General features: G+C 35.5%; 114 protein-coding genes, 6 tRNA genes and 6 pseudogenes (1 of these 126 only partly in view). 62 read left to right on the top strand and 64 right to left on the bottom strand.

Annotated elements, in window-relative coordinates:
• Positions 1-357: 357 nt before the first annotated feature.
• Positions 358-483 (bottom strand): hypothetical protein, encoded by a 126-nt coding sequence (locus tag AAGD70_RS07265; RefSeq protein ID WP_281173536.1) that lies wholly within the window; start codon positions 481-483, stop codon positions 358-360.
• On the opposite strand from AAGD70_RS07265, the gene AAGD70_RS07260 reads away from it, so the two are divergent.
• Complete coding sequence (locus tag AAGD70_RS07260) at positions 482-610, top strand: hypothetical protein (RefSeq protein ID WP_281173537.1); 129 nt, start codon at positions 482-484, stop codon at positions 608-610. The two genes, AAGD70_RS07265 and AAGD70_RS07260, sit on opposite strands and share 2 nt — an antisense overlap.
• Here AAGD70_RS07260 and AAGD70_RS07255 read toward each other — a convergent pair.
• Complete coding sequence (locus tag AAGD70_RS07255) at positions 602-1675, bottom strand: 5-(carboxyamino)imidazole ribonucleotide synthase (protein WP_065094629.1); 1074 nt, start codon at positions 1673-1675, stop codon at positions 602-604. The genes AAGD70_RS07260 and AAGD70_RS07255 overlap by 9 nt on opposite strands.
• A 99-nt stretch (positions 1676-1774) precedes the next feature.
• Here AAGD70_RS07255 and apaG point away from each other — a divergent pair, with 99 nt between their 5' ends.
• Entirely contained in the window at positions 1775-2176 is a 402-nt protein-coding gene (gene apaG, locus AAGD70_RS07250; protein WP_174525404.1) for a Co2+/Mg2+ efflux protein ApaG, read from the top strand.
• A gap of 13 nt (positions 2177-2189) precedes the next feature.
• Here apaG and AAGD70_RS07245 read toward each other — a convergent pair whose 3' ends face one another.
• Entirely contained in the window at positions 2190-3788 is a 1599-nt protein-coding gene (locus AAGD70_RS07245; protein WP_065095330.1) for an ABC transporter permease, read from the bottom strand.
• A 157-nt stretch (positions 3789-3945) separates the two neighbouring features.
• Between AAGD70_RS07245 and AAGD70_RS07240 the strand changes: the two genes are divergently transcribed.
• Positions 3946-4173 (top strand): hypothetical protein, encoded by a 228-nt coding sequence (locus AAGD70_RS07240; protein WP_156517997.1) that lies wholly within the window; start codon positions 3946-3948, stop codon positions 4171-4173.
• A 125-nt stretch (positions 4174-4298) separates the two neighbouring features.
• Positions 4299-5126, top strand: coding sequence for a rhodanese-related sulfurtransferase (locus tag AAGD70_RS07235; RefSeq protein WP_065094631.1), 828 nt, complete (start codon positions 4299-4301; stop codon positions 5124-5126).
• A gap of 190 nt (positions 5127-5316) precedes the next feature.
• Here the strand turns inward: AAGD70_RS07235 and AAGD70_RS07230 are convergent, their stop codons facing one another.
• The 3 genes from AAGD70_RS07230 to AAGD70_RS07220 all read right to left on the bottom strand — a co-directional run bounded on the left by AAGD70_RS07230 (position 5317) and on the right by AAGD70_RS07220 (position 10554).
• Positions 5317-6621 (bottom strand): ankyrin repeat domain-containing protein, encoded by a 1305-nt coding sequence (locus AAGD70_RS07230; protein ID WP_065095331.1) that lies wholly within the window; start codon positions 6619-6621, stop codon positions 5317-5319.
• A 138-nt stretch (positions 6622-6759) separates the two neighbouring features.
• Positions 6760-9210 (bottom strand): type I DNA topoisomerase, encoded by a 2451-nt coding sequence (gene topA, locus AAGD70_RS07225; protein WP_065094633.1) that lies wholly within the window; start codon positions 9208-9210, stop codon positions 6760-6762.
• An 87-nt stretch (positions 9211-9297) separates the two neighbouring features.
• Entirely contained in the window at positions 9298-10554 is a 1257-nt protein-coding gene (locus AAGD70_RS07220) for an ankyrin repeat domain-containing protein (RefSeq protein ID WP_065094634.1), read from the bottom strand.
• Positions 10555-10618: 64 nt separating this feature from the next.
• Between AAGD70_RS07220 and AAGD70_RS07215 the strand changes: the two are divergent.
• Positions 10619-11443: pseudogene (locus AAGD70_RS07215) on the top strand (IS5-like element ISWpi1 family transposase).
• On the opposite strand, the gene AAGD70_RS07210 reads toward AAGD70_RS07215, so the two are convergent.
• Positions 11418-12452, bottom strand: a complete 1035-nt coding sequence (locus AAGD70_RS07210) for an ankyrin repeat domain-containing protein (protein WP_065095450.1) — start codon at positions 12450-12452, stop codon at positions 11418-11420. The pseudogene AAGD70_RS07215 and the gene AAGD70_RS07210 sit on opposite strands and share 26 nt — an antisense overlap.
• A gap of 144 nt (positions 12453-12596) precedes the next feature.
• Positions 12597-13934: pseudogene (locus tag AAGD70_RS07205) on the bottom strand (IS110 family transposase).
• An 841-nt stretch (positions 13935-14775) separates the two neighbouring features.
• Between AAGD70_RS07205 and AAGD70_RS07200 the strand changes: the two are divergent.
• Positions 14776-14849 (top strand) — tRNA-Arg (locus AAGD70_RS07200).
• An 8-nt stretch (positions 14850-14857) separates the two neighbouring features.
• Here the strand turns inward: AAGD70_RS07200 and AAGD70_RS07195 are convergent.
• Complete coding sequence (locus AAGD70_RS07195; RefSeq protein WP_065095379.1) at positions 14858-15808, bottom strand: complex I NDUFA9 subunit family protein; 951 nt, start codon at positions 15806-15808, stop codon at positions 14858-14860.
• A 50-nt stretch (positions 15809-15858) separates the two neighbouring features.
• Entirely contained in the window at positions 15859-17388 is a 1530-nt protein-coding gene (locus AAGD70_RS07190; protein WP_065094898.1) for a UDP-N-acetylmuramoyl-tripeptide--D-alanyl-D-alanine ligase, read from the bottom strand.
• Between the two features lie 183 nt (positions 17389-17571).
• On the opposite strand from AAGD70_RS07190, the gene AAGD70_RS07185 reads away from it, so the two are divergent.
• The 8 genes from AAGD70_RS07185 to AAGD70_RS07150 all read left to right on the top strand — a co-directional run bounded on the left by AAGD70_RS07185 (position 17572) and on the right by AAGD70_RS07150 (position 21593).
• Positions 17572-18354: a hypothetical protein gene (locus AAGD70_RS07185; protein WP_065094897.1), complete on the top strand. Its 783-nt coding sequence runs from the start codon at positions 17572-17574 to the stop codon at positions 18352-18354.
• 16 nt (positions 18355-18370) lie between these two features.
• Positions 18371-18628, top strand: coding sequence for a hypothetical protein (locus tag AAGD70_RS07180; protein ID WP_006279579.1), 258 nt, complete (start codon positions 18371-18373; stop codon positions 18626-18628).
• A 3-nt stretch (positions 18629-18631) separates the two neighbouring features.
• Positions 18632-19000 (top strand): HIT domain-containing protein, encoded by a 369-nt coding sequence (locus AAGD70_RS07175; protein ID WP_015589394.1) that lies wholly within the window; start codon positions 18632-18634, stop codon positions 18998-19000.
• Between the two features lie 18 nt (positions 19001-19018).
• On the top strand, positions 19019-19372 hold the full coding sequence (locus tag AAGD70_RS07170) for an NADH-quinone oxidoreductase subunit A (protein ID WP_006279576.1): 354 nt from the start codon (positions 19019-19021) through the stop codon (positions 19370-19372).
• A 3-nt stretch (positions 19373-19375) separates the two neighbouring features.
• The gene (locus AAGD70_RS07165; protein WP_006279574.1) at positions 19376-19882 is read left to right on the top strand and encodes a NuoB/complex I 20 kDa subunit family protein; all 507 of its coding nucleotides are present in this window, start codon (positions 19376-19378) and stop codon (positions 19880-19882) included.
• Complete coding sequence (locus AAGD70_RS07160) at positions 19875-20447, top strand: NADH-quinone oxidoreductase subunit C (protein WP_007548576.1); 573 nt, start codon at positions 19875-19877, stop codon at positions 20445-20447. Before AAGD70_RS07165 ends, AAGD70_RS07160 begins: the two co-directional genes overlap by 8 nt.
• A gap of 3 nt (positions 20448-20450) precedes the next feature.
• Positions 20451-21398: a malate dehydrogenase gene (gene mdh, locus AAGD70_RS07155; RefSeq protein ID WP_065094896.1), complete on the top strand. Its 948-nt coding sequence runs from the start codon at positions 20451-20453 to the stop codon at positions 21396-21398.
• A 66-nt stretch (positions 21399-21464) separates the two neighbouring features.
• The gene (locus tag AAGD70_RS07150; protein WP_255356241.1) at positions 21465-21593 is read left to right on the top strand and encodes a hypothetical protein; all 129 of its coding nucleotides are present in this window, start codon (positions 21465-21467) and stop codon (positions 21591-21593) included.
• 143 nt (positions 21594-21736) lie between these two features.
• Here AAGD70_RS07150 and AAGD70_RS07145 read toward each other — a convergent pair whose 3' ends face one another.
• Genes AAGD70_RS07145 through AAGD70_RS07135 form a run of 3 tightly spaced genes read right to left on the bottom strand, consistent with a single transcriptional unit; the run spans position 21737 to position 23620 of the window.
• A complete protein-coding gene (locus AAGD70_RS07145) occupies positions 21737-22525 on the bottom strand; it encodes a TatD family hydrolase (protein ID WP_065094895.1) in 789 nt (262 codons plus the stop codon).
• Positions 22522-22968, bottom strand: a complete 447-nt coding sequence (locus AAGD70_RS07140; protein WP_065095380.1) for an RNA pyrophosphohydrolase — start codon at positions 22966-22968, stop codon at positions 22522-22524. Before AAGD70_RS07140 ends, AAGD70_RS07145 begins: the two co-directional genes overlap by 4 nt.
• 34 nt (positions 22969-23002) lie before the next feature.
• Positions 23003-23620 (bottom strand): AAA family ATPase, encoded by a 618-nt coding sequence (locus tag AAGD70_RS07135; RefSeq protein WP_065094893.1) that lies wholly within the window; start codon positions 23618-23620, stop codon positions 23003-23005.
• A gap of 181 nt (positions 23621-23801) precedes the next feature.
• Between AAGD70_RS07135 and rsfS the strand changes: the two genes are divergently transcribed.
• A complete protein-coding gene (rsfS, locus tag AAGD70_RS07130) occupies positions 23802-24119 on the top strand; it encodes a ribosome silencing factor (protein ID WP_065094892.1) in 318 nt (105 codons plus the stop codon).
• 68 nt (positions 24120-24187) lie between these two features.
• Here rsfS and AAGD70_RS07125 read toward each other — a convergent pair whose 3' ends face one another.
• Positions 24188-24337: a hypothetical protein gene (locus AAGD70_RS07125; protein ID WP_167347162.1), complete on the bottom strand. Its 150-nt coding sequence runs from the start codon at positions 24335-24337 to the stop codon at positions 24188-24190.
• A 26-nt stretch (positions 24338-24363) separates the two neighbouring features.
• Here AAGD70_RS07125 and tyrS point away from each other — a divergent pair, with 26 nt between their 5' ends.
• The 5 genes from tyrS (at position 24364) to AAGD70_RS07100 (ending at position 29160) form a co-directional block, all read left to right on the top strand.
• Entirely contained in the window at positions 24364-25614 is a 1251-nt protein-coding gene (gene tyrS, locus AAGD70_RS07120; RefSeq protein ID WP_065094891.1) for a tyrosine--tRNA ligase, read from the top strand.
• 1096 nt (positions 25615-26710) lie between these two features.
• Positions 26711-27283, top strand: coding sequence for a Holliday junction branch migration protein RuvA (gene ruvA, locus AAGD70_RS07115; protein WP_065094855.1), 573 nt, complete (start codon positions 26711-26713; stop codon positions 27281-27283).
• Entirely contained in the window at positions 27280-28260 is a 981-nt protein-coding gene (ruvB, locus tag AAGD70_RS07110; protein ID WP_065094854.1) for a Holliday junction branch migration DNA helicase RuvB, read from the top strand. The genes ruvA and ruvB overlap by 4 nt, the downstream gene beginning before the upstream one ends.
• Before the next feature lie 168 nt (positions 28261-28428).
• Positions 28429-28617, top strand: a complete 189-nt coding sequence (locus AAGD70_RS07105; protein WP_156518019.1) for a hypothetical protein — start codon at positions 28429-28431, stop codon at positions 28615-28617.
• A 33-nt stretch (positions 28618-28650) separates the two neighbouring features.
• A complete protein-coding gene (locus AAGD70_RS07100) occupies positions 28651-29160 on the top strand; it encodes a DNA-3-methyladenine glycosylase (RefSeq protein WP_065094853.1) in 510 nt (169 codons plus the stop codon).
• Positions 29161-29179: 19 nt separating this feature from the next.
• Here AAGD70_RS07100 and purF read toward each other — a convergent pair whose 3' ends face one another.
• The 3 genes from purF to AAGD70_RS07085 are packed head-to-tail and all read right to left on the bottom strand — an operon-like array spanning position 29180 to position 33214.
• Complete coding sequence (purF, locus tag AAGD70_RS07095; RefSeq protein ID WP_065095367.1) at positions 29180-30565, bottom strand: amidophosphoribosyltransferase; 1386 nt, start codon at positions 30563-30565, stop codon at positions 29180-29182.
• Between the two features lie 25 nt (positions 30566-30590).
• Positions 30591-31694, bottom strand: a complete 1104-nt coding sequence (gene rodA, locus AAGD70_RS07090) for a rod shape-determining protein RodA (RefSeq protein WP_065094851.1) — start codon at positions 31692-31694, stop codon at positions 30591-30593.
• A gap of 53 nt (positions 31695-31747) precedes the next feature.
• A complete protein-coding gene (locus tag AAGD70_RS07085; RefSeq protein ID WP_065094850.1) occupies positions 31748-33214 on the bottom strand; it encodes a proton-conducting transporter membrane subunit in 1467 nt (488 codons plus the stop codon).
• Between the two features lie 64 nt (positions 33215-33278).
• On the opposite strand from AAGD70_RS07085, the gene AAGD70_RS07080 reads away from it, so the two are divergent.
• The 3 genes from AAGD70_RS07080 to virB9 all read left to right on the top strand — a co-directional run bounded on the left by AAGD70_RS07080 (position 33279) and on the right by virB9 (position 35022).
• The gene (locus AAGD70_RS07080; protein WP_007548590.1) at positions 33279-33593 is read left to right on the top strand and encodes an NADH-ubiquinone oxidoreductase subunit NDUFA12 family protein; all 315 of its coding nucleotides are present in this window, start codon (positions 33279-33281) and stop codon (positions 33591-33593) included.
• A gap of 2 nt (positions 33594-33595) precedes the next feature.
• Entirely contained in the window at positions 33596-34051 is a 456-nt protein-coding gene (gene mlaD, locus AAGD70_RS07075; RefSeq protein ID WP_065095368.1) for an outer membrane lipid asymmetry maintenance protein MlaD, read from the top strand.
• Between the two features lie 185 nt (positions 34052-34236).
• Complete coding sequence (virB9, locus tag AAGD70_RS07070) at positions 34237-35022, top strand: P-type conjugative transfer protein VirB9 (RefSeq protein ID WP_064125428.1); 786 nt, start codon at positions 34237-34239, stop codon at positions 35020-35022.
• Between the two features lie 14 nt (positions 35023-35036).
• Here virB9 and AAGD70_RS07065 read toward each other — a convergent pair whose 3' ends face one another.
• The 5 genes from AAGD70_RS07065 to der all read right to left on the bottom strand — a co-directional run bounded on the left by AAGD70_RS07065 (position 35037) and on the right by der (position 39561).
• Positions 35037-35633, bottom strand: coding sequence for a ribonuclease HII (locus tag AAGD70_RS07065; protein ID WP_015589381.1), 597 nt, complete (start codon positions 35631-35633; stop codon positions 35037-35039).
• A gap of 6 nt (positions 35634-35639) precedes the next feature.
• Positions 35640-36620, bottom strand: a complete 981-nt coding sequence (gene mraY / locus AAGD70_RS07060) for a phospho-N-acetylmuramoyl-pentapeptide-transferase (RefSeq protein WP_065095369.1) — start codon at positions 36618-36620, stop codon at positions 35640-35642.
• A 580-nt stretch (positions 36621-37200) separates the two neighbouring features.
• Entirely contained in the window at positions 37201-37743 is a 543-nt protein-coding gene (locus tag AAGD70_RS07055) for a demethoxyubiquinone hydroxylase family protein (protein WP_006279362.1), read from the bottom strand.
• Positions 37718-38239 (bottom strand): disulfide bond formation protein B, encoded by a 522-nt coding sequence (locus AAGD70_RS07050; RefSeq protein ID WP_065094847.1) that lies wholly within the window; start codon positions 38237-38239, stop codon positions 37718-37720. The genes AAGD70_RS07055 and AAGD70_RS07050 overlap by 26 nt, the downstream gene beginning before the upstream one ends.
• The gene (der, locus tag AAGD70_RS07045; protein WP_065094846.1) at positions 38236-39561 is read right to left on the bottom strand and encodes a ribosome biogenesis GTPase Der; all 1326 of its coding nucleotides are present in this window, start codon (positions 39559-39561) and stop codon (positions 38236-38238) included. The genes AAGD70_RS07050 and der overlap by 4 nt, the downstream gene beginning before the upstream one ends.
• Positions 39562-39692: 131 nt before the next feature.
• On the opposite strand from der, the gene AAGD70_RS07040 reads away from it, so the two are divergent.
• Positions 39693-39902 carry a hypothetical protein gene (locus AAGD70_RS07040; protein ID WP_015589377.1) on the top strand — a complete coding sequence of 70 codons (210 nt, stop codon included), beginning with the start codon at positions 39693-39695 and terminating at the stop codon, positions 39900-39902.
• 9 nt (positions 39903-39911) lie between these two features.
• On the opposite strand, the pseudogene AAGD70_RS07035 reads toward AAGD70_RS07040, so the two are convergent.
• Positions 39912-41030 (bottom strand): annotated as a pseudogene (locus AAGD70_RS07035) (IS4 family transposase).
• 145 nt (positions 41031-41175) lie between these two features.
• Between AAGD70_RS07035 and AAGD70_RS07030 the strand changes: the two are divergent.
• The 3 genes from AAGD70_RS07030 (at position 41176) to AAGD70_RS07020 (ending at position 43670) form a co-directional block, all read left to right on the top strand.
• Positions 41176-41319: a hypothetical protein gene (locus AAGD70_RS07030; protein ID WP_236514430.1), complete on the top strand. Its 144-nt coding sequence runs from the start codon at positions 41176-41178 to the stop codon at positions 41317-41319.
• A gap of 32 nt (positions 41320-41351) precedes the next feature.
• Entirely contained in the window at positions 41352-41657 is a 306-nt protein-coding gene (locus tag AAGD70_RS07025) for a hypothetical protein (protein WP_245611743.1), read from the top strand.
• Between the two features lie 486 nt (positions 41658-42143).
• On the top strand, positions 42144-43670 hold the full coding sequence (locus AAGD70_RS07020; protein WP_015589410.1) for an acyl-CoA carboxylase subunit beta: 1527 nt from the start codon (positions 42144-42146) through the stop codon (positions 43668-43670).
• 46 nt (positions 43671-43716) lie between these two features.
• Here AAGD70_RS07020 and AAGD70_RS07015 read toward each other — a convergent pair.
• Positions 43717-43789 (bottom strand) — tRNA-Thr (locus tag AAGD70_RS07015).
• Positions 43790-44036: 247 nt separating this feature from the next.
• On the opposite strand from AAGD70_RS07015, the gene mutM reads away from it, so the two are divergent.
• Positions 44037-44852, top strand: coding sequence for a bifunctional DNA-formamidopyrimidine glycosylase/DNA-(apurinic or apyrimidinic site) lyase (gene mutM, locus AAGD70_RS07010; RefSeq protein WP_065095114.1), 816 nt, complete (start codon positions 44037-44039; stop codon positions 44850-44852).
• Positions 44853-44868: 16 nt separating this feature from the next.
• Positions 44869-45462 carry a pyridoxamine 5'-phosphate oxidase gene (gene pdxH, locus AAGD70_RS07005; RefSeq protein ID WP_022626142.1) on the top strand — a complete coding sequence of 198 codons (594 nt, stop codon included), beginning with the start codon at positions 44869-44871 and terminating at the stop codon, positions 45460-45462.
• Positions 45463-45880: 418 nt separating this feature from the next.
• On the opposite strand, the gene AAGD70_RS07000 is transcribed toward pdxH, so the two are convergent.
• Together AAGD70_RS07000 and AAGD70_RS06995 are read right to left on the bottom strand one after the other, a co-directional pair.
• Positions 45881-46270, bottom strand: coding sequence for a hypothetical protein (locus AAGD70_RS07000; RefSeq protein WP_245611087.1), 390 nt, complete (start codon positions 46268-46270; stop codon positions 45881-45883).
• Between the two features lie 51 nt (positions 46271-46321).
• Complete coding sequence (locus AAGD70_RS06995; protein ID WP_065095112.1) at positions 46322-46600, bottom strand: helix-turn-helix domain-containing protein; 279 nt, start codon at positions 46598-46600, stop codon at positions 46322-46324.
• A gap of 246 nt (positions 46601-46846) precedes the next feature.
• Between AAGD70_RS06995 and AAGD70_RS06990 the strand changes: the two are divergent.
• Positions 46847-47706, top strand: a pseudogene (locus AAGD70_RS06990) (IS630 family transposase).
• Positions 47707-47760: 54 nt separating this feature from the next.
• Here the strand turns inward: AAGD70_RS06990 and AAGD70_RS06985 are convergent.
• A pseudogene (locus AAGD70_RS06985) lies at positions 47761-48585 on the bottom strand (IS5-like element ISWpi1 family transposase).
• Between the two features lie 121 nt (positions 48586-48706).
• Between AAGD70_RS06985 and AAGD70_RS06980 the strand changes: the two are divergent.
• The 3 genes and pseudogenes from AAGD70_RS06980 to AAGD70_RS06970 all read left to right on the top strand — a co-directional run bounded on the left by AAGD70_RS06980 (position 48707) and on the right by AAGD70_RS06970 (position 50443).
• Positions 48707-49531 (top strand): annotated as a pseudogene (locus AAGD70_RS06980) (IS5 family transposase).
• The gene (locus tag AAGD70_RS06975) at positions 49524-49889 is read left to right on the top strand and encodes a DNA methyltransferase (protein ID WP_245611118.1); all 366 of its coding nucleotides are present in this window, start codon (positions 49524-49526) and stop codon (positions 49887-49889) included. The pseudogene AAGD70_RS06980 and the gene AAGD70_RS06975 overlap by 8 nt, the downstream one beginning before the upstream one ends.
• A gap of 125 nt (positions 49890-50014) precedes the next feature.
• Positions 50015-50443 (top strand): DNA methyltransferase, encoded by a 429-nt coding sequence (locus AAGD70_RS06970; protein WP_245611480.1) that lies wholly within the window; start codon positions 50015-50017, stop codon positions 50441-50443.
• 13 nt (positions 50444-50456) lie between these two features.
• On the opposite strand, the gene AAGD70_RS06965 is transcribed toward AAGD70_RS06970, so the two are convergent.
• The gene (locus tag AAGD70_RS06965; RefSeq protein WP_156518023.1) at positions 50457-50603 is read right to left on the bottom strand and encodes a hypothetical protein; all 147 of its coding nucleotides are present in this window, start codon (positions 50601-50603) and stop codon (positions 50457-50459) included.
• 19 nt (positions 50604-50622) lie between these two features.
• Entirely contained in the window at positions 50623-50778 is a 156-nt protein-coding gene (locus AAGD70_RS06960; RefSeq protein WP_156518022.1) for a hypothetical protein, read from the bottom strand.
• Between AAGD70_RS06960 and AAGD70_RS06955 the strand changes: the two genes are divergently transcribed.
• Entirely contained in the window at positions 50772-50897 is a 126-nt protein-coding gene (locus AAGD70_RS06955; protein ID WP_255356264.1) for a hypothetical protein, read from the top strand. The genes AAGD70_RS06960 and AAGD70_RS06955 overlap by 7 nt on opposite strands.
• Positions 50898-51434: 537 nt before the next feature.
• On the opposite strand, the gene AAGD70_RS06950 is transcribed toward AAGD70_RS06955, so the two are convergent.
• Positions 51435-51511: transfer RNA gene (locus AAGD70_RS06950), tRNA-Met, on the bottom strand.
• A 59-nt stretch (positions 51512-51570) separates the two neighbouring features.
• Here AAGD70_RS06950 and AAGD70_RS06945 point away from each other — a divergent pair.
• Genes AAGD70_RS06945 through AAGD70_RS06935 form a run of 3 tightly spaced genes read left to right on the top strand, consistent with a single transcriptional unit; the run spans position 51571 to position 56572 of the window.
• Positions 51571-53754, top strand: coding sequence for a ComEC/Rec2 family competence protein (locus AAGD70_RS06945; RefSeq protein ID WP_065095030.1), 2184 nt, complete (start codon positions 51571-51573; stop codon positions 53752-53754).
• Between the two features lie 35 nt (positions 53755-53789).
• Entirely contained in the window at positions 53790-55637 is a 1848-nt protein-coding gene (locus AAGD70_RS06940; RefSeq protein WP_065095280.1) for a hypothetical protein, read from the top strand.
• The gene (locus AAGD70_RS06935; protein WP_065095032.1) at positions 55628-56572 is read left to right on the top strand and encodes an RluA family pseudouridine synthase; all 945 of its coding nucleotides are present in this window, start codon (positions 55628-55630) and stop codon (positions 56570-56572) included. Before AAGD70_RS06940 ends, AAGD70_RS06935 begins: the two co-directional genes overlap by 10 nt.
• A gap of 11 nt (positions 56573-56583) precedes the next feature.
• Here AAGD70_RS06935 and AAGD70_RS06930 read toward each other — a convergent pair whose 3' ends face one another.
• The 4 genes from AAGD70_RS06930 to AAGD70_RS06915 all read right to left on the bottom strand — a co-directional run bounded on the left by AAGD70_RS06930 (position 56584) and on the right by AAGD70_RS06915 (position 59569).
• The gene (locus AAGD70_RS06930) at positions 56584-56934 is read right to left on the bottom strand and encodes a diacylglycerol kinase (RefSeq protein ID WP_065095033.1); all 351 of its coding nucleotides are present in this window, start codon (positions 56932-56934) and stop codon (positions 56584-56586) included.
• Positions 56935-57031: 97 nt separating this feature from the next.
• Complete coding sequence (locus AAGD70_RS06925; RefSeq protein WP_065095034.1) at positions 57032-57859, bottom strand: EndoU domain-containing protein; 828 nt, start codon at positions 57857-57859, stop codon at positions 57032-57034.
• Positions 57860-57917: 58 nt separating this feature from the next.
• Positions 57918-59105: a phosphoglycerate kinase gene (locus AAGD70_RS06920; protein ID WP_174525396.1), complete on the bottom strand. Its 1188-nt coding sequence runs from the start codon at positions 59103-59105 to the stop codon at positions 57918-57920.
• Positions 59106-59440: 335 nt separating this feature from the next.
• Positions 59441-59569, bottom strand: a complete 129-nt coding sequence (locus AAGD70_RS06915; protein WP_259348820.1) for a hypothetical protein — start codon at positions 59567-59569, stop codon at positions 59441-59443.
• Between the two features lie 581 nt (positions 59570-60150).
• On the opposite strand from AAGD70_RS06915, the gene AAGD70_RS06910 reads away from it, so the two are divergent.
• The 7 genes from AAGD70_RS06910 to AAGD70_RS06880 all read left to right on the top strand — a co-directional run bounded on the left by AAGD70_RS06910 (position 60151) and on the right by AAGD70_RS06880 (position 69210).
• Positions 60151-60672, top strand: a complete 522-nt coding sequence (locus AAGD70_RS06910; RefSeq protein ID WP_065094760.1) for a cytochrome b — start codon at positions 60151-60153, stop codon at positions 60670-60672.
• A gap of 5 nt (positions 60673-60677) precedes the next feature.
• Positions 60678-61706, top strand: coding sequence for an NAD(P)H-dependent flavin oxidoreductase (locus AAGD70_RS06905; protein WP_065094761.1), 1029 nt, complete (start codon positions 60678-60680; stop codon positions 61704-61706).
• A 122-nt stretch (positions 61707-61828) separates the two neighbouring features.
• Positions 61829-62941 carry a hypothetical protein gene (locus AAGD70_RS06900; RefSeq protein ID WP_065094770.1) on the top strand — a complete coding sequence of 371 codons (1113 nt, stop codon included), beginning with the start codon at positions 61829-61831 and terminating at the stop codon, positions 62939-62941.
• 101 nt (positions 62942-63042) lie between these two features.
• On the top strand, positions 63043-63417 hold the full coding sequence (locus AAGD70_RS06895; protein WP_065095281.1) for a hypothetical protein: 375 nt from the start codon (positions 63043-63045) through the stop codon (positions 63415-63417).
• Positions 63418-63461: 44 nt separating this feature from the next.
• Complete coding sequence (locus AAGD70_RS06890; RefSeq protein WP_065094771.1) at positions 63462-65816, top strand: type VI secretion protein; 2355 nt, start codon at positions 63462-63464, stop codon at positions 65814-65816.
• Positions 65797-68601 (top strand): hypothetical protein, encoded by a 2805-nt coding sequence (locus AAGD70_RS06885; RefSeq protein ID WP_065094763.1) that lies wholly within the window; start codon positions 65797-65799, stop codon positions 68599-68601. Before AAGD70_RS06890 ends, AAGD70_RS06885 begins: the two co-directional genes overlap by 20 nt.
• 123 nt (positions 68602-68724) lie before the next feature.
• The gene (locus tag AAGD70_RS06880) at positions 68725-69210 is read left to right on the top strand and encodes a hypothetical protein (RefSeq protein ID WP_065094764.1); all 486 of its coding nucleotides are present in this window, start codon (positions 68725-68727) and stop codon (positions 69208-69210) included.
• Here the strand turns inward: AAGD70_RS06880 and AAGD70_RS06875 are convergent.
• On the bottom strand, positions 69207-69689 hold the full coding sequence (locus AAGD70_RS06875; RefSeq protein WP_065094765.1) for an SH3 domain-containing protein: 483 nt from the start codon (positions 69687-69689) through the stop codon (positions 69207-69209). The genes AAGD70_RS06880 and AAGD70_RS06875 overlap by 4 nt on opposite strands.
• A gap of 70 nt (positions 69690-69759) precedes the next feature.
• On the opposite strand from AAGD70_RS06875, the gene AAGD70_RS06870 reads away from it, so the two are divergent.
• Together AAGD70_RS06870 and AAGD70_RS06865 are read left to right on the top strand one after the other, a co-directional pair.
• Positions 69760-71106 (top strand): pyruvate dehydrogenase complex dihydrolipoamide acetyltransferase, encoded by a 1347-nt coding sequence (locus tag AAGD70_RS06870; protein WP_065094772.1) that lies wholly within the window; start codon positions 69760-69762, stop codon positions 71104-71106.
• A gap of 79 nt (positions 71107-71185) precedes the next feature.
• The gene (locus tag AAGD70_RS06865; protein WP_065094766.1) at positions 71186-72085 is read left to right on the top strand and encodes a hypothetical protein; all 900 of its coding nucleotides are present in this window, start codon (positions 71186-71188) and stop codon (positions 72083-72085) included.
• 45 nt (positions 72086-72130) lie between these two features.
• On the opposite strand, the gene AAGD70_RS06860 is transcribed toward AAGD70_RS06865, so the two are convergent.
• Together AAGD70_RS06860 and recR are read right to left on the bottom strand one after the other, a co-directional pair.
• Positions 72131-73351, bottom strand: coding sequence for a P-loop NTPase fold protein (locus AAGD70_RS06860; RefSeq protein WP_065094767.1), 1221 nt, complete (start codon positions 73349-73351; stop codon positions 72131-72133).
• 3 nt (positions 73352-73354) lie between these two features.
• Positions 73355-73960, bottom strand: a complete 606-nt coding sequence (recR, locus tag AAGD70_RS06855; RefSeq protein ID WP_065094768.1) for a recombination mediator RecR — start codon at positions 73958-73960, stop codon at positions 73355-73357.
• 221 nt (positions 73961-74181) lie between these two features.
• Between recR and AAGD70_RS06850 the strand changes: the two genes are divergently transcribed.
• The gene (locus tag AAGD70_RS06850; protein WP_156517965.1) at positions 74182-74334 is read left to right on the top strand and encodes a hypothetical protein; all 153 of its coding nucleotides are present in this window, start codon (positions 74182-74184) and stop codon (positions 74332-74334) included.
• 693 nt (positions 74335-75027) lie between these two features.
• On the opposite strand, the gene ndk is transcribed toward AAGD70_RS06850, so the two are convergent.
• Positions 75028-75447, bottom strand: coding sequence for a nucleoside-diphosphate kinase (gene ndk, locus AAGD70_RS06845; RefSeq protein ID WP_065094769.1), 420 nt, complete (start codon positions 75445-75447; stop codon positions 75028-75030).
• A 113-nt stretch (positions 75448-75560) separates the two neighbouring features.
• On the opposite strand from ndk, the gene AAGD70_RS06840 reads away from it, so the two are divergent.
• The gene (locus AAGD70_RS06840) at positions 75561-76343 is read left to right on the top strand and encodes a hypothetical protein (RefSeq protein WP_082941370.1); all 783 of its coding nucleotides are present in this window, start codon (positions 75561-75563) and stop codon (positions 76341-76343) included.
• Between the two features lie 65 nt (positions 76344-76408).
• Here AAGD70_RS06840 and AAGD70_RS06835 read toward each other — a convergent pair whose 3' ends face one another.
• Positions 76409-76606, bottom strand: coding sequence for a hypothetical protein (locus AAGD70_RS06835; RefSeq protein ID WP_156517966.1), 198 nt, complete (start codon positions 76604-76606; stop codon positions 76409-76411).
• An 8-nt stretch (positions 76607-76614) separates the two neighbouring features.
• Between AAGD70_RS06835 and hemH the strand changes: the two genes are divergently transcribed.
• Together hemH and AAGD70_RS06825 are read left to right on the top strand one after the other, a co-directional pair.
• A complete protein-coding gene (hemH, locus tag AAGD70_RS06830) occupies positions 76615-77637 on the top strand; it encodes a ferrochelatase (protein ID WP_065094466.1) in 1023 nt (340 codons plus the stop codon).
• A 78-nt stretch (positions 77638-77715) separates the two neighbouring features.
• A complete protein-coding gene (locus AAGD70_RS06825) occupies positions 77716-78507 on the top strand; it encodes a hypothetical protein (RefSeq protein ID WP_065095282.1) in 792 nt (263 codons plus the stop codon).
• On the opposite strand, the gene gshA is transcribed toward AAGD70_RS06825, so the two are convergent.
• Complete coding sequence (gene gshA, locus AAGD70_RS06820; RefSeq protein ID WP_065094464.1) at positions 78504-79664, bottom strand: glutamate--cysteine ligase; 1161 nt, start codon at positions 79662-79664, stop codon at positions 78504-78506. The two genes, AAGD70_RS06825 and gshA, sit on opposite strands and share 4 nt — an antisense overlap.
• A 115-nt stretch (positions 79665-79779) precedes the next feature.
• Here gshA and hslV point away from each other — a divergent pair, with 115 nt between their 5' ends.
• Both hslV and hslU read left to right on the top strand, forming a co-directional pair.
• Complete coding sequence (gene hslV, locus AAGD70_RS06815; RefSeq protein WP_065094463.1) at positions 79780-80334, top strand: ATP-dependent protease subunit HslV; 555 nt, start codon at positions 79780-79782, stop codon at positions 80332-80334.
• Between the two features lies 1 nt (position 80335).
• On the top strand, positions 80336-81826 hold the full coding sequence (gene hslU, locus AAGD70_RS06810; RefSeq protein ID WP_065094462.1) for an ATP-dependent protease ATPase subunit HslU: 1491 nt from the start codon (positions 80336-80338) through the stop codon (positions 81824-81826).
• 86 nt (positions 81827-81912) lie between these two features.
• Here the strand turns inward: hslU and AAGD70_RS06805 are convergent, their stop codons facing one another.
• A complete protein-coding gene (locus AAGD70_RS06805) occupies positions 81913-82836 on the bottom strand; it encodes an FKBP-type peptidyl-prolyl cis-trans isomerase (protein WP_065094461.1) in 924 nt (307 codons plus the stop codon).
• Positions 82829-83836 carry a polyprenyl synthetase family protein gene (locus AAGD70_RS06800; protein WP_065095283.1) on the bottom strand — a complete coding sequence of 336 codons (1008 nt, stop codon included), beginning with the start codon at positions 83834-83836 and terminating at the stop codon, positions 82829-82831. Before AAGD70_RS06800 ends, AAGD70_RS06805 begins: the two co-directional genes overlap by 8 nt.
• A 145-nt stretch (positions 83837-83981) precedes the next feature.
• Here AAGD70_RS06800 and acpP point away from each other — a divergent pair, with 145 nt between their 5' ends.
• The 4 genes from acpP to thyX all read left to right on the top strand — a co-directional run bounded on the left by acpP (position 83982) and on the right by thyX (position 87791).
• Positions 83982-84242: an acyl carrier protein gene (acpP, locus tag AAGD70_RS06795; RefSeq protein ID WP_006279836.1), complete on the top strand. Its 261-nt coding sequence runs from the start codon at positions 83982-83984 to the stop codon at positions 84240-84242.
• A 13-nt stretch (positions 84243-84255) separates the two neighbouring features.
• Positions 84256-85527: a beta-ketoacyl-ACP synthase II gene (gene fabF / locus AAGD70_RS06790; RefSeq protein ID WP_065094459.1), complete on the top strand. Its 1272-nt coding sequence runs from the start codon at positions 84256-84258 to the stop codon at positions 85525-85527.
• 122 nt (positions 85528-85649) lie between these two features.
• Positions 85650-86927 (top strand): UDP-N-acetylglucosamine 1-carboxyvinyltransferase, encoded by a 1278-nt coding sequence (gene murA / locus AAGD70_RS06785; RefSeq protein ID WP_065094458.1) that lies wholly within the window; start codon positions 85650-85652, stop codon positions 86925-86927.
• Positions 86928-86936: 9 nt separating this feature from the next.
• The gene (thyX, locus tag AAGD70_RS06780) at positions 86937-87791 is read left to right on the top strand and encodes an FAD-dependent thymidylate synthase (RefSeq protein ID WP_065095284.1); all 855 of its coding nucleotides are present in this window, start codon (positions 86937-86939) and stop codon (positions 87789-87791) included.
• Positions 87792-87863: 72 nt separating this feature from the next.
• On the opposite strand, the gene AAGD70_RS06775 is transcribed toward thyX, so the two are convergent.
• The gene (locus AAGD70_RS06775) at positions 87864-90740 is read right to left on the bottom strand and encodes an ankyrin repeat domain-containing protein (protein WP_082941371.1); all 2877 of its coding nucleotides are present in this window, start codon (positions 90738-90740) and stop codon (positions 87864-87866) included.
• Between the two features lie 162 nt (positions 90741-90902).
• On the opposite strand from AAGD70_RS06775, the gene priA reads away from it, so the two are divergent.
• Entirely contained in the window at positions 90903-93227 is a 2325-nt protein-coding gene (priA, locus tag AAGD70_RS06770) for a primosomal protein N' (protein ID WP_410541899.1), read from the top strand.
• A 9-nt stretch (positions 93228-93236) separates the two neighbouring features.
• Here the strand turns inward: priA and petA are convergent, their stop codons facing one another.
• The 6 genes from petA to AAGD70_RS06740 form a co-directional block, all read right to left on the bottom strand.
• Complete coding sequence (gene petA, locus AAGD70_RS06765; RefSeq protein WP_065094455.1) at positions 93237-93836, bottom strand: ubiquinol-cytochrome c reductase iron-sulfur subunit; 600 nt, start codon at positions 93834-93836, stop codon at positions 93237-93239.
• Between the two features lie 92 nt (positions 93837-93928).
• Positions 93929-96631: a DNA topoisomerase (ATP-hydrolyzing) subunit A gene (gyrA, locus tag AAGD70_RS06760; RefSeq protein WP_065094454.1), complete on the bottom strand. Its 2703-nt coding sequence runs from the start codon at positions 96629-96631 to the stop codon at positions 93929-93931.
• A gap of 52 nt (positions 96632-96683) precedes the next feature.
• Positions 96684-96756, bottom strand: a tRNA-Val gene (locus AAGD70_RS06755).
• A 505-nt stretch (positions 96757-97261) separates the two neighbouring features.
• On the bottom strand, positions 97262-98137 hold the full coding sequence (locus AAGD70_RS06750; RefSeq protein ID WP_065094453.1) for a tetratricopeptide repeat protein: 876 nt from the start codon (positions 98135-98137) through the stop codon (positions 97262-97264).
• A gap of 168 nt (positions 98138-98305) precedes the next feature.
• Positions 98306-98695: a DUF1284 domain-containing protein gene (locus AAGD70_RS06745; RefSeq protein ID WP_065094452.1), complete on the bottom strand. Its 390-nt coding sequence runs from the start codon at positions 98693-98695 to the stop codon at positions 98306-98308.
• The gene (locus tag AAGD70_RS06740) at positions 98692-99219 is read right to left on the bottom strand and encodes a biotin transporter BioY (protein WP_065094451.1); all 528 of its coding nucleotides are present in this window, start codon (positions 99217-99219) and stop codon (positions 98692-98694) included. The genes AAGD70_RS06745 and AAGD70_RS06740 overlap by 4 nt, the downstream gene beginning before the upstream one ends.
• Positions 99220-99304: 85 nt before the next feature.
• Between AAGD70_RS06740 and AAGD70_RS06735 the strand changes: the two genes are divergently transcribed.
• Both AAGD70_RS06735 and dapF read left to right on the top strand, forming a co-directional pair.
• Positions 99305-99892, top strand: coding sequence for a nitroreductase family protein (locus tag AAGD70_RS06735; RefSeq protein ID WP_065094450.1), 588 nt, complete (start codon positions 99305-99307; stop codon positions 99890-99892).
• Positions 99873-100661 carry a diaminopimelate epimerase gene (gene dapF / locus AAGD70_RS06730; RefSeq protein WP_174525398.1) on the top strand — a complete coding sequence of 263 codons (789 nt, stop codon included), beginning with the start codon at positions 99873-99875 and terminating at the stop codon, positions 100659-100661. Before AAGD70_RS06735 ends, dapF begins: the two co-directional genes overlap by 20 nt.
• 8 nt (positions 100662-100669) lie before the next feature.
• Here the strand turns inward: dapF and sucD are convergent, their stop codons facing one another.
• From sucD to AAGD70_RS06710, 4 genes are all read right to left on the bottom strand, one after another.
• Positions 100670-101545 (bottom strand): succinate--CoA ligase subunit alpha, encoded by an 876-nt coding sequence (gene sucD, locus AAGD70_RS06725; RefSeq protein ID WP_065094448.1) that lies wholly within the window; start codon positions 101543-101545, stop codon positions 100670-100672.
• 3 nt (positions 101546-101548) lie between these two features.
• Positions 101549-102700 (bottom strand): ADP-forming succinate--CoA ligase subunit beta, encoded by a 1152-nt coding sequence (sucC, locus tag AAGD70_RS06720; protein ID WP_065094447.1) that lies wholly within the window; start codon positions 102698-102700, stop codon positions 101549-101551.
• Positions 102701-102737: 37 nt separating this feature from the next.
• Positions 102738-102938 (bottom strand): 30S ribosomal protein S21, encoded by a 201-nt coding sequence (rpsU, locus tag AAGD70_RS06715; RefSeq protein WP_006279819.1) that lies wholly within the window; start codon positions 102936-102938, stop codon positions 102738-102740.
• Positions 102939-103137: 199 nt separating this feature from the next.
• A tRNA-Pro gene (locus tag AAGD70_RS06710) sits at positions 103138-103211 on the bottom strand.
• A 136-nt stretch (positions 103212-103347) separates the two neighbouring features.
• Here AAGD70_RS06710 and AAGD70_RS06705 point away from each other — a divergent pair.
• Positions 103348-104180, top strand: a protein-coding gene (locus AAGD70_RS06705; RefSeq protein ID WP_341814070.1) for an IS5 family transposase whose coding sequence is annotated in 2 segments (ribosomal slippage) — positions 103348-103714 and positions 103714-104180 — 834 coding nt in all. Because the reading frame shifts where the segments join, the coding sequence is not laid out codon by codon here.
• On the opposite strand, the gene AAGD70_RS06700 is transcribed toward AAGD70_RS06705, so the two are convergent.
• The 11 genes from AAGD70_RS06700 to AAGD70_RS06650 all read right to left on the bottom strand — a co-directional run bounded on the left by AAGD70_RS06700 (position 104160) and on the right by AAGD70_RS06650 (position 112005).
• Positions 104160-104366, bottom strand: a complete 207-nt coding sequence (locus AAGD70_RS06700; protein ID WP_341814083.1) for an IS3 family transposase — start codon at positions 104364-104366, stop codon at positions 104160-104162. The genes AAGD70_RS06705 and AAGD70_RS06700 overlap by 21 nt on opposite strands.
• Entirely contained in the window at positions 104359-104520 is a 162-nt protein-coding gene (locus AAGD70_RS06695; protein WP_010082071.1) for a DDE-type integrase/transposase/recombinase, read from the bottom strand. Before AAGD70_RS06695 ends, AAGD70_RS06700 begins: the two co-directional genes overlap by 8 nt.
• 3 nt (positions 104521-104523) lie before the next feature.
• Positions 104524-104820, bottom strand: coding sequence for an IS3 family transposase (locus AAGD70_RS06690; RefSeq protein ID WP_094189604.1), 297 nt, complete (start codon positions 104818-104820; stop codon positions 104524-104526).
• 177 nt (positions 104821-104997) lie between these two features.
• Entirely contained in the window at positions 104998-105261 is a 264-nt protein-coding gene (locus AAGD70_RS06685; RefSeq protein ID WP_244663059.1) for a transposase, read from the bottom strand.
• Between the two features lie 232 nt (positions 105262-105493).
• On the bottom strand, positions 105494-106309 hold the full coding sequence (locus tag AAGD70_RS06680) for an SDR family oxidoreductase (RefSeq protein WP_065094788.1): 816 nt from the start codon (positions 106307-106309) through the stop codon (positions 105494-105496).
• A gap of 5 nt (positions 106310-106314) precedes the next feature.
• Positions 106315-106959 carry an alpha/beta hydrolase gene (locus tag AAGD70_RS06675; protein ID WP_065094789.1) on the bottom strand — a complete coding sequence of 215 codons (645 nt, stop codon included), beginning with the start codon at positions 106957-106959 and terminating at the stop codon, positions 106315-106317.
• A gap of 95 nt (positions 106960-107054) precedes the next feature.
• Positions 107055-107231 (bottom strand): hypothetical protein, encoded by a 177-nt coding sequence (locus AAGD70_RS06670; protein WP_156518012.1) that lies wholly within the window; start codon positions 107229-107231, stop codon positions 107055-107057.
• A 147-nt stretch (positions 107232-107378) separates the two neighbouring features.
• Entirely contained in the window at positions 107379-107744 is a 366-nt protein-coding gene (locus AAGD70_RS06665) for a hypothetical protein (RefSeq protein ID WP_065094787.1), read from the bottom strand.
• 120 nt (positions 107745-107864) lie between these two features.
• Positions 107865-109646, bottom strand: coding sequence for an aminopeptidase P family protein (locus tag AAGD70_RS06660; protein WP_065094786.1), 1782 nt, complete (start codon positions 109644-109646; stop codon positions 107865-107867).
• Positions 109647-109654: 8 nt separating this feature from the next.
• Entirely contained in the window at positions 109655-111742 is a 2088-nt protein-coding gene (mnmG, locus tag AAGD70_RS06655; protein ID WP_065094785.1) for a tRNA uridine-5-carboxymethylaminomethyl(34) synthesis enzyme MnmG, read from the bottom strand.
• Between the two features lie 187 nt (positions 111743-111929).
• Positions 111930-112005 (bottom strand) — tRNA-His (locus AAGD70_RS06650).
• Positions 112006-112155: 150 nt separating this feature from the next.
• Between AAGD70_RS06650 and murJ the strand changes: the two genes are divergently transcribed.
• Positions 112156-113643 carry a murein biosynthesis integral membrane protein MurJ gene (murJ, locus tag AAGD70_RS06645; protein WP_065094784.1) on the top strand — a complete coding sequence of 496 codons (1488 nt, stop codon included), beginning with the start codon at positions 112156-112158 and terminating at the stop codon, positions 113641-113643.
• 3 nt (positions 113644-113646) lie between these two features.
• Positions 113647-115343 carry the 5' portion of an AsmA-like C-terminal region-containing protein gene (locus AAGD70_RS06640; protein ID WP_065094783.1) on the top strand. It continues 847 nt past the right edge of the window, so only the first 1697 of its 2544 coding nucleotides appear in the window; its start codon is at positions 113647-113649; its stop codon lies beyond the right edge, outside the window.

Here is a 115343-nt window from a genome sequence, read left to right as displayed (position 1 = left end):
AAATTTTTAGGTTTTTACCTATATAAGCCGAAACGCGCTTACAAAGCGTTTAAGACAGCAAAAAACGTCAAATTGACAAGGGAGAATTTGAATGCTAGCTACTACGGGGTTTCTTTGCCTTTTTTCCTGCTTAGTAAATTTCTTAATATTTATGGCTAAACGACAATCGTCATCCCGCTACTTGTTAGCGGGATCTAGAGATACCGCGGCGGCATGACGTAGGACTGCTGTCATTCAAGTAGCTGACGCTGGAATCCAGCCTTGCTGTAATCTCATCAAGAACGTTGTGTTTTAACATAAGATCAGCCACTTTTATGCTTACCAACTTAATAAAATTCCTGGATCCAAGTAGTCAGGCTACTCGGATGACATTATAGGGGCACTGCTATTATAGAGTGAACCAGTGTCAGCTACTTGGATGACACCATTCTTTTTTCTGGATCCCAGTGTCTGGGCACTGGGATGACAGGAGGCTACTTGCATGACATCATCCTTTTTTCTGAATTCCAGTATCAGCTACTTTCATGACATCGTTTACTATGTAACATCTCATCATATCACAATGTTCGTACAGTTGTGGCGGTATAACGTAGAAAAACTGTTAACTTAAATCTATATTGACATGTCCCATTTTACGCTTATCCCTAACCTCTTTTTTCCCATATATGGTTAAACTAGCTTTTTCGTTGCTCAAATACTTATGAGAATCATATATATCATTACCTATTATATTTTTCGTCATACAAGGAAAGCGTAATACTACTTCCTGCATAGGTAGCCCGCATATTATCCTAACCAGCTGTTCAAATTGACTAACGTTACATGCATCCAAGCTCCAGTGGCAAGAATTGTGAGGTCTTGGAGCTAGTTCATTAACTAACAATTCGTTATCCTTAGTAACAAAAAATTCAATAGCCAGAATTCCTATTACATCGAGCGCATTTGCTATTTTCTTTGCAGCTCGTTGTACCTCTTGAGTTAATTTGCTATCTATTTTAGCTGGCACTGTTGAAGTATCAAGTATTCCATCAACGTGGTAATTTTCTGCTATAGGAAAAAAAGCTACTTTACCGTTTTTATCTCTTGCAACGACTATTGAAACCTCTTTCAGTAAATCAACACTTGCTTCAAGAATGTACTCTGTATTCCAATCAAAGGAAGCAAATTGCTTCACTTCAGAATCATTCTTAAGCACATATTGCCCTTTTCCATCATAACCCATTTCTGTTGTTTTCAGTCTTGTTGGATAGCCAAAAGCTCTGCTGCTTTTCAGTAGCTCATTATAATTTTGTATACTTTTGTATTCAGCAGTTTTTATACTCAAGCTTCTAATGAAATCTTTCTCTCTAAGCCTATTTTGCGCAATGTGTAATGCTTTTTTACCTGGATAAAAATCTGCGTGCTGTGATACGATATCAATTGCGCTACATGGAATATTTTCAGACTCAATAGTGACCAAATCCACACTCTGTGCAAAAGATTCAAGCGCTTTCTTATCAGAGAAATCTGCTATTGTGAAATCATCAGCAACAGAGCAAGCCGGATCGTCCTTAGCACTGGCAAAAACATGTGTTTTTTGTCCAAGTTTTGTTGCAGCGATAGCAGCCATTTTACCTAATTGTCCACCACCTATTATTCCTATTACTTTTTTGCTCAGCGCATCTGGTTCATTCATACTATAAATTGATATTTCCTAATTAGAGTATACTTGAAAAATCTATGAAAAAAGTATATAATTAGAATGTTATCTTTTTATCATGAATATTCTATAATGATTCTAGAATACACACTAACTACCAACTTTGTTGAAGTTACAGTTTTACCAATTTATATTGAAGAGCAATCCATTCCTTATGAAAATTGCTATGTATGGATGTATAACGTTAAGATAAAAAACAAAAGCCAATCAACTATTCAATTATTAAGTCGTCATTGGCAAATAATAGATTATAAGGGAAAAATAAATGAAATTGCCGGAGTTGGTGTTATCGGAGAACAACCTGTGATAAAATCTGGAGAGGTATTTAAATACACAAGTGGAACATACTTAAATGCACCGTCAGGAATAATGCAGGGTAAGTATGAATTTCTGAATGAAGAAAGCATAAAAATTTTTGAGGTTATGATACCACCCTTTTCTTTGGATAGTCCATACGTCAAAACTAGACCCCATTAACTATCAAAATAGTTTATTTTTTATCCTTATCATCAAGTGTAAATAAGGTTATTGTAGAGATTAAGCCTATTATAACTATCATTAACGAAAATGGGGCAGCTTCTCTATAGCGCTCATCGCTTACAAGTTCATATATTCTAGTTGATATAGTTTCAAAATTAAATGGTCTTATAATGAGTGTTGCTGTGAGCTCTTTGATAGTATCCATAAATACGAGCAAAAATCCCGATAATATACTCTTCTTGATGAGAGGGATATGAACATTCAAACATGTGGAAATAGGCCCATGACCCATGGTATATGCAGTCCACTCAATTTCATTTGGTGTTTTTTTGAGCCCTGACTCTACCGCCTTGAAAGATATAGCAAAAAAACGAAATAAATATGAGTAAATTAAAGCGCCAATAGTTCCTACCAAGCTAATTTCCACAATATATTGAGTAATGAAAGAGGATATTCTGCTTAAAAATATTATTATGCTAATTGCGATAATTGCATTTGGAATTGCGTAGCCTAAAGAAATGAGACGTGCTACATTATTGATTACCTTATTTTTACGCGCCGTATATCCAATCATTATTGCAATGCTAATTGAGATTAATGCGGTGATAAATGATAAACTAACGCTATTTGCTATTATGTTATAGAATCTTGCTTCGTATATGAAAAACCCCTTCTCTATGCTCCAATATATGAGCGGAATCATTGGCAAAATAAAACCTATTAATATCGGCAATACACACATAAGATAAGCAAAGATCAACGGTATAGCGCCACTTATACTCCGTTTGTTGTGATAATCTGAATTGGTATTGATTGAAGAGTAGGATATTCCTTTTTTTTGTAGTTTTTTTTCGATAGCTATTAGTGTTGCAACGAAAATCAACTCTGCAACTGCTAAAACAGTAGTTGAATATTTGTCATGCAGTAAAAACCAGGTGCGATATATTCCTGTCGTAAAAGTATCGATAGCAAGAAACTGTGGTGTGCCGAAATCTGTAATTACCTCCATTAGTACCAAGGATAACCCTGCTATAATTGATGGGCGTATGGAGGGTATGATGACAGAAAACAGGCTCTTCAATGAGGAGAATCCAAGTGTTGATGCAATAGTGACTGAGTTACTAACATTCTTTAGACTTGAGCGGACTAACATATAAACGTATGGATATAAACTAAATCCCATTACTAATATTCCACCACCTAGAGATTTTATTTCAGGAAACCAATAGTCACCTTTGCTCCAATCTAAAATGTCTCTTAATGAGCTCTGCACCGGACCTGAAAACTCTAGTGTATTTACATAGACGAACGCTACTATATATCCGGGAATCGATATCGGAAAGAACAAAGCAATCTCAAAAATTTTACTTCCAGGAAATGAAAAAAATGTGGTGAGCCACGCTGGAATTACTCCAAATATGAAAGATATTCCCCCCACTCCTATCATCAAAATTAACGTACTCAGTATATATTCAGGGAAAAGTGTACTAATTACCCATCCAGAACTTGCTGATTCTGTAAATAGAATTGATATTAATGATAATATTGGGCAGACGAATAATATACTTACTAGAAATAAGAATATATTTTTAAATACTCTTAAAAACATTAATTTGAATCTATATTTTATATTAAAATGTTATATGTAAAAACTGAAGATATCCAGTAATTATAGCTAACCCAAGAAAGGTTTCCCTACGTCATACCGCCCACAACTGTACGAACATTCGTTTGTGAAAGCAGTGTGTTAAATGTTATAGCAGGTTTTGCCTCAAACACAAAGGCAGTGCCCAGACTACTTGGATCCAGAAAAATTGATTGTAAACAAACGACTATACAACATTTTCAATAAAATTACAAAAAAGCTGGCTCCCAGTGTTAGCTACTTGGATGACAAAAAAAGGAGCACTGGGATGACATCCTCCCTTGTGGAAATTGCTCTCAAATCACAATGTTCGTACAGTTATGGATTCATTCGCGGTATCTCAGTATAGATTCCGCTAACGAGTAGCGGAATGACGGTTTTTCAAATTGTAGAGCCACTTTAGCTATAACAGCCGTACTATTGAATATCTTTATAATTTTGTATATCATGTTTTTAGTTGATAAGTGAATAATCATGAGCTTTGTCATTGCAACTTTCTATCACTTTGTAGAACTCTCTAATTATTATGACATGAAAGACGAAATAAAAGCTGCATGCAACAACGTTGAGTTAAAGGGTACTATACTCCTTGCAGAAGAGGGTATTAATGCAACCGTCTCTGGTGAAAGAAACGCGATTGATAAAATATTTGATTTTCTACGTTCTGATTATAGGCTAAGGGACCTTACATGGAAAGAGAGTGCAGCAGAACATCAACCATTTAGCAAGATGAAGGTAAAATTAAAAAGAGAGATTGTGAATCTTGGTGTAAGCAATCTTGATATTTCCCTTAAGGGTAAATATGTTGATCCAGAGCATTGGGATGATTTTACTTCTCAACCTGACGTTTTAGTAATAGATACACGAAATGAGTATGAAGTGAAATTAGGCAAGTTTAAAAATGCAATTAATCCACACACACAATGTTTCCGTGAGTTTCCTCAGTGGACAGAGTCATTTTCTGAGAGTAAAGACCTGAAAGTGGCTATGTACTGCACTGGTGGAATTAGATGCGAAAAATCTACAGCATATATGAAAAGCCTTGGATTTAGTGATGTTTACCATCTTAAAGGCGGCATTCTTTCTTACCTTGAAAAAACTTATAATAAAAATGGTAATTGGGAAGGTGAGTGTTTTGTTTTTGATGATAGAGTTGCTGTTGATAACTCACTTACTCCAAGCAACACAATAAAATGCATATTCTGCTCAAATCAAGTTTCAACTGATAAACTGAAATCAGTTCCACGTGGCCAGGTGGTTTGTTCTGATTGTAAACTTCAGTGTTATAGCTATAATAAATAAGATCTCTCTACGTCATACCGCCGCGGCGCTAACAAACAGCGAGATGACGAGGTCTTGAGATAGTCTTATGTTAGCTATAGAATTGGAAAGTTGCACTTCAAAAAGTAGAATGGCAAAAGCCATTCTACAACATTTTTCTAGCAAATTAAATAACCTGAAGTACATCTATTGACTAATACATCAATCCATATTACTTTCCACAAAAAACAGAAGTGGGCGTTGAAAGACAGCTAACCATAACATCAGAAAGGCATCTAGCTGGTGGATTTTTAAGTAAACCTATTATTTTTTTATTTTCAGTAAAAGAAGATGGTTTTCTACCATTATTATCCTTTATATTAGCTTTGGCTCCTGCCTTCAGAAGAAATTCAACCATATCAGCATTATTAGTAGAAGTGGCATGGTGTAATGCAGTTCTACCCAGATTATTCTGGATATTAATGTTAGCACCTTTTTCCAAAAGAAGTTTTACTATACTAGTCATACCTCTTAAGGAAGCCATGTGTAATATGGCTTCCTTATTATCGTTTTTAGCATTAACATCAGCACCATCGTTAAGACACCGTAACACCTGATCATAATTATCCTCAATAACCGACTCAATAATTTGTTTATTTCTAAGTAAAGTAATTATTTCTTCATTGTCAGTAAAGAAAAGTGGTGTTCTATCAAAGCTATCTTTCGCATTAACTTTGGCTCCTGCCTCCAGAAGAAATTTAGTCATATCAGCATTATTAGCAGAAGCAGCATGATGTAATGCAGTTTTACCTAGATTACCCCGGGTATTGATTTTAGCACCTTTCTTTAAAAGAATTTCTGCTGTAGCACGGTGACCATAATAAGAAGCATAGTGTAATGCAGTTTCATCTTGATTATCCCGGGTATCGATTTTAGCACCTCTCTCTAAAAGAAGTTTTACTACACTAGCCACACCTTTGAAGGAAGCAATGTGTAATGGGGTTTGACTACTATCGTTTTGAGCATTAATATTAACACCACCATTAAGACATTGTAACACCTGATAGTAATCACCACACTCAATAAATCGCATTAACTTTAGAAAGCTTACCGCCTCATTAATACCTCTTTTTTCATTATCCAGTAACTCATAATAATATTCATTGAAGCATTCCCATAACTTATCCTCTATTGCTCGTCTTATTTCCTCATCTAGATAAAGAGCTTTTACAGGCCTTTTGGTACATGGGTCTGTTGCGTTATCCCCTTCTTTTTCCCACCACTTAAAAATCTCATGGTACTCAAACACATTTTGCGACTTTGAATCATCATCATATATTATTCTAACAGGCTCTAATATTAGTTCTCCTGTTATCGGGCAAAGCAGACCACTTTCTTCAAAGCAATTATTACCTTTTTCAATCGCCTTCTCAATATACTTACCTATTAAACGCTCATAGTCTGCTAATTCATCATTGTTCTTACTATATTTCTCAAAAATTTTATATAAATCATAATGTTCAATGTTATTTAACATAATTTTACTTCGCAAATTATAAAAAGGCTAATGTATGTACTAAAAATAGAACTTACAAGTGTTTTTTTCAATTATAAGATACAATACCTCAACTTATTTTATTTATAAAAAAGTTATAAATATATACCTTTTAAGTATTTACTTCTTACCCTTAATCAGCTCTAAAGCCTTCTTCAAATCTATGCTTTCAATATCTGCACTCTTGCCCAAAGCAACGTTTGTTTTACCGCATTTTATATAGAATCCGTACCTACCGTTGCAGATAAAAACTTCTTTTCCTTTTTCATTAAGCCCGAGAGATTTTAACTCTTTGCGTGGACTGTTTGCAATAATTTGTACAGCTTCGCTCAATTCTGTATTCAGCACCTCTTTGGAGCTTTTCTTAAGAGAAAAGTATCTACCATCATAGAAAATATAGTACCCAAATCGTCCAAGGCCTATTTTTACTTCCTTTCCGGTTTCAGGGTGTTCTCCGATTACTTTCGGCAAGGAAAGTAACTGAGTAGCGGTGCTCAGATCAATCTCATTAACATTTATATCTTTTGGTATGGAAACCGTTTTTTTCTTTTTTAACTCGTTATTAAACTCCAGATAAAGTCCAAAAGGACCCTTTTTGATCATCACTTCTTGGTTTGTTATATCATCTATACCTAAACTTTTTGGATATTCTGAATTGTCGTTACTGCCCGTAATTTCTTTTGTATGGCTGCATTCAGGATAGTTAGAACATCCAAGGAACACTCCTGTTCGCCCAAAGTTCAATTTCAATATGCCATCAGAGCAAATAGGACATTTCGTATTCACCTCTTTTCTTCCTTCTTCTGAACAAAACCAATCGATTACCAAATCGTGAATACCGCTGAAAACTTCATCATGCGTCATTTGCTTAACAGAGTTTACATGACCAAAAAATGGCACCCAAAAGTGGCCTAATTCTTTTTTCCAATCTGCATGTCCATTTGAAATTAAATCAAGCTTTTCTTCCATTTGTGCTGTGAAATCATACTCTACACAACGCTGAAAAAAAGTTTCTAAAAATATAGTAACGATTTTACCACGACTGCTTGGAATAAACCTTTTGCTATCCAATGAAACGTACTCACGATCTTGTAATACCGAAATAATTGTTGCATAAGTTGATGGTCGACCTATACCGATTTCTTCCATTTTTTTAACGATACTTGCTTCACTATAACGAGGTGGCGGTTGAGTGAAATGCTGTTTTGGCTCAACTGAAATCAGCTTACACGCTTCCCCTTCCTTCATGGCAGGTAGCAGGCCTTCATTTTCGGCTTCTATATTATCTTGGTAGACTCTATAAAAACCATCAAAGAATATACTCGACCCACTTGCTCGCAGAATCACTTTCTGATCAGTAGAGCTAATTTCAACTACCACTTGATCAAGAATCGCCGACTCCATTTGACTTACAATGGTCCTTTTCCAGATTAAATCATACAATTTAAATTGCTCTGGCGTTAAGTAATCCTTAATACTACCCGGCGTTCTATTGATATCAGTTGGACGAATTGCTTCATGTGCTTCTTGAGCATTTTTGACCTTTTTTACATATTTACGAGGGGACTGCGGTAAATATTTATCACCATATAATGACTTAATTGACCCTCTAATTGAGTTTATAGCCTCATCTGCAATATGAAACCCATCTGTACGCATGTAAGTTATCAACCCTACAGTTTCACCACCAATATCGATACCTTCGTATAAATTTTGCGCTACTCGCATAACATTTTTCACGTTAAAATACAGCTTATTTACTGCATCTTGCTGAAGACTTGAAGTAATAAACGGAGGAAGCGGGTTTCTCTTAACTTGCTTGCGTTCTACTGTGCTTACAGCATATTGCCTTGATTCAATCTCCCTGACTAAGTTCTTTGCTTCTTCTTCATTCTTAATATCAAATTTTTCTAGCTTTTTATTGTCATAGTGGCTTAGCATAGCAAAAAAAGCCTCATCTTTGCTATTTTGCATTTCTGCCTTTATGCTCCAATACTCCTGTGTTATAAATTTACTAATTTCATCTTCTCGTTCGCATATAATCTTTAATGCAACAGACTGCACTCGCCCTGCAGACTTGCTCCCCGACAATTTTGTCCACAGCAGTGGTGACAAGCTAAATCCAACTAGATAATCCAAAGCTCTACGTGCTTGTTGTGCACGCACTAAATCCATATTTATTTCACGTGGATTCTTTATTGCTTCTTGAACTGCTCTCTTTGTTATCTCATTAAAGACTACTCTATGAATGTTGCTTTTATCATTGATTGCTTTCTTTTCTTTTAATGTCTCTATCACATGCCAAGCCATTGCTTCCCCTTCTCTGTCTGGGTCTGTTGCAAGATATATATCTGATGTTTTGCTTGCGGCTTTTACTAACTCTTTTATATACTTTTCTGCTTTTTCAATGGTTTCATACTTTATAGCAAAATCATTATCCGGATCGACAGAACCGTTTTTTGCTGGAAGATCCCTCACATGTCCAAAGGATGCAGCTACTTTGAACTCTTTACTCAAATATTTACCTATTGTCTTTGCTTTCGCAGGTGATTCAACTATTAATAATGCCATATTGTTAATTATTTTAGTACTTACAGATAATATGTTGAGAAATATACGATGAAAAGTAAAAAAATATTTTAATAGGTCTTGTGAATTTTACACAATGGGTTGTGGAACCTTTTCAGAAAACCCTTGGACATTGCTATTTTCAAGTGAATTTGAAGGCTTATTACAGTAATATACGATTGCAGCAGCAACAAGACAACAAATTGCTCCAACTGCTATTCCCACTGCTAACATTTCCAAATGAACTGCAATAGTTATTCCTAAAGCAACTCCAGCCACTGCCAGTGCAGAAGCAGCCACACCAGGCAGTTTACTTCTCTTTTCACTTCGTGAACTTGGTTGTATATTATTGTTCTGGATGTCATTTTCTTGATCTGAAACTAGTATTTTAGTACTGTCACTTTCAGAAGCTATGCTACTAGAGTTACCGTTGGTTGTTAAAAATTCTGGTTGTGTACTTTGTTGATTACCATTACTTTCGAGTTCTGAAGAAGCCTCACTATTACTTGCACCTATGTGTTTAATAATGCCAGTTATTTCACTTACAGGCTGAGGAACTTGCTCATCAACACTAGAAGAACAAGCTTGATCAATGTTTTGATCATCAGGGCTCTCGCTTGATAGGTTATTCTCTATAACCTTTGCAAACGCCCTTACTTTCAATGTAGGAGCATGCCTTTTTGCAAAATTTTCAAAATCTACGAAGTTAATTAGAGTGATTCCTCCATTTCCTAACTCTTTTCTAAAGTCATCTTTGTGAACTTTAAAAAAGTTTTCTATACCAGCAAATATCATTGCTTGAAAATCACGCCTATAATGCGTTGATAAAGCATCAATTAGCGGCTCATGATTGTGCAGAGAAATTTCTTTTTTTATTTCGTTAGCTTTATTAATTAGAGTATAAGCATATTCTGGATATTGCCTTTGTAAGCTTTCTTTGTTATCAAACTTACTGCATATATCTTCATTTTTTTCCCATATACTTACTAATGTACTAGTGTCACTTTCCTTCAAAAAGTCATGTAGTAACTTATCTTCCTCCTCAAGTTTTTTGTATTCACCTAGGCACCTATTCCAATATTCTGACATTTCCCTTGTAAAATTAGAATTATGTTGTACTAGATATTCTGGCTTTTGTGCATTGGAACCTTGTAACTTAATTTCATGTGCTATTAGAAACTCCGCTGCACTTTTGTGTTTCTTTTCAACAGCCAAATGCAAAGGAGTTTTGCCATCTGTGTTTTGTAAATTAACATCAGCCTCTGCTGCTAATAGAGCATTCACTGTATCTGTATGGCCATTCACAGCAGCCCAATGTAAAGGAGTCCATCCATTTTCACCCTTCACATTTAGAGGTTGTCCGGAAACAAGTAAAAGGCTATAATATCTGAAATTTTAGTACGGGGTAAAGATGAGAAAAAAGTATCCAACAGATCTAAGCGAAAGGGAATGGGCAAGAATAGAAAAACACTTCAGAGTATCATACAAGAAAGGAGGAAGGCCGCCAAAGTATAGCAAAAGAGAAATATTAGAAGCAATTTTCTATGTATTGCGTACAGGGTGTCAATGGCGGTATTTACCAAATGATTTTCCGCTATGGAAGACTGTGTATGAGCAGTTCAGGCAATGGAAGAAGCAGGGAATTTTTGAGAAAATGAATTATGAAATATAGTAGAAGAAAAATAGGAAGGAATGAGCAGCCGAGTGCCTGTATAGTAGATAGTCAATCTGTAAAGACTACAGAAAAGGGGGGATCAAAGGCTATGATGGAAGTAAAAAAGTAAAGGGTAGAAAAAGGCATATAATTACAGACACTCAGGGTTTTATACTAGGTTGTTACGTAGGCGCTGCTAACGAAAATGATAGAGATGGTATTAAAATAGCATTAAACAATATGAGAACAAAATATACTAAAGTTAAAAAAATGTGGGCTGACATGGGATACCAAGGAAGAAATTTAAAGAATCACATAAAGGAAGAATATGACATAGATATTGAAATTGTTAAAAGGCCTCCATGTAGATTTTGGGTGCACAAAGATACGCCACCTGAGCTACTACCAACAAGAGAACAAGGGTTTAAAGTACAGCCAAGAAGATGGGTTGTAGAAAGGACTTTTGCTTGGGTTAATAGGAATAGAAGGCTATCGAAGGAGTATGATTTACTCACAACATCCACTGAGAATTTCATATACCTAGCTATGAGTAGGGTTATGTTAAAGAGGGAATATGCTTGAATTTACTTGTTTCCGGACAACCTCTAACACTAGCCTTACTTGCTATTAGAACTTCTACTATCTCTTTATGGGCATTTTTAGTAGCCCAATGTAAAGGAGTTTTGCCATCTGTGTTTTGTAAATTAACATCAGCCTCTGCTGCTAATAGAGCATTCACTGCATCTGTATGGCCATTTTTAACAGCCAAATGTAAAGGAGTATCGTAAAGCCAATAATCTCTCACATCAACATCAGCCCCTGCTGCTAATAGAGCATTTATTGCATCTGTATAACCATTTTCAGCAGCCCAATGTAAAGGAGTCCATCCATTTTCACTCTTCGTATTAATACTAACCTTACTTGCTATTAGAACTTCTACTATCTTTTTATGGTCATTTGCAATAACCAAATGTAAAAGAGTCCATCCATAACTCCATAAACCATAACTCGTATTAATATTAAATTCTTCTGCCTCCAATAGAGCATTTACTGCTTTTGTATGGCCATTTTTAATAGCCAAACGTAAAGGAGTTTCTCCATTATCATCTATTGCATCAATATCAGCCCCTTTTGCTAATAAAGCATTTATTGCACCCGTATGGCCTGTTTCAGCAGCCCTATGTAAAGAAGTTTGTTCCTTCTTACTTTTTGCATTAACATTAACCCCCGCCCCCGCTTTTATTAGAGCATTTACTACCTCCTTGTGACCAATTTTGGCAGCCCAATATAAAGGGGTCAGTCCATTCATATCTTTCGTATTAACATCAGCTCCATTTGATATCAGAGCTTCTACTACCTTTTTGCAGCCATCCCGAGTAGCCAAATATAACAATGTAAGTTTAAAAGAGGCAAGACCTGTATATAAGGTGAATTTATAATTTATGTTAAATCTATCATTTTTCCAATCCTGGAATGTACTTAAATCTATCCTCTGTAACCTCTCTTTTATCTTTTCGATTATGTTACTCTGATTTAAATCACCATCAGCATTTACTGCACTTAATATTTTTATCCACTGTTCATATTTCATAACTTTTCTCTACTAAACACTATACAAGCGTTTTACCCATTATTTCAGCAACCGTCAATTTTGCTAACAAATCACGTAAAAATTTGTAGAAAACACTGGACTCCGTAGCATTACAAAAAATCCAATTATTTTCTCCTAAGAAACTCACTCAACTAACTCTTCTTGTTGAACTAATATGTAGCCAAATTCGCTCGCTTTTTTGATCAAATTTTTTACAGTTCTATCTTTATAGCGTGTTTCATAGTATTCCATTCCTTTTTCTACATATTCCTGTCCGTATTTGAGCATACTATAAAATATGCATGCCATTTTTCTTGCAGTAGCTGTTATTGCTTTTGGTGCTCCTAGTCGTTTTTTCAATCTTCTGTAGTATGCACCCAATGCACTTTTACTATTTCCTACAGAATGAGCAGCTATTCGCAAAGCATTTGCAGCACGGTTAATGACTTTACGTGTTCTTGTGTTAAACACTTTTTCCCCTGTAACTTTATTAGCAGGACTGAGTCCCAACCACGATGAAAAGTGCTTTTCTGTTGGCCATTTACTATGGTTTATACCAACTTCTGAAATTATGGTTTGTATACTTAATACATCAAATCCAGGAATTTTAGTGAAATCCATACCAGTTATTCGGTGCAGTTCCTCATACAAAGCAAAGCTTGGCTTACTTTTGCTATTTTTATTCTTTTGCTTACTTAGCTGTTTGCTTTCACAAGACTTTGTTTCAAACGTTTTATAATAGGCTTCAATATTTCTATCACATTCTGCTATTTTTTCTTGATAAATATTATATAGTTCAAATTCTTACTTTAGCGTGAATAAGTGTTCCTCTCTATAGTCACCAGCTAACGCTTTTGCAATAGTAGACTGATCATTTTTCATTCGCACGTCCCTGAATTCTGCCAATTTTTCAGAATCTCTTTCGCCCTCAATTATAGCTTCAATGATTTTCATACCAGTTATCCCAGTAATATGACTAATAACCTTGTGTAATTGTATATTCATTTGAATTAATGCCTTCTGCATACGCAGAATATGTGTAGATGCACTTTCAGTGAGATTTTTGCGTTGCCGCACGTAACTGCGCAATACACACATCTGATTATCTGGCCTAAACGATCCATGAAGCAGTCCGTAGCTAAGCAGTTGTTGGAGCCATTGGCAATCTTGAACGTCAGACTTCCTACCAGGTACATTCTTTACATGCCGTGCATTTACCAATCTTACCTCGAATTTGTATGACTCAAGTATTTGAAATAAAGGAATCCAATATACTCCTGTTGATTCCATAGCTACTGTTGTAACTTTACACTTTTTCAACCACTGTGCTAAGTTATGAAGGTCTTCAGTAAAGCAGCCAAATTTCTGAACGCGTTGTTCATCTCTTCCTTCAGGTACACACACATAGTGTACAGCTGAACCAATGTCTATTCCTGCTGCATTAGGATTCACTATTTCTAATTTACTTTTTGCTTTTTTCATGGTAACTCCTACATATAATTTGTAATAGGGAAACGCTTCAGCTTGGAACGGTTGATAGTACAATCTCCTAACCGAGGTAGTCTAAATGACTCCATCAATGATTTGACCGTTCCTTCCAAAACCATGCTTGCATACGGGCACTTAGGCACCATTGAAAATGTCGGTCATAACTGCAAAGGCGCTCCCTGTACAACTATACTTGAAAACTACTAAAAACTTAAATTTGTGTGTTTCTTTCTGATTTGACAGATTTCGTCTGTTCGATGCTTGCATAACTCTCTGTCATTCTGTTGCTCCTTGTCATCCCGCCGCGAACCGTCATACCGTCACGGTATCTCATCCGCTAACAAGTAACGGGATGACGGTTGTCGTTTATCCATAAATATTTAAGAAATTTACCAAATAAAAAAAAAGGCAAAGAAACCCCGTAGTGCGAGTTTTGACTCTCTAATGCTTTAAATTGGCGCTGTAATAATGTGCTGACGCTTAGTTTAAGCGCGATTTGGCTGAATGTAGAAAAAATTTAAAAGACATGCAGCCGCTATAATTTTATATAATCCGCTAATAAACACCTGAGTTTTTTACTGGATTTTGTTGTTGAGCCCGCGCGGATCAAAAACAAGTTTTGAGTCAGAAATACTCTTAGTGCCATGATAAGGGCGCTGGCGGAGTTTGTCAAGCAACTTTCTATATAATATTTTCTAAAATAAATAGACTTCTCGCATCCAATTTCAGCAGCGTGTGACACACAACTGCAATGACAAGGTGTTGCAAGATAAACATCATATTCACACGAAATACTTGACTTCACTTGTACTAAGAAGCATTTTATATATGTTGTGTGCCCGTAGCTCAGCTGGATAGAGCAACAGCCTTCTAAGCTGTGGGTCGTAGGTTCGAATCCCACCGGGCACACTCTTTTATCAATACTTTCTATAAATCTTCAAGTACTCTGGTACCACATTTTCAATTGCTAATGGTCGAACCTTCATTGTTTCAAGGTCAGCTGACCTTTCGATTGAACTATTCATCATAACTTTCACCTGATCTTGAGTAAGCACAGGGTTCGTATCTCCGGTTATTGGTTTTAATAGCATAGAAATAATTTTATTTTCTAAAAAGAAAGCTATTAACTTTGCCATTGGAAAAGATACATTGATCAACAAACACTTTCTGTTAGTAACATTCAGAATAAACTTCAATAAGCTTTTGAAAGAGTAAACCTTTGGTCCACCCATGTTATAAATTTTCTTGTCTTGCTTATTAAAACTGATAATACGATATACCACTTCAGCTAAGTCTGTTACACATATTGGCTGAAATTTAGTCGTTCCATTGCCAATTAGTGGCAAAAAAGGAAGAATAGTTGCTAATCTTGCAAACTTATTAAAGAAGTTATCTTCCTTACCAAATACAAGGCTTGGCCTAATTATTATTGCTTCTTGAAATGCTGAAGTTACAGCTTTTTCACCTTCCAATTTACTTTGAGCATATTTTGACAACTTGCTATTTTCTATTCCCATAGCAGAAAAATGTATCATCATAGGTACATTTTTCATTTTTGCAGCTTTTGCTATCCTTTCAGCTATTTTAACGTGAACAGCGTAAAAATCGTGCTTTTTTGCTTCATATAATATTCCCACTAAGTTTATAGCTACATCACATTCTTCCATACCCTCCAGAACTGATTTTTCATCAAAAAAATCGCCTTTAAATATTGATATTTGTCCTAAATTGCCACACAATTTTAAACAAGCAGCTTTTTCCTGATTACGAGTAAACACCTTTATCAAATATCCTTCTGCTGCCAAGCGTCTTACGATGTGTTTCCCTATAAACCCCGTTCCACCAAAAATAATTACACGTTTTGTCACAATTAAAGTTCCTAATAATTTATTACTGTAAATTAATATAATGATTTTACTTAATATTCTATTATGAATTCTTGTACAATAAGATCCATTTTCATTCCTCGTGAGCCTTTAACTAGAATTGCGTCATTATTCTGAATAATGTTAGCTAAATCACTTTTCAATTGATTAGAATCATTAAAATGTGCGCCTCTCATATTATCTGGCAAAAGCTCATGCAATTCTAACATAAATTTACCAACTGTATAAACTTTATCTATATTATTTCCTGTGATAATCTTAACCAAATCTGTATGAAACTCTATGCTTTCATCACCAAGTTCCAACATATCACCAAGCAAAGCTACTTTTCTCTGATTAGAATATGTACTCAAAGTTTTTATTGCAGTTTTCATCGAAGCAGGGCTGGCGTTATAGGAGTCATCAATTAAATGTATGTATTTTCCATTGTATTTGATTTTATGAATATTGCCTCTACCTTTCGTTACACTAAAATTCTCAAGTGCAAGTGGTAATTTTGATAAATCAAGTCCTAGACTCCGCACAACCGCTGTAACAGCTAATGCAGAGTATGCAAAATGCTCACCTTGCACACGTAAATTACAGTTTATAATTTGATTATTACTCAGCCTGATTTTTAAACTTAATCTATTAGCAACTCGGTTTGATGTCATTCCAGCGCGTGACGCTGGAATCCAGTCTTTATTATACAACCGTCTGATATGCTCATTTGCAATTGAACTTCCTGGATCCCAGTGTCTGGGCACTGGGATGACAGAAGATAGTGCTGAAATGACAGAAGATTCATCGTTTCTTATTAAGTTTAGTAAACAAACTTCAGCATTTTTATCTTTACCGAAGCTTATTACATTTCTATTGGCGCGTGATGAGAGATAATCATAATATTTATTATCTCTGTTCAAGACCAAAGTACCGTTATTTTTCATACCATACAGAATTTCTAACTTCGCTTGTGCAACGTCAAACAGTGATGAAAAATTTTCAGTATGTGCAGGTTCGATGTTGGTAATAACTGCAATATTCGGATTACTAATCTTTGATAATTCTTTTATTTCACCAACTTTATTCATTCCCATTTCAAGGATTAAGTACTGGCAGTTCTTTGGAGCTTTTAGAATTGTCAAAGGCAATCCTATATTATTATTTAAGTTACCTTCGTTCGCATGGAACACTCCATATTGCGATAAAACAGTGTGCAGCATATCCTTTGTAGTAGTTTTCCCGACACTGCCTGTAATTGCAATAACTTTAGCATCAACAAGAATATTTCTAATATAGTATGATGCCATATCGTGCAAAGCTTTCAGGGTATCTTGTACAATAACGAGAGGAAAATTTTTATATTTACCCTCACTTACTATTGCAGCTACTGCCCCTTTTAAAAACGCTTCATGCAAAAAATTATGGCCATCAAAATTCTTTCCCTTGAGTGCAATAAATAAATCACCTTTTTTTATGCTTCTTGTGTCCGTTGAAATATTTGAGCTATGTATCCAATTATAACCATTTACGTCTCTTCCGCCAGTTGCATCAATGATATTATTTGTGTTCCATTTACACATAATTTAGAGTATTCTTTATAATAAATTGAACAATAAAAGTAGCGAAAATACTACATGTTTTAGACAATGTACAAATAATGGTTGCAATCCCTATAATTCTATCTTATAATGGATATAGAAGTTTAAATTTTTTCGTCTATAATTAAAATGTATTTAGTTATAGAAAGTACCTTGGAGGTATGTATGCCAAAAAACGACCAAAATGAAGAATCTACTTCTATACTAGCTAAAGTAGGAAGTTTTCTAGGTAGAGGTGTAAAGGCTACAGGTCGGGTGCTTGCTCTTGTGCCTAAAGCACTTATTTACCCTATAAAGAAGCCGTTTGCTTCAATGGGTGAAATGAAACATGATGCCACAGTTTCGTTAAAGGAAGCTGTTGGTATAGATGTACCTGAAGAAGAAGAGGAATATGACCCACCCATAGAAACCACACAAGCTAGTAAAAATCTTGGTGTAGAAATAAAAAAACAAGAGAAAGGAAAGGTAAGTTTTTTAGCATCAAGAATTCTGACAGGGGATATACCTTATTTGAGCCCAGAGCAATTAGATAAAATAAAAAAAGATTTACCGAATGTAACTATTTTTAGAGAAGAAAACAAAATTGTAATTGAAGTTGATGTTAAAAAAATAATTGAAGACATTAAAACTGACTCTAAAAATAAAGGAAAGAGTCCAGAGGAGATAAAAAAGCTTGCTCTTCAAGGAATTGCTGATAGCATTAATGGCGACCTTAAGAAGCTGGCAGGAATTACTGGTGGAGAATTTAAAATTCATACAGACTTAAAATTGCTGAATGGTATTGCAGAAAAATTGTATAAGGAATATGATAATCAAAAGCAGTCATCAGACAAAGTTGTGAAGTCTGATGTTGGTCAGCCTTCAGAAACTATAGCTTCAGGTGAGAAAAAATGGGCGCAAGAAGCTATAAAAGCAGGTAAGTCGCAAAGTTGTGGAATGCAAAAATAAGTTATAGGGGAGTATTATGAGTGAAGCTAAAAAAATAGAGGAAAGACATCATAGTCTAACTGTTCCTGGGGATATGTATCACTTACAACCAGGAGTTATTACTGGAAAAAGGGTAAGTGGAATAGAACCCTTTTTGAAAGAACAGCAGGACATGGTAAAAGTAAGGGAACTTGTAAGCTCTTTAAATCTTGAAGATGCTTCTGGTGAAGCGATAAAACCACTATCTACACCTAATGTAGAGAAAAACGAAGAAAGAGGGAAAGGTCGCTCTTAAAATATGAGCAATGAAGTTTATGATAGCGATAACATCTTTGCTCAAATATTAAGAGGTGAGTTACCTTGTGAGAAGGTACATGAAAATGAAAATGTACTAGCTTTTCATGATAAGTACCCTGACGCACCAGTTCATATTTTAGTTATACCAAAAAATCAATATATTTCATATGATGATTTCATTCTAAAAGCTCCTGAAGAGGAAATAGCGGATTTCTTCAAAACTGTAAGAGAGATAGCACACAAATATAATCTAGAAAAAACAGGATATAGATTAGTCACTAACTACGGTGAAAATGGAGAGCAGGTTGTACCACACTTTCACGTGCATATTTTAGGTGGTAAAAAGTTAGGAAAGCATGTAAACTCATAGTGTTATATGTTTTGTTAAATGAGCGAATATTTAACCATAGTAATCTTTATCTGCGTATCAATTGTAGTATCTTTTGCTTTAGGTATATTGCCTATGTTTCTTGCAGTGAGTAAGCCAGATGGTGAAAAGCTTTCCACATATGAGTGTGGCTTCAATCCACTATCCAGTGCAAGGAAAAATTTTGACATTAAATTTTACCTAGTTTCAATATTATTTATAATATTTGACTTAGAAATTGCTTTTCTTTTTCCTTGGGCTGTTTCTTTATCTAAGATAAGCTATGGTGGATTTTGGTCTATGATGGTATTTCTTGCAATACTCACTATAGGTTTTATCTATGAATGGTGTAAAGGTGCATTAGAGTGGGAGTAGTTTATGACAAATCAAATTCTATCTAATGATGACTGGGGTCGTTATAAAAAAGAAGGGTTTCTTGTCACTAAATTTGGTGATTTAACAGATTATGTAATGAATTGGGCAAGGTCTGGTTCATTGTGGCCAATGACATTTGGTCTTGCATGTTGCGCAGTTGAGATGATGCATACTGCATCCAGCCGTTATGATCTTGATAGATATGGTATAATGTTTCGTGCAAGCCCACGTCAATCAGATGTGATGATTGTTGCTGGCACACTAACTAATAAAATGGCAGCAGCATTGCGCAAGGTTTATGATCAAATGGCAGACCCGAAGTATGTTATTTCCATGGGAAGTTGTGCAAATGGTGGTGGTTATTACCATTACTCTTATTCAGTAGTCCGAGGCTGTGATAGAATTGTGCCAGTTGACGTGTATGTCCCTGGATGCCCACCAACCGCTGAGGCGTTGCTATATGGAATGCTATGCCTACAAAACAAAATAAAACGGACTCGGAATGGATAAAACTGCAAAGTATATACAAAAAAAGACCAAATGCGAGTGCATTCAAAAAGATGATGGCATTATTGTAATATATTCAACTTTAGATGAAATTGAAAAGCACCTATTCTTTCTACGTGATGATGAAAAGTGTAGGTTTGAACTATTAGTTGATATTTTTGGGGTTGACTATCCAAATAGAGAGAAGCGCTTCGAGCTAATATACAATCTGCTCAGCATTGTGCATAATATTAGAGTACACATAAAGCTTCAGTTATGTGAAAGCGACATGCCTCCAAGTGTAGCGAAGATATTTAGTACGGCTTTGTGGTTTGAGCGTGAAGTGTTTGATATGTATGGAATAGAGTTTTCTGATCACCCTGATTTGCGTAGGATTCTAACAGACTATGGATTCAAAGGTCATCCAATGTTAAAAGATTTCCCTCTCACTGGTTATGAGGAAGTAAGATATGATATAGAGACAAAAAAGGTTGTGTATAACCCTATAGATTTACCGCAAGATTTTCGTATGTTTGATAGCTTATCGCCTTGGGAAGGTAAAACCATAAAAGTAAATACAAAGGAGTAGAAAATGACAGTACAAAGAAAAAAAATATCTTTAATCGGTGCAGGAAATATCGGTGGAACTCTCACCCATATGATTGCACTAAGGGAACTCGGTGATGTTGTTTTACTTGATATTAGTGATGGAATACCACAAGGTAAAGCACTCGACATAGCAGAATCATCCCCTATTGATGGATTTAATGTCAATATTACTGGCACAAATAGGTATGAAGATATAAAAAACTCCGATGCAATTATAATAACCGCTGGCATCGCTAGAAAACCTGGAATGAGCAGGGATGACCTCCTGCAAACCAATGCTAAAGTAATGAAGGAGGTTGGCGAAAATATTAAAAAATATTCTCCAAACGCGTTTGTAATAGTGGTTACCAACCCTTTGGATGCCATGGTTTCAGTGGTGCATAAATTTTCAAACCTTCCAACTAATATGATTGTTGGCATGGCAGGAGTGCTTGATTCTTCCCGTTTTCGTTACTTTCTTGCAAGTGAGTTAAATATCTCAGTTGAAGATATATCTGCTTTTGTGCTTGGAGGACATGGCGACACTATGGTACCACTAATCAATTGTGCTTCAGTTGCTGGAGTTCCACTTACTCAAATTATCGATATGGGTCTTATCACACAGAAAAAAGTCGATGAAATAGTTGAACGCACTCGCAATGGCGGTAAAGAAATAGTTGATCTGCTTAAGTCTGGATCTGCATACTACGCTCCTGCATCTTCAGCTATATGCATGTTAGAATCATATTTAAAAGATAAGAGGCGCATATTACCATGTGCTGCTTACCTTAATGGTGAATATGGTGTAGAAGATTTGTTTATTGGTGTTCCTGTAATTATTGGAAAAAACGGAATTGAAAAGATCCTAGAAGTTAAAATGAATGATAGTGAACAAGAAATGTTTAATAAGTCTGTAAACTCGGTGAGAGAGCTGGTGAAACTTCTAAGCTAAATTAAGTATCCGTTCAGCGGAGTGGCAAAATAAGGTAGACAAGATAAATCAAAAAATCAAGAAAAAGTGAGTTTACAACAAATGATGTCATCCCAGTGCTTGACACTGGGATCCAGGGGTTTTGATTGGATACTGAGTATAAAAGTAGCTAACCTTATGTTAAAACACAATATTTTTGGTGAGGGGTTGCATTAAAAGCTGAATTCCAGTGTCAAGCACTGGAATGACACAACCATAAAGTGAAACTAGATCCCAGTGTCAGCTACTTGCATAACACCACTTTTGCTTCAATATTTGCATATTAGCCACGCCCTTGAACAGATACTAAATTAATTGCTCTATAGAGTTTCTTTGAGCTTAAGTTTCGTAAACAGCCTAAAAAAGTTGCTTGTGGTTACCTCCGCTACTTGTTCTGGTGACTCATTCCACAACTCTGCCAAACAATCAACAACGTATTTCACCATTGCTGGTTCATTCTTTTTTCCCCTATAAGGCTCAGGTGATAGATATGGTGCATCAGTTTCGACTAAAACACGTTCGCGTGGTACACCTTGTGCAATTCCTCTGAGTAAGCTCGCATTTTTAAAAGTAATGATTCCAGAAAATGAAATATATAACCCCAAATCTATAGATTGATAAGCAAGTTCTTTAGAGGAAGCAAAGCAGTGCATTACTCCACTAAAAGCACCGGCTTTCATTTCTGACCTTAACATATCGATCATCTCATTATCAGCGCTTCTTGTGTGAATAACTAAAGGTAGTCCAGTTATTCTTGACGCTTCTATATGTAATGCAAAACTTTTTTTCTGATTGTCTTTGTTGTCAGATTTATAAAAATCTAACCCGGTTTCACCGATACTAATTACCTTTTGGTTCTTGGTAAATTCAACTAATTCATCAACATGTATACACTCACCGTTTTCTATAGCAGCATCAAGCGGATGTACACCAACAGAGGAGTAGACTTGATCATAAGACGAAGAAATTTTTAATAACTTAGGAACATCGTCAATGCTTACGCATATGTTATGCAAAACCTTTACACCATTTTGCTCTGCCCTTGAAATTACTTTTGGTATTTCATCGTCAGAAAAATAAATCAAGTGGCAATGAGAATCTACTATCATGAGCTTATTGTTGAGGCTTTTATTATAGAAGAAAACTCTTCTATCACTGTTTTATAAACTTCTTTTTTAAATGATATAGCACTGGCTACTAAACTATCTATACCTTGCCAACGCCACTCTTTGAACTCTGGATGACCAGTATAATTAATATCAATGTCCTCATCCTCTCCGCAAAACTTCATTAAGAACCACCTTTGCTTTTGACCAGAATATTTTCCATTCCAGCATATTGGTATAACTTCTTCAGGCAAGTTGTAGTATATCCAATCCTTGCTTTTAGTTATAACCTTTACTTTATTAGTACCAACCTCCTCTAGCAACTCACGTAACGCTGCTTGTTCCAGTTCCTCACCATCATCAACACCTCCTTGTGGCATCTGCCAGTAAGAGCCGCTATCAAAGCGTTTTCCAATGAAGACATGTCCTTGTTTGTTAAATAGCATTATGCCAACACAAGGACGATACTTATCTTTCTGCTCAACCACGAGTACGCTCTGTTTTTAAATGATTTGTTACAGAAGTTTTAATTAATTTTCCATTTTTTTCTTTCTTCATCTCTTCAACAATTTTCTTTGCAACTTCCTTTGCACTCAAGTTCGAGTTATCAATTTCAAGCGAACCCTCAGGTATAAATAGCCTTTTCCCTTCAATTTTCTTTATAGCAAAATCCGGATCAGTAATTTTATTTTCCTGATATCTCTCTTCTGATTGGACACGTCTTACTAGTTTTTCATTATTACAATGTAATACTACAGAAAAAATTTCCATGCCCATTTTTTTACTTAAATTTACCACTGAGTTATATAATCTTTGGTCATAGGAATCACCCTCTATCAATTCATTTGTAAATATATAGTGTTTTGATTTTACGTAGTGTTTTTCCAGTATTGCTAATACATTTTCCCTAACTGCAAAAATTTTTTCCCACAGATCATCTGGAACTTCAGCATCTTGTAATTTAACAATATCAAATATAATATTATTGAATAGATTATTGCTTACTATTACTGCACCAATGATTTTACACAGTTCCTTTGCAGTAGTAAACTTACCACTACCTGGAAAGCCGATTAAGTAGATGAGAGTCTTGCCCATAATGAATACTAGTAAAAAGCTATTCTCAATCATATATAAAATATATATATTGTACATGCTAAAAACATGATGATAAGATAGATGCAGGTAATACCTTTTTAACGAACAATCGCGTTGAAAATAGTTCATATTTAGAAATTTTGAGTATATAATTATAAATGAGTCATATAACCTGTAAACAATGCTTAGCGATATGGAATCGATAAGAAGTACAATTGAAGAGATAATAGATCAAAATAAAGGTCATGATATAGTAACTTTTGATGTGCAGAATAAAACCGTTATTGCAAAATATATGATTATTGCATCTGGTGATTCAAGCCGTCACGTTAAAGCTTTAGCTGAACACGTAATAAAAAGCCTCAAGCCACATGATAAAATAGATGTAGAAGGTATGGATGAAGGCAATTGGGTGGTTTTAAGTTTTCAAGGCATAATGGTTCACATATTCAGGCCAGAAGTAAGGGAGTATTATAAAATAGAAGAGTTATGGAACTGATTGCCTGGGCCATTCAAGTACAACTGTATAAGTATCGCACCTTTAGGATAGCTCCCCAAGAAAAGGTGTCATCCCAGTGCTTGACACTGGGATCCAGAAAACTTAATTATAAACGAGCACACTATACAACGTTTTTGATGAAATTGCATGAAAAACTGGATTCCAGCGTCACGCGCTGGAATGACATCATCATCGATATCTTCAATGACAATGTTCACATATAAAATAACATACTAAAAAGATTATGAAACACAAGTCCGAGTTTTTAAATTTTATCCAAGAAAGAGGGTACCTATACCAATGCACAAACATTGAAGGACTAGATCAGTTATTATTGCAGAGCAATTATATAGTCGCATACATTGGGTTTGATTGCACAGCACCAAGTCTTCATATTGGTCACCTAATGCATATTATGATGTTCCGTCACCTGCAAAAATTTGGTTACAAGCCGATAGTCTTACTTGGAGGTGGCACAACAAAAATTGGTGACCCATCCGGTAAGGATAAAGCAAGAAGCTTCTTATCTATCAAGGATATTAGCGAAAATATATCTAGTATAAAGAAAACATTGGAGAAAATGATATCTTTTGATGATAGAAAGACTGGTGCAGTTATAGTAAATAATGCAGATTGGTTAGATAACATAAAATACATAGATTTTTTGCGTGACATAGGAGCGCATTTTTCGGTAAATCGCATGCTAAGTTTTGATAGTGTGAAAACTAGGCTAGATAGAGAGCAAACCTTAAGCTTCTTAGAATTTAATTACATGTTATTGCAGGCTTACGATTTTACTGAATTAAACAAAAAGTATGACTGTCGTTTGCAGGTAGGGGGATCAGACCAGTGGGGAAATATAGTAAATGGGATTGAACTGGGAAAAAAATTAAACTTGCCTGAGCTGTTTGGCCTTACCACGCCTCTTTTATTAAATGCACAAGGAAAAAAAATGGGCAAAACTGAAAGTGGAGCGATATGGCTCGATGGCAATATGCTAAAACCTTACGATTATTGGCAATATTTTCGCAATGTTGATGATCAAGACGTCGGACGTTTCTTGAGATTGTTCACTGATTTGTCAATTGATGAGATCAAAAAGTTAGAATCCTTAAAAGATCAGGAAATAAATGAAGCAAAAAAAGTTTTGGCAACAGAAGTGACAAAAATATGTCACGGTGACAAAGAAGCAGAACTTGCACAATCTGCTGCAGTCTCTGCTTTTGAGAATGAGGATAGCTCACTACTTCCTGATTACATTATAAAAAAAGAACAAGTTGCAAGCGGCATATCCTTAGTAGACCTACTACATGACACCGGTTTTGAACCTTCAAAAGGCGCTGCAAAGCGTTTAATACAGGGCAATGGGTGCAAAGTTAATGATAATATTATAAATGACATTAACTACATAATAAATCCTGAGAGCTTTAAAGATCAATCATTCATAAAATTATCTGCAGGAAAGAAACGCCATATTAAAGTTATGGTAGATTAGATCTCGAAGTAAGAAAACAAATTTTATACAAGTGAGAAATTAGATATGGAGCAAATTTTCAAAATTCGAGAATTATGTATAAAACAACTGGAAAGGTAGTAGAAAGCGAAATTCTATTATATATAGCTAAAGTGGCTTAGGTTTACCTACAATTTGAAAAACAACAAATTCGTCATTCCGCTACTCGTTAGCGGAATCTATACCGCGAATGAATCCATAACTGTACGGGCATTGCAATTTGGGCCTACCAGGAGGGCAATGCCTCTTATCCAAGTACCCTCTTCTTGTCATCCCAGTGCTTGACACTGGGATCCAGGAATTTTATTAAGTTGGTAAGTATAAAAGTAGCCGTTTTATGTTAAAATACAACGTTTTGATGATTATGAAAAGGCTGGATCCCAGTGTCTGGGCACTGGGATGACAAGGTATAAACCTTATCGTCATGCCGCCGCAGACCGTCATACCGCGATTCATTCGCGGTATCTCGGCAATAGATCCCGCTAACACTTAGCGGGATGACGATTGTCGGTGAACCTAAGTTACTTTAGCCATAAATATTTAAGAAATTTACCAAATAAAAAAAAAGGCAAAAGAAGCCCCATGGTGGTTGGCTATTTACTATGTACTAAAATATCGGCGTTTTTTTTATTCTAAAACGCTTGATTAAGAGCGATTTAGCTGCTTTTAACTTGCAACTAACCTACACCGCAAGTGTTTAAGAAATTTACTAAGCAGGAAAAAAGGCAAAGAAACCCCGTAGTAGCTAGCATTCAAATTCTCCCTTGTCAATTTGACGTTTTTTGCTGTCTTAAACGCTTTGTAAGCGCGTTTCGGCTTATATAGGTAAAAACCTAAAAATTTTTAAAGACATGCGATGCACGTAGTGCGAAAAATTAAACATGAGACGCCAAATACCCTAAGTTTTTTGTCATTAACCTGCACAGATTGCGAAGATAAATAAATAGCTTCACCACCATGATAAGGGCGCTGGCGGAGTTTGTCAAGTGGTTTTTTAGCCACGTTTCCCTGTTATAATGTTCGTTTACTTGACCTAAGATCCAGGAGTATTTAAACTGAACCCTACATAGTACTAAAAATGATAGGAAATCTAAGCGGAATAGTTGATGAAGTGCGTGGTGATCACATAATCCTGAATGTAAATGATGTTGGCTATATGGTGTATCTTTCAGCCAAAACTCTAAATGCATGTTCCATCGGAAGTAGAATCAAATTACTTATCGAAACCTATGCAAATAACAGAGAAAACACTACTCAGCTATATGGTTTTATAAGCAAAGAAGAACAACAGTGCTTGAGGTTGCTAGTTAAAGTAAGCGGTGTTAGCTATAAAACTGCAATGTCAATTTTGAGTAAATTAACTCCAGAACAGCTATTTTTGGCAATTATGAATGAAGATAAAGTAACACTCAAGATGAGTGGACTTGGCCTGAAACTCATAAATCGAATCATCACTGAATTAAGTGGCAAAGTGAGTAAACTAGAAATAAATAACAATAATTTTCATCCAATCAATGAAGATGCACTTTCAGCATTGATCAATCTTGGGTATGAAAAAATGAAAGCTTATGATACGATAAAAAAAATACAAGACAAATCGTCAAACCTGGACACTAAGGATATTATTCGCATGGCGCTTAAAACACTATGAAATCAATATCGTGCGATAAAGAATATACTGAAGATGTGCGCAATATCAACATCAGGCCTGAGCAACTTGATGATTTTGTCGGGCAAAAAGACTTAATACAAAATTTAAAAGTGTTTATAAACGCTGCACAGACGAGAACTGAAGCCTTAGATCACGTCTTATTGTACGGTCCTCCAGGGCTTGGCAAAACAACTTTAGCACAAATTGTTTCTAAAGAATTAAGAGTTAGCTTTCGCGCAACTTCTGGTCCTTTACTTAGTAAAGCTGGGGACTTGGCTGCAGTGCTTACCACTTTAAATGCAAAAGATGTTCTATTTATCGACGAAATCCATAGATTAAATCGCAGCATCGAAGAAGTTTTATATACTGCTATGGAAGATTTTTGCTTGGACATATTAGTAGGTGAAGGTCCATCTACTCGCACTTTAAGGATAGATCTACCACCATTTACGCTAATTGGAGCAACTACACGGCTTGGATTACTTTCTGCGCCACTCAGAGATCGTTTTGGCATTCCTTTGCATCTTGAGTTTTATTCTTTTGAGGAGCTAGTCGATATTATAAAAAGAGGCGCAAGAGTTCTTTCTGCTGAAATTGAAGAGGGTGCTGCACGGGAAATTGCCTGCCGTGCGCGCGGTACTCCAAGAATTGCTTTGAGGTTACTCAGAAGGATAAGGGATTTTGTTGAAGTGAAAGATGATAAAAAAATCACTTATGAAGTCGCTGATTCTGTATTGCTAAAATTGGGTGTAGATAAAATGGGACTCAATAAACTTGATGTGCATTATCTAAGATTTTTATTCAACACCTCAGGACCTGTTGGAATTGACACTATATCTATTGCGCTATCTGAAGATGCCGGCAATATCGAAGAAACAGTGGAACCTTATTTAATCAAAATTAGTTTTGTAAAGCGCACACCAAGAGGACGCGTTCTAACCGACCAAGCAAGGGAGTATTTGAGCTTCCAATATTAAACACCATAATTAAATATTGGCTAATTGAGATAATGCTCGTATGTTGACATTTGTGTGTTAATAATAATGGAGGCATATATGTTAAATAGTACTGAAACTGTAATTCAAATTAAAACTTCTCCATTTCGTACTCGCTAGTTATGCTATTCTAACTAATTAAGCTACGGTTTGGGTAATAGGAAAAAACTGGATTCCAGCGTCACGCGCTACCCTATGGGTGCTGCTCGCGTATATTCTCTCTTTCACCATCTCAGTGTTTCTTTCTTATTATGCCAGTACCATTTTCTTGTCATTCAAGTAGCTACCCTTCTTGTCATCCCAGTGCTTGACACTGGGATCCAGAAATTCTTAAACTGAATTCTATATAGAACCTCAGAACAAAAATAAAAAATGGGTAGCACAATACTACCAAGAAATTTCTACGAGCGGCCGACCTTAACTGTAGCTGGAGAGTTATTGGGAAAAGTCCTCAAATTTTCTAACTTTAGTGGAATAATAACCGAAGTTGAAGCCTATATAGGAATGAGTGACCCAGCTTGTCATGCAGCTAAGGGTTATACTAACCGAACCTCAGTAATGTTTGGTATGCCGGGGTTTTCATATGTGTACTTTATATATGGAATGTATTACTGTTTAAATATTGTAACAGAAGCAGAAGGGTTCCCAGCAGCAGTGTTAATACGGGGATTAAAGCTCATTGAACCGCTTGAGGCAAATTTAGGTGGGCCAGGAATATTGTGTAAAAGATTAAATATTACAAAAGAACATAACAAACAGGACCTTACTATAAGCCACGAATTTTGTGTTTATGAATCTTACCTCAAACCAGATTATATTTGCACCCCGAGAATCGGAATTAGTAAAGGCCAAGAGAAATTTTGGCGGTTTAAGATTTTCTAAACTTAAGACCTTGCGTAGACTATTTGCCAATCGGATAATCACCAGTGAAACAAGCATCACAATATTGTGGTGTAGCATTGTTACGCTTTTCTGCTTTAACAGCCTGATATAGTCCATCAATACTCAAGAAGGCTAGGCTATCTACTCCTATAACTTCCTTAATTTCCTCTACAGATTTATTTGCAGCAATTAAATCTTTGCACTCTGGCGTATCTATTCCATAAAAACAAGAATGCTTAATTGGTGGGCTTGAAATTTTGAGGTGAATCTCTTTTACTCCTGCATCCTTTAACATAACTATTATATTTGTTAACGTACTACCACGCACTATACTATCATCTATTAAAATTATGTTTTTACCTTTCAAAATGTGCTTATTAGCATTGAATTTTAATTTTATTCTAACTTTACGTACTTCAGCGGTTGGTTGTATAAAAGTTCTTCCTATGTAATGATTACGAATTATTCCCAGTTCCATAGGTAACCCTGAATGCTTTGCATATCCAATAGCTGCAGGTATTCCAGAATCAGGTATTGGTACAACCATATCCATATTGTTTTTTGGTGGGCTCTCTTCTGCAAGTATTCTTCCTATTTCTTTTCTTATATCATATATGGACCTATTCTCCATTATGCTGTCTGGTCTTGAAAAATAAACGTATTCAAAAATACAAAAACTTGATTTTTGCTGTGGGAAAGGAAATGCTGAAGCTAGATTACCATTTCGATCAATGGTGACTAACTCACCTGGTTCTATTTCTCTAACAAACTCTGCATTTACTATATCAAGAGCACAAGTTTCAGATGTAAGAACATAAGAACCGTTTAACTTCCCTAAAACAAGAGGCCTGATTCCAGACGGATCACGTACTCCAATAACTACTTCTTGATTGATTGCCACAAAAGAATAAGCACCTTGTATTTGCTTTAATGCATATATAAAACTCTCTAAGAAGCTATCTTTTTCACCGCTTGCTGTCAGATGCACTACTACTTCTGTATCAATATCTGACTGAAAAACGCACTCTTGTTTAATTAATTGTTCGCGTATTGGAGAAATATTAATTAAATTACCATTATGTGCTATGGCAAAATCCCCAAATTTGCCACTTTTGCCAAGCATGGGCTGCACTCCAAACTTATTACCACTTGTTGAGTATCGAACGTGACCTATTGCACAATCTCCAGGTAAGGATTTCTTTATTTCATCTATATCATCAAATACGCTGCTCACTTGACCTTGAAAGTGATAAGAGTGCAGCTTATCGTTGTTACTGGTTACTACACCAAAAGACTCTTGACCTCTATGCTGCAAAGCGTGGAGAGCAAGTATAGAGTTAAAAGCAGCACTTTGGTTGCAACTTATGCCAAATACCCCACACTCCTCACGCATTTCATCTAGCATAAAAACTATTAAGTAAAGTTTAATTTTACTTTAGCATAGGTAAAATACAAGCATTTTGTTGTTCATCTGCTTTTATTGCTAGCAATAGCCCTATACATATTAAGCTTGCAGCAGTTGTACTTCCTCCATAGGACAGAAATGGCAATGGGTCGCCTATTACAGGTAAGAGGCCCATTGTCATTCCGATGTTTATAAAGAAATGAGCACTAAAAAAGGCAAAAATGCCGATAGATACCGACTTAGAAAAATAATTTTTTGACCTATAAGCAATAGAGAGCATTATAGCAAGCAATGTAGTATAGAGTAAAATTAAAGCCATGCTACCTAAAAATCCCCATTCCTCACTCAGCACTGCAAAAGCAAAATCTGTACGTTTCTCCGGCAAAAATCCAAGTTGAGTTTGACTTCCGTTAACAAAGCCCCTACCAAGCAAACCTCCTGAACCAATAGCTATTTGAGATTGCTGCGCATTATAACCTATTCCAAGTGGATCCACTGATGAATCCAAAAATGACAATATCCTTTGCTTGTGATAAGGACGTAAAAAAGGCCAAATAGCTGGTACTGCAAAAATGCCAAGCGTTCCACATATTATCGAATGAGATCTTTTTATTATTGCTGTGAATATAATTGACATCCCTATAAATAACATTATCATAGCTGTGCCTAAATTAGGTTGCTTTAACACCAAGAACACGGGTAAGAAAATAATTATAAGTGCCTTAAGCAATCTTTTAAATTCCATCATTTTATACATACTCTGCTTATCAAAATAGCGAGCAAGCGCAAGTATTAAGCCTACTTTTGCAAATTCTGATGGTTGCAAACTAATTGATCCAATTCTTATCCACCTTGTTGCACCCATTATGTGTGAGCCAAAAAAATTTACTGCTAATAGTGAAATCGCTGCTGCTGTATAAAAAAAGTAGGCGTACTTCAAATAAAAATCTAGCTCTATGAATGACATAGCTATAGCGAGTAGGAAAAAGAAGGAAAATATGACCAGTTGGTGAATCGCAAATGGCACCCACTTTCCTCCAGCAGAAGAGTATTGAACAACAATGCCAACGCAAAACAGCGCTATCACGTTAATGACTAATAACCAATGAATCTTCTTCAGCCTACCCACAATAAAGACCTTATAACCTTAAAGTACAGTAAAATATGAAACAAAGATAAAAATCAAAAAACCAACTTCTCAACTACTAACCGAATTGGAGTGCTATATATTCCAGTTACTACTGTTAAAGCTGCCATAAACAATAGACAGAAAAGCATAGGAAATGGCACATCATTAATTTTGCCTAGTGTCATTCTAGTGCGTGACGTTGCATCATTTTCAAAATACATTTTCTCTACCATCTTCCACATGTATATTAGTGCAAGAAAAGAACCGGCAGCAAAAGCTATCAGGGAAATCCACGCGCGAGATTCGATAATTGCTTTCATTATATACCACTTGCTTACAAAGCCATTTGTTAAAGGCACACCGATTAATGCTAAACTGAGTAGAGTGAACGCAAGTGCTGTATAAGGCATTGATTTCTTGAGTCCCGATAAATTCTCTATTTTTGTTGTATCAAATTTGTAAGAAATACATCCTGCAGCCATAAATAAAGATGTTTTTATTATGCTGTGGTTTACTATGTGAAGAATTGCTGCAAATACACCTGTTTTTGAGTTAAAACTCAGTGCTAAAATTATATAACCAATTTGGCTAATACTAGAGTGAGCAAGCAGTCTTTTTATGTCTTTTGCGGTTATTGCAAATATCGACCCAAATACAATAGCGCAAAGTGCGAGGATAATTATCACATTGTCCAGTAGCGGCTTAAACAAGAAAAAATTTTGATGAAAAACAGTATAAAAGATTCTGATGAAAACATATATCATCACTTTTGTCACTGTGCCTGAAAAGAATATGCTAATGAAACTTGGCGCCTCACTATATGCATTAACCAGCCACCTGCTTAATGGAAACAGTGCCATTTTGATTGAGAGACCAACAAAAATGAACAACGTGCCAAGTTTTATGATGTTGTTATCGTATAATGGAACTATTCTTTCAGCCATGTCAGACATATTGAGCGTTCCAGTCATTGAATACAAGAGCCCGATGCCAAATAAATAAAATGTTGCACCTATTGTTCCACTAATTAGATATTCAAATGCTGCAACCAAGGCTTTTTTATCCCTTCCCATTGAAACTAATACATAAGAAGAAAGAGATGAAATTTCCAAGAAAACGTAAAGGTTAAATATGTCGTTTGTTACTAGAATCCCGAGCAGTCCGCTTAAGCACAGTAGAAATAGAGAGTAAAAACCAGTGATTTTGTTTTTGCTAATCTCTTTTTCGTTAATATAAAAGCTATAAAGCACACTAATCAGCGCTATAAAATTCACTAGGGTTAGAATTAAGGAATTTAACACGTCGATTCTTAACTCTATTCCATACGGAGGAGCCCAATTTCCAAGGTGATAAGTTATAATTTCACCTTTATATGTTTTAATGAGTAGTATTGATGAAATGATAAGAGTGATTGTTGTTGCAATAAAAGAAATAAACCAAGATACCTTGTGTTTCTTGGCAAGAAAGCAAAACATTGATGCAATTATTGGGATAATAACTTGTAAGATTGGTAATTGCATTAAATTGTTGTTAATATATCGTTAAAGTATTAGTATATATAATACTTTTTGTTTTAATACCCTTATGTTATCTAAAATTTGTAATGCAATAAAACGCCTATTACGAAGAGAAGATAAATTTGTAGGAAGAGATGAAAATGGAAATTCTTACTATGAATCAAGTAAAGGAAAAAGGTGGGTTATGTATAGCAGTGTTTCTGAGCCTACAACAGTGCCTCCGGAATGGCATATATGGCTTCACTATACTGATAATGTAGTACCAGTTAATAATAAAAAAAGAAAAGTAAAACATACTCCTAATTTAACGGGTACAAAAGATGCATACTATCCAAACCAAAAAGTGAAAAATTACTATAAAAGCTGGAGTCCTGATAACTAAAGATGCGAAGGTCAAATATACTTGAAATAACCGCTGGATTATTTGTATTAATTTTTACTATTTTTCTGATTTTCTTTGCTATTGATAAGCTATCTTACATAAAGAAAAACTATAAGGACTGCTATAAAATATATGGTCTTTTTGCTAACGCTAACGGTATAGGAGTTGGTGATAGTGTCAAGATCTCTGGTGTAGATATTGGAAGCATAACTGGTGTATCACTTGACAAAGCTACCTACGTAGCACGAATCGATATGTGTATAAGCAAAGACATAAAATTGCCAATTGATAGTTCAGCTCTGATCACTAGCAGTGGAGTTGTTGGCAGTAAATTTGTTAATATATCACCTGGATCAGATATTAAACTACTCTTGCATGGTGGCAAAATAGAGTATACTCAAGCTGAAGCAAATATGGGTGGAATAATGGACAGAATTCTTGGTATGTTTACAAAGTGAAAATGGCAGGATTCCAAGTATATCCGTTCAGGTAAAGCCTCCTGTAGTTCTAAAGTATTTAAGGAGTTTGCCTTATTTCTTGCCTTTTCTACCGCTTGCTTTGGGGTTTATAGTATAGAAAGTGCCTTAACAGTTGCAGTGCATGTCTATTAATGATAAAATGAAGATTAATTCATTTTGATATTATGATTGGTTTACTGTTTGCCGTACTATTGTTCCTCTGTGGTAGTGATGCACTTGCAAAACAGGAGCCACGTTCAATAGCTGGAGATAATCACATAAAGGTAATAAATTATAACCCACAGGCTATACATAAGTATACGGGTTTTTATGGTTATCAGTCCAGTATATTGTTTGAACCAGGGGAGGTAATACAAAACCTTTCAATGGGTGATTCAACTGGTTGGCAACTCCTTCCTCAAGGTAACAGATTGTTTATTAAGCCTATAGATGATATTGCCGATACCAACGCAACTATAATTACCAATAAAAGAGTTTATTACTTTGAACTTCATGCTGAAGAAGCAACTGGACTAGATGATCCAAGATTAGCATATGAAGTAAGGTTTCTTTATCCACTATTTAGCAGTGATGAGATTTACACAACAAATAACGGTGATATCCTCGAACAAGCTAGTCATACCATTATTCCTGATATAAACGATATTGAAGTTGTAAAGAAGGGTTTAAATTTTAATTATTCCATCTCGCACGTTAAAGGCAGTCAGTCAATAATACCAATCAAGGTTTTTGATGATGGAAAATTTACATATCTACAATTCAATAAAATAAACTCTGATTTCCCGGCAGTTTTTATGGTTGATTCTGCAGGATATGAGTCTTTAGTAAATTTCCGTACAGTTGACAACTATCTGATAATCGAAAGGGTAAGTTCAGTGTTTACCTTAAGGAATGGATCGAGTACAGTTTGCCTATTTAATGAAAATATGCCTTTCAAAAAAGGTAAGTGATTACTATCTAAAGGCTATAATGCCCGAGATATGGGTGCAAAGTTTTTTCTATGATGTTCTGTAATTCCATAAAGGCCAATAGCGTTAAGGTGCTCTTTTGTCCCATATCCTTTATTTTTATACCAATTATATTCAGGATGCTTATTGTGCAATTCTTGCATAAGCCGATCTCTCGTAACTTTTGCAACGATTGAAGCTGCTGCAATTGATGTACTCAAATTATCACCATTTACTATGGATTTCACTTGCCATTTCACTTCAGGTGGTTGATTACCATCAACTAGCACATAATCTAACTCTAGGTCCAAGTCTATCAACGCACGTTTCATTGAAAGTTTTGTTGCTTGCAAGATATTGTATGAATTTATTTCTTCTACGCTTGCCATTCCTATACCAAATTTTGCAACGGATATTATTTTTTCATATAGGACTTGCCTACATTGAGGAGTCAACTTTTTCGAGTCGTTGATTCCATCAATAATTGTATTTCTATCAATAAACACTACGGCTGCGGATATTACTGGACCAGCTAGCGGACCTCTTCCAACTTCATCCACTCCTGCTATCACTCCTGATAATTTATTTTCTAATGTAAAGTCTGGGTATTTCATAGGTTTTTATAATAAGAAAGTTATAGTAAAAACTGAACAGATAATAGAAATTATCCAAAATTTCATAACGATTGCATTTTCTGACCATCCCTTCTTCTCAAAGTGATGATGTATTGGTGCCATAAGAAAAACTCTTTTTCCTTCTCCATATTTAAACTTTGTATATTTAAAATATGATATCTGAATAATAACAGATAGAGTCTCTATTACAAAGATTATTCCAATAATAGCAAAAAGCATTTCTCTTTTAATTAGGACACTAGTTAACCCTAAAGCCGCACCTACCGACAAGCTACCAACATCACCCATAAATATTTTTGCTGGATGTGTGTTAAACCACAAGAAACTTAGAATAGCTCCTATAAATGCAATGCAGAATAAAGTAATATTCATATCTGCCTGAGTTATATATGCAATTAGCCCCAAAAAAGCAAAGGAAGTGATAACTTGAGTTGCAGCAAGGCCATCCAAACCATCTGTGAGATTCACAGCATTAGAAGAGCCGACAATTACAAACGCAGCAAACGGAACATATAGATAGCCAAAATCTATTATTACTCCTTTAAATAGGGACGTTTTTGTAAAACCTTCAGCAGAGTATAGCTTAAGTATAAACACACCAACCAGAGCAACAATAAACTGAATAAGTATTTTGGTTTTTGCACTTAAACCTCGATAGTGATTTGTCTTCAATTTTAAATAATCATCAATAAATCCAAGTAGAGCAAAAAATAGAGTTATCAATATCAGCAGCAAAATTTCTGGTGTTAACTGAGCCCAGAGTAAAATTGGTAATAAAGAAGAAATCAGTATTATTATTCCGCCCATAGGTGGTACATTCTTTTTTGTTATGAAATGACTTTCTGGTCCACATGATCTAATTGGTTGCCCATCTTTGCTTATTTTTTTTAGAAGCTTTATAAAATAGGGAAAAAGAATAAACCCAAAAACAAATGAGGTAAAAAATACTTTTGTAGCTAAGATCATCTGCTTACTTAAATTGACTAAGTGTCATACCACCTATAGCTAATAAAGTCAACTTCTGTCATCCTATAGCCTGACCCACAACTGTACGAACATTGTGATTTGGGCCCATCAGTAGGGTGTCATCCCAGTCTGGAATCCACAACTGTACGAACGTTGTAGTTTGGACCACCAGTGGGGTGTCATCCCAGTGCCCAGACACTGGTTCTATGCAACTTAATTAAAAACGTTTGTTTTAGTGTAAGACAATTACCTTTAGCTTATCAGCTCAGTTATAAGCAAAATTTCTGGATTCCAGACTGGAATGACACCATTTGCTGTGCAATTTACCTTCAAAAATGAATGTTCGTACAGTTGTGAACCTGTGGCAGGTATTACATAAGAGCATTTCCCTCTTCTAAATTAAAACGCACTTTTGCCTCCTTTGCAGTCTATACTTTAGATGTATTTAATTTACAAATACTAATTACTTATTAATAATGGTGATATGTAAATATAGTTATAAAATAATTGTTACACTTGAATTCCTTCCTGGTTTCTGTTGTTATCAGAACATTTAAAACACTTTAAGAAAGCTGCTTAGTTAAATTAACTTAGACAAGTAAATAGCAGTTTTGCAGCCTGTTTTTATGAATGATGATAAAATGTTGTAGCCAAATGCGCTTTCAGCATTGTGCTGAATTGCAATATCTTTGTGCTCTAACTCCTCGTCGCGAAATTTACTTATAGTTTCTCTTAATTCCCCATCTTCTAAATGTGAAACTTGCTCTTTGTAGTGCTCCCCGATAACTTCTTCAACTGCAGCAGTGCAAGCCATAGCAGCTTTTTTGCCCATAATGGCAGTTGCAACGCCAAGCGACACTCCTAAAACACGCCAAACAGGCAACAAAACAGTAGGACGAACTTTTTGCTCTTTGATTTTCTCATTAAAATAGTGAAAATGCTTTTTTTCCTGCTCTTCCATTTCAATTATTTCATTGATTATAGAAGATTTCTTAAGAATAAATTTTTGACCAGAATAAATGCAAATAGCTCCATATTCTCCAGCGTGATCTACTCTAATTGCCTGTTGCAAGAACTGATTGTTGCTGTACCTTAAATTATTTAGATTTCTTTCTTTCTCCACAATACACCTTACCTGATACAAACAGAGCTACTATGAGATAAATTAGATTCCATGTTGCTAAGGAAACACCTAGAACGTAATGAGGTCTGTCACAAGATGGAGAGTAATTAGGATTTAGTAGATTATTTCTGAGCTCTTCTATACTAACGTTACCACTTGCTTGCTCTGTACAACCTAAAACATCATGAAATAAGTGGAGTTCAAGACCTACATGATAAAAAGATATTACTGCACCTATGAGGTAGCTGCAAAACATTGCATAGATTAGAATTTTGTTGTCTTTAAGCATGCACGCTACTGCAAGTAATCCGGCGATATAGTAAACTATTCGCTCGTATGTACATAACTTGCATGGCAGCATGTTGAAAAAATATTCTAGCACATATGCAAAAATTAGAGCAGCGGCACTCGACAGCAGAAAGATTGCAGGAATTCTGGAATTATTACACATAACTTTAAGTAAATTATCCCTGAAAGTATAAAGCAGAGTATTCATTTTACATAGGGATTTTTATTTTTTTTCAAAAGCAATCTAACTGGCACACCGTCTGCAAAGAAATTTTTTCTGAGATCGTTAATTAAATAGCGTTTGTAACTTTCATCAACACTTTCAGGTATGTTACATATCAAAGAAAAAGCTGGAGGTTTAGTACCAATTTGAGCGATATACTTCATTTTAACTGCTTTGCCTTTTACAAGAGGGTGAGAATGTTTTCCTACAGCATCTATGAGCCACTTATTCAGTTTTGCAGTGCTGATCTTCTTGTTCAAGGATTCACTCACTTCAAGACACTTATCTATCACATCACCGCAGCGCATGCCTTTCAACGCAGAAACTGTTATAGTTGGCACTTCCAAGAATAACCGAGTCACTTCCTGTTGTTTGACAAATTTTATTAACTTACTTCTGTCATCCTTACCTATTAAATCCCACTTATTTAAAACAACAATAATCCCTTTCCCTCCCTTAATTGCAGCTTCACCAATTGATAAATCCTGTTGCTCAATACCAAGCAGGGAGTCTAGCATTAAAACTACCACATGAGAGCGCTTGATTGATTCTAAGCTTTTCTCAACAAATCTTGATTCTAATTCATCTGTAACATTAGCCTTTCTTCGAATTCCTGCAGTATCAATAAGAGTAATTAGCTCTCCATTATGATCATATACAATATCTACAGAATCACGTGTTGTGCCTGGCTCTGAATTCGCTATTACTCTGTTTTCTGTAAGCAAGCTGTTTAAAAAAGTTGATTTTCCGACATTCGGACGGCCGATGATCGCGATCCTCAGCCTACTCAGTTCATTGTTAGGTAACTCAGTGTTCTCGTTAAAATTTTCAATAACACCAGCTAATGCATCATAAAGATCAACCATGCCAAGATTATGCTCGGCAGAGATATACACCGGGCCAAGAAAATCAAAAAACTGCAAATAATCAACATTTTCGGATTTATGACTCTCGCATTTATTTGCTACTAGTATTACAGGTTTATTTATTTTTCTCTTCAGCCACTTTGCAAACTCTTCATTTCGCTCATTTTGCACTTTTGCATCAACAAGAAAGAAAATTATGTTTGAATTGGATAAAGAAAATTCGATTTGTTCAATAACTTGTAGTGAAAAATTAGTTTGGTCGTTCCATCCTCCTGTATCTATAACTTTAAACTCCAAATCGCTAATTCTCCCTATTCCCTCACGTCTATCCCTTGTCACTCCTGGAATATTACTAACTACTGCTGCTTTTCTTCCCACTAATCTGTTGAATAGGGTCGATTTTCCAGCATTTGGTAGGCCTACTATGGCGATTTTTAGCATAATTCAAGGGCATGTTCTATATGAAGTAAATTATAACCGAAACTTTTCAATTTAACTATTGACTTCGTAGATTATATAAGCATACTACAGTTAGAATTTTTTTATTTCGTTATGTAAAATATGGGGTAGTTATGCTAGTGTCAGAGCAAATAGAGAGTGTAGATAGAGAAGAATTAAAGCAACAAAATCATATACATAAAGATACAGAGTGTTCGGAAGAGACGACAATATATGGGCATATTAATCAACATATGGAAAAAAATATCTCAAATACATTGCATGAAATATATGATGCTCTTATGTCATATAACGAATCGGAACAGTCAATGACGTCAACTTAAGAACTTTCATTAGCAAACTCTCCTAAAGACATGATGGCGTTTAGGCTTATCTACTTTATTGCGGCTGTCCCGGTCGGATTTTAACTTTAGCGCGTATACTTAAAAAGGGCTTGAAAGTTTTTTGGCGCAATAAGTACCTGATAGAGTTTCTGCCTCATTACACCAAATAAAACTGAAAAATTTAAACGATACTCAGTAATTTGATCTGGGTTCCAAGGCCCTTGTGCATCACACATATGAAGCGATAATATATTGCACATGACCAAGTTTGCCCAAAATTCTTGTATACAGCCTCTCCAGAAAAATTCTCTAACTCTGCTCCTACTTTGAGTCGTTTCCTCTATGTGCCACCTTAACACATCAGCTTTGCTCCAAAGTCTCGGTCAAAAGCTCTGTTTCTCAGTTGGCTAATGTCAGCACTATAACTCTTACTTTCTGTCCTTTCATTTTATTTTTTAGCTTTTCATTTTCTAATATAAAATCAAAATCTAATTCGCCAGCGTTCCCATAGCTTACTATAATTTCTTTTTTGCAAGCGAAAAATAAAATCTACTTCCAAATCATAATGCTGCTGAATGAATTTTACTGAAGACGATCATAGATAAATAATAATTTCTCTTGATTTAATAAACGCATTTGAGTGATAACTTCGGGTAATTGCTCTGCCGCCAACGTTTGTTCACCTATATTCCAAGCTGCAAGACGAGCACTACAAATCAGCGAAGTACACAAATCAACAAACAAATTGCCAATGGTGCCTGTTGTTCCATTTGGTTCAAACTCGGATACAATTTCCCCAGAGCTGGGTACCAGAACCATCTGCTGCAATAAGTCTATAGCCTCTCCAACTCAGGTTCATCCTGATAGGCTGTTTGGATGCTTAAATTCTTGAAAGCCTGTATGGCAAATCTTATACCTTGCTTTAGAAAAAGCTTGCTTTGAGGGTACATGTCAATGGCTCCATAAGTTCACATTCTATTCCCAAACTTTTTTTAACTAACTTTAAAATCATAGAAAATACTGTCGAAAAAGCTTGTTCGTGTAAAACTCAACACAATGGATTTTCTGAAAAGTTTTCGAGTATATTATATTTTTAATTTGTAGAATAAGGTTTTTTCCTTTTTGCATATTTCACCTAAAAAGGACACATTTTAGACTTCTTTGTTGAAATAAAACAGAAACAAAAGTGCTGTTTATTGCAGCTTTTGGGTAATTTAATGGTAAAAATTTTAGAGAGAAATTTTATACACAATCTCTGACATTTTTCCTTAAGTTGACGCCATTGCCTGAACACTTACCTAATGATGAAGCTATCGAAAACATAGCAAAGAGACTTCAAAAATCTATAGACGATGCAAAAAAGCACAAGGTCATGTTTAGTGTTGATGTATTCCAAGGAGAAAAAAGTCATCAATAATAGATTATTCGATACTGATCTTATACCACCTCATGGAGCAAGATAAAAATGTTACTGAGACTGGAAAAGAAAAACTACGGCCTCTTATGTTAGAAATGTTTAATCTAGTTTCAACAGGCACTGATGTGAGCCAAGAAGTTCGGATATTATTGCCAGAAGATATACTGAAAGAACGCGGCGAATATTTGTCACGTCTAAAACAAATTGTAAGTGATAGTATTGAAAATGACAAAAAAAAAGAAATTGTAGTAGAAAGAGATAATAAATTTTATTATGTACAGTGTCCAGAAAAAAAGTGTGATCACTCCTGCAAAATTTATGAACTCCCCGGAATTTAAGGACTTAGAATATGGTGCATTGCGAATAGGAGAAGGAGATAATCTAATCTGAATAAAAAGCTGGCAATATCATGATATGCAAGGCAAAGTAAAAATGACCTTTAGGGTAGGCGATGAAAAGATCGAAATGATTTTATCTTCTGAAAAAGCTGAAAGTTTTGGTAAAATAATGGTACATATGGATGACAAAAGTTGTGAAATCTTCTCAAAGTAACTAAAAGAGCTAGAAAAAGAACCTCGTATAAGCAAGGTTGTTGAAGCTGCTAAAAGTTTTGCACAAACGAAAAGCAGTGCAGTTAGTCCACCTCTTTCTAATATGAAAAGTGTTGACACATCGCAACATTTTCAAAGTAGTGACCATGAATCACCAGAGCATTAACAATTATCATACATACATTGTTGCATATAGCAATAGTGTATGTGTATAGTTAGTAGGGTTTGTAAACTTAATAAAGTCTACAACTAATTTGAAAACTACTTTATTGTATGCAAGACTTTAAAATACTAGAAAATCTAAAAACCAAAGCACTAGAAGCTGAAAAAGGAGGCGGTTCTGACAGGATTACCAAACAACATGAAAAAGGGAAATTAACTGCTAGAGAAAGGCTCAGTATATTGCTCGATGAAAGTTCTTTTGCAGAATACGATAAATTCGTAAAACATCATGCAAATGATTTTGGCATGCAAAATGCTAATTTTTTAGGTGATGGGGTAGTGATTGGTCATGGTACTATTTATGGCAGAAAAGTTTTTGTTTATTCTCAGGATTTTACTGTCTTTGGTGGTTCACTTGGTGCGTCACATGCAAAAAAAATATGCAAAATTATGGATATGGCAATTAATGCCAGAGTTCCAATTATCGGACTAAATGATTCTGGTGGAGCCAGAATTCAGGAAGGAGTAAATTCTCTTGCTGGTTATGGAGAAATTTTTCAAAGAAACGTAAATGCATCGGGTGTTATACCACAAATTTCTTTAATTATGGGCCCATGTGCAGGAGGTGCAGTTTATTCCCCAGCATTAACTGACTTTACTTTCATGGTGAAAAACAGTTCATATATGTTTATAACCGGGCCAGATGTAGTAAAAAAGGTTACCTACGAAGATGTAAGTTTCGAAGACCTCGGTGGAGCAAAAATTCATACAAGCAAAACAGGAGTAGCGGATTTTGCATTCAATAATGATGTTGAAATGCTGCTAAAAATGCGTGAATTCTTTACTTTCTTACCAGCAAATAATCAAGAATCACCAAAATCTGCACCAATCTGTAATGATGTTGACGACATTGATGAATCCTTAAACACTCTAATTCCTACCAATCCTAATACTCCTTATGATATGTATGAACTCATTGAAAAAGTTTGTGATGAAAGGAATTTCTTTGAACTGAAACCTGATTTTGCTCGTAATATCATAACTGGTTTTGGTAGAATTGGAGGAAATACTGTCGGTATTGTTGCAAATCAACCTATGCACCTTGCAGGATGTTTGGATATTGATTCTTCAAGAAAAGCTGCGAGGTTTGTAAGGTTTTGTGACGCATTTAACATTCCGATCATCACACTTATTGATGTTCCAGGATTTTTGCCGGGTACAAATCAAGAATACAATAATATAATACAACACGGAGCGAAACTGCTTTACGCTTACGCTGAAGCGACCGTGCCGAAAATTAGCCTTATCACTAGAAAAGCGTATGGTGGTGCATACATTGTTATGAATTCGAAACATCTAAAAGGTGATATAAATTATGCCTGGCCAACTGCTGAAATAGCTGTGATGGGCCCTGAAAGTGCAGTTGAGATTATATTTCGACACGAAAAAGATCAGCAAACGTTAATTAAAGAATATAAAGAAAAATTTGCTAACCCATTTTTTGCTGCATCATATGGATACATTGATGACATTATAGTGCCAAGTAAAACAAGGTATCACTTTTGTAAAGCATTAGAGCTACTTAAAAACAAGAAGGTAGAAAGGATATGGAAAAAGCATGACAACTTACCTCTGTAACTTTCTTCTAAGCCTTGCTTGCAAGTTATGCGATATTATAAGAGTGTGCCGTTACCAAGACTCGAACTTGGGACCTCGTCATTACCAATGACGTACTCTACCACCTGAGCTACAACGGCAAGTTTATATATTATGATAATGAATAACACAAAAAAGAATAAGGAAAAAGAAGAGGAGAAAAAAAGATTAGCGAAAGCTTTAAAGCAAAATATTTTGAAAAGAAAAAAGCAGCAACAGAGTAGACAGAGAACCCTTTCAAAACTCGTTTGTGGTGAGGAATTTTTAGGAGAAAGCACCGCAGAATACTCGAATGTATTTGAGAACGACAAAATTACCATCAGAAACTTAAGTTTTGAAGGAGGTATCATGCCAGAACTACCGGAAGTGGAAGTAATCTCTAATTTTTTGCTTGATAAAATTAAAAACAAGCAAATCAGTAATGTTATAGTGAATAATTGGAATTTACGTGCCCCAATAACAAAAAATATTGATGATATGCTAAAGGGCAAAGTCATACGCAACATCAAGCGTAGAGGTAAGTATACCATCTGGAATACAGATGGTAGTGTGGCTGTAATCATACATCTTGGCATGAGCGGAAAGCTTATATATGCTGACCACGATCAAATGCGGAATAAGCACGATCACGTGGTATTTTTATTTTCTGACAATACTTCAATAATTTTTAATGACCCAAGAAGATTTGGATTAGTTATCATTTTAAATAAAGAACAAGAAACGGATTTTTTTAGCGATTTTGGAATAGAGCCCCTCACGGATGAATTCAGTGGAGACTATTTACAGGAGTTGCTGAAAAACAAAAAAGTGAATATCAAATCAGCGTTAATGGACAATAAATCAATAGTTGGCGTAGGCAACATATATGCTTCTGAGAGCTTGTTTAGAGCCCGTATATCACCACTCAGGTCAGCAAAAAACTTGACCTATAGAGAGTGCGAAAAACTTGCTGCTGAAATAAAAAATACTCTGAGTGATGCAATTGCTGCAGGCGGTTCAACACTGAAAGATTATGCACAGCCATCTGGATCTGCTGGATACTTTCAAAATAACTTTTACGTATATGGTAAAGTTCAAAAACCTTGCAAGATTTGCAATAATATCATAACACTTATACGACAAAATGGCCGTAGCACTTATTTTTGCAACGCGTGCCAGAATTAAGATTTTATTTTTTGATATGATATTTTCACTTGAAAAAGATCCATTTGATTTGTTTTCAAAGTGGTACAAAGCAGTACTTAATTCTCCGTGTGAACAACCAACTGCAATGACGCTAGCAACTTGTAGCAAAGACTGTATTCCATCTGCAAGAGTGGTATTACTAAAGGAATATAGCAAAGAAGGTTTTGTGTTTTTCACTAACGTAAACAGTAAAAAAGGGAAAGAATTGACTGAGAACCCCAAAGCTGCGTTAGTGTTTCATTGGATAGAATTTGCTAGGCAAGTGCGAATTGAAGGAGAGGTTAAACTTCTAAACGATGAAAGAACTGACAAATACTTCTCTTCTCGAGCGCTGGGTAGTCAAATTAGCGCATGGTGCTCAAAACAATCGAGCATTCTGAAAGATTGGCAGGATTTTGAGCAAGCTATAAAATTGAAGGAAAAAGAATTTCACAATACACAAGTTTCTCGTCCTGATTTTTGGGTGGGATTTTGCGTAATCCCAAAAGTAATTGAATTCTGGCAAGAAGGTGAATATAGGAAGCATATTAGATTTAGATACACCCTTGTTGAGGGAAGCGATTGGAAAGTGGAACAATTATATCCCTAGCTACATTCGTTATTGCAGACCCTTCTTAATTTACCATTGAGAATTGGATGACACCCTACTAATCCGAATTCTGGATTAAGGATAAAAAAGAGCAAAAATATCAATAACTTATAATTTTATAGCTAAAGTGACTTAGGTTTACCGATAATTTGAAAAACAACAAATTCGTCATTCCGCTACTTGTTAACGGAATCTATGCTGAGATACCGCGGCGGTATGACATAGGGAAACCTTTCTTGGGTTAGCTATAGAAGGTTAAGAATTTTTCATTGGACAGGCTTCTTATACTTTTGGTGAGGTTAAATTTTGAAGTGAAAATTTTAATAAACAGTAAATAAACAAGTTTATCAAAAAAAGAGTTAAATGTTAGGGTTTTCAGCATTCCGGACAATTTAAAATCAACCTGGGATGGAGGAAGTTAGTGGCGGTCACATACTCTTTCATCACAATGATAAAGAAGCTTACCTTTATCTCTGACGTATTTTAAAGGAATTTTGGGATTATTGATGTCTTTACCACCAGTATCATGCCATTTCTTTTCCCATGTAATATAATATGGTTCAAGGTCTTGCGGCGTTAATTTATATATTTCTTTTAGCTCTATTCCTTCATAAATAGCAAATATCCAATCCACCTTTCGGTATTTTGCAATTATTGTAGGATTCATATGATGATGAGTAGAAAAGCTTTTTGTAAGAAGAGCATTTACTGATTTAAGCTCATATTCATTACCATACTCATCAATGGCATCATTTCCCTCGCGTGCTGGAAGAATAGTGAGTCCAGTTAGTAATAAGACTTGTAGGATTTTTCCGCCGTTGTCCTGAAAGATATCATTTATACCATGCTTAACAGCAAACTATTGATACTTCCGTATATGAGGAAATATATCTTTCAGACATTTTCTGTCTTGATCCTGATCTAGAAGTGCAGTAGGTTCAACACCAAGGGCATCTGCTATGCGCTCAACATTATCTATAGAGATATTTCTCTCACCACGTTCAACGGAGCCTATATATGTTCTGTGTAATTCACATAAATCAGCAAGAGTTTCTTGGGAAAGCCCTTTTATATTTCTTATTCTTCGTATATTCTGGGAAAGAAGTAACCGCAGAGGTTGTTTTTTTATTTTTGTCATCTTTGTAAGATAATAGTTGACAATTATAAGTCTACAGACTATAAGTATCTTCCATATGGTACATATATTGGAAAAATTTAAATTTAATAATAAACCTACATATACTACAGATAGGGGAGCTGCATATTGTGGAGACTCTCTTAACCTATTGCCGCAATTACCAGACAATAGCTTAGATCTTGTATAGCTCTTTCCATAAAAGTCCGGATGTGATAGGATAAGGATAGATGATGATAAGGAGGTTGAATGCCAGCAGCATATAGTTATGATTTAAGAAAAAAAGCAATGGAAGCGCTAGACGAAGGAGAAAGCAGAGAAACAGTGGCAGCAAGATTTAAGATTGGATGAACTACTTTATGGGAGTGGCAGCAAAGAAGAAAAGAAACAGGAGACTTTCAATCAAAAAAACTTGGAAATGGGGGTTACAATCACAAAATTACCGACTGGGATACCTTTGCCAAATTTGCCAGAGAACACGGAGGAAAGACTCTATCGGAAATGGCTAAACTTTGGAACAACGTTAGTATCCAAACGATCTATCGAGCCCTTAAAAAAATTGGATTTACGCGCAAAAAAAGACATATGGATACAAGGAAAGAAACGAAGAAAAACGTGCTGAATTTTTGAAAATTATAGCGACAAAAGAACCTAAAAACTTAGTGTATATAGATGAGTATGGCATTGATAACACCGAAGACTACCCCTACGGATATTGCCAGAAAGGACAGCGGTTTTATGCCTTAAAATCTGGAAAGAAAACTCAACGAATCAGTATGGTTGCAGCCTTAAGTGGAAGAAAGATAGTTGTTCCGTTAACCTTTGAAGGCCACTGTAATATGGATGTTTTTAATGGATGGTTTGAGCAATTTTTGACACCGATCTTGGAACCTGGACAGACTGTCATTCTTGACAATGCTACTTTTCATAAGTCTGATAAGATTATCGAGCTTGCTAAAGGGGTTGGTGCAGAAATTTTGTATCTGCCGCCTTATTCTCCAGATTTCAACAAAATTGAGCATCATTGGTTTGCTATAAAAAACAGAGCCAGGAAAAACATTCCTCTATTCGAATCCTTTCGTCGTGCTGTTGATTCTGCCTTCCTATGACCTGTTTGGACTATTATGAGAAATGCTATAGAGGTTGTCCGGAAACAAGTAAATTCAAGCATATTCCCTCTTTAACATAACCCTACTCATAGCTAGGTATATGAAATTCTCAGTGGATGTTGTGAGTAAATCATACTCCTTCGATAGCCTTCTATTCCTATTAACCCAAGCAAAAGTCCTTTCTACAACCCATCTTCTTGGCTGTACTTTAAACCCTTGTTCTCTTGTTGGTAGTAGCTCAGGTGGCGTATCTTTGTGCACCCAAAATCTACATGGAGGCCTTTTAACAATTTCAATATCTATGTCATATTCTTCCTTTATGTGATTCTTTAAATTTCTTCCTTGGTATCCCATGTCAGCCCACATTTTTTTAACTTTAGTATATTTTGTTCTCATATTGTTTAATGCTATTTTAATACCATCTCTATCATTTTCGTTAGCAGCGCCTACGTAACAACCTAGTATAAAACCCTGAGTGTCTGTAATTATATGCCTTTTTCTACCCTTTACTTTTTTACTTCCATCATAGCCTTTGATCCCCCCTTTTCTGTAGTCTTTACAGATTGACTATCTACTATACAGGCACTCGGCTGCTCATTCCTTCCTATTTTTCTTCTACTATATTTCATAATTCATTTTCTCAAAAATTCCCTGCTTCTTCCATTGCCTGAACTGCTCATACACAGTCTTCCATAGCGGAAAATCATTTGGTAAATACCGCCATTGACACCCTGTACGCAATACATAGAAAATTGCTTCTAATATTTCTCTTTTGCTATACTTTGGCGGCCTTCCTCCTTTCTTGTATGATACTCTGAAGTGTTTTTCTATTCTTGCCCATTCCCTTTCGCTTAGATCTGTTGGATACTTTTTTCTCATCTTTACCTCGTACTAAAATTTCAGATATTATAGCCTTTTACTTGTTTCCGGACAACCTCTTAGAGGTTGTCCACAAACCAAGGAATACGTAGTATATAAAGAAAGAATATTGAGGTAAGAGATGAGGAAAAAATATCCAACAGATTTAAGTAAAAGGGAATGGGCAAGAATAGAAAAACACTTCAGAGTATCGTACAAGAAAGGAGGAAGGCCACCAAAATACAGTAAGTGTGAGATAGTAAATGCAATTCTTTATATACTGCGCACAGGATGTCAATGGTGCTATTTACCACACGATTTTCCGCCGTGGAAGGCTGTGCATGAACAGTTTAGAAGATGGAAGAAGCAGGGAATTTTTGAGAAAATGAATTATGAAATATAGTAGAAGAAAAATAGGAAGGAATGAGCAGCCGAGCGCATGCATAGTGGACAGTCAATCGGTAAAAACCACGGAAAAAGGGGGGTCAAAGGTTATGATGGTGCGAAAAAGGTAAAGGGGAGAAAAAGACATATAATCACAGATACTCAAGGATTTGTGCTTGGTTGCTATGTAGGAGCTGCAAGCGAAAATGACAGAGATGGGGTGAAGATGGCATTGGACGATATGAAGGAAAAATACAGCAATATTAAGAAAATGTGGGCTGATATGGGATACCAAGGAAAATATTTAAAGGATTACGTAAAGAGAGAATATGGGATAGATATTGAAATTGTCAAAAGGCCTCCATGTAGGTTTTGGGTGCATAAAGATACACCACTAGAACTATTGCCACAACGGGATCCTGGATTTTCAGTACAGCCGAGAAGGTGGGTGGTAGAGAGGACTTTTGCTTGGATCAATAGAAATAGAAGGCTATCAAAGGAGTACGATTTACTTACAACATCTACTGAAAGTTTCATATATCTGGCTATGAGTAAAGTTATGTTAAGTAGGGAATATGCTTGATTTACTGGTTTGTGGACAACCTCTAATAACCAGTCCACCGTTTGCTTTGCAAAGAAAAAAAGAATACGGAAATGAATCCCAAGCCGAATATGTTGCCTGGCTTGGTCAATTTGCAAAATTAGTACATAGCAAACTCAAAGATACAGGCAGTTTTGTACTTGATCTAGGTGGAGCTTATGAAAAAGGCGTGCCATCCAGAAGTTTATATAATTTTAGAGTGCTTATGCATTTCTGTGATGATATAGGCTTCTTCCTTGCAGAAGATTTCTATTGGTATAACCCTTCTAAATTGCCAAGTCCAATTGAATGGGTAAATAAGAGAAAAATCAGAGCAAAAGATTCTGTTAATACAGTATAGCAAAACTGAGTGGCCTAAAGCAGATGTCACAAAGGTGCTAGTGGAATACAGTGGCCGCATGAAAAAACTTATCGAGAATCCAGAGGCTTATTATACTCCAAAAGAACGACCATCAGGACATAATATTGGTAGTAGCTTTGGTAAAGATGATGGAGCCATCAAATCTTTTGCAGATTCCCAATTCAGAGTCTAATAGCCGGTATCTTGCTGCATGTAAGGAACTAGGTATAAAACAACATCCAGCTAGATTCCCTGCTAAATTACCTCAATTTTTTATTCGGTTTTTAACACAACCGGGAGATGTTGTTTTAGATATTTTTGCTGGTTCTAACACAACAGGTTTTGTATGTGAGCAAGAAGACCGTTACTGGTTAGCATTTGAAGAAAATAGAGAATATCTTGCTGCATCTGCTTTTAGGTTCTTAGAAAAAGAATGCTCAAAAAAAGAGTTGGCAGTTATTTATCAATGCATTATTCGTGGTAAAGAGCCTGTATTAAAGACTAAGCAGTCTATATTGGATATTGAGTTCACTCAGCAGTCATTAGTAGTTTAGTTATGCTCTTTGTTCATGGTTTTCCCGTTTTGAGCAATAATTTTTTATATAAGCATTTTTGTTGCCTATCCTCAACACTTTCCACATTAGCGTTACTAGCACAACTGTACGAACATTGCAATTTGCAGGTGGCAGATGGTGTCATGAAAGTAGCTGACACTGGTTCCTTTATGACGGTGTCATCCGAGTAGCCCCTTTTTTGTCATCCCAGTGCCCAGACACTGGGATCCAGCTTCTTTTTTTCTAGATCCCAGACTGGAATGACACCTCTCTTGGGCTCTTTTAGCCATGTCATCCGAGTAGCCTTCTTCTCCTGTCATCCCAGTGCGTGACACTGGGATCTAGTCTTTATTATGCAGCCACTTATTTAAAGTTAAGTTTTCTGGATCCCAGTGTCAAGCACTGGGATGACATCATCCTTTTTTTGGGATTCCAGCGTCACGCGCTGGAATGACACCTCTCTTGGGCTCTCTTAGCTATAAATATTAAGAAATTTACTAAATAAAAAAAAAGGCAAAAGAAGCCCCATGGTTGGCTAATTACTTACATTATACTTTCAAGTATGGCGTTTTTTTATTCTAAACACTTAATAACCGCGATTCGGCTGCTTTTAAGCCGCAACTAATCTAAATTATAAACGTTAAGAAATTTACTAAACAGAAAAAAAGGCAAAAGAAACCCTAGGGTAGCTAGTTATTCACTATCCATTTTAAGTTGGCGTTTTTTAATGTTTTAAATGCTTTATAAGCGTATTTCAGCTTGTGTAGGTAAAAACCTAGAAATTTGATAAAGACATAGAGTGCACATAGTGCAAAAAATTAAACATGAGACGCCAGATACGTGAGTTTTTTTGTCATTTAATCTGTACAGAGAAGATAAATAAATAGCTTCAGTTTCATGATAAGGGGGCTGGCGGAGTTTGTCAAGTCGTTTTTCGTTTAATCCGTTTCCATGAGCTACCTGAAACCACAATATTCGCACAGTTGGAAAATGGTTGCGGGAGTAGGATTTGAACCTACGGCCTTCAGGTTATGAGCCTGACGAGCTACCGAGCTGCTCCATCCCGCGTCGTTGTTTATTTAGCTATTATACTTGCAATTATAGGATATACAAGGATAAAATCCGCTATGGGTCGTATACTAGTATATTTACTAACCTTTCTTGACATAATAGTTAGTTATATACGTCATAACATATGCAATGAAAAATATAACTTGATACTATGGTTTCCTGTGTGTCAGTGTGTAGGGATTTTAACCTATTTTTCCCTAAATTTTGAACCAAGCTGCATATCTATTTTTCTTTTGCTTTTACCCACACTAATTTTGATTGCAATATTATACAGAAAATACGCAATATTATGCATTGCTTTAATTGCAGTGCTCATAGGATTTACAGCTAGTAAATTAAGAACAGCTTTAGTTAATACTCAAATCCTCGATAAAGAGAGGTATGTAAAAAACATCGTTGCCACAGTGAAGGATATTAACGACAGGGGCTCATATAAACAATTTCTGCTTTCTGTTGAAAAATCCCCTACTATCTCAAAATCCTCTCCTGTTGTCCCAGTGCCCCCTTTTGTCATCCCAGTACTTGATACTGGGATCCAGAAAAAAAAGATATGGATTCCAGCGTCACGCGCTGGAATGACACCGGATAGAGCTCTAGATAACATCAGAATATCAGTTAGAACCAAAGTGGAAAAAGGCATTAAAATAGGCGATCAAGTAAAATTATCAGCAAAACTCTTCCCTCTAAAGATTGCGCCTTCGGAGTATGCATACGATTTTGCAAGAATAGCATATTACCAGAAAATAAGTGCAACAGGTTTTGCAACAAGCAAAATAGCCCTACACAAAAAGGCTGAAGCAAGGCAATTTCTAGAGTATATAGAATCTTTCCGTCAATACATTTATGAAAACCTGCAGCAAAATATCAAAAAACCACATGCGGATATAATCTCTGCATTACTGATCGGTAAAAAAGATGGCATAGATCAAAAAACTATGGACGCGATACGAGATTCAGGTATAGCACATTTGTTTGCCATATCTGGTTTGCATTTATCATTTGTTGCTGGTCTGTTTTTTGTAGTGTTTCGTAATTTATTCGCAATATCTGAAACTTTGACTCTTAAGTATAACACCAAGAAAATATCTGCATTTCTTACTATCTTGCCAACCACGTTTTATTTGTTGATTACCGGTATGCAAATTTCTGCTCAGCGTGCCTACATCATGGTGATTTTAGTACTCGTTGCAATAATGATAGAGAGAAAATATCGAGGGTTAATAGCAATTGCGTTTGCTGCTGCAGTGATACTTATCATAGAACCAGAAGTAATTTTAAAGCCTGGCTTTCAGATGTCATTTTCTGCTGTTTTGGCTCTGGTTGCCAGTTATCAAATTAATGCTAATAAATTGTTCAAAATAAAAATAATGAAATATTTTGTGTCGATAATGATTAGCTCAGTAATAGCAAGTTTAGCAACTGTTCCGTATACGATATACAATTTTAATTATTTTTCAATTAGTGGCATTATCACAAACTTAGTTGCTATACCAATAGTTACATTAATTATTATTCCACTTGGAATAATTTATGTCTTGTTGATTCCTTTGGGTATTGAATGGATTATAGCGCCATTTATAGAGCGCCCAATTGACAGTATTTTGTATATAACAAATGCAATCGCTAGTCTTCAGTATTTGGTTATTCCCATTCGTACTTTTCCTGCATCATCAATTATTATAATAACACTTGGTTTATTGTGGCTGTGCTTGTGGGAAAGAAATTGGCGTTTCTTCGGAATTTTCTTTATTGTGCTGGGTATTTGCTTTAGCACCGCATATAAAACCCCCGACATCCTAATAAATGCTGATAATGTTGCTGTAAAAGAAAGTGATAACTTACTATATTCTCTCACCAGGAAAAATAGGAACTTTGTTGTCAAAACATGGGCGAAGCAAAATGGGCAGAACCAAATTTTGAATCATAAAAAATACAATAACTCAGATAAAAGGCTAAAGTGTAACGATTATGGCTGCATATATAATAAAGGAAATAATAAATCAGTGTTGCTAGCTTATAAGGAAGAAGATATCTTGAGAAACTGTAATAGTGTTGATCTGATAATTCAATTAAGTGAATTCGACTATTCAGCTTGCAACGCTAAAATTATTAAACATGCTGATCTAGAAACGCATGGCACACATTCTGCTTGGTTAACAAATCGTTACGTAAAGATTAATACAGTGCGCTCTAACCGGCCTTGGCATAAGTTAAAAAGCTTGATTTTAAAGTATTATTAATATATAATTAATTAAATTTAAATGTAAGGAAATTTATGGCTAAAAGTACTACAGAAGACTTTTTTAATTTTAAGATAGATCACGGGGTAACTCAGCTAAATAACGTCATTGGGTACCCCACTCAATTGTGGCATGCAGCAAAAAAATATTCTGTAAATAACACTCTACCTATAGCAGCAGTGAATACTTGGCTTCAATTTTCTCTAGCTTACGTAACTGCAATGGCAATAACCCTTAACGATTTGAGCTTTATTGCTACTTTTAACCCAACATTAATGCCAACTTACTTTCTGGTTTCTGTTATTCTTGGAGTGGTTTTATTAACCTCTCTTGCTCTAAGATATATATACAAGCAAGAAATAGAAAATGAGAAATCAAAAGATGGTGATAGCCCAATAGATATAAAAATTCGAGGTGGAAAAAGTGATGAAATAAATGAGATTGCCCAAAATGCATTAACAATAGAAATTATTCCTGATTTGGTCGATAAAAAGCAAGGTTTTTCAATAGTTTTACCAATCTCTGAAAAACAGGGAGAAATATTAGAAAACAAAAGACAAGAGAATAGAAATAAAGTTATTTTGCTTGCTGTGTCATATGTGCTGAGCGGTCTAATTGTAGCTGGTGCATTGATACAAAATAAATTTAGTTTTGCCAATGTTCAGGGCTGGGCAGAATGGGGTTTCATTGCATTCGTGAGTGCTGTTTTCATCGCTGGAGTATGTATAGCATTAAGTAAGTTAAAAAATAATGAAGTAAATAACGCACATAATATCGTTAAAAAATTTAACAATGTGGATATTCTACTCCCATTTAGAAGTGGTACGATTGTATCGGTAATGGAAAACAAATTTGAAAGTAAAGAGGAGAATGATCCTATATCTCGATTGATAAAATTACTTGATAAGCACTTGAATGAATTCACAGATAAAATAAGTGATTTATTTGATAAGTTCTTAGATGAAGCTAAAACATCTATTGATGAAAAACTTTTAGAACCTGCAAATAATGAAATTCAAGAAACACTTGTTCATCTACAAGGAATTAGAAAAGACATCAAAGAAGATTTAGATAAGCTACATTTAGATGAGTTGCATGAGAAAATCTCGGCCGTTTTAAATGAAGCTAAACAGCTGACAAAAAAAGCAAATTTACTAGATATTGAAGGTACTTTTTCTAGGTTTGAGAATGCTATTAAAATTGCTAAAGATAAGATTGAACGATTTGAACCAAGCCGCTTTGTAGGCTGGTTTCGATCAACTACGCAGTCTAATGATAACGAGTTCCTCGATATGTTGAAAAAGAAACAAGAAGAAGTAGAAAAGATAAAAGAAGAAGCAGAAAAGATAAAAAAGGAATCGGAGGAGAAATTAAAAAAAGTAACCGATAAACTAGAAGAATTAAAAAATAAACAAACTCAATCAAATGAATCTAATAGCAGTTTAGAGTCTGAAGGTAGTACTACTGCTACTCCTCTTGACAAACAGCGAGATGAAGAGAAAAAAGCAATAGAAAAAAATAGACTATTAAGATCAATAAAAAGGACGAAAGAACTGGAGAAAGAAAATGCAAAATTGGAAAAAGAATTACCTGAGCAAGAAGAAACAGATGAATGGAAAGAAAAAATCAACGGCAAACCAAGTGACTTTCTATATTATTTATTAGAATCTATTAAGCTGGAAGAAAAAGATAATAAAGAAAAAAAGGTTGAGGCAACATTACGAAATTTTGATAATAAAGTTACGATCCACTGGAAAGATGCCTCTCAAACAATTTGCCATATTAAAAAACAAGGTGATCTGCAAATTGAGTCTAGCGCAACAATGTTTACAGACCCAAATGTTCAAGCAGCATGGGAAATGGCGCGGGGTAAATCACTATAGATCACTCAGTAATAACCTTAAGTGTTAATAATGATAAAGAGAAATTAAGGCTAGATATCTACGTAGCTGAAAAGTGCAACATATCACGCAGTAAAGCACAAAGATTGATACAAAATGAGCAGGTGAAATTACTTGGCATACCGATAATTAATAATGATCACATAGTAAAACCAGGTGAAGAGTATATAGTACATCTCGTTCAACCTGACATATCCACATCAATTGAGCCTAATTATGACATAAAACTTGATATCGTCTATGAAGATGAGGACATTATAGTTCTGAGTAAACAAAGTGGATTAACAGTGCACCCAGGTGCTGGGACAAACAATGATACGCTTTTGAACGCAATTATCGCTCACCTTGATGTAAGACCAGGAATTGTTCATAGACTCGATAAAGATACCAGTGGACTGATGGTAATTGCAAAAAATGAAGGAGCCCATGGTTTTTTGTCTGAATTGTTATCAAACCGTAAAATAAAGCGGGAATATTTAGCAGTAGTTTGGGGAGCATTATCTTCCCAGCAGGGAACTATAGAAACTAACATTGCTCCCAAACGCGGTAATAAAGAAATGATGTGTGTTACAAAAACAACGGGCAAATTAGCAATCACTCACTATTTAGTGCAAAAAGTTATAGGACAAGTAAGCCTCGTTAAATGCACTTTAGAGACAGGCAGAACACACCAAATTCGAGTCCACATGAGCCACATAGGACATTCCATAGTTGGTGATCAAGTTTACGGAAAAAATAGTAGTAAAAGCACAAAATATGCTAAAAACTCTAGTTTTATTCGTAATTTCAATAGGCAAGCACTACATGCTTATACACTGGGCTTATATCACCCAAAAAGCAAGGAATACATGGAATTTGTCTCTGATTTACCGCAAGATATAAAAACTTTAATTGGTGAGTTTGACAACATATCTTAATAACATTCGTATTAACCTGTCAATATTATCATCCATGTTATCAGGAAGTTAATTAATGAAAGAAAAACTGCTGCACTACCTAGATCTTTCACCTTTTTTGAAAGTATGTGTTGTTCACTGGAAATACGCTCAATTGTTGTTTCAAAAGCAGTGTTAACAATTTCCACAATTAACACCAGGAATAGGCTGCTTATCATTACTGCACGTTCTAGATTACTTACATCCAAAACAAACAAAGTTGAAACACATACTATAAAAAGTAGTAACTCCTGTCTGAACGCAATTTCTGATATAAAAGCTGATTTTATTCCTTCACAAGAGTATTGAATTGCTTTTATTAGACGAATAATGCCCTTCTTCATTATTATTCACAAAACCCTTTAATCAAAATTTTAACTCATTTGGATTTGCTACACCCTATAGCATTTTTATCATTTGTTCACCCTATTGGTTTTGAAATTAAGATTTACTGCAACTACAATAAGTACTCTTATCATCACATTTTGGTGTTAAGTCGGGATAGAACGTGAGTATGGCATCATTCTTTCTTACAAACACTGATTGATAATTGTCATCTTCCATTTTATATAGGCACATTCCATCTTTTCCTAATTCCTTAAACGCCTTAGTTGCAAAAATTAAAATATCATCAGCATGAAGGTTATATGCATATCCATTTGGACACTTAACTTTTACTTTTCCATCCTTGCCCAAATATTTCATTCCAAATGTATAAATTGGCGGCTTAATATCTGATTTATTGCACAGGGATTCATCATTCCAAATCGCACCTGCCCATTTATCTTCTTGAGCTTCAACATATCTACCTACAAAATGCATACCACCTAATTTATCATTTGGCTCACCACAAAAAATATGTCCAAACCCTATAGTTTCTTTTTCACTTCCACTATTTGTAAACCAAATGTTAGCCAGTTCATCTTTAAATAACTCCAAATCCGCATCTGGCGTAATCACTTGATGATTAAGCTTATCATATATTCCTTTCACTACTTCTTGATGTTGCGGACAACTAAGTAAAATTTTGAAATCTTCTTTCTCTGGATGTGCTCCCCAATCTCCACAAACTTTCAACGCTCCTCTATCGAAGTCAGTTAATTCTGGAAACGGTGGCATATAACCTGGTTGTGAACTGAAAAATGGTTCAAAATTGACCTCAACATTTTCTTCTACATAGCTGGTGTGAAAATAATGACCCTTAATATAAAAAATAAATCCTATTATTGGTATTATTAAACACAAAATTAGTTTAACTGTCTTCGACATAATCACGTTCACAAAAAAGCTAACTTACAAGAAACAATTTAAAAAAGTTTTAATCTAATCATTTTTGCAGAGCAGCAACTCCTGGCATTTCGTCACCACCCAGCCAACTTAAAAACGCTCCTCCACCAGTGGAAGCATATGTAAAATCCTTATCGGTAAAGCCTGCAGCGCTTATTGCAGATAGACTATCGCCTCCCCCTATTATGCTGGTTAACTTTCCTTTGTGCGTTAAGTCACTTACGATTTTCATTACCCCTATTGTACCACTTGCAAAAGCTGAATGTTCAAAAACACCAATAGGTCCATTCCACAGCAGAGTCTTACTGCTTGCTATTATACTGCTTATTGTACTCAAAGTTTGTGGTCCGATATCCAAAATTATATCACCGTCCAAAATGGACTCAGTTCTTCTTGAAATACTAGTGCTGTAATCAGAGTTTACTGCAACCAGAACGTCTTCTGGCACAACTATTTTGCAATTGTTTTTATTTGCTGTTTCAACAATATTATGTAGAAGGTCGTCAACACCATTTTGAAAGAAAGATTTCCCTATATTTACTTTGCTAAATGACAAAAAATTATTGGCTATTGCACCACCTAGAACTAGGTAATCAACCTTTTCTGTTAGCTTCATAAGCACTTTTATTTTAGTTGATATTTTAGCTCCCCCAACTATCGCAGTAATAGGTTTAGCTTTAAATGATACAGCTTTTTCAAGATACTTTAGCTCATCTTGCAAGCAAAATCCCGCGTAAGAAGGTAAAAATTCTGTAATGCGTGAAATAGAAGCGTGAGCTCTGTGAGAGCAAGAAAATGCATCATTTACATATATATCCGCTAGAGATGCTAATTGTCTGGCAAAGTTTGCATCATTCTCCTTTTCCCCTTCATAAAATCTTAGATTCTCCAGTAATATTATATCTCCTGCATCCATAGCACTCACTGCTTTTTGCACTTTTTCACCAACGCAATCATCAATGAATTTCACTTTTTTATTTAGTAACTGTGATAAAGTGTCAATTATATTTTTTAGCGACAGATTATCGTCTCTAGCCTTTGGGCGTCCGAAATGCGATATAATAATAATCTTTGCACTTGCATTCACTAAATACTGAATAGTAGGCAATACTCTCAAAATACGAGTGACGTCACGAATTTCTCCATCTTTTATAGGAACATTGAAGTCAACTCTGAGTAAGACGGCTTTATTGTGAAGATCGCAATTTTCTATACTAGGTATATTCATTATAAAATTGAAGCTATAAAGTCACTATACAGCAGTTTGATCTAAAGTAAAGTTTTAAGCTTACGAACGTTTAAGGAAATTTGCATGCCAAACACTTGACACTGGAACCTTATCGTCATGCCACCACGAACCGTCATACCACGATTCATTCGCGGTATCTCTAGATCCCGCTAACAAGCAGCGGGATGACGATTGTCAGGGTGTCATCCCAGCGCCCCTATGATGTCATTCAAGTAGCTGACACTGGTTCCTTTATGATGGCAGTGCCCCTATGGTGTCATTCCAGTGCTTGACACTGGAATCCAGCCTTTCCATAATCATCAAAATATTGTATTTTAACGTAAAACAGCTATTTTTATGCTCACCAACTTAATAAAATTCCTGGATTCCAGTGCCAAGCACTGGAATGACATCACAGGGGCACTGGAATGACACCTCTCTTGGGCTCTTTTAGCTATAAACATTAAGAAATTTACCAAATGAAAAAAAAGGCAAAAGAAGCCCTAGTCATTGTCTATTTTCAGTATTGGCGTTTTTTAAGTCTTAAACGCTGCAATTTAGCTGCTTTTAATTGCAACTAACCTATGCTGCAAATGTTTAAGAAATTTACTAAGCAGAAAAAAAGGCAAAAGAAACCCCGTGTTAGCTAGTTGTCACTCTCTAATCCTGCAAATCGGCGTACTATACTGTCTTAAACGACTTATAAGCGCGTTTCAGCTTATATAGGTAAAAACCCAGAAATGTTGTGAAGACATAAGGTGCACATAGTGCAAAAAATTAAAAATAAGACGCCAACTACGTTGTTTTCTTGCTGTTTAATCTGCACAGATGAAGATAACTGAATACCTTCAGTACCATGATAAGGAGGCTGGCGGAGTTTGTCAAGTAAGTTTTTCGTTTAATCCGTTTCTATGGCTTAGGTGCCCTTGACTTCCGGCTGGGTCGAATTTGTATAGCTACATTGTCAGTAAATCTAAATTGCTTTAATAATTTTGATTGAAAAATAGTTTTTCTATTATATAAATGCTACTTTAGGGTAATCAAAATGGAAGACGATAAATATAGCCTAGGTTTAAGAGTTATCCATTGGTTGATGGCTATTTTTATTATCGGTATGCTTTGCTCTGGACTTTATATGAAAAGCTTACCACTTAGCAATGAAATTAAGTTCAACATATACGCTATTCATAAGGCTTGCGGTATCACTATTCTTGGATTAATCATAGTACGCATATTTTTTCGCGTCTTTACTTATGTTCCACCACTTCCAGCAAATTTTTCTCGGTTTGTAATCAATATAAGTAAAGCAGTACACTTTGGTTTATATTCTTTGATGGTGCTAATGCCACTATCTGGCTATGTCATGTCTTCTGCTTCTGGCAAACAGATCAAATATTTTTTTCATATCCCTTTGTTGATTAATCAAAACAAAGATCTAGCTAACACGGCTAACGAGCTACATTCGATGCTTGCATATTTTATGGTACTCTTTATAATCTTACATATACTTGGCGCCTTAAAACACACATTTATAGATAAACAAAATATTTTTAAACGTATGATATAGGTTATATGTTAAGTAGCCTCTGGAAAAAAGGAACAGATTTTCTTGGCAGTGAGTTTGCTATAATGGGTGGTGCTATGAGCTGGGTTTCAGAGAGAAACTTGGTCTCAGCAATCTCAAACGCTGGTGGTTTTGGTGTGATTGCATGTGGTGCAATGTTCCCAGACTTACTGGAAAAAGAAATCATAGAGACACAAAAATTAACTAACAAGCCATTTGGTGTAAACCTAATTACTATGCACCCAAAGTTGAGTGAGTTGATAGATGTGTGTATTGAAACGAAAGTGAGCCATATAGTGCTTGCCGGTGGACTGCCAACAAAGCCTAATATAGAAAAAATCAAGGGTGCAGGCATTAAAGTTATGTGCTTTGCACCAGCATTAAGCCTTGCGAAAAGGTTAGTAAAAATGGGAGTAGATGCATTAATAATAGAAGGAATGGAAGCAGGTGGGCATATAGGTCCAGTTAGCACTTCTGTTCTTGCACAAGAGATATTGCCTCATTTTAAAAATGAACAAATACCAGTGTTTGTTGCAGGTGGAATAGGAAGAGGTGAAATGATAGTTAATTACCTGGAAATGGGAGCAAGTGGCTGTCAAATAGGTACATTATTTGTCTGCACTAATGAGTCAATTGCCCACAAAAATTTTAAGGAAGTGTTTATTAAATCGGCCGCACGTAATGCAATACCTTCTGTACAGATAAGTGCTGATTTTCCTGTAATTCCTGTAAGAGCTATAGCCAACAAAGCAAGCGATGACTTCATGAAGCGTCAAAAAGAAGTTATTGATGAATACCAAAAGGGACAGATCTCAAAAGAAGATGGGCAGCTTGAAATAGAAAAGTTCTGGGCTGGAGCTTTAAGAAGGGCAGTGATTGAAGGAGATGTTGAAACAGGATCTTTAATGGCCGGTCAAAGTGTTGGCATGGTTGATAGGGAAAAGCCTGTGAAAGAAGTGATAGATATATTAGTTCAACAAGCAAACAATCATATTGAACGCAAATCTGTAGAAGTAGAAAGCCCAGAAAGCAAATAGTTAAGCGACCTTCCAATAAGCAAGTTGCCGCAATTATTTATAATATGGCATAATTGCCCAGTTTTAATGTAAAATTAACGCTAAAGAGGTATCTATACATTTTGTTATGTATGGAGGAGTCTATGCTAAGTTCTAAAAAAGATATTAACCAACAATTGCACGACACTATATACAAAAAGGTAACAAAAAAAACACATAATCATGAAAGCCCAAAAAAAAATGGAGATGGAACTATCAAAAAATGCATAGAGTTGTTCAAGAAAGAGGCTAATCCTAATGTATTAATTGAATTAGAAAAATCACTGAAAGAGCAAGAAGAATCTTATAATTATTACACCAAAAAATTTCTTCCAGTGTTGGAAACAGAAGTAATGAAATTAGAGGTCGAGCTTTCAGTATCTAACAATGAAAGAGAACAATTACAAAGATCACCAACAAGAAGAGGGAAAATATTAGAAATAATTTCAGGGATTATTAAAAGGAGCAGCAATAAAGATTCAAAAATAGAAGAACAACCTATTAATTCCATAAAAAAAGAGATCCCAGTGTCAAGCACTGGGATGACAGAAAATAATGTAGAAAGTCCAACTAAAGAAGAAGTATGTGCTAGTAGCTCAGATAGTGGAGTAAGTTCATGCAAACCGAGTGAAGAAAGTTTAGAATCACCAATAAGTAGTAGAAGGAGCAGTATGAGCTCAATATTAAGCTCTGCTGGAGAAAATAACGATCCACAAAAAGAAGATACTGGGAATCAAAAGCAACTAGAGCAGACTGCAGAAGAAGAGCCACAGGTGTCATCCCAGTGCGTGACACTGGGATCCAGAGAAAAAGAAAGTATGGATCCAAATAGTCAAACTACTCAGATGACAGGCAGCCAGGCAAAAGATTCAATGCAACCCGAAGAAAAAAGGGACAGAAAAAACGCCATTACAATCGTGCAGAAATTTCCTTTGAATAAGAAAAAGGGTGAAGATACTCCACTTGAAAAACAACCCAATAACAGAAATCTTCACGTTGCACTTGTAGCAGGTTGTGCTCTCTCCACAATAGGGTGCATTGTTGCAGGAGCAATGACATCAGGATTGATAGGAGCAGGACTACTTGCTATGGCTGCAGTGTTTGCTATAGCAGCAGTAGCTGAATTGCATTCAAACTTCCTATCAAGTAAATTAACATCCATTAATGTGAGTCCTCTTGTTGATGATAAAGAGCTTACAGCATGTTCACAGCGGTAAAAATTAAATATGTGTTACTTGTAGTGGATAAGTGAATTCAGTTCTTGCCTATTGATATAAAAGTTGTTATATTTGAAGAATGTTTAAAAGGTGTTTAGTTGATGCGCATTCAATTGAATAAAGTTTTGGTTTTTATAGCCTTATTAAGTTTCATTTTTGCATCATATTCTAGCGAAGCAAGTTCGGTGAGTGATGAGTTAAAGGATGTACAAGAAACGGTAAAAAATTTTATTTCTTTATTTTCAATTAAAGATACTGTAGAAAATATGAGTCCTTCAACAATCATAGGGTTGTGTATAGCTGCGGTGATACTTGCAGTAGTGTTCAGAGGTCTAATCTTTTTTATGATAATGTTTGGTGTACTGGTCCTGATGTTCGGTAGTACAGAAAAGGCAACAGACTACTTAAAAGAAAAATTTAACTTTGCAAAAGATATAAAATTACAATCCGATAGCGAAAAAAAAGATAAAAATTAAGATAGTATTTTTATCTTTTTTAATTATCTTTATTGAATACGCATATGCAGCTAAAAGTACCAGCGATTAACTCTAAGTTTGAAAAAAAGAACAACTTAGCATTACTAGAAAGCATCGATTTAGATTTTGTTCCTTATGCTTGTCATTACGATGAAGAAACCATACTAACAAAACAGGGAGAATTGTTAAAAATAATCAAGTTAGAAGATTATTCTTCTGTTGATAACTACAGCGACCTCAGAACTGAAATTAGAAAAAGCATATCAAAAAATATTAATAGCCTGTATTTTACCGTTTGGATTCATACCGTTAGAAAGCGCAATAAACTGAGCTTGAAATGGAATAAAACTGAAGACTTCTCTGACAACCTACATTCAACGTGGTTTAATAAACTAACTGATAGTAAATTACAGTATATAAATGAACTATATATTGTAATATTGTTTAGCGATTTTGGCAAGCATACTAATAATTCGTTTTTTTTCAATAGAATAAAGAATAAGCATAAGTTGTCTTTACAAGAAAGCCATCAGGAGTTGCAAAAGATAACTGACTTAATTCAAAATGATTTAGAACCTTTTGGAGCTAAAAAACTGGGTCTAAGGTTTAGTGAAGGTAAAATATATTCTGAAATGATAGAATTTCTCCACTATATTGTTACATTAACGCACAAAGATTATCCAATACATGAAAGGGACCTGTCGCAATATATTAGAAATTTTAAAATAGCTTTTGGTTTCAATACGTTTCAAACAATATTTGAAAATCAACAGAAATTTGGCTCTATTTTCAGCATAAAAGAATACCGGGAAATCTCTTTAGGTAATATAGATAGATGCTTGCAGCTTGAATCTGAATTTATCATTACAGAAATAATGATATTTACTAGTAATAATAAAGCAATAAAAGAATTTAAAAAACAAATCAACATGCTGCAAATTAGTGAGGATAATACCTTACTTAAAAGCTCAGGAATTGAAGAAATAATAGAGCTTGAAAAGACCTCTAGTATAGACTTCTGCCAACAGAAAATTATTTTTACAATATTTGCAGATGATAGGAATAAGTTAGCTGAAAGTATTAGTGATTTATCTTCTATAATGTCATTAGTTGGCTTCATGATGTTTAGAACTGATTTACATATGGAAAGTCATTTTTGGGCACAACTTCCAGGCAATTTTGCTTTTATTACGCAACCGAAAAATATCTTAACAAAATACGCTTGCAGCTTTGCTATGCTGCACGATTTTACGTCAGGTACATTAAAAGGAAGAAGGTGGAAAGAAGCGGTAATGATTTTTTTCTCAAAAAAAGGAAATCCTTACTTCTTTAATTTTCATGGAAAAAGAAATAATGGCCATACTACGATACTCGGAGCTCCAAATTCAGGCAGAACTTCACTCATTAATTTTCTATTATCAGAATCAAGAAAGTTTAACCCAAGAATTGTCATATTGGATAACACTGGAAAATCAATAATTTTTACTAAAGCAGTGAGTGGTAAATATTACATAATCGATCCAAAATATAAGGACAAAAGCCTAAAATTTAATCCACTAAACATTGAAGATAGTGCTTCCAATCGCAATATGTTGGTTGAACTGATCAGAAGAATGGTAGCCGATACGAGCTTGGTGGACGTAGAAGAAAAGATAAGAAAAATTGTGGATTCTATATTTGCTATACCCAAGGAATCACGTTCTATTTCACAAATTTCTGAGGTGCTCTTGCTCCTTGGGGGTAAGATAAGTAGATGGTGTGACGATGGTGACTTTGCTTACTTATTTCAAGATGGTGATGAATCAGATATTGACTGGGAAACAAAAATTATATCTCTCAACACCGCAAACCTTACAAAAAAAAAGGAATGTATGTCCGTGATACTTTACTATTTTTTATATTCTTTTGAGGCAAAATGTGATGGCTCGCCTGCAATACTTGTTTTGGATGAAGCATGGGAGATAAGTAATATTTTTCCTACAGAGAAAGAGTTTGATAACTGGATGCAAAGAATGACGGAACTAAATGTTGTAGTAATCCTAAGTACTGAGAATTTAAATCTCGCATTTGCTAGCAAATTTACTCAATATTTAGATAAACATGTTGATACAAGAATCTTGATGCCGAACGTCAATGCAAATAGATTATACATGAAGGCATTTTCTCTATCGAAAGAGGAGCTGAATATAATTCTGCAGACGCCAACACAGGAAGGTTTATTTTTGATAAAACAGTACAAAGGATTAGTAACCTTAAATCTGGATTTGAAGGATATGCAAGAAATACATGTACTTTCAGCTAACAAAGAGACTATAAAGTATATGTATGAGGCAATAAAAGAAAAAGGAGAAGAAGTTAATGAGTGGTTACCGGTATTTTATGAGAAGTGTAAAGCTTAATTTCTTATTGATATTTTTTTTGATACTTGGTCTTTCGTATCAAGGATATGCTGATTGTCCAACATTTGTAGAAAGTAATACTTGGTGGGAAGCAATAGTTGGTGGAGATTGGGTAAAGGAAATTAAGGTGCAAGCAATAAAAGATCAAGGAGTTGATGGTTACTTTAATCCCAAAATTAGAGTATGTGCTTATGATGGACAAAGTTATTGTTATGACTTACAAAGTGGGGAATCCTGCCGCCAGATATATGGAACGCAAGGTACAGGAGCTGGAGTTTCTGCTGCAGCTTTTATTGATTGGGAAGGGGATAAAACAAAAGCTGGAGGAGAAATTGCTCGGGGTCTTAAATGGGAATGGGCAGACGGTGTTACTGATGAGGAAAAAAGAAGATTCGCTAACTCTCCTAAAATATGTGCTTGCAGTCAAAAAGGGGCTTGTATGTCAGGAATTTCTTCATGGGGTTCTAGAGTATTTTCGGGTGAGAATATTTTTCGTCCTGGGGAGATGGAAAAAGTCTGTGATACCTGCTACCAAACGGCAGTAAAATGTGCTCCCGTGCCACTTGCACCTAGCCCCCCTCCATTTTGCGAGCAACTTGCAATGTCACCTCCACAAGTTAGAATTGTTCCTATAACAGATAAAGATAATGATTACTTCAACCCTAAAGTTAAGGTAATAGCTGGTGATCTAATAGAAGAAGACGGAAAGATTGGAAAAGAATTAGATTTCCCTAAAGGGTATGGAGAAAATAAAGCTGAGTGGCGCTCTATTTTAGACAAAGATGGCATCACGTACTACTTCAAAACTTATAGAGAAAAAGATAAGCTCTGTGCTGAATACCTTGGAACTCAAAGTATAGATGAAAAAAATCCACAGTTCATCCGCTGCTTCCCGGCACCACCTGCTCCAGAGCCTGAAGTAGTAGAAATAGTACAAAGTAACGCGTCTGGAAAGCAGAGTGACACGTTAAAGATAAGAATGAAGATGAGCAAGAGCGCTTGTACTTATGAAGCACGTGGAACCTACAGTGATGGTTTATGTACTTTTAATGTTAATACCGACCACAAACATCCTGTAAATATTGGTCCTCTATCTTTAAAAGTGGTAAAACCAGCAATAGTAGCAAAAACGACTGATAGTAATAACAAAAAAAGTTATATTGATAATATTATAGAAGGTATATTAGAAAGTAATCCGCAACAATTTAAAGTTCTGAAAGAATATGGCTATGTTCCTGATATTGAAACGGAATGTAAAGAGTTTCAGGGGAATAAGTGCAAATTGAACAACTTAGGACAACCAGAAATAGAAGTAAAGTATAAAGGAAATTCTAACAGTAAAATGCTTTGTCTTTCTGGATGGCAGCCAGAACCAGAGGAGTTTGTTCTTGAAAGAGAAAATAAAATAATACCACTAAAATTAATGGGAACAAGATATACTAAATACAATTCTGTTTATTCAAAGGAATCAAATCAGTTCTATTATCTTCCAAGCAAGGAAATAGGTGACCTTTTGAAAAGACCTCAAAATCAGTTGGATAAAATAATATTTAATAAGCAAGGGTATGTTTTCTTCCCTGACAACAATAAACAGGAAAAGGGGAAATGCAGTTACTGTGTAAAAAGAAATGATGAGATAGACGATACATTTAAATCTAGTAAAGGACTGAAAGTAGTGTACAAATTGACGGATGTAGAGCATAGAGAAAAATGTAATCAAGGTGATGATGGTTGTATCTGCTTTACTGGAACATGCAGCCGTTCAACACGATATGTAGACAAAGAAAACACTCAACCTTTTTATACAAAGATTTCACAAAATACAAATGGCGTTGTCACGCAACCAGAAGCACCAATAAAAGCAAACAGAACGGAGGTCTTTTACGCTGATAAATTGTGTAGGTTCGATTTAGAAGGTCTCAAAAAGAAATTAAAAGAAAAATTAAAAGAGATAATCAAGGAACAGCTGAAAAATAAGAAACCAGATCTTGAAAAAAATAATGAAAAATCCTATGATCATAAAAATAAAGATGTTTATACAGATGACTTATCAATAAAATTTGATCGTATTAAAATAGAAGCGTGGGGAAGTGGTGAAGCAGGTCATATACAAGGTAGTGGCTGTGACAATCAAAAATGCCATTCTACTGAAAGCAGAGTAGGGATGCCAGGAGATTATATTAAAGCTAAACTGAAAATCGATCCTAATTATCCTATAATTAAGGTGCAAGTCACAGAGGGAGGGGGTAACCAGGAAAGTAACCTCTCAGATAAGGACGGGGGACCTGTTTTCATAGAAATGTGCAATTCGCAGAAGCAACATTGCCAGCAACTGATTACTGTTGCAGGTGGAGGTGAGTATAGAACATACGGTGGTAAGGGTTATGAGGAAACAGTAATTCATAAGCAAGATTTAAAGCTAGAGGAGAAAATTGTAAAGGCAGATAAACTGAAGTCTACACAAGACAATCGAATAGCATATATAGAAAATGGTGAAATCAAGTATGAAACAGTAGAGTGTGGAAGTGGTTTGAGAAGCAGTAGATCTGGTGCAGGTGGCTGCATTAATAAAAGCAAAGGAATTTATGGTAAAGGCTCTCCAGGGTATGTGAAGATTAGACCTATTATAAAGGAATTTGACGAAGAAGAAATAAATGCTGCTATTAAAAAAGTAATAGAGGATCTATACGATCTTGAAACTATGACTGATTTTTGGGTAGGGGATCTTAACGTGAATATAAGTGGGATAATTAAAGAGGAAATCAAAAAAGAATTATCAAGGTAAAAAGATATAGCTCTGGAAATGATGCTCTTGTTTTAATAATTAATTAAAGTAAAGCATGTAGTAAATGGTGTAATTGCTGTATCTTAACAAAAAGGTATAACGAATGTAAGAGGAGGGTGCTTTATGTCTCTAAAGAATAAAATTTCTGAGTTAATAGAACAACAATTTAGCATTAAATACCATGACAATTATTTGGCTTACACTATACATAATTGGGCTGCAAGCGAAATATCTGATTCTATTACTTTTTGCATAATTGGTTGTGGAAATTGCAAGATTGGATATCAAGATGTTGCAAAGTCATTCAACATAACAAAAGAAGAAATTGACCAAGGTAATATTGCAAGCATAGAAAGTAAAATAAAAAGTGAAGCTGAAAAATCAGGTAGCGAGTTTTCTGAGTTGATTTCTAGAATGGATCAATCGCTAAAAGAGCAGAGTGAAAAGTCTATTGTACAAATTTTAGATTCATCCGCTGAGGAGATGTTAAGGAGTTTCTGTGATAGCCCTGTACAGTCTCCAGAGCCTCAAGAACCCTCTGCTTCATCTGAAGAGCATGCTACAGAAGGCCCAGAAACTAGTGTTAATTCAGATCTTTTGTCAACCTAATCAACCCCATATATATGTTTTTTTTGTACCCATGCTTTGCGTTTTGGGGTGGAAAGAAAGCACCATTCTTCGTTGCATTTTTCTATCTTCATCACAACAAACTTGTCTATTTTCATAGTAATCTTGCTGTCTACACTCTGTTTTTGATATCCATAAGTATCTTCTTTTACAATCGCGTAGCGCTTATCACTAAGAAGATTGCCTTTTATCCATCCGCAGTCTTCATCTATATCGCAGACCTTTTTCCAACTCCCAAACTCTTCTATCACTTTCAGGGGCAGATTTTTGCAAGTGTATATCCATTTTACAGGATAGTGAAATCCTGGTCCCGTTCTCATGTTGATCTTATTTGATTTTGTTGAAACAAAGTTGCTAGCAAACAAGCTAGGGCTAAATAATAAAAACAATAGGATAATAGTACTGCCCAGTGTCACGCACTGGGATAACGTGAGGGATAGTGTAACAGACTTATTCATCATAATTCACGATTAGGTTGACATAAGATAAAGAGTAAATTAAAAATTGAATAGATCTTTAAATGCAAAATCAATGCCTATAGAAATATTAATGCCTGCTCTTTCACCGACAATGAGCAAAACTGGAGGAAAAATTGTAAAGTGGCATAAAAAAGAACAAGACAAAGTTGAAGTAGGCGATGTAATTGCTGAGATAGAGACTGATAAAGCCATAATGGAGTTTGAATCTATAGATGAAGGAGTTTTAGCAAAAATTTTAGTAACAGAAGGAACAAGTGGCGTGCCTGTAAATCAACCAATAGCTTTAATGCTGGAAGAAGAAGAAGATGAAAGTGCACTTAACAACTATACTTCAACTTCCATCAATAGTGCAGTTAAAAAGGAAGTGACAAAAAGTGCTGTTGATAATCAAAAATCAGAACACCAAGATTTAAACGGAAAGCCAATAAGTTATTCTTCGGTGTCATTCCAGCGCGTGACGCTGGAATCCAACCCCTCAATGTCATCCCAGTGCTTGACACTGGGATCTAGAAAAGAAGAATGGATCCCAGTGTCAGCTACTCAGATGACAGAGGGTTATGCAGAAGGTAGAACAAAAATAAGCCCATTAGCTAAGAAAATAGCTCAAAATGAAGGGGTTAATGTGCAGCAATTAAAAGGTACAGGACCATATGGTCGCATAATTAAGGCTGATGTGTTGGAGTTTTTAGGCAGTGGTATACATACTGAAAGTCCTGAGAAAGATACCATAGTTGAAGTAAGCAACATGCGCCAAGTGATAGCACAGCGCCTGACTGAATCAAAACAGAATGTTCCACATTTTTATTTAACTGTAGACTGCCAGGTTGATAAGTTAATATCGTTAAAAAACGAGATTAACTCAGCAGATGAAAACAATAAAGTAACAATTAATGATCTAATCATAAAAGCTGCAGCTTTCAGCATGAAAAAATTTCCTGATATAAATTCTTCGTGGATAGATAATAAAATACTTAAATACTCGAATGTAGATATTTCAATTGCTGTGGCACTTGAAGATGGGCTAATTACTCCTATAGTAAAAAATGCTGATAAAAAGGGTATTTTATCTATATCAAAAGAAGTGAAAGATTTAGTAAGCAGAGCAAGATCTGGAAAATTGAAACCTGAAGAGTTTCAAGGAGGAGGGTTTACTATCTCCAACTTAGGGATGTTTGGTATAAAAGCCTTCAGTGCTATAATCAACCCACCGCAGTCTTGCATAATGGCAGTTGGTGCATCCAAAAAACAACCAATTGTTATAAATGAGAAAATAGAGATAGCAGAAATAATGACAGTAACACTCTCTGTTGACCATAGGACGGTTGATGGAGCACTCGGAGCAAAATTTTTAAACGCCTTTAAGCATTATATAGAGAATCCTCTGGCGATGCTTATTTGAAACCTGTTAGCATCGTTATTACAAAATTAATACCTCTAAGTTTATAATTCTACTAGTTAATAGGCTTAGAGGTAAAAAAATGAATACTACAGTAGAAAAAAACAATCCAAAAATTTTTCCTAAAAATGAAGGAAAGATTAACTCAAAAGGCATGGTTGCCCCACAGGTAACACCAAGAGCACCAGAGACCAAGTTATCGTTGCAGAATGAGTTAGAAAAAATAGTAAAGCTTAATCCACCTGTTCCTCCGAAATCTTCCCAAGCTAAATTTGCTGGAATAAAAGCGATTTTTGAGCGAAATGCACCTCATTCTCAAGCAAATGATAGTAATAAAACAGTAAGTAGCAATCTTGGAAGAACATTTGGCCCAACAATGCAAAAACTCATGGAAGACAACATTCATAGCACTCCTAACAAACAACGCCGTGATTCAGGGGATAGTGGTATCAGTGATATTAGTAGCAGCACTTCTGATGATGAGGATAGAACAATAAAAGATAAAATGATGGAAAATGTTAAGCAGGATAACCATCAAAAAAGCTTTGATTTACATAAAGTACAAGCAACTGATGAATTAGAAACCGTAAAATTTCTCAAAACGCTAAGCAAGAAAGAAAGAGAAAAACTTGGTTTTTCTCCTAAACAGCAAAATAACCAAAAGGTTGAGACTAGCAAAAAAACTTATAATCCACTTGATTGGAATCCAATCTATCAAGGTAAAAAGCTCTTTAGCTTAGGCAATATGTCGAGTAATTCGTCTTCATGTAGTGAAAAAAGCAATATTTCAGATGTAAGCGATAAGTCTAATAATTCAAACATTGTTAGATGTAATATTACTAGGAGTAACAGTAAGGAAGACCTTCGTAAACCTGATGCTTCACATAATGACAAATCTGCAGGTAAAAAATTATCTAATGTCAATGTAAGCGAATTAATCAGAAAGTTTGAACAAGGTAATGACATAGTAAAAGGGCGTTAATCAAATGTTACCCTATCTTTGTATATGTAAAGGTAGGGTATCTTTTCAAAATAGTATATCCTTTATAGCTTTGTTAATTTTTGACTCCCTCTCTGCAAAAGCAGTTTCTAGAGAGGTTTTAAGTTTTTCCCATTCTTCTTGACCATTTAGAACTAAAGATTTATATTCATTTTCAATTTTTTCCAATGCTCTTTGATATGAAAAACCTAATTCCTCATATATATCAATATTTATCGATTGCAGTATTACCAAAAATGAAAACAAATTCGGATCAGGTAATTCTTCTCTTGTGTGATTCAGAAGACACAGCTTTATTTTTTTTACGCAGTATTCTATTGTTTTTAACGATAGTGACAGGCTTTCTGCATAAAATATAAAACTATCTACAATCAAATTTTTTGACTTTTTCGGTAATTTAATATTTTCAAATAGTTCTTTTGTAAATTTTTCTATCGGTTGTTTTGGTAAATGTAAAGAGAGACCAGTAAAAGATTTTAGGTCAAAATTTGGTCCAAGTATTGTGCTGATTGCTCTTTGTACATTACTCTTATCTTTACTTACAGGAATAATGAAAACCAGCCCCTCCACATCAAGCATATACTTTATAGATTCCAAAAAATCGACAACAAATTTAGGACGGCACACATCAAGATTATCCACCATTATATAAATGTTTTTGTCTTTTCTGATTTTATTAACCACATCCGCTAACTGTGTTTTAAAATCTCTAGTACTCTCTTTTCTTCTTTGGAGAAGACTTAATTCACTCAAGACAAAACCTATGTCTTTTTTATCAGCCTCTTTTGCAGCATCAAGAAATACTGAAAGCATAGCAAGTGGAGATTTACTGATCAGCTTTCCTAGTGTGTTTAGAGAAAATAGCTCTTGGTTTATGTTCTTGAACTGTTGTATAACACTTCTTTTTACTTTATACGATACAAATAAATCTTCAAATAGGAAATTTAAAAAAGAAGGCAGTGGTTGGTCCAATGCATTGATATCCCATGCACTATAATAAGCTGCAATTTCATTTTGCTGTTTTAACTCTTTTACCCATTCTTTCAAAAAAAACGTCTTGCCCCATCCATCATATCCTTCCAAAGATATTATTGTAAAAGACTGATCAATTGTTTTAATTATATTGTTAAATTTACCTGAAAATTGCTTATAGTTTAGACGGTCATTTTCCCAAGCCACCACTTTAAGTGGTGGCGCTATTTCTTTCTTTTTGAATGTTATTAGCGATATAAGTTTTTTTAAGCACATGTCTTATTTTATATTTAACTCATATTCTTGTCTTGAAGTAAGTGCTATCCTCAGCGTTCCTTCATCAAGATAGTCAATTTCTCCGCCCATTGGTATGCCACAAGCAAGGCGCGATATTTTCACATTCAAGTCTTTTAGCAATTGAGTTATATATTGTGCAGTAACTTGGCCCTCTAATGTTGGATTGATTGCGATAATTATCTCTTCAATTTTAGACTCCATCACTCTTTTCAGAATAGTATCAAGGTTGAGTTCTTTTGGACCTATGCCATTTATCGCAGACAATCTGCCACCCAAAATATGGTATAAACCTGAATATATACTTCCTTTTTCAAACGCCCATAGATCACCTAATTCTTCTACTACACACAGTAACTTAGTGTCACGTTTTGGGTTAGTACAAATAGAACAAGGTGATTTAGTATCTAGATTTCCGCAAACTTCACACTCTATTATAAGATCTGCTAGCTCTTTAATCAAAGATGCAAGTGGTAGCATAACTTTCTCTTTGTTTTGGAGTAAATGTATAACTAACCTGCGTGATGATGATGGCCCTAAGCTTGGCAATTTAGAGAAAGCATGAACTAGATTTTTTATGTTAATGTTCATCCAATAAATTCAGAATAGGTAGTCAAATGGTAACATCAAACCCTTTGTAAAGAAAGTGGTAAGTTTCTCTTGATCCACTTTGATTAGCTATAGAAAAAATTTTTTACTCTAACGCAAAAAATTACTTCCGCATACTTAAAGCCTGATTATGATAGACTTCTTACATAACCCAAACTAAGTAGAAAAAAGGTATCATCCAAGTAGCTGACACTGGTTCCTTTATGACGGCAGTACCTTCTCCTGTCATCCGAGTAGCCGACTACTTGGATCCAGGAAATTTAACTCTACCAAGTAAATGTACAATAAGAACTAGATTCCAGACTGGAATGACAGCAGTCCTACGTCATACCGCGATTCATTCGCGGTATCTCTAGATCCCGCTAACAAGTAGCGGGATGACGAATTACTTAACCGTCATACCACCGCGAACCGTCATACCGTGATTTATTCACGGTATCTCAGCCGCTAACACGTAGCAACTGTTCTCCCTCGTCATACCGCCGCGGTATCTCAAAGCATAGATCCCGCTAACAAGTAGCGGGATGACGAGGATGACGGTTGTCGTTTAGCTATAAACATTAAGAAATTTACCGAATGAAAAAAAAGGCAAAAGAAGCCCCGTGGTTGGCTAATTACTTACATTATACTTTCAAGTATGGCGTTTTTTTATTCTAAACGCTTAATAACCGCGATTCAGCCGCTTTTAAATGCAACTAACCTAAATTATAAACGTTAAGAAATTTACTAAACAGAAAAAAAGGCAAAAGAAACCCCTAGGGTAGCTAGTTATTCACTATCCATTTTTTAAGTTGGCGTTTTTTTATGTTTTAAACGCTTTAATAAGCGCGTTTCAGCTTATGTGGGTAGAATTTTTAAAGACATAAGGTGCACATAGTGCAAAAAATTAAACATGAGACGCCAGATACGTGAGTTTTTTTGTCATTTAATCTGTACAGAGAAGATAAATAAATAGCTTCATTCTTATGATAAGGGGGCTGGCGGAGTTTGTCAAGTAGGTTTTTCGTTTCTATGTTGTCAGCTACTTGGATGACGCCAATCTGAGTTGACTACACCAACTCACATTCAGCAAAAAAGAAAGCTATTTCCTTACGAGCGTTTTCTAGACTATCCGAACCGTGTACTCTATTTTCACTAATATCATCAGCAAAATCACCCCTGATTGTGCCTTTATCTGCCTGCTTTGGATCGGTAGCTCCCATGATTTGTCTGTATTTACTTACTGCATTTTCACCAACTAAAACTTGAACTATCACAGGACCAGAAGTCATAAATTCCACTAACTCCCCAAAAAAAGGTCTATCTTTATGAATTTCATAAAATAGCTCTGCTTGTTTTTTTGTCAGTAACATCATTTTTTGTGCTATAATCTTCAGCCCAGAGCTTTCAATATATGAATTTATCTTGCCTGTAATATTATTTTTTACTGCATCAGGTTTTAAGATTGAAAGTGTCTTCTCAATTGCCATATTATTTCCTTATATAGAATAGTACATTTATAGATTTATTTTATTACAAATTTTAATTTCATAGAAGTGATTTTTTATCTATAATTAAAAACAAACCATCAAGGGAGTATTGTATGCATACTTGTTGTAAAAAAACTAATGAAAAACCTGAATCTACTACCAAACAACCGGTTGAAACTGAATCTACCGCTAAAAAATTGGTCAATAACTTAAAGTCATCAATTTTTTGTGGAACAAAAGGGTTTTTGACTTTTAGTTTGGCATTTTTAAGTTATTTGGAATATAGCTCACATCATAATACAAAATTAAAAGAAGGTGCTGCCTTTGCAATGAAAAGGAATACTATTCCATTTCTTGAAATGATAATCATAGTACCGCTTGTTTGCCTTGCATTCACTGGTCTTCTACAATGCGCACTCGTATGCGCTGCCTTAATGATAGCTACATGTTTTATTGTCAGAACTTTTAATCTACGTGAAAAGTTATTAGAAAAACAAACAGGTTGCTCAAAAGAAACAGTGAGTAAGGAATTTAAAAAAGATTCCATAAAATTCCCTATTTTTGATCAAAATAGAAAGCATATTGAGTATAATTCGCCTAACCAAGTGGGTGAGTCAAGTAACACCTCTTTTTTCGTTGCATTTTTAGTTTTTCCTCTGAAGATTCTTCAAAGTTGTATCATGCTATCTTTAGCTGCTGTTGAACTTCTTGAAATCGTGCCAAGTCTTCTTGTCGATACGTTTTTCGATTGGAGCTTCACATTCACCAAGAGTAACCTGCAGAGGTCTGGCCATTTGTTGTATGCCAGTGTGAGAAATTTAGTGCCTATAACTAAATTTGATGAGCCTATAGCTGAGTTTATAGGCACCCCAAAAGCAACTTGTTGCGGAGCCTGAATGTGCCTCTTTTCTGTTATTTAAGTGTATTCTATTTTGTCATTCCAGTCTGGAATCCAGCACTTTCACACAATTTCATCGAGGACGTTGTTTTCACATAACGCTTTTATACTTACCAATTTAGTAAAATCCTGGATCCCAGTGTCGGAGCGCTGGGATGACACCATCTTAGTAGAAATAGCCCTCAAATCACAATGTTGTTGTGCATCACGCGCTGGAACGACGGCAAAAAGTAACCTTGTAGTTTTAACAATTATTTGCAAAAGACCAAATGAAAAAGGCTGTCATTTTATTTAACCTTGGTGGACCTGACTCACTGAATGCGGTCCGTCCTTTTTTATTCAACCTTTTTTATGATAGAAGAATAATAAGTCTACCAAACCCTTTTCGGTTTCTTTTAGCAAAGTTTATATCTGCAAAACGAGAAAATACTGCACAAAAAATATACGAGGAAATTGGAGGTAAATCGCCAATTCTGGAGAATACAAAAATGCAAGCTGAAGCGCTTGAACAAGAACTTAACAAACCTGTCTTTTGTCATCCCAGTGCCCAGACACTGGGATCTAGAAAAAAAAACTGGATTCCAGCGTCACGCGCTGGAATGACACCAAAACTAACCAAAGTATTCATCTGCATGCGCTATTGGCATCCATTTGCTGACGAAGTTATTAAAAGTGTAAAACAATTTGATCCTGATGAAGTAATTTTGCTGCCACTATACCCTCAATATTCAACTACCACAACTTTATCATCCATCGAAAATTGGCAAAAAAATGCTAAAAACCATGGTCTAAAGTGCAATATAAAAATAATTCACCATTATTATAATAACGAAGACTTTATTAAAGCTCACGCTAATTTAATAGCTAAGCATTACAAATTAGCCAGCAGAATCGATAAGCCAAGAGTCCTATTTTCAGCCCATAGCCTTCCTCTTAGTGTTATTAAAAAAGGCGACCCTTACGCTTCACAGGTGGAAGAAACAGTAAGACTAATAGTAGAAAAGCTAGCTATCAATAACTTAGATTGGTCAATATGTTATCAGAGTAAGATTGGTCCTGTAAAATGGCTAGAGCCAAGCACTGAAAGTGAGCTATTACGCGCAAAAGCTGATGGTGTACCTGTAGTTCTATCACCTATGTCTTTTGTTTCTGAGCATTCAGAAACACTTGTGGAACTTGATGTAGAATATAAAGCAATTATCAAGGATGGATATTACTTTCGCGTGCCAACTCTCAGTATCGATCCCTTGTTTATTAAATGCTTGGCTGATTTATGCATAAATCTTCCTTAAGATCCTGATTTATAGTGCTTTTCTTTTAGGATTTTATGTGATAGAATAACAGAAAGTTATTATTTTATTAACTATTTCATGCCAAGTAAGCTAAAAAAGAAATCGAGCACGTTCACACAAAGGGTACACGCTGCCCATAACCATGATCTCAGAAAGATGTATTGTATTGCAGTAGGTTTAACAGCCCTATTGTGTAAGATTTCACTGCAATTTTGCTGTGAGTTTATTGACAATAACAGACCCAGTATTTCTGCTGTATCAGATATTGCCAAGTTAATAAAATTACCAACATCAGCATTATATATTCTTCATTCCGGACTCAGCTTGGCTGGATATAGACCTCAAGATGATAAAAATGAACCTAAAAAATCAGTACAGGTTGTAGGTAGCTTGGCCTTCTTGACACACTGTATCATAGGAATATTGATGCAGACAAAAATCATTCATTTCTTAGCTGGAAACAATAAAGATATAATAAGTTATATTGGTTTAACATCAACAGTCCTATTTCTATTTTCAGAATTCATAAGCTGTTATTATACATGGAAGAAGTATCTGGATAATAAGGATCCTAAAAAGTCTGCTGAATATGGGAAGGACGTTATTTTCAGCACAATAACTTTGTCATTGGGCTTGTTAAGCTTCATATTAAAAAGAATGGAAACTGCAACCATACCAATAGATTTGGGTAGTGGTATAATCTATAATTTCAACTTAAGCGTAACAGTTAGTATAATATTAAGTCTAGCATATTTAATATCAAATATCGATAAGTTCGTCAATCAACCGGTTAATAGTACTGATCCTTCTACTGGACTTGATAACACTCACCCTACTCAGCACAATGACACCACTGTGGAAGTAGGTTAGAGGTGAAAAGATTTTATTTCTACTGCCAACGCTAGTACTGCCAATTTGCTAACAATACTCCAAAGTGACAGAATTTTACCTTCCACAACCTGGCTAACATCATGAAACTCACAGTCAGTGGCATTCAAGCTAGAATATACATCTTTCCTGCTATTGCATCGGTATAAGTAACATGTTGGAGTATTTCCTATATAGTATATTAGCGGTTCTGCAGAACTGCTTTTAAATATGTCAATGGTTGGTACGCCTTCTTGTATAATAACGCTATTGATTGCTATTCCTTCTTTTATCTTTTTCATTTTATGACGTTTTTTTTTATTGAGGTTTAATATTTCCTCTCCACTTGTTACTGTTATAATGCCCATCCCATATGTGCCATTGCTTGCTTTGATAAAAACGTAAGGTTGTGTTTTTATTTCATGTTCCTCATATTTTTTTTGCACTAGAGACAATATTTGGTCAACTTTAGTTGCTACTGCTCCTAGTGACGAATCATCATCAAAATCAACTCCATCACAGCTCTCTGTAAGCACAGAAATAAGCCATGGGTCGATTTTAAATTCGCTACAAAATTCGGACGCTAATTCTTGATAGATTTCAAAATACTTAGATTTCTGTCTGCTATGCCAACCGTATAGTGGGCTTGGTACTATATCTTGCTTTACGTCTTTTAGCGTGTCTGGAATGTGGCTCGTCATATCACGGTTCAGTATAATAACATCAGGCACAAATCCTGAAGTTGTCTTTAATAGAGAGGTTTCCTTCACAATAGCTTCATACGGTTCTATTAAATTGTATACTTCATTATGTAAAAGACCAATTCTAGTTTCAAAACCTGCGAGTTGCAGTACTTTCTCTATAACAAATACGTTTTCTATATACATTTTATTGCGTGTATAATTTTCCGGTATTATCAGAACCTTTTTATATTGTTTTTTTTCAAAGTAGCTTTTTATTGATCTTGCCGCCACCGTTCTTGATTCTTCACTTAAGTTATTGAACCCCGCAGGAAATAAATTAGCGTCTACTGGAACGATTTTATAGCCAGAGTTTCTAAGATCTATAGAGCTATAAAATGGCAATGTAAGGCCGTTAAATTTTGCTTCGAACCAATTATTTATACTTTTTTCCAAATTTGGGTGAATTATGTTTTGCATCTGCACTTTAAATGTTATAAGGAAGGTATTATATTATAAGCTATAATTAAACATATTTAGCAAATTTGACTGAAGATTAAAGTATAATGAGATTCTTATTTAAAGTGATAGAAAAATGATTCAACACGATAACAATAAAATGTACGGAACTACTATACTGTCAATTAGAAAAGATAAAAGCGTAGTAGTAATAGGTGATGGACAGGTTTCAATGTGCCACACTGTTATAAAATCCGGAGCAAAAAAAGTTAGGCGTCTTTCTGGTGATTCTGTAATTGCCGGTTTTGCTGGAACAACAGCCGATGCATTTACTCTCTTTGAAAGACTAGAATCTAAACTTGACAAGCACCCAGGACAATTAATGAGAGCATGTGTTGAACTTGCAAGAGACTGGAGAATGGATAAATATCTGAGGAAATTAGAGGCTATGATGATCGTTGCAGATAAATCTATTTCATTAGTAATTACGGGAACAGGTGATGTTCTTGAGCCTGAAGATGGAGTCGCAGCTATTGGCTCTGGGGGAAATTTTGCTCTATCTGCAGCAAGAGCTTTAATTGATATTAAAGGAATATCAATAGAGGAAATTGCGAAAAAGGCTATGAAGATAGCTGCCGATATATGTGTTTATACAAATCATAATGTAATTATTGAAAAAATAGAGGAGTGATATGTCTTCCAAGCAAAAAACTTTATGCACTAATTTTTCCAATCAGCCTATAACCCTTTCAGAAGGGCAGTCTTGTAGTAGTGACACCTACGATGAAAAAAATGACCTCTATAAAGATACTAAGAGTGGTTTTGATTCAAATGAAAGCGATGTTCAAGTTAATGACAGTACTCAAGTTTTGTTAGATGACCTGCCACCACAGAAGATAGTTAAAGAATTGGATAGATTCATAATCGGACAGGATGACGCAAAGCGTGCTGTTGCTATTGCGCTCAGAAATCGTTGGCGTCGCAATCAGGTTCCATTTCCATTGCGTGATGAAATCATACCTAAGAATATATTGATGATCGGTCATACAGGAGTTGGTAAAACTGAAATAGCTCGCCGCTTAGCAAAACTTGCCGGTGCACCGTTTATAAAAATTGAGGCAACGAAGTTTACTGAAATAGGATACGTTGGACGTGACGTTGATTCGATAATACGCGATTTAGTTGATGCAGCAATAGTTTTAGTTAAAGAGAAAGCCCGTAAAGCCTTAGCTAAAAAGGCTTTAATTTTAGCTGAGAAAACAATAGTAAACTCTATGGTAGGCGAAGATGCAACCGAAGAGAGTAAAAAAATTTTTAGAGAAAGGTTGAGGAATAAAGAGTTTGAGGACGGAGAAGTTTCTATTAACGTCAGAGAGAGCAAGAGTATGTTACCTACTTTCGATATACCAGGCATGCCAGGTGGGCAAGTTGGTGTGATGAATGTAACAGAAATAATGGGCAAGATGTTTAACGGGAGCAAAAAAACAAAAACTATTACGGTGAAGGTAAAAGAAGCGCGTGAAATATTAATTAATGAAGAAAGTGAAAGGCTAATGGATGAAGATAAAATAATCAAAGAAGCCATTGATCTTGTTAGTAATGATGGTATAGTATTTTTGGATGAAATAGACAAAATTGCAGCGCGTACAGAAGTAAAAGGTGAAGTAAACAGAGAAGGAGTGCAACGCGATCTGTTACCATTACTTGAAGGAACAACTGTTACAACTAAGTATGGCCATGTAAAAACAGACTATATATTATTTATTGCATCTGGTGCTTTTTATCAGTCTAAACCATCTGACCTCTTACCGGAATTGCAGGGCAGATTACCGATCAGGGTAGAACTTAAGGCACTTACTCAAGAGGATTTAATAAGAATATTAAAGGAACCAGAATCTAGTTTGTTAAAGCAGTACATAGCTTTAATGAAAACAGAAAATGTGACGCTTAAGTTCACTGATGATGGTATAAAAACCATAGCTGAAATAGCGTTTACAGTTAATAGGCAAGTGGAAAATATAGGCGCAAGAAGGCTTTACACTGTCATGGAGAAGCTTTTAGATGAAATAAGTTTCATTGCTTCTGAGAAAAATAGCGAAGAATTCATTATAGACAGCAAGTATGTAAAAGATAAACTTGAATCAATTTCGAAGCAATTGGATTTATCTAAGTTTATACTTTAGGAAAAACGAAAAGCCTACTTTAAGTAGTATAGAGAGTGTTCAGAAGATTAGCCAGTAGACCTAAAATTTCAGCTATATTCTTTAGGCTATTTTTCAACAGTAGAATGGTGTGCTGCGACCTCTTGCTTAACATCTAAGCTTAAGTCAATTATTGAGATATTTTCTTCATCATAATCTATGTCTTTTATTAACATATCGTCAGTAATAGTCAAAAGGTCAGGCGGAGAAAGAATAGTTCTTTTATTACCAGCTCTCATTCCCACAACTCCAAGCTCTATAGCAAGTGGTATTTTTTTATCGCCAACCCTAAATTGCACTGTTTGATCTTTGACTATATATTCCCCATTATGCTCCTTTACGCTATATTTAACCGATATCTCATCACCGCACCTTACTTGTTTTCCAGTCTTGTTAATTAAGTCATTAAAAACCATCAGATTATTTACTGAGTCGGGATATTTATCCTTTACTTCGATCAGTTTGACGTAATAAGAATTAAAATTCATTTTGTTATCATTGGCAATAGTAACTACACGCTCTCCGCCTTCTTTCATACCTATTACCCCTAAACTCACTTCTTTTAGGTCATCTTGACCTATTTTCAAAGTAACATCGGAAACTCTGCTAGGGAGTGTTGCTGAGTTATTATTAGAAATTTTATATATTTGCAATAGGACTTCCAGGCCACAGAAAGCCTTGCTGCCACTGCCTTCAGTAATTTCATAAAAATTTATCGAATCTTCTTCTTTTTGCTGCGTCATTTCTTCTAAATATTCTGTTAGCCCATGCTTTTCAATATAGCGGTCAAGTGCTGATTCAAGTATTGGCTTCACTAGGTAATGTGCTATCGTCTGTATCAAACCACCATGCGTGGCATTTATCTCATAAAGCTTGTCCTTTTTTTCCGGTTTACCTTTGTTTATATAGACAATAGTAAACACAAAAGCAGAAGTTAAAGTGAGAATCATTACTACGGAAATAAGCATTTGTAATATAATTTTTCTAACCATCTTTCTTTACTTGATTCAATAAATCATATAAATAATTAGTACCCCCTGAAAGCGCACTCAAATTATCCAAGCCTTGTTTAAAGAGGCCGTCTATATAGTCCTCTACTTCACTTTTACCAAGTACAGACATAAGATTATTTGTTTTATCTTGTTCGTAGTCTTCAATATCATCCTTAGCTTGAAAGATAAGCCCTAGATTTATTCCATAGTTATATAATGCTCTCCGTTGTTCATCTGTAGCACCCCCTATTATAGCACCTATTTCACATGAAGCTGCAAATAGTTTTGCGGTTTTCATCAAATGAATTTCTTTTATTTTATCAGCTTGGCCCGACGTCATTCCAGCGTTATACATACAGCCGTACGAATGTTGTGGTTTTAAGGTAGAAAGGGTGTCATGCAAGTAGCTGACACTGGAATCCATTTCATGTTCAGCTCCACCATCGCATGGCTTTTTGCACGAAATGCTTGTAGGCAAAGCCTTCTGGATCCCAGTGTCCGCTACTTGAATGACAGAGGGTTGGGGGCTAAAATCTATATGCTCACTGTTAATATCTAAAGCCTGTCCTCCCACCATTCCCCTCATTCCTATTGCCTGAGAAAGAACTTTTATGATCTCACAGCGTTTCTCATTTAACGAAGATAATACCTCAAAAGCCAGAGTAAGTAGTGCATCTCCGGCAAGCACTGCTGTTGCTTCATCAAATTTTTTATGGCAGCTTAGCTGGCTTCTGCGAGTATCACTGTTGTCCATGCATGGTAAATCATCGTGAATTAGAGAGTAAGCATGAACAAATTCAATGGCTGCAGCAACTGATATTACTTTTTTAGCTTCCGCGTTAAACACTCGCGATGAAGCTACGACTAAAAAGGAGCGTATATGTTTTGCAGGAGCAAGGAGTATATAACGCATAGCTGATATAAGCTTATTCTCGCTATTTTCTGGTAAAAGTTTATTTATTTCTACAATAAGCAAATTTTTTGTTGTTTCGTCTAGCATTTTTGAATTGTTAATTGTTTAGCACGTAACGCTAGCCAGCTAGGGCAGTAGAAAACTTTACTGTAGTTTACCAGTTATAAAAGATATTGCAAACATAAAAATTTTTTATAACATCAAAGAATAGGTTATTTTTTTGGTAAGAAATGTGAATAGCGAACTAGCAAAGAGCACTAGAGAAGACATAGAAGAAAAAGTGAAAAAGATTATACTAGAGCACATTAGTAAGGATGTAGAGAAATTCAACAGCTCTTCAAAGCTTTCGGAGCATGGTACAGACAGTTTAGATGCAGTTGAAATCATCATGGCAGCAGAAGAAGAGTTCGGAATAGAAATTCCAGATGAAGATGCACAAAAAATGGAAACTATGGAGCAAATAGTTGAGTACATTAATAATAAAAAAGGCTAATAGTTAGTGTTAAATGAGCAGAAGAGTAGTAGTCACTGGTGTTGGTTTAATCACTCCACTAGCGGCAGATGTTGACAACACTTGGTCAAGGCTAATAAAAAGTGAGTCTGGCATAAAAGCAATCAATACAGATAGATTTGACTCTTCTGATCTTGCTTGCAAGGTTGCAGGGCAGGTGCCGTTGCAATCAGACAACATTAAGCACCATTTCAATCCACTAGATTATATTTCTGAGAAAGACTCAAAAAGGACAGATCGTTTTATCCATTACGGTATTGCAGCAGCTATTCAGGCAGTAGATGATTCATTAATTTTGGAAAGCCAAAATATCAATCGGGAACGTGTTGGTGTGACTATTGGCTCTGGTATAGGTGGTCTTCCGTCAATTCAGGAAAATGTTATTACCATGCAGGAAAAAGGGCCCAGACGTGTCAGTCCATTTTTTGTCCCTGCAAGTCTAATAAATTTGATATCTGGCCATATTTCTATTAAATACGAATTTACAGGTCCAAACGATTCAGCAGTAACCGCATGTGCAACAGGTGCGCATGCAATCATAAACTCAGCAAGAACTATAAAACTTGGTGAAGCGGATGTTATGATTGCAGGTGGAGCAGAAAGTGCACTGTGTAGAGTTGGAATTGCAGGTTTTGCATCTATGAAGGCGTTATCAACTAAATTTAACGATAAACCGGAAGAAGCTTCAAGGCCATGGGATGAAGAACGCGATGGATTTGTCATGGGTGAAGGAGCAGGTATATTGGTGCTGGATGAATACGAACATGCAAAAAAAAGGGGGGCAAAAATACATGCTGAACTGGTTGGGTACGGACTCACAGGAGATGCGCACCACATTACAGCACCACATCCAGAAGGAAGAGGCGCATTTAAGGCAATGCAGCTTGCTTTAAAGAGTGCACAAATTAATCCCGATCAAGTAGGGTATATCAATGCACATGGAACTTCAACACCACTTGGAGATAAAATTGAAGTAATAGCAATGAAACAGTTATTCGGTGACTACGTTTATAAAATACCTGTTTCTTCAACTAAATCTTCTATAGGACATTTACTTGGTGCTGCAGGGAGCGTTGAAGCAATATTCAGTATTCTTGCGTTAAATAATGGAATTATTCCGCCAACCTTAAATTTACATAAACCTTCAGAAGGATGTGATTTAAATTTTGTACCGTTTAAAGCTCAGGAGCATAAAATTCAATATGCGCTTTCTAATTCGTTTGGTTTTGGTGGCACTAATGCATCGCTCATCTTTGGACAAGTGTAATCAATTCTGCTGCTGAATAGCTAAAATGTACGAACATTATGATCTGTGATAGCTATATTATCTGTAATTTGCCTTTTACTGTCGATTTACTATACTTATTTGGTAAGATCTAGCTTAATTAAATGCACAAGATATTAATAAGAAATAACTACAAACCCCTGGTTGGAAAAATCAAGATCAATGGTTCAAAGAATGCTATTTTACCAATAATGGCAGCAAGTCTATTGAGTAGCTTCCCGGTAATTTTGCATAATGTACCTGATTTAATTGATGTGCATCTAATGTCTAAGTTGCTTGAAAGTCTTGGAGCAGAAGTGAACTTTATGCACAATAAAAATTATAAAGCGAACCATACTTTGAAAATTGACTGCAGCAATATCAACAATCACGTGATGCCATATAAAACCGCAAGTAAGCTAAGAACTTCTTTTCTAATATTGGGTCCAATGCTTAGTAGATTTGGTAAAATCACAACAGTCTTTCCTGGTGGATGCAATATCGGAAAGCGTCCCGTTGATATGCATATCAAAGCATTAGAAGAAATGGGAGCTAAAATTGAAGTTGAAGGCTGTAATATAATTGCAACAGTGAAAGGAAAGCTACAAGGAAAAGAAGTTACACTTGAGAAAATAAGCGTTGGTGCAACAGAAAATATAATAATGGCAGCAACACTTGCAGAAGGAGTGACAATAATAAACAATGCTGCAACAGAGCCGGAAGTTCTTGATTTAATAGAGTTCCTAAAGAAAATGGGTGCTAATATTGAGATTAGTGATACAAGGATCACAATAACAGGAGTTGAAGCATTAAATGGATGTGTTCATAAAATAATACCAGATCGCATAGAAGCAGGCACCTATGCACTAGCTGCTATAATAACCGGTGGTAAGTTGGAGTTAGAAGGAGTAAGTCTATCTGATATAAGATGTATTGTGAATGAATTGAAAGCTATAGGGGCTAATGTTGAACCATATAATGAGGGGGTTATGATTTCCAGAAAAAATTGCTCTATTAGGTCTGCTAACATTGCAACAAACCCTTATCCAAATTTCCCCAGTGATATGCAACCACAACTGATGTCTGCAATGTGCATCGCTGATGGGATATCAGTAATTGAAGAGAACATTTTTGAAAACAGATTTGCACATGCAGATGAATTGAGAAAGTTAGGCGCTAATATCAGCATCGAGAAAAGCAAAGCTACTATAAGTGGAATAAAAAGCTTATCTGGAGCTAATCTATGTGCCACTGATTTAAGGTCAACAGCAGCTTTGATACTTATTTCTTTGGTAGCCAGTGGAGAAACTATAATAAACAATTCGCATCATTTATGGAGAGGATATGAAGCAATGCACGAAAAACTCAATTCATGTGGAGCTGATATCTCCATTTCATCTTGAGGACATACTATGAATGAAACAACTAAACGAGTCACAGTGAAAGAAATAGATGAAATTCTGTACGAGGAGCATAAGGTACTAGATCATGGATTTATTCGAGTAATGGATTATATGGGCTCTGATAGCGCTATAGTTCAAGCTGCTCGTGTTTCTTATGGCAAGGGAACAAAACAGATAAGTCAGGATGAAGCACTTATAAAGTATTTAATGAGACATCATCATACAACTCCATTTGAAATGTGTGAAATTAAGTTTCACGTGAAACTTCCAATTTTTGTTGCAAGGCAATGGATAAGGCATAGAACTGCAAATGTGAATGAATATTCAGCAAGGTATTCAATACTTGATAATGAATTTTATACACCTAAACCAGAACAAGTTGCAAAACAATCTGACAATAATAAACAAGGTAGCGGGGAAGCTTTTGATCCAGATACCTCAAAGGAAATAATAGATTCTCTAACAAATGACTCTAATTTAGTATATTCTCATTATGAAAAATTTATTGAGCAGGGGCTTGCAAGAGAAATTGCCCGAACTAACCTAATGCTTAATTACTACACGCAATTTTATTGGAAAATAGACCTGCATAATCTCCTTCATTTTTTGAAGCTTAGAGCTGATAAGCATGCCCAATATGAAATCAGAGTTTATGCAGAAGTTATGCTGGATATAATAAAGAAGTGGGTCCCATTGGCCTACAATGCCTTTGTTGAATATTGCCTAGAATCAGCTTGTATTTCAAGAACTGGTTTAGACATAATTCGTAAATTAATTAAAGGGGAAAACGTTACTAGAGAAGAAAGTAATATTGGTAAAAGAGAATGGGACGAGCTGATGTCTATACTTGATAAACAATCTTAAAGACAAAGGCATACGCGTCAATCTCCTCTGTCAGTTAACTCTCGTTCACCAGATTGAATCTTGCTTTTTACATCACATTAACTCATCACTTTTATAGAACATCTCATTAAAATCATTTAGAGTTCCAAAATCCTGACCCTTGATAAACAGGTGATCATTAGCAACATGTGCTTCATCAAGAGTAAATTGCTCGTAATGATGATTGTGAGCTGGCCTAACAATTCCATTATATAAAACCATTACTTGCTCACGGTTATATCCATCGCCAGCATGATATTTACCACGTACGGTATCATAAAAATTCTTTACATCATCATATGTCACTTGCAGCTCCACCTTATACTTTCCCACTTCAAGAGGACTTCCTGTCTTTATTTTTAAGGGATGTTGTGAATTTGCAACGCTGTTAGAAGTTTCTGCTTCAATATCAGAATTTTTATCCATGTTTTCTATCACACTTGCCATAACAGTTTCCTGTTCATCTTCTGTTGGTTTTGCTTGTTTTTCAATTTTATTATTGCTACTGTCATTTTCTACAGTTACTTTTTTTACTTCCATATCTTTTTGAGCTTTCTCATTACTTTGCTTGCGTATTTCATCTCCATGCAATTTCTCCTGCAGAGCTTTTTTCGTATCGGCATAATCATCACGATTGCTTTGCAAAGCTGGTTTATAACTGCTGCTATCATCCGCTTGCATTTGATCTATATAGTTAGATTCTTCTTCTTCCATAGTATTGTTAGTAAGTTTTTTGAGATAGTTAAGCATATCCTCTCCAGTCTTCTCCAAAATTGCAGCTTTTTTTGAAAGCTCTTGATAATAAGAATCGTTATTACCATATTTTTTACTATCTGCCACATTTTTGTGCAGTCTTGCATCTTTTATACAAAACATAGCATGATCAAACAATGTATCTCCTTCTTTATCCACAACATTAATATCAGCTCCATTCTTTATCAGATACTTTACTTTGTCCAATTGCCCATGCCTTACTGCATGAATAAGTGGTGTCCAGCCTTCACTATCTCGAACATCAATATTTGCATTATTCTTTATTAAGTATTCTAATATCTCTTGATTTCCTAAATTAACAGCAAGGTGTAAAGGTGTTAAACCGTAGCCATCCTGAGCATCAATATTCGCATTGTGCTCTATGAGATATTTAACTACTTCCATATTTTTCATGCTCATGGCAAAATGTAATGGAGATTTACCAGAACTAATATCTCGAGTGTTAATATCTACATTGTGATCTATTAAGTATTTAGCTATCTCTGTATGTTTGAGTTCAATAGCATAATGTAGTAGTGTTTGAGCAGAGGTGTTTTTGACATTAAGATCTGCACCATGTTGAGCTAAATATTCTACCATATCCAGGTCACCTAGCTTAACAAAATGGAATATCGGATTACGTACATTAAGATCTGCACCATTGTCCACAAGATATTTTACTAAAGCTGTGTTCTTTATAGCATAGTCGAGCGGCCTGAGATTGTGAGCATCTGGAATATTAGGATTTGCACCACGTTCCACTAAGTATTCAACTATTTCCATATTTCCCGATTTTATGGCATAGTGCAAAGGTGTCTTAAAACAAGAGTAATCAGTTCCTTCGTAATAAATATCTTGAGAATTGAGATTTGCACCTTGATCGATAAGATATTTTGCTATTTCTGTATTTCCTGATTTAATAGCATAATGTAGTGGTGTTTGTCCGTTATGGTCTCTTGCATCAATATATGCATTGTGTTCTATAAGCGTTACTATCTTACTTAAATCTCCCAATGAAGCAGCAGAGTGCAAAAGTGTTGAACCGTTTTCATCTGCCTTATTTACATCTTCTATAACGTTTTTCTTATTATCCTCATCAACTGCCCTTTTCTTTCTAGATTTGACTTCACTTTTCACTGTAACTTCTTCGTTCATAGGTTGATCATTAAACATAACTTCTGCATCTATCTGATTACTATCTTCCTCCAACTCATTAGATAATTTTTCAGATAGCTGATCACCACTTAAATATGGTTCCTTTGAATATTTAGCGTAATTATAGGGATCAGTGCTGTCTGCTGAATAAAACCCACTTTCAAAGCCGGAGTAGGAGCTTTGATTGAGCACAAAAAATAAGTTTTCATAATTAACCAGCATATCACTATCAGGGCTAACAAAATTTAAATATTCATCGCCTTCCCATTCTGGGTGGTGTCTATACTCTGCTATGTAGTATTTACTAGAGTCGAGAGGTATCTTGTCACCTTCTTCCCCATCAAGTTGTAAAACTACTGCTGAACGCCCATTACCTAAATCATTACCTTTTACCACTTTAAACAAGGTAATTTCACCTTTTTCTATGAACTCCTTTAATTCCTCATTCTTTTGATCTAATTCTTCTTCTGCTTGTCTTTTCTCTCTTATCAATTTCTCCTCTTTTTCAGTAGCTTTATTTTGCAGCTGTAAAAACATCTCTTGTGTGGTTAAGCTATTTGTGTTGCTTAAAAAATTATCTAACACATTTGATGCAATTGGTGACAATTCACCGTGATCATCAAATACTTTTTCCTTTGCTTTATCATAGTGATTTGGGTTATAGATTGCATACAGAGGATAAAAACCATAATCTGCAATTGACGCTCCGTCAGGTGATAGTTCCATTGAGAATCCATAGTAATTAAGTGGAAGATTGGAGGTTAAATATTTACCGTTATCATCCCTAACGTGTAGCTCACTTCTACCATTGTGCTCACTATATTTGTTGTAGTAGATATAAAAATTCTCATGGTTAAGATTGAAGTGATCATCTAGATTATCGAATTGAATTGTACTGCCAAGCTTCTCCCGCAAAAGATTTTTGCTTTCATCTGTAAGCTTTATATGTGCAGAAAAGTAGTATCGATCTATAGGTTCGCCTTTTTCTATTTCAAAGTTCAAAGTAATCTTGTCGTTGACCATTGGTAGCCTCCACAAATTCTATAAATCATTTTATTTATCAATCATACGGTCTGTACTATGAAAAATGTGTTAAACGTTAAGATTTTCTCTGTACCGATTCATCTATATTGCCAAGCTTAATAAAGTTACAAGCTCTTTAAAACAATGTTAAACTCAATCACTATGGCAAAAACAGTTGACGTATTACTACCACTTCCAATTGATCAGTTATTTTCATATGCAATTGAGGAAAATACTGAGATTTTACTTGGAGATTACGTAGTGGTGCCATTTGGCAAAAAACGCTTAATCGGAATAGTTTGGAAATACAGTGATAAAAGTAACCGAGAATTAAAATTTATTGAGCAAAAAATCGATTTACCAAATATTAGACCAAAATTGATTGCATTTGCAGAGTGGGTTGCACAATACAATTTAATACCTATTGGTATGCTTGCCAAAGTGATAATGGGAGGAGTGTTAAAAGTAAATCACATAGATAAATTGGTTTGTGTTGAACAAAAGCAGGAAACAAGTGAAATAAGTTGCCAATTAAGCCCTGAACAGCAGATAGCTAGTGATAAAATAATCAGCAATTTGAACGAATATTCAGTGACTTTGCTTGACGGTGAGACCGGGTCTGGAAAAACCGAAGTTTATCTCTCTGTGATTGCACAATTGATTAAGAATTACACTGCCGTTCCAAATGCTGCTCAGACTTTACCATCCCAGTGCCCAGAGACACAACTGTACGAACATTGTGATTTGGGTCTACCAAGAGGGTGTTATCCGAGTAGCCTGACACTGGGATCCAGTTTTTCATATAACCTCATTACAAATGTTTATTTTAACTTAAGACCAATACCTAATTTACAGTCAAAATTCCTGGATTCCAGTGTCAAGCACTGGAATGACACCTTTGTACTCAAGGCAAAACCCACTGTAACATTTAGCATACCGTCTTTGCCACGTACTAGTATGACACCAGAACATGTTGAAATGACATCAGGAGAAGGTAATGCACAAGTTTTAATCCTCCTACCTGAAATTGTTTTAACTTCACAATTGGTAAATCGTGTTCGCGGTCAGATATCAAAAAACTTAGTTGAATGGCACTCAGGGCTTACTCCAAAAACTCGCCGGAATAATTGGCTCAGTATAGCGAATGGAAATGCGCAGATAATTATTGGTGCACGGTCAGCGCTTTTTTTGCCTTATAAAAACCTAAAATTGATTATCGTTGATGAAGAGCACGACTCATCTTTTAAACAAGAACAGGGAATTATATATAATGCTCGAGATATGGCGATAATCTTAGCCAAATTTGAAAATATTCCGATTATTTTATCATCAGCTACTCCACTGCTTGAAACGATTCATCATGTTAAAAACGGGAATTACAATCATGTAAAGCTAACTAAACGATTTGGTGGTGCAGAATTGCCACTCATTAAAGTAGTGGATATGAGGAACAACAAGCAATGGATCTCCTCTGAGCTTTTTGAAAGCATCAAACAAACCATAGAGAAAAAACAGCAGGTTATGCTTTTTCTAAACCGCAGAGGGTATGCACAACTGGCAATTTGTAAAAAGTGTGGATATAAAATTTCCTGCTTAAATTGTGCTGTTTGGCTTACATATCACAAGAAAAAAAATGCTCTTTTGTGCCATCATTGCTCTTATCAATTAAAACTTCCAGAGAAATGCTCTAATTGCCAAAGTAAACAGCCATTGTCCCTCTACGGCATAGGAATTGAAAGGTTGCTTGAAGAAATGGTGAAATTAATACCAAACGCAAAAACTGCGATGATAAGCAGCGATCAGAAGTCGGTTAGTAACGTAATTGACTTAGTGTTGAAAGAAGAGGTGAACATTATAATCGGCACACAAATAATTGCTAAAGGGCACAATTTTCCCAAATTAACTTTGGTTGGAGTAATAAATGCAGATTTGAGTCTCGAAAATTCTGATTTAAGAGCAGCGGAAAAGACGTATCAATTATTGCACCAAGTTGCAGGCAGATCAGGAAGGTTTAATGAAAAAGGAGTGGTAATAGTGCAAACCAATAACCCTGAAAGTTCAATAATAAAAGCATTGCTGCATCAAAAAAGGGACTCATTTTATGAAATTGAACTTAAGTCAAGACGTGAAGCCAAAATGCCACCATTTAGCAGATTAATAGCGCTTATAATTTGTGGTAAGAATCAGATTGCGACACAAAAAGCAGCGAATGAAATAGTAAAATCTCTTCTCCGTCATTCAAGTAGCTCAACTACTTGTATCCAGGAAAAAAATGTAGGTGCAGACAAAAAGGAATTTGAAATTCTCGGCCCATCACCAGCAGCGATAAATTTTTTAAATAATAAGTATCGGTATAGGGTGTTGCTAAAAATACACAATAAACACAGTTTATCTATACAAAAAAAGCTGAAATATTGGATTAAAAATTGTAACTTGAATTCGAGTATTGCAGTGATAATAGATGTTGATCCTGTGAGTTTTTTTTAACAAGTTCCGTTAAGCCTTCTTGCCAATTACCACAACATTCTCACTGGGAAAAAAATAATCAGGTACAGTCATATTTTTTGGTGCGGGTCCCCCAATTACTCGGCCTGATGTGTCATAATATGAACCGTGGCAAGGACAGAACCAACCATTACCATCTCTTGTAGCGTGGTCAACCGGTACACACCCAAGGTGTGTACATATTCCGATCATGATTAACCATTCGTCTTTTCCTTCGCGTACTCTTTGATCATCTGACTCAGGGTCCCTCAAGTTCTTTACATTCACAGCTCTTGCAGTCTCAATTTCTTGCTTTGTGCGTCTACGAATGAATACTGGTTTACCTTGCCACTTTACTTTTACTCCGTGTCCTTCCTGGATTCCAGACAAATTCACCTCCACTGTGGAAGTTGCTAAAACTTCAGCAGAAGGATTCATAGACTTAACCAGTGGCCAAAGTCCACTTGCAGCTCCTATACCTGCCATAGCGCATGTAGTTAATGTTATAAAATCTCTCCTACTCTTATTTTTAGTAAGATCTTTAACAGGAGGTGTTTTTTTATCCTCTTTGTTTGCCAGTGGTTTTTTATTTTTAGTTAAATTTTTGTCCATTGATCTTTACTCAGCCATAAGTATATATTTTAAATTAAATACTGCGTATTAATCAACAAAAACTTGCGCTTTTTGTTTAACCTATACTACGGTTAAGAAGCGATAGAGTTTTCAACTTCAGAAATACTATCTTCAGTGGAATCAGGATCTTCAATTTTCGCTACTGACACCACCTTTTCTCTACTTTCTGTTTTAAATAGAGTTACTCCCTGAGTGCTACGTCCTGCAATCCTGATATCATTTACTGAAATACGAATTAACTTTCCTTTATCTGTAATAAGCATTATATTATCACCCTGCTCAACTGGAAAACTAGCAACAACATTACCATTTCTGCTAGTAGTAAGAATATTGGTGATACCAACACCACCCCTGTTAGTTACTCTATACTCATACGCAGAAGTTCTTTTACCAAAGCCATTTTCAGTAATAGTTAATATAAACTCCTCATTCACTGCAAGTTTTAAGAATAATTCGTTATCTATTCCTAAATCATTTAAAGTCTTTTCCAATTTAGAATCAATGGAGTTATTAATTGCAGTTCCCAGTCTTTTTGCAAGTGGAACTTTTAAGTAAAGTTCTTTTGTTTCTGTTGCTACACCTATCCCATTTAATATGGTCATGGATATCACGCTGTCATTCTTTGCAAGTTTGATACCTCTTACGCCATCTGAATTGCGACTTTTAAATTGACGCACATCACTTACAATAAATCTGATACTTTTGCCGAATCTTGTTGAAAGAAAAACATGATCAATTGCATTGCATACTTTAACCGATATTAATTTGTCTCCTTCATCGAGCTTTATTGCTATTTTTCCATTGCTTGGAATATAGTGAAAGTCCGCTAAGGAGTTACGCCTTATGTTTCCATAGGCAGTAGCAAAAACTATGTTTTGATTCTCATCATTTTCACTTGGCAACGGCATGATATTAGTTATAGTTTCACCATCGCTAAGCGGGAATATATTAACAAGCGCTCTTCCACGTGCAGTTGGCTCTGCAAGAGGTAATTTATAAACTTTTAATCTATAAACTCGACCAATGTTAGAGAAGAACAAAACACTAGTGTGGGTATTCCCAACAAACAATTTTGTGGTTACATCCTCTTCTTTTAATCCTTGTCCTAGCTTTCCTTTTCCACCACGACGCTGAGTTCTATAATGAGAAAGCTTCACACGCTTGATATAACCATTCATAGTTACGGTTATCACCATATCCTCTTGTGGAATTAGATCTTCAGCTTCAATGTCCGTATCTGATTCCTCTATTGCAGTCTTTCGTGGTACGGCAAATCTGTTCTTTATTTCTTGTAAATTGTTTTTTATTTCTTTCATCAACTTCTCTTCTGAGCCAAGAAAAGCGATATATTCTTTTATCAGGTTGATCATTGAACTTAGCTCAGCTTCTAATTTGTCTTTTTCAAGGCCTGTTAAACGCTGCAGTTTCATATCAAGGATAGCCTTAATTTGTAGCTCAGTTAATCTATACACTCCATCTTTCAAAAAACTTGCGCTATCTGAAATCAACTCAATAATAGTGTTGATTTCATTCGAAGTTTTCCATTCTTTATTTAAAAGTTCTCTACTTGCTTCCGCAGGATCTTTTGCACCGCGGATGATTTTTATCACTTCATCTATGCTGAGGACCGCAATGTAGAGCCCTATATATATATGAGCTTTTTCTCTCGTTTTTCTTAGACGAAATTCTGTTCTCCTGATTAACACTTCTTTTCTAAAGTCAACAAAAGCAGCTATGATTTCTTTTAACGACATCAAAGCAGGCCTGTTGTTATTGAGCACTAAAGTGTTAACACTAAAACTGCTTCTTAATGGAGTAAGTCCCAATATTTGATTAAGTATAAAACTTGCTTCAGCATTTCTTCTGAGGTCAATTACTACTCTAATACCAGACTTATCGGACTCATCCCTAATCTCTGTTATGCCATCAATTCTTTTTTCTTTTACAAGCTCACCTATCTTCTCAATTAATTTTACTTTATTTACTTGGTAAGGTATTTCATCAATCACTATTGCTTGCCTATCTTGCGGCAGGTCTTCTATGTGAGTCTTGCCTTGCACAACAATTGATCCACGACCTGTGGCAAACGCTGATCTTATTCCAGACCTGCCAAGAATTGTTCCCCCAGTTGGGAAATCCGGCCCTGGCATCACTTCAAGTAACTCATCCAAAGTCACTTCAGGATTATCTACATATAACATACAAGCATCTATTATTTCTCCAAGGTTGTGAGAAGGAATATTGGTTGCCATACCAACTGCAACACCACTTGCACCGTTTACCAATAGATTCGGAAACTCTGCAGGCAGCACAACAGGCTCTGTTTCATTTCCATCGTAGTTTGGCCTAAAATCAACTGTATCTTCATCAATATCATTCAGTAAAAAGTGCGACACTTTTTGAAGTCTTGCTTCTGTGTATCGCATTGAAGCTGGTGGATCTCCGTCTATCGAACCAAAGTTACCTTGCCCATCAACAAGTGGTAAAAGAAGAGAGAAATCTTGGGCCATTCTAACCAAGGAATCGTAAATAGCTGCATCACCATGTGGGTGATATTTCCCCATTACGTCCCCAACTATACGAGCTGCTTTTTTATATGGCTTACCGGCATCGAATCCAGCTCTTGACATTGCATATAATATGCGCCTATGAACAGGTTTAAATCCATCCCGCACGTCAGGTATAGCACGGCTTATGATAACGCTCATTGCGTAGGAGAGATAAGAATCTTCCAGCTCTTTTACTATTGAGATTGGTACTATATTATCCTGCATTTTCTATACTTTAATTGAAGTAATTAATAATACTAACATTCAGTTAAGCAAATGGGCAATGACAGACTTGAACTGCCGACCTCCTCGGTGTAAACGAGATGCTCTACCAGCTGAGCTAATTGCCCCTTTAGATGTAATTCTATAGCTCAATATTATTATTGTAAACAAAAATAGCAATAAATTGTATCCGTTCAGCAGAGTGGCAAAATAGGTAGACAAGGTGATCTAAAAAGATAATCATAGAGTAAATGTGAGGTAAGTCCTTACAATAAATGGTGTCATCCAAGTAGCCGACACTGGGATCCAGAAAAAAGAATGGTGTCATTCCAGTGCTTGACACTGGAATCCAGCTTTTTCATAATCATTAAAACGTTGTATTTTAACATAAAACAGCTATTTTTATGCTCGCCAACTTAATAAAATTCCTGGATCCCAGTGTCAAGCACTGGGATGACACCCTCCTGATGGGCCAAAATCACAATGTTCGTACAGTTATGCATTTGTTGTGCAAATTACCTTTGCAAACAAATGTTCGTACAGCTGTGTGTCACACACTTTGCTTCAATATTTGCACATTAGCCACTCCCTTGAACAGATACGATAAATTAGATTTAGGTAAGCTATAAGCTTTTATGAAATCTTTGAGTGCGTGCTGTGAAGTTTTATAAATTTTAGTCTTGCTGTCACTTTGTATAAAGGTATTTTTTCACTCACATCTTTCGAAGTTGTAGCCATGTTTAACAACTTTAAGTAGAATATTGTAGCATTTTGAAAATCTGAAAGTTTATCTAGAATAACAGCTAGATTATAGGTATAAAAAATATTGTTTTCATCAAGAGAAATAGCAGTTGTCATATACTCTTTACCTTTTACATAATCCTCCTTTTTCATATAAATCAGACCTAAATTTGCTAATAAAGGAGCATAATTTTTATGTATATCATACAATTTTAACATTTCACTCAACGCCAGATCAGGATCATATTGTGAGATTATTGTCAGAAAATTTTTTAATATGTAAGGGTTACTAGGGTATTCTTTTAACAGTTTTGTGTAAATCTCTACAGCTTTTTTGTATTCTTTATTAGCGTAATAAATATTCCCTAGTCCAATCAAAGCATTTTTATGATAAGGAAACTTTGCGATAATCTGATTAAGGAGAGAAATAGCTGTTTCATTATCTCCTAACTCAAAGGAATCTTTTGCTTTTTTTAAAGTAGAGTATATGTCAAAACTCTTGCCAGAATTCTGCGAAATTTTGATATTAAATTTGTCACTTTTTCTCTCAATAACATCAAGATCTTTATATTTTTTATCAGCTTTTATATGCTTGACAACATTATCGAAGGCCTTCTGTATCTCCAAATTTTCACTAGCATAGGTAACAGAAGACCTCCATAAAATCACAACGCAAATTAACATGCAGATAAACATAGGTCCTAGTGTTGTGGCATTGGCTGCAGCGTATAACCAGTAAACCTTATTTCTTTGAGCTATGCGTAACACATTACAAATTCATAAATGCTAAATTACCTATCTCATACAATAATAAAGATATTATTAATTAGTGGGACGAACATGCTGTGTAGCTTTTCAGAATGCATTTATCTTTTGTCTTCCATATTTCGCTTTATTTCCACAAAAATGCTTCAATTTATCTTAACATTTTGTCAACTACCTTTGTAGATTTAAAAGGGCATTTTTACATATTCCATATGGCTGCCAGTTGCACCCCTCACATGCGTACTCGAATTTCTCTAAAGACATTTTCTCCCTAATCTCTTCTACCGCTTCACTCCAGGTCAAAGTCTCGCCAATTTTAATTCCTAAAATTTCCATATGCCTTCTATCTAGCTCTAAAACTTTAGCTTGTTCGGTGCATTTACCTTGTTTAGTCTGGTTTGGGCAAGCACTACAAATACTATCAAGGTTACCAACTACTTCGATTTGAGTACTAACCACTTCACTTGCTATCTTCCTATAATTTTCTACAAAACCCTGAGAATACCCATATCCCCGAAACGCGAGGGTGCACATAAAATGATGAGGGCGAAATTTTATCATTTTTTCAAATATTGCAAAGCTGCTACAAGTAGAAAAATTTTTATCAAACCAGGAAGGATAAATGGTAAAACACCCACCATTATTGCTTGTTCTAGACCCAAGTAAACAGCAAGCCAACTAACACCACAAATAAAGATTATAACTGTACCAGCCAGACAACTTAAAGAATTACATACAAATGATTTATACTTAGAGTTCAGTAATTCATTTACTTTGCTCATTACCATAACAGCAGCTAAACAGCCAATTAAATATCCACCTGTTGGTCCAAGGAGAGCGTGATAACCACCAGAAAAATTTGCAAGAACAGGCAATCCTGCTGCACCAAGTGATAGATATGTAAGCACAGAATAGAATGCTGTTCTGCGGTTAAATTTAAGCCCAATAAGCATTACTCCTAAAGTTTGCAATGTGATAGGCACAGGCTGCAATGGTATGCTTATTTGAGCCATCAAGAATAAAAGTAAAACGCAAGACAATATTTCAGCCAGTGTTGATCTGTTGCTAGATTGTGTTATAAACATACTTCCCCAATAAAAATAACTTATTAAATGTAATATATGTATATGAGAGGTTTTGCAATTTAAATTTTGCTTATATTGTGCTACAATGAATTATTTATGCACTATTAAATTAAAAATGATGAGTAAACAAGATCTATTATCGTTGATGAAAGCAAGACACAGCGGACGTTCATACGATCCTACAAGAGCAATATCTCAGGAAGACATGGATATTTTAATGGAAGCTGTAAGGCTGACTCCCTCATGTTTTGGTGATGAACCCTGGAGATACGTAATATGCAACAAACAGAACAATCAAAGCGCATGGGAAAAGCTGCTAAATTGCCTTGATGAATCTAATCAAAAATGGGCAAAAGATGCACAAATACTAATTATATCTCTAAGCGCTAAGAATTTCCGTAAATCTGACAAAGGTGAAAATTTTTGGGCTAATCACGATACTGGTGCAGCAAATTATGCACTTATGCTACAGGCTGCAGCTATGAACTTAATGGCTCATCAAATGGGTGGATTTGATAGAGATAAAATAGTAGAAAGATTCAACATATCCGATGATTTTAATGTAATGTCAGTGATAGCGGTTGGTTACGAAGAAGAGGGCGCTGAAACAAGTAAGAAAAAAAGGAGACCAATAGAAGAAATATTTTTTTATGATGAGTGGCCAAGGTCCTGAAAATTTTATCAAAATGCACGGCACTGGTAACAACTTCGTTATCATAGACTCACGTTCAACAAACAATTTAGACTGGAACCATAGACAAATTGCTGATCAAAGCAGTTGTGATCAAGTGATAATTATAACAATGTCTAATGCTGCAGACTGTTTTATGCATATCTATAATGCTGATGGCAGTCGAGCTGAAATGTGCGGAAACGCAGCACGCTGTGTTGGATATTTGATAATGTCAGAAAAAGGTACTGAGTATATCACTATTGAGCTGGTAAACAAACGCATTTTAGAGTGTTTTAAAGTGGGTGATAAATCCATAAAGGTTAACATGGGTAAACCTTTGCTAAAATGGCATGAAATTCCCTTGTCTACTCAATGTGACACTCTTCACTTACCTATAGAGCTTGAAATGCTAAAAGATCCTGTTGCAGTAAATATTGGTAATCCTCACATAGTTTTCTTTGTTGATAATGTAAATGAAATACCATTGCAAAGTTTAGGACCAAAGCTGGAAAATCACGTATTATTTCCTCAGAAAATTAATATTAGTATTGCACAAGTTGAAAAGTCTGGAGAAATAGCTTTAAGAGTTTGGGAAAGAGGTACAGGCATTACTGCATCATGCGGTAGTGCAGCCTGTGCAGCACTTGTTGCATCCACACTACGTGGATATCTGGCTGCCCAACAGACTTCAGTAAATTTACCAGGAGGTAAGTTATTAATCGAATGGGCAAATAACGTATTCATGACCGGTGATATAGGGTTTTTGTGACCCTAATTCTAGTGATGCATTACTTCCAATACCTTCTTACCAATCACTGCAGGGGTTTCAGCAATTGCAATCCCGGCACTCCGCATAACTTCTAGTTTTGCACCAGCACTTCCACCGCTGGAAGAGATGATTGCTCCAGCGTGTCCCATACGTCTTCCTGGAGGTGCCGTTTGACCTGCTACAAAACCAACGATTGGCTTTTTAGTTTTTTCTGTTTTCACAAAATGTGATACATCTTCTTCTTCGTTTCCACCTATTTCACCAATAACTACAATACCATGAGTATCGTCATCTTTTAAAAAGAGCTCCATACAGTCAACAAATGTCATACCATGAACTGGATCCCCCCCAATTCCGATACATGTGGATTGACCAAGACCAACAGCAGTTGTTTGTGCTACTGCTTCGTAAGTTAAAGTTCCAGAGCGAGACATAATTCCTATGTGTCCACGCTTATGGATATGGCCAGGCATAATTCCTATTTTGCACTCTTCAGGCGTAATAATTCCCGGGCAGTTGGGACCAACCAATCGACTTTTTGAATCAACAAGCGCGCGCTTAACTTTCACCATATCAAGTATAGGAATGCCCTCTGTAATACAAACTATCAATTCTATTTTTGCATCTATTGCTTCAAGTATTGCAGCAGCAGCAAATTTAGCAGGTACATATATAACTGTAGCATTTGCACCGGTTTTTTCTTTGGCTTCTGCTACAGTATTAAAAACTGGTAAACTAAGGTGAGTGCTACCACCCTTTCCAGGAGTTACACCGCCAACCATTTTCGTCCCGTAGTCAATAGCTTGCTCTGAATGAAACGTACCTTGTGCACCAGTAAAACCCTGGCATATTAATCTTGTATCTTTATTTACTAAAACGGACATGCTTTATTTTACCTCTTTTACTATCTTTTGCGCAGCATCACCCAGTTCATCTGCAGCAATAATATTTAATCCTGACTCTTCTAAGATTTTTTTTCCTTCCTCAAAATTAGTACCTGATAACCTAACCACTAAAGGAACTTTAATACTCATTTCTTTTGCAGCCGCAACAATTCCACTTGCGATAATATCGCAACGCATTATACCACCAAATATATTAACCAAAATTCCTCTTACGTTGCTATCAGACAATATGATTTTAAATGCTTCAGTTACAGTTTCTTTACTCGCTCCACCACCAACATCCAAAAAGTTAGCAGGCTCTGCTCCGTAGTATTTTATTATATCCATTGTTGCCATAGCAAGACCTGCACCATTTACCATGCAACCAATACTGCCATCCATTTTGATGTAACTGAGCCCATACTTTGAAGCCTCTATCTCTTCTTTCACTTCTTCATCATAATCACGAAGTTCCATAATTTCTGGGTGACGATATAAAGCATTATCATCGAAATTAATTTTCGCATCGAGCGCAATAAAATCTCCAGAATTTGTTTCAACCAGTGGATTAATTTCAATTTGGCTCGCGTCAGTTGCAATAAACGCATCATATATTTTTTTTGCAATGTTCGATATCTTTTCTATTTGTTCTGGACTCAAATGAAAACTGCTGCTTAACTTGCTGCTATCAAAACTTGTAGCAGAATCAATATCAAATTTCACAATTTTTGCAGGAGAATTTTTTGCCACTTCTTCGATGTCCATTCCACCTTCTGAGGAAAATATGAATATTGGCCTACTGAGCTTCGGGTCGATTACCAGGCTTAAATAATACTCTTTCTTAATGCTTGAGCCTTCTTCAACGTACACTTTTCTTACTTGCTGCCCACTTGGCCCTGTTTGATGAGTAACTAAAGTCATACCAATCATGTCCTTTACAAACTGTTGAGCTTCTTCAACTGACTTTGCTAGCTTTACGCCACCGGCTTTACCCCTACCACCTGCATGAATTTGAGCTTTAACTACAAACACGTCAGATTTTAATTGACTTACTTGAGTCTTTACTTCTTCCGCAGATGTAGCAACAAAACCTTTTGGCACTGGGACATTAAATTTATGCAACACTTCTTTCGCTTGATATTCGTGAATATTCATAAAATAACCAATGATAAACTATTAACTTGAGTACAAACTACCAACCATAACGCTGCCTTCTGCACTCTTGTTGGTACCTCTTTTTTTTAGCTTCAGCTTTCTTTTTAGCTCTTTTTTCTGATTTTTTTTCATGATATTGTTTTTTCATTTTCAACCCTCTTCCTTCCTTTTGAATTGTTTTTTTCAATACTGGAAGAGCTCTGTCTACATCACCATAATGGACTGATACTTCTATCAAACTCTATACCTCCTTCGGTAATCATTTCAAAATCTATTTATAAATTAGAAAATTAACATTGTCAATTATTTTATAAACTTGAGCGTTAAAATGTAATATGCCATAATTTACATGGTGAATAATGTCATTCCAGTGTCAGCTACTTGCTTACTGATGGAGATTGCTCTTATGTTACAGCGTTCTTACAATTATACTAACATCGGGGCGGAGAGATTTGAACTCCCGACCCTTTGGTCCCAAACCAAATGCGCTACCAGGCTGCGCTACGCCCCGACTTCTTTACTCAGGCTATCAATAATTCAGGCAAAATGCAAGGTTCATTTGTTTATTTTAGAAAAAATATAATATAAGAGGTTGTCCACAAACCAAGGAATACGTAGTATATAAAGAAAGAATATTGAGGTAAGAGATGAGGAAAAAATATCCAACAGATTTAAGTAAAAGGGAATGGGCAAGAATAGAAAAACACTTCAGAGTATCGTACAAGAAAGGAGGAAGGCCACCAAAATACAGTAAGTGTGAGATAGTAAATGCAATTCTTTATATACTGCGCACAGGATGTCAATGGTGCTATTTACCACACGATTTTCCGCCGTGGAAGGCTGTGCATGAACAGTTTAGAAGATGGAAAAAGCAGGGAATTTTTGAGAAAATGAACTATGATATCACTAAATATAGTAGGTCAAAAATGGGAAGAAATGAGGAGCCGAGCGCATGCATAGTGGACAGTCAATCGGTAAAAACCACGGAAAAAGGGGGGTCAAAGGTTATGATGGTGCGAAAAAGGTAAAGGGGAGAAAAAGACATATAATCACAGATACTCAAGGATTTGTGCTTGGTTGCTATGTAGGAGCTGCAAGCGAAAATGACAGAGATGGGGTGAAGATGGCATTGGACGATATGAAGGAAAAATACAGCAATATTAAGAAAATGTGGGCTGATATGGGATACCAAGGAAAATATTTAAAGGATTACGTAAAGAGAGAATATGGGATAGATATTGAAATTGTCAAAAGGCCTCCATGTAGGTTTTGGGTGCATAAAGATACACCACTAGAACTATTGCCACAACGGGATCCTGGATTTTCAGTACAGCCGAGAAGGTGGGTGGTAGAGAGGACTTTTGCTTGGATCAATAGAAATAGAAGGCTATCAAAGGAGTACGATTTACTTACAACATCTACTGAAAGTTTCATATATCTGGCTATGAGTAAAGTTATGTTAAGTAGGGAATATGCTTGATTTACTGGTTTGTGGACAACCTCTAATAGTGACGTTGTTTGTTATAAAAATTTCTATGTATTCAAATATTGCAGTTCTAGTTTGTTGAGCAGAGTGTTGTGAAGTATCAATAAGTATTTCTCTTTTCAATGAGCTAAAGAAGCTTTCTGCAACAGAATTGTCGTAACAACAGCCTTTATTACTCATCTATATTCTTTACAGCTAAGAGATATTGATACCCTTGCGCAGTATATTGTGAACCTTGGTCACTGTGCAGCAGTAGATTTTTAACAGGTTTACGCCTATTAATGGCCATTAATAAAGAGTTCATAACCAATTGTTTATTTATTGCACTACTCATTAACTACCATACGTGAGAATTATTGCTGCCAAATATAGCCATCCCTCCTTGGTTTTGATGTAAGTAATCCCATACTTTATTTGGTTGATCAACAATAAAGTTTTGATCTAGTATATTGGGAGCTACAGCTCTATTATCTGTTTGTTGTTTTTTAATTTTAAACTTTCTTCTCAGTATAGCCCTGATGTCATTTTTCTGCATAATACTTTGCACCGTTTTCAAATTGCAACTTTTACCCAAAGCCTTCAATTCAGCATGAATTTTAGGAGCTCCATATCTACATTTAGAAACTTGATATATTTTTTGAATAGCTGCGAGTAGCTCTTTATTTGCTGATTCTCTACTGCTTATTTTTCTTGTGGTCCACTTATAGTAGCCACTAGCAGAAAATCCTACATAATTCCTGTACTTTATAGCAGTTACTATGCTCTTTTATAAAAAAATATTTTACTCTTTTTGACTGGCCAGGGCTTTTTTTTAAATGTCTCTTTTCCTTGTTACTCTTGCTAACTCTCTTTGTAAATCAAACCTCTCTTTGTCGTAAGGAGCCATGTTACCTCTACCTGGAAATGCATCTGCTGCCGACTTTTTTTCGTTGTGTTTCTTTATCCATTTTCCTAATAAACCACCCTTTATTCCTAAATCCTTTGCTATTTTTGTAATTGTTTGACCTGCCTTTCTTTGTTCATTTGCCAGTTTAACAGCTTCCAATTTGAATTCTGCCGTATATTCTCTTGCCATTTCTAATCCTCCAAAATTTTATTTTACCCGAAAAAACTCTTTTCTTTCTCTCCACTTTTTCTGGGTAAGGTCACTATTTCTTAAGTAATTTACACTTCAGAGTTTATCTGCTTTAAAGTTTACTCTATTCTGTTTCAGCATTTGTCATAAATCCTTAATTATTTCTGACTTTTTAGTTCAGTTTTTAACCATTCTTTCCTTAACTTAATGGCAGTGACAATAAGCCTATCTATCATTCTGATGTGATTTCAGTTTTTTTTACATGCAAACTTTCTAATCCCACCTTGTAGTTAGGGTAAATTAGAGAGACATTAAGATCTTTTTTAATTTTAACATTACTTACTTTTTTTGATCCTAAATAAAAACTCTGTGCATAATCTGGTAAGGAAGAAACCTCAATTGGCTCTGGAGGGCTAACATTGAGAAGTTTGGTTGCATACATTACCACTTCAGATTGTGTAGTGGGTAAATCGTCTGCACAATTGTATATTTCACCAGGTTTTATGTTTTGCATGGAAGAAAATAGAATATTCGATATATCTTCAACGTGAATACGAGAAAAAAAATGCCCTTCCTTTTTCACATTTCTTGCTTTGCCAAGCTGCAAGTCAATTAACACGTTCCTATTAGGGCCGTATATTCCAGCTAAGCGAAAAATATGTACAGGCAATCTGCTATTTAGCCACTTCTTTTCAGATTTAAGGCGCTTTTCTCCTCTGATTTCTATAGGTTGTGTTTCAGATTCCTCATTCACCCAATTACCAGAGTGATCACCATAGACGCTAGTTGCAGACAAATAACCGAACCATTTGACATTTTGCAGGCAATCACTGTATCTCTCCACAACATCATCGCCATCTGGAGGAATAGAAATTAAAACGTGCGTTGCGCTTTTAAGCAGATCTTGACTAACTTTCTCATAATTAAAGAGGATTACATTTTGTATATTTTTACTTCTTGATGTGCCACTGACTTTCCAACCTAAGTTCAGTAATTTTTTCGATAAAAATTTAGCTACATATCCATAACCAAAGCAAAACAAGTGCATGAAAATTAATTTTTAAAGTTCTTCTTGATAAATTCTACTCCTAATTTTATCCCCTCTTCATTAATAATATGCCCTAATCCATGAATTGGGTGCCCTTCAACATTTATTCCATTTTCTTTCAAAGCTTTAACCGCTAAGTCGAGAGACGAAAAAGGTACCACGTCGTCAGCATCACCATGGATAACACATATGTTAGGTTTTGATTTGATCTCTGGTGCAGCTTTTGAAGGTGAAAGAAACCTACCAGAGTATGCAACAACTGATGCACAGGATTGAGAGCGGGTAAGAGCTGTATGTATTGCAAGCATTGCTCCTTGAGAAAATCCAACTAAAGAAAGTTGCGTATCTTTTAAATTAAGCTCCTTTAATTTTGTATCAATGAAATGATTTACAATTGATGTAGCATTTTTTACTCCATTATATAGCGCCTCCTCACTACGATCTTCCAAGCTGAACCACTGATAACCGTCACCTATTTCTCTCTTAAACGGAGCATTGGGTGCTACAAAACATGAACCCAGTAAAAACTTGCTCATAACTTTAGCAAGGTGAACAAAATTATCACCACTTGAGCCCCAACCATGTAAAAAAATAATCAAATTTTTCTTATTTCCATCTGCACAAATTTCTGGGCCGTTAAGTTTAATCATCTCTTTTCCTTTTGCATTTATATCTTTATTTAACACTAATTTTCAAATTTGTAAAACCAATTTGAAAAACGACAAATTCGTCATTCCGCTACTCGTTAGCGGCTGAGATACCGCGCACAACTGTACGAACGTTGCAATGTGACACGATGTTGCATAATAAATGATGTCATTCCAGTGCGTGACACTGGAATCCAGCTTTTGATCGAAAATGTTGCATAGTGCACAATCAATTTTTCTAGATCCAAGTAGTCAAGGCACTGGGATGACATCATAGGGGTGCTGGGATGACACCTCTGAGCACTGCCGTCATAAAGGAACCAGTGTCAGCTACTTTCATGATATCAATAATTGACCTCGACTTACCGTCCAACTAGAAAGTTGTACATAAAATGACAGAAGAGACTCGCGTTAGATATTATTTATTTACTTTCGATCTTTTCTATCAATTTTTTAACTAAACCTCTTAGCCTCTTACTGGATTCATCAAGCTCTTGAATTTGCGAGCTGCGCTCTTTCATCAGTTCCTTATAGTTACCTTTTATGTAGTCAATCATTTCCTTCATCTGAGCAATCATCTTGTTGATATCCATACCACCCAAATCAGGTATCATGTTAGGCATAGCGCCTTCTAACATACTGCCAGCCATAAGCTGCTGAGATATTTGCATAAATGGTTTTAAAGTCTGATTAAGCAATTCAGGATCCTTGGCTAATTTTTCTATTTGCTCTTTGCAAGTATCCATATACTGCTTCATAAATTCATCTTCTTGCACTTTACCTGTCATAATTACACCTACTTGAAAATATCGATTTTCTATTATATATTGTTTTTAAATTAAAAACAATACAAAATACTCATCACAATTGCATTAATACTCTTTAAACAATAAAAAATGCTCCTTTGCTTATAAAGGGTCACATACTTTCTTTAACCACTCCTTATCTTTGACGCTATTTTCTAAGTTTTTATAGACAAATCGATGATAGTCATTTATCCATTCAATTTCATCTTTAGTAAGCATTTGCACGTCTATTAGCCTTCTGTCATACGGAATAGAGGTCAGTTGTTTAAAGTTTAAGAAGCCATTTTCTTGTCTGTCAACATACATCAGATTTTCAATTCTTATTCCATACTCTCCCGGAATGTAATAACCAGGTTCGTTGGAAAGTATCATGCCTGGCGTGAGTTTCACTTTATTTCCCTTTGATATTGCTTGTGGTCCTTCGTGTACTGATAGGTAACTTCCTACTCCATGCCCTGTACCATGCATATAGTCCATTCCAAATTTCCATAAATGCGTACGTGCCAATATATCCAATTCTCCACCAGTAGTGCCAGGAAGAAAGATGACACTTGCTACAGCAATGTGCGCTTTCAATACTATTGTATAGCGGGTTATTTGTTCATCAGTGGGATTGCCAATTGCTACAGTTCTTGTCACATCAGTTGTGCCGTCAAGGTACTGACCACCAGAATCAATCAAATACAGTCCATCTTTCTGAATTACTTTATTCGTCTTACTGCTTGCACGATAGTGAATTATTGCCCCATTCTCATTAAATGCTGAAATTATTGGAAAACTTAGTTGCTTAAACAAATTCTGCTCTTTTCTGTATTCTAAAATCTTTTCTTCAGCTTCTAATTCTGTCATTTCATTGAACTTCTTATCTGAATAATTATCATCTTCCTTGGTGTCATTCCAGCGCGTGACGCTGGAATCTATGTTTTTTTCCTGGATCCCAGTGTCAGCTACTCGGATGACAGTAAATCTATTAGTAAGCCAATGTAGGAAGTTTGTAACTGTCACTCCATCTCTGATATGCGCATTTATAGCCCCAGCTATTTCAGTTTGGTTTTTTGCTGCTTTATAAATTAGACAAGGATCTTCTCTCTCAGCTACCTGTTTATTTTTTATTACAGCCATGATACTCATTGGAGTTGTGCTTGGATCTATAACTATTGAATTTAGCTTGTGCAGCGAATTTTCTAGCTCACTAATATCAAAAATATTTATATGATTGCCTAAATTTGCTTCTATAGTTGAATGTTCTTTATCTTGAATAAACAAATCAACATTACCGCTTTTATACAATATAGCACGGCCCAATATACATGGAGTATATTTAGCATTTTCATTTCTTAAATTTAATAACCATGAAATTGAATTTGGATCAGTTAAAAGCACTGCTTCAGCTTCTTTATCTATACTTTTAGCGACTTTTTCACATTTGTCCTTACTACTTTCACCAGCATATTTAATAGAATGTAAAATCACTGCTTGTTTTCGATAGTCACTTTTTTTTCCAGCTAAACAGGGTATTAATTTACAGATATTCTCATACTTTCTTATATCTTCTATGGTAAAATATTGCAAATAATAACCTAGTGAGGCAGTCGATGTTAAGTTTGCTTTTATCCATTCGCGTGGATCCTCTTCTTGTATATTATATACTTGAAAATTGCCCTGATCGAGCTGATTGTGAGCTTGTGTGATATAGCGTCCATCTGTAAAAAATGGGCACTTGTTGTTTTTTGTAACAATGAGCAGCCCATTTGTTCCTGTGAAGCCACATAACTTGGTTAACTCGTCTGAATATTCATTTAAATATTCGTCTTTAGTATGCAACACAAATGCATCAACGTTTATTTCGTGCATAAAAGAACGAAATTCTTTGATTTTTGACATGGAATACCTCACACAAAATTAGCAGCTACTTTCGTTTTCCTGTTTCTCAAATACACTAATATGCTAACTATCGCTGCGGGAGTGATGCCTTGTATTTGCTTTGCAATGCCAATTGTTGCTGGTTTTATCGTCTGCAACTTTTCTATTACTTCACTTGACAAGCCTTTAACTTGTGAATAGTTGAAGTTGATTGGAATTTGAGTATTGATTTCTTCTCGTAAAAACTTCATATCTGCTTCTTGTCTTATTAGATAAGGTTTGTATTTTGCTTCAATTTCAACCGCTTCGCATATTTCATTCTTAGTTATGCTACCCACTGCGGCGTCATTCCAGCACTCCATTTTGTCATTCCAGCGCGTGACGCTGGAATCTACATTTTTTCCAGTGTCAGCTGCATCCGTTTTGTTATCATTCCAGTGCTGGATCCCAGTGTCAGCTACTCGGATGACATGAGAGTGTCCTGAGATGACGGAAGAGGATCCAGTATCCGTTGTGCAGCGCGTGACGCTGCTTAACTCCGGCCATATTTCTTGTAATTTATTCCAGTCGATATTTGGGTAGCTAAGTAGATCTAGTGCCGTTTTTCTTATCCCATCATAAGATATTTTGATACCATAAGACCTAAGCTGCTCAGGAGTAATCGTCAGACTCCCTAACTTCTCTTCAAGCTGCTTAATGGATTCAAGTTTATTCTGTAAAACAGAGTATCTCTCATGCGAAACAAGGGAAATATCATAACCTTTTTGTGTTAATCTTCTATCTGCATTGTCTGACCTGATAGCTAGCCTATATTCTGCACGTGAGGTAAATAATCTATAAGGCTCGATCACCCCTTTGGTGACCAGGTCGTCTATCATTACGCCGATATACGAATCTGTACGATGGAGAACAAAGCTTTCTTTTTTTTCAGATGCAGAGAGTGCTGCATTAATTCCGGCAATAATTCCTTGCCCTGCTGCTTCTTCATATCCAGTAGTGCCATTAATTTGGCCGGCAAAATATAGACCTTTGACTTTCTTGGTTTCAAGAGTATGAAACAGCTCTCGTGGGTCAATATAGTCATACTCAACTGCATATCCAGACCTCAATATTTCTGCATTTTCAAGTCCTTTAATACTCTTTATCATTTCACGCTGCACTTCAACAGGCAATGAATTTGAAATTCCGTTTGGGTATACAGTATCATCATCCAGCCCTTCTGGTTCTAAAAATATTTGGTGGCTACTTTTTTCTGCAAATTTTTTAACTTTAACTTCAATTGATGGGCAGTATCTTGGTGCTATAATATCATCCAAATATGAAGAAGCTGACCTGTGAAGGTTCTCTCGAATTATTCTATGTGTATTTTCGTTAGTATGAGTAATAAAGCATGATACCTGAGGTTGGTTAATTTTTTCTGTTAAGTAAGAAAACGGCACAGGTGGACTATCACCCACTTGTTCTTGCAATATTGACCAGTTTATAGTGCCACGATCAAGCCTTGGCGGAGTTCCGGTACGCAATCTACCTAATTTAAAATTATATTTCTTCAACGTATTTGCAAGTTCTACGGCAGGCTTATCTCCCATTCTCCCTGAAGGAGTTACCTGCTCTCCTATATGAATCACACCCCGCAGAAAAGTCCCTGTAGTTAGAACGACTTTACTTGTCAGTATATGCTCCCCTGAGCTTGTTATTACAGCTTTAATGCACAATTCTCCATTGTTATTACTCTCTATAAGAAAATCGTCAACCGACTCTTCTTTTACCGTCAAATTATTATAATTTAGAATAATTTCCTGTATTGCTTGCTTGTATAATTTTCGGTCTGCCTGTGCACGCGGGCCCCATACTGCTGCACCTCTGCTGCTATTTAAAATGACTGAGTGTATACTTGCTTGATCGATTGCTCTTCCCATTATTCCATCAAGAGCGTCAACTTCCCTGACTACAACGCCCTTTGCAACTCCTCCGATTGCTGGATTGCAGGACATTTCTCCTATAGTTGAAATTTTATGAGTTATAAGCAGCGTGTTTGCACCAAGGCGAGCTGCTGCTGCTGCAGCTTCGCACCCTGCATGACCACCACCTACTACTACTACATCATATTTATGCATGCCTTCTTGAGTAATTCTTACTCTACTAATATTCTAACTATTAGCGGTTAATGTCAAATTTTACAGTAATTAACTATTTCAATCATCAGTGGCCAATGTATAGCTAACTCACGTCATACCGTCACGGTATCTCTAGATCCCGCTAACAAGCAGCGGGATGACGGTTTTTCAAATTATCGGGTTTTAGTGGGGCGAGCGACCAGGATCGAACTGGCGACATTCAGTACCACAAACTGACGCTCTACCAACTGAGCTACGCCCGCCAAGATATAAAATATCTAACATACGAGCGCAAATAGTCAATTGATTATTTAACTCTCCTTTTGCAGAGGGTTTTAAGTTTAGCCAATAAATATTTTCATTGATACTTTTACCATTATAGTTAATTGTATTGACACTAATGAAGTAGTGGTATGTTTAAAAGTATTTTCACATTTAGTTTTTTTACGGCTATTTCAAGGATCTCAGGGTTAATAAGAGATGTATTGATTGCTACGGTTATTGGTGCAAACTCTCTTGCAGACATATTTTTTTCTTCGTTTCGCTTTGCCAATCTATTTCGAGCATTTTTTGCAGAAGGAGCGTTCACTACCTCATTCATACCATTATATTCGACAGAATCATATGATAATAAAAAGGCATTTAATTTTGCAAGTAGTGTAATATCCATTACGTTTATTATCTTAGTAATTTTTTGCCTTATCATGCAAACTTTCTCCCCTTATATGATTCAAATTTTTGCTCCTGGATTTGACCAAAGTAAGTTTACCCTTACTGTTACTTTATCAAGAATTATGATGCCCTACATAATCTTTGTTTCAATTGCATCACTTATTGGTGGAATGCTGCAAGTAAAGCAGCATTTTGCTTCAACAGCTATTGCACCAATCGTTTTGAATCTCTGTTTAATCATCAGTTTGTTTGTGCCTTACGTAAAAACTCCAGCGCACAACCTTTCTATAGCTGTCCTTATAGGAGGAATTTTCCAGCTACTTTTGATACTATTTAGTGCATACAAGTTAAAGGCAGCTTTTTCTTTTAGCCTTGAATTAAGCAATGAAGTAAGGTTATTTTTTAAGCGTGTGATACCTGCAATTATCAACAATTGTGTAACTCAAATAAGCTTATGGATTGATACAATCATGGCGAGTTTTATACCAAATGCGGTGTCCTATATATATTATGCCGATAGACTAAATCAACTACCGCAGGGAATAATCGGTACTGCAATTGGCACAGTGCTTCTTCCTTTAATTTCAAAACAGGTGGATAATACTGAAAATATAGTCAAAATACAGAACAAGGCTCTCAACATAGGATTAATGTTAATTATGCCAACAACTGCTGCCTTTATCATTATTCCCGACATAATTTTACTTACGCTTTTTTCTTACGGCCGGTTTGATCATTATGCAGTGCAGCAAACTGTTCCCACTTTAATAGCATTTTCTCTTTCTTTACCTGCATTTATTATAAATAAAGTATTGCTACCTACATTTTTTGCTAAAGGCAATCTGAAAATACCAACCATATTTTCGCTAATGTGTCTTGGAATTAATGTAGTGCTAAACCTTTTGTTAATGAACGAGTATCAGCATACGGGGATTGCTATTGCTACTTCCGTTTCCACTTGGATAAACTCTATTCTATTAATTAGTTATTTAACAATAAATAAAATGTATAAGGTTAGCCAAGCGTTATTGTTAAATGTCATGAAAATTTTTGTAGCAACGGCAGTCATGTCAATAGCCCTTTATATTTTTAATTCTTTGTTGGCAGGATTATTTTTTGATAAAATGTTGGCTCGTATTGTTTATTTAACGACTTTAATAGCTTTGAGTGGTATTGTTTATTTTGGTATTCTCTATTTAATATTTAAGGGAAACTTTAAGCATGTGTAAATTATGAGACTTTCTTTATATGCTATATTATCAATCTCGCTGCTATTAATTCTCATGCATGTTGCTGCAACTTTTAAGGATTGGAGTGGCTACAGGAAATATATCATAAAAGAGTTAGAGAAGACGTATGATGCTAAAGTGCATATTGGGGGAAAAATTAAAGTTTCGTTGATTACCCCAAAGCTCACTATTTATAATGTATACGTACAATACAACGAAAATAAAGAGCAAAAGTTGTCAGATTTAATTAGTGTAAGAAAAATTGAAATAAGGCCATCGTTCCTATCGTTGTTTTTATTTTCGTTGCAACCAAAGTCAATCACATTGTTTGGCATGAAAAGCAACAAAGAAAATTTACTTAATATTATAAATACAAACGCCAGTGGTAACACAGTCGATATAGTAATAAAAGACAGCCAAGTAAGTTTCAAGAATGATTTCGCTGATATTGTTAACATAAAGGAAGTTGCTGTAAAAAAAAATAAGCAGTTTTTTGGTAAAGTAAAGGTAGGTGATAATAATTACGATTTTTCAGGAAAGGTTAATATCACAAAAAGGAATGTACACATTAGTGTTGAATCAAATTTTGTAAATTTGCTATTTACAGGTAATAGAAATCAAGAAGAACTCCAGGGTAATTTAACATTAACAATTAATAACAGTTCCGGTTCTGTGAGTGATTTAGCAAAAATCATTAATCTTAGCTTTCTCTCTTGTGTTATTCCTAGCGAAAATATCAAGATATCATCCAATATAAGTCTTAATGAAAGTGAGTTTACGGCAACTGACTTAAAAATTGATTCCAAAAGCATGCAAGCCAGCGGTACAATACAAAATGATAGAAAAGGCAATCACACTAATTTCAATATTAGCTTCAGTAAAGTTGACTTAGATTTCATGCAAGATGATTTACAAAAAACAATGAATATGAAGGATCTTCTGGAATGTTTTAGAGCAGTTGTGCCAAAGAACTTGAGCTTAAATTTTAATATGGAAGCTTCTAACATTCAATATCAAAACAAAATATTGGACAATTTCCGTGCTGTACTAAAATCCACTGATGGCAAAGTAAAAGTTAATACGCTTCTTAAATTTCCTGGAATCAATAATATATCTTACTTATCAGGAGAGATCTCAAATAATAATGCCCTATCTGAATTCGACGGTGATTTATTAGTCGAAGGAGGTGATTTTGAGTCATTCATTTCATGTTTTTTCCCTTCTATAAAGATGAAAGAAAACCAGAAAAATCAATTTACACTAAGTTCTAAATTGCACCTTGCACCAAGAATATTATCTATCTCAGACATTAGACTGCTAAATAATAAGGAATCCTTGCAAGGGTCAATTAGAGTAAGCCACACAAAAAAACACAATGTGATCAATGGTGAATTTAGTATGCATAATCTTGATGCAGATAAATATGATCATTCATTATTTAGCAGTTTATCTAAAATGCAATGGCTGAAAAATTTTCAGTATGATGCAAATATAAAGGCCAGTGTTAATGACTTTACATTGAATGATACGAAAATTAAAAATTTGGATTTTTTGCTAAAAATGGAAAAAGGTAAGCTGGTTGCAGATAAAATAAAGCTATATGGAGAAGATTTCGATATTACCGGTAATGCAAAAATATTAGCAGATCAAAAATACGCCAAACCTTTATTAGATGTTAACCTTACGGGCAGTAAATTTAA

This window comes from Wolbachia endosymbiont (group A) of Nomada flava (assembly GCF_964027055.1).
GTDB lineage: Bacteria > Pseudomonadota > Alphaproteobacteria > Rickettsiales > Anaplasmataceae > Wolbachia > Wolbachia pipientis.
This window is presented reverse-complemented; position numbering and strand designations above follow the sequence as displayed.

What these genes read in the sequence shown, in the direction of transcription:
- AAGD70_RS07260 (WP_281173537.1), top strand. Translation starts at nt 482, where the DNA reads ATGACATCATCCTTTTTTCTGAATTCCAGTATCAGCTACTTTCATGAC.
- AAGD70_RS07265 (WP_281173536.1), bottom strand. Translation starts at nt 483, where the DNA reads ATGCAAGTAGCCTCCTGTCATCCCAGTGCCCAGACACTGGGATCCAGA.
- AAGD70_RS07255 (WP_065094629.1), bottom strand. Translation starts at nt 1,675, where the DNA reads ATGAATGAACCAGATGCGCTGAGCAAAAAAGTAATAGGAATAATAGGT.
- AAGD70_RS07245 (WP_065095330.1), bottom strand. Translation starts at nt 3,788, where the DNA reads ATGTTTTTAAGAGTATTTAAAAATATATTCTTATTTCTAGTAAGTATA.
- AAGD70_RS07235 (WP_065094631.1), top strand. Translation starts at nt 4,299, where the DNA reads ATGAGCTTTGTCATTGCAACTTTCTATCACTTTGTAGAACTCTCTAAT.
- AAGD70_RS07230 (WP_065095331.1), bottom strand. Translation starts at nt 6,621, where the DNA reads ATGTTAAATAACATTGAACATTATGATTTATATAAAATTTTTGAGAAA.
- topA (WP_065094633.1), bottom strand. Translation starts at nt 9,210, where the DNA reads ATGGCATTATTAATAGTTGAATCACCTGCGAAAGCAAAGACAATAGGT.
- AAGD70_RS07210 (WP_065095450.1), bottom strand. Translation starts at nt 12,452, where the DNA reads ATGAAATATGAACAGTGGATAAAAATATTAAGTGCAGTAAATGCTGAT.
- AAGD70_RS07190 (WP_065094898.1), bottom strand. Translation starts at nt 17,388, where the DNA reads ATGTGTAAATGGAACACAAATAATATCATTGATGCAACTGGCGGAAGA.
- AAGD70_RS07185 (WP_065094897.1), top strand. Translation starts at nt 17,572, where the DNA reads ATGCCAAAAAACGACCAAAATGAAGAATCTACTTCTATACTAGCTAAA.
- AAGD70_RS07180 (WP_006279579.1), top strand. Translation starts at nt 18,371, where the DNA reads ATGAGTGAAGCTAAAAAAATAGAGGAAAGACATCATAGTCTAACTGTT.
- AAGD70_RS07175 (WP_015589394.1), top strand. Translation starts at nt 18,632, where the DNA reads ATGAGCAATGAAGTTTATGATAGCGATAACATCTTTGCTCAAATATTA.
- AAGD70_RS07170 (WP_006279576.1), top strand. Translation starts at nt 19,019, where the DNA reads ATGAGCGAATATTTAACCATAGTAATCTTTATCTGCGTATCAATTGTA.
- AAGD70_RS07165 (WP_006279574.1), top strand. Translation starts at nt 19,376, where the DNA reads ATGACAAATCAAATTCTATCTAATGATGACTGGGGTCGTTATAAAAAA.
- AAGD70_RS07160 (WP_007548576.1), top strand. Translation starts at nt 19,875, where the DNA reads ATGGATAAAACTGCAAAGTATATACAAAAAAAGACCAAATGCGAGTGC.
- mdh (WP_065094896.1), top strand. Translation starts at nt 20,451, where the DNA reads ATGACAGTACAAAGAAAAAAAATATCTTTAATCGGTGCAGGAAATATC.
- AAGD70_RS07145 (WP_065094895.1), bottom strand. Translation starts at nt 22,525, where the DNA reads ATGATAGTAGATTCTCATTGCCACTTGATTTATTTTTCTGACGATGAA.
- AAGD70_RS07140 (WP_065095380.1), bottom strand. Translation starts at nt 22,968, where the DNA reads ATGCTATTTAACAAACAAGGACATGTCTTCATTGGAAAACGCTTTGAT.
- AAGD70_RS07135 (WP_065094893.1), bottom strand. Translation starts at nt 23,620, where the DNA reads ATGGGCAAGACTCTCATCTACTTAATCGGCTTTCCAGGTAGTGGTAAG.
- rsfS (WP_065094892.1), top strand. Translation starts at nt 23,802, where the DNA reads ATGCTTAGCGATATGGAATCGATAAGAAGTACAATTGAAGAGATAATA.
- tyrS (WP_065094891.1), top strand. Translation starts at nt 24,364, where the DNA reads ATGAAACACAAGTCCGAGTTTTTAAATTTTATCCAAGAAAGAGGGTAC.
- ruvA (WP_065094855.1), top strand. Translation starts at nt 26,711, where the DNA reads ATGATAGGAAATCTAAGCGGAATAGTTGATGAAGTGCGTGGTGATCAC.
- ruvB (WP_065094854.1), top strand. Translation starts at nt 27,280, where the DNA reads ATGAAATCAATATCGTGCGATAAAGAATATACTGAAGATGTGCGCAAT.
- AAGD70_RS07100 (WP_065094853.1), top strand. Translation starts at nt 28,651, where the DNA reads ATGGGTAGCACAATACTACCAAGAAATTTCTACGAGCGGCCGACCTTA.
- purF (WP_065095367.1), bottom strand. Translation starts at nt 30,565, where the DNA reads ATGCTAGATGAAATGCGTGAGGAGTGTGGGGTATTTGGCATAAGTTGC.
- AAGD70_RS07085 (WP_065094850.1), bottom strand. Translation starts at nt 33,214, where the DNA reads ATGCAATTACCAATCTTACAAGTTATTATCCCAATAATTGCATCAATG.
- AAGD70_RS07080 (WP_007548590.1), top strand. Translation starts at nt 33,279, where the DNA reads ATGTTATCTAAAATTTGTAATGCAATAAAACGCCTATTACGAAGAGAA.
- mlaD (WP_065095368.1), top strand. Translation starts at nt 33,596, where the DNA reads ATGCGAAGGTCAAATATACTTGAAATAACCGCTGGATTATTTGTATTA.
- virB9 (WP_064125428.1), top strand. Translation starts at nt 34,237, where the DNA reads ATGATTGGTTTACTGTTTGCCGTACTATTGTTCCTCTGTGGTAGTGAT.
- AAGD70_RS07065 (WP_015589381.1), bottom strand. Translation starts at nt 35,633, where the DNA reads ATGAAATACCCAGACTTTACATTAGAAAATAAATTATCAGGAGTGATA.
- mraY (WP_065095369.1), bottom strand. Translation starts at nt 36,620, where the DNA reads ATGATCTTAGCTACAAAAGTATTTTTTACCTCATTTGTTTTTGGGTTT.
- AAGD70_RS07050 (WP_065094847.1), bottom strand. Translation starts at nt 38,239, where the DNA reads ATGAATACTCTGCTTTATACTTTCAGGGATAATTTACTTAAAGTTATG.
- der (WP_065094846.1), bottom strand. Translation starts at nt 39,561, where the DNA reads ATGCTAAAAATCGCCATAGTAGGCCTACCAAATGCTGGAAAATCGACC.
- AAGD70_RS07040 (WP_015589377.1), top strand. Translation starts at nt 39,693, where the DNA reads ATGCTAGTGTCAGAGCAAATAGAGAGTGTAGATAGAGAAGAATTAAAG.
- AAGD70_RS07025 (WP_245611743.1), top strand. Translation starts at nt 41,352, where the DNA reads ATGGAGCAAGATAAAAATGTTACTGAGACTGGAAAAGAAAAACTACGG.
- AAGD70_RS07020 (WP_015589410.1), top strand. Translation starts at nt 42,144, where the DNA reads ATGCAAGACTTTAAAATACTAGAAAATCTAAAAACCAAAGCACTAGAA.
- mutM (WP_065095114.1), top strand. Translation starts at nt 44,037, where the DNA reads ATGCCAGAACTACCGGAAGTGGAAGTAATCTCTAATTTTTTGCTTGAT.
- pdxH (WP_022626142.1), top strand. Translation starts at nt 44,869, where the DNA reads ATGATATTTTCACTTGAAAAAGATCCATTTGATTTGTTTTCAAAGTGG.
- AAGD70_RS06995 (WP_065095112.1), bottom strand. Translation starts at nt 46,600, where the DNA reads ATGACAAAAATAAAAAAACAACCTCTGCGGTTACTTCTTTCCCAGAAT.
- AAGD70_RS06975 (WP_245611118.1), top strand. Translation starts at nt 49,524, where the DNA reads ATGCTTGATTTACTGGTTTGTGGACAACCTCTAATAACCAGTCCACCG.
- AAGD70_RS06945 (WP_065095030.1), top strand. Translation starts at nt 51,571, where the DNA reads ATGGGTCGTATACTAGTATATTTACTAACCTTTCTTGACATAATAGTT.
- AAGD70_RS06940 (WP_065095280.1), top strand. Translation starts at nt 53,790, where the DNA reads ATGGCTAAAAGTACTACAGAAGACTTTTTTAATTTTAAGATAGATCAC.
- AAGD70_RS06930 (WP_065095033.1), bottom strand. Translation starts at nt 56,934, where the DNA reads ATGAAGAAGGGCATTATTCGTCTAATAAAAGCAATTCAATACTCTTGT.
- AAGD70_RS06925 (WP_065095034.1), bottom strand. Translation starts at nt 57,859, where the DNA reads ATGTCGAAGACAGTTAAACTAATTTTGTGTTTAATAATACCAATAATA.
- AAGD70_RS06920 (WP_174525396.1), bottom strand. Translation starts at nt 59,105, where the DNA reads ATGAATATACCTAGTATAGAAAATTGCGATCTTCACAATAAAGCCGTC.
- AAGD70_RS06915 (WP_259348820.1), bottom strand. Translation starts at nt 59,569, where the DNA reads ATGTTTATAGCTAAAAGAGCCCAAGAGAGGTGTCATTCCAGTGCCCCT.
- AAGD70_RS06910 (WP_065094760.1), top strand. Translation starts at nt 60,151, where the DNA reads ATGGAAGACGATAAATATAGCCTAGGTTTAAGAGTTATCCATTGGTTG.
- AAGD70_RS06905 (WP_065094761.1), top strand. Translation starts at nt 60,678, where the DNA reads ATGTTAAGTAGCCTCTGGAAAAAAGGAACAGATTTTCTTGGCAGTGAG.
- AAGD70_RS06900 (WP_065094770.1), top strand. Translation starts at nt 61,829, where the DNA reads ATGCTAAGTTCTAAAAAAGATATTAACCAACAATTGCACGACACTATA.
- AAGD70_RS06895 (WP_065095281.1), top strand. Translation starts at nt 63,043, where the DNA reads ATGCGCATTCAATTGAATAAAGTTTTGGTTTTTATAGCCTTATTAAGT.
- AAGD70_RS06890 (WP_065094771.1), top strand. Translation starts at nt 63,462, where the DNA reads ATGCAGCTAAAAGTACCAGCGATTAACTCTAAGTTTGAAAAAAAGAAC.
- AAGD70_RS06885 (WP_065094763.1), top strand. Translation starts at nt 65,797, where the DNA reads ATGAGAAGTGTAAAGCTTAATTTCTTATTGATATTTTTTTTGATACTT.
- AAGD70_RS06880 (WP_065094764.1), top strand. Translation starts at nt 68,725, where the DNA reads ATGTCTCTAAAGAATAAAATTTCTGAGTTAATAGAACAACAATTTAGC.
- AAGD70_RS06875 (WP_065094765.1), bottom strand. Translation starts at nt 69,689, where the DNA reads ATGATGAATAAGTCTGTTACACTATCCCTCACGTTATCCCAGTGCGTG.
- AAGD70_RS06870 (WP_065094772.1), top strand. Translation starts at nt 69,760, where the DNA reads ATGCCTATAGAAATATTAATGCCTGCTCTTTCACCGACAATGAGCAAA.
- AAGD70_RS06865 (WP_065094766.1), top strand. Translation starts at nt 71,186, where the DNA reads ATGAATACTACAGTAGAAAAAAACAATCCAAAAATTTTTCCTAAAAAT.
- AAGD70_RS06860 (WP_065094767.1), bottom strand. Translation starts at nt 73,351, where the DNA reads ATGTGCTTAAAAAAACTTATATCGCTAATAACATTCAAAAAGAAAGAA.
- recR (WP_065094768.1), bottom strand. Translation starts at nt 73,960, where the DNA reads ATGAACATTAACATAAAAAATCTAGTTCATGCTTTCTCTAAATTGCCA.
- AAGD70_RS06850 (WP_156517965.1), top strand. Translation starts at nt 74,182, where the DNA reads ATGACGGCAGTACCTTCTCCTGTCATCCGAGTAGCCGACTACTTGGAT.
- ndk (WP_065094769.1), bottom strand. Translation starts at nt 75,447, where the DNA reads ATGGCAATTGAGAAGACACTTTCAATCTTAAAACCTGATGCAGTAAAA.
- AAGD70_RS06840 (WP_082941370.1), top strand. Translation starts at nt 75,561, where the DNA reads ATGCATACTTGTTGTAAAAAAACTAATGAAAAACCTGAATCTACTACC.
- hemH (WP_065094466.1), top strand. Translation starts at nt 76,615, where the DNA reads ATGAAAAAGGCTGTCATTTTATTTAACCTTGGTGGACCTGACTCACTG.
- AAGD70_RS06825 (WP_065095282.1), top strand. Translation starts at nt 77,716, where the DNA reads ATGCCAAGTAAGCTAAAAAAGAAATCGAGCACGTTCACACAAAGGGTA.
- gshA (WP_065094464.1), bottom strand. Translation starts at nt 79,664, where the DNA reads ATGCAAAACATAATTCACCCAAATTTGGAAAAAAGTATAAATAATTGG.
- hslV (WP_065094463.1), top strand. Translation starts at nt 79,780, where the DNA reads ATGATTCAACACGATAACAATAAAATGTACGGAACTACTATACTGTCA.
- hslU (WP_065094462.1), top strand. Translation starts at nt 80,336, where the DNA reads ATGTCTTCCAAGCAAAAAACTTTATGCACTAATTTTTCCAATCAGCCT.
- AAGD70_RS06805 (WP_065094461.1), bottom strand. Translation starts at nt 82,836, where the DNA reads ATGGTTAGAAAAATTATATTACAAATGCTTATTTCCGTAGTAATGATT.
- AAGD70_RS06800 (WP_065095283.1), bottom strand. Translation starts at nt 83,836, where the DNA reads ATGCTAGACGAAACAACAAAAAATTTGCTTATTGTAGAAATAAATAAA.
- fabF (WP_065094459.1), top strand. Translation starts at nt 84,256, where the DNA reads ATGAGCAGAAGAGTAGTAGTCACTGGTGTTGGTTTAATCACTCCACTA.
- murA (WP_065094458.1), top strand. Translation starts at nt 85,650, where the DNA reads ATGCACAAGATATTAATAAGAAATAACTACAAACCCCTGGTTGGAAAA.
- thyX (WP_065095284.1), top strand. Translation starts at nt 86,937, where the DNA reads ATGAATGAAACAACTAAACGAGTCACAGTGAAAGAAATAGATGAAATT.
- AAGD70_RS06775 (WP_082941371.1), bottom strand. Translation starts at nt 90,740, where the DNA reads ATGGTCAACGACAAGATTACTTTGAACTTTGAAATAGAAAAAGGCGAA.
- priA (WP_410541899.1), top strand. Translation starts at nt 90,903, where the DNA reads ATGGCAAAAACAGTTGACGTATTACTACCACTTCCAATTGATCAGTTA.
- petA (WP_065094455.1), bottom strand. Translation starts at nt 93,836, where the DNA reads ATGGACAAAAATTTAACTAAAAATAAAAAACCACTGGCAAACAAAGAG.
- gyrA (WP_065094454.1), bottom strand. Translation starts at nt 96,631, where the DNA reads ATGCAGGATAATATAGTACCAATCTCAATAGTAAAAGAGCTGGAAGAT.
- AAGD70_RS06745 (WP_065094452.1), bottom strand. Translation starts at nt 98,695, where the DNA reads ATGATAAAATTTCGCCCTCATCATTTTATGTGCACCCTCGCGTTTCGG.
- AAGD70_RS06740 (WP_065094451.1), bottom strand. Translation starts at nt 99,219, where the DNA reads ATGTTTATAACACAATCTAGCAACAGATCAACACTGGCTGAAATATTG.
- AAGD70_RS06735 (WP_065094450.1), top strand. Translation starts at nt 99,305, where the DNA reads ATGAATTATTTATGCACTATTAAATTAAAAATGATGAGTAAACAAGAT.
- dapF (WP_174525398.1), top strand. Translation starts at nt 99,873, where the DNA reads ATGAGTGGCCAAGGTCCTGAAAATTTTATCAAAATGCACGGCACTGGT.
- sucD (WP_065094448.1), bottom strand. Translation starts at nt 101,545, where the DNA reads ATGTCCGTTTTAGTAAATAAAGATACAAGATTAATATGCCAGGGTTTT.
- sucC (WP_065094447.1), bottom strand. Translation starts at nt 102,700, where the DNA reads ATGAATATTCACGAATATCAAGCGAAAGAAGTGTTGCATAAATTTAAT.
- AAGD70_RS06700 (WP_341814083.1), bottom strand. Translation starts at nt 104,366, where the DNA reads ATGAGTAATAAAGGCTGTTGTTACGACAATTCTGTTGCAGAAAGCTTC.
- AAGD70_RS06695 (WP_010082071.1), bottom strand. Translation starts at nt 104,520, where the DNA reads ATGAGTAGTGCAATAAATAAACAATTGGTTATGAACTCTTTATTAATG.
- AAGD70_RS06685 (WP_244663059.1), bottom strand. Translation starts at nt 105,261, where the DNA reads ATGGCAAGAGAATATACGGCAGAATTCAAATTGGAAGCTGTTAAACTG.
- AAGD70_RS06680 (WP_065094788.1), bottom strand. Translation starts at nt 106,309, where the DNA reads ATGCACTTGTTTTGCTTTGGTTATGGATATGTAGCTAAATTTTTATCG.
- AAGD70_RS06675 (WP_065094789.1), bottom strand. Translation starts at nt 106,959, where the DNA reads ATGATTAAACTTAACGGCCCAGAAATTTGTGCAGATGGAAATAAGAAA.
- AAGD70_RS06670 (WP_156518012.1), bottom strand. Translation starts at nt 107,231, where the DNA reads ATGATGTCATCCCAGTGCCTTGACTACTTGGATCTAGAAAAATTGATT.
- AAGD70_RS06665 (WP_065094787.1), bottom strand. Translation starts at nt 107,744, where the DNA reads ATGACAGGTAAAGTGCAAGAAGATGAATTTATGAAGCAGTATATGGAT.
- AAGD70_RS06660 (WP_065094786.1), bottom strand. Translation starts at nt 109,646, where the DNA reads ATGTCAAAAATCAAAGAATTTCGTTCTTTTATGCACGAAATAAACGTT.
- mnmG (WP_065094785.1), bottom strand. Translation starts at nt 111,742, where the DNA reads ATGCATAAATATGATGTAGTAGTAGTAGGTGGTGGTCATGCAGGGTGC.
- murJ (WP_065094784.1), top strand. Translation starts at nt 112,156, where the DNA reads ATGTTTAAAAGTATTTTCACATTTAGTTTTTTTACGGCTATTTCAAGG.